Genomic DNA, 115343 nt, shown 5'->3' on the forward strand with positions numbered 1-115343 from the left:
ATATCGAAAAACTTTTATGAATCGTCGGTTGACACTCTTAACGAGTGCCCACACAGATTGTCTTGTTATAAATTTTTAAAGAACAATTGCTAACCTCGGCTAGCTGCTTCAGCGTTTCTCCCTGAAGCGGGACGCGCATTCTACGCGTTTCGTTTTCAGTGTCAACATCTTTTTGAAATTTAATTTCTCAAGTGTTTTCAGTGAAAACCGTTATAAATAACCATTATTAAGTTCTTATAACGACTTCTTCGTGGACCGTCTGACGTTCCCCGTCGAAGTGGTGCGCATTCTACGCATCAGAGATTTTTCGTCAACCCCTTTTTTATCCTTTTTGACCTTTTTCTTCGAATTCGAACTCAAACGCCTGGTTTTCCAACAAAAGTCTATTTTTTATTGGTCTTTCGTCTACTATTTCATCAGACCATTGTTCAATTTGTTACAAATGAGTAAACTATGAACAGCCTCCAACGTTTCACTAAAATAATTAAAGGTAGGTTTATGAAAGTAGGCTTTATTCAATGCGCAGTAATTAGCGCGGTATTCGCAATCGCAGGTTATCTCATCGTTTCTTCCGCTAGTCTGGAAGCGAGTCTTCCTGTCACCGTTGCAGTGTCTTTGCTTATTAGCGGTATCGTTACACCCTGGCTTGCATCTCTGCTGAGTTCGTCTTCAACGTCCTCTTCAGTGAATGCTGATGTGACTTCTGATACTTCCGGAGAAACAGCCACTTTATATGTAGGTAATCTTCCATATAAAGCGAACGAAGATGCAGTGAAAGAATATTTCAAGGATTACATCGAAGTTCAGAGTGTTCGTCTTATGAAGGACCGTCGTACTGGAAAACGTAAAGGGTATGGATTTATCGAAGTCATTACCCGCGACGTAGATTCAGCTATTACGGAACTAAACGATAAAGTATTTCTGGAAAGAACATTGAAAGTACGTGCTGCAAGGGAAAAAGGAGAAACCGAGTAGTCGTACTACACTAACATTAAAGAACCCCGGCATGCCGGGGTTCTTTTTTATCTGGATATTGAATTGGGCATCACTACTTTAATAGTCCGCCCGTATCTTTCAGCTTTCGCTTGCCGGAGGCTCTACAGGCTGAGTTTTCTGTTGCTCGCCCGGCATTGCGTCAAGTAAACGCTGATTGAAACTATGGAAACGATTTATAGCTGTGACTAAATCCGGTACCTGTACATCCTTCATTTCGTTGATCAGGCCATTTATCAGAGTGTTGAAGTCTTCACCTGAAGCCAGTTGTTGTCTCGCCGAATCAAAGACGTTAAGCATCTTATTCAGATATTGTGCAACAGGCTTCGCTTCATCGCCGTGCGAACCGGAATCGCTACCGTCACGATAATGCTGAATAGCACCGTAAGTTTTCACAACTTCCGTTTGCTGCGTTCTGTTCAGTTGCAATGCGTAACCCGTAAGTTCCTGATCATCAAATCCCAGTTCCAGCGCTTTCTCAAACGCCTTATCCAGATCGCCACCAAAGAACGTGTCAGCCAGATCGTTAACGGAATCCACTAAATCTGCAATGGCCGTTAACTCACCTTCATCCAGCTCACCTTTCAGAGAAAAACTGATCCCCTGACGATCAAAGTACGAGTAAGAAATGCTGTCTGTTGCAACGATATTCTGATAACCATTACCTTCACCACCCTGCCCCTGTTCAGTCGTATAAGCGACGGTTTGCTGGCTGGCATATTGATAAGCCCTCAGACTCTCAAAGCTCAACTGCACTTCATCACCATCTCTGGTACGAATTGTCAGACTGGCAGATTCTGAGTTGCTGCTATTAACGTTCAAAGCTGACGCAACACCGCCTGCAGCAAGTTGATCTTCATTCTGAATACCGAGCAGATCCGACTCCAGTGCATTAAGGCGGTTTTCGATGAGACTGCGGCTCCTGTCGATGCCTGTTGAGATATCATCATTCATCAGGCCTCCAAGATCTTTTTCTGCCATGGCAATTCCACGGGAAACCCCTTCTCTCGCCTGCGAAAAAAGATTACCGAGTTTCTCTTCATCCGCACCACCTCTTGCAGCGCCCTGAATCACACCACCGACAAAGCGCATAACGTTTTTTGCCACTTCCTCAAAATCAAATAAAGAGGTTTCCTTTTCTTTATCTGACGAATCATCTTTTGCAAACTTACCACGCAGTCCGTCAACGGTAACCTGTTGCTCCATTGACGAACTGTAGACTTTCAGGCCAATGGTCGTCTGCGAACTACTGACGCTTACCATTGCGGTTTGCCGCTGCTGAAATTCAGCAGCCTGACGAAGTCCATCCTGCTGTAACTGCTTTTTGATTGCTTTGTTAGGGTCTTCAGGTGCCTTCTGTTCTGCAACAGCCGGCTTCTGCTCACTAACAAATGCCTTAATTTCACCCACGTTCATAATGTTGTCCTCACTAACCTCACATTAGTTATCGGCAGACTTAACGAATTGTTTAATTTTAATGCAATCTCAGAACAGTGTTTGCACAAATAATTTAAGACACTACAATGCGCAGCCCGGCAATCAAGATGAAGCTATTACCATGACAACTCAGACACACAGTCAGCAATATACCGCGCAGTTAGACGAAAAGATCTCGCGACTGTCACAACTACTTGATCAATATGGTCAAACTGAGATGTCTGTGTTTGCCTCTGAAGAAACCGGCTACCGCATGCGGGCAGAATTTCGGGTATGGCATGATGGCGATGACTTGTATCACATCATGTTCAACAGCGAGACGAAAGAAAAGTATCGCGTTGACACCTTCCCGCCGGCAAGCGATACCATCAATGCCGCTATGCAAATTCTAATGACAGAACTTCGTTCAAGCCCGGTACTGAGAAAGAAGTTATTTCAGATTGATTATCTGAGCGGGTTGTCAGGTGAACTGGTGATAAGCCTTCTGTATCACCGTCAGCTGGATGATGAATGGGAAACGGCTGCCAGGGCACTGCAAGATACGTTGTCAGACACCTTCGGCACAGTGAATGTTATCGGCCGGGCACGTAAGCAGAAGAAAATTCTGGGCAATGACTTTATCATCGAATCGCTGCCGGTAAACGGACGACCCTATCAATTCAGGCATATCGAAAACAGCTTTACCCAGCCGAATGCAAAAGTGAACTGCCGCATGATCGAATGGGCATTGTCTGTGTGTGAAAACACCAGCGGCGATCTGCTTGAAATGTACTGCGGAGCCGGTAATTTTTCACTGCCTATGGCCAGCCAGTTTCGCAAAGTCATCGGCACTGAAATCGCCAAACCTTCGGTTAACGCTGCGCAATTTAACATTGAAGTGAACAATATAGACAATGTGGAGATTGTTCGTCTGTCTGCAGAAGAGTTTACAGAAGCATTAAGAACCGGACGTCAGTTTTCCCGCCTTAACGGCATTGATTTATCAGAATACAACTTTACGACTGTACTGGTTGACCCGCCAAGAGCCGGTCTTGATGAAGAATCACTGAAGATGATTCAGGACTATCCGGAAATTATTTATATTTCCTGTAATCCCGATACGCTGGCAGCGAACCTGGCGACATTGTCGCAAACCCACGATCTGGTGGCGTCTGCCTTGTTCGATCAATTCCCTTTTACGCACCACATTGAAGCTGGCGTAAAACTGGTTAAGAAAAACCGTTAATTACTCACTTTTGACTTTCCGGGGGCGATAGACTTTTGCCCCCAACTGTACAAAACGCAATTGCGCTTTTACCCTGTGACCAATTTCCTGCCTCAACGGCACATCCACTTCTAATGCTTCAGCTCCGGCACTGAATACAAGCCGGACCATGGCTTCTGCCTGAAGACTTGCCAGTTGATGCTCTGCCCCCTGACTTTCAACAATATAATCAGCCAGTTCTTCAATAAAATGCTGAATTTCCCTCAGTACTGCCATCCGGTAAGCAGTTGAGGTGCCGGTGTGTTCACGGAGCAGTAATCTGAACACGTTAGTATTGGCGGTAATAAATTCCATGAAGGTATCAACCGACGTATCGATAACCCCGCCGCCACTGGCGATACGGCGTCTTGCCTGACGCATCAGTTGACGGAGTGCAAGACCAGCCTCGTCCACCAGCGTCAGACCGAGTTCGTCCATATCTTTGAAGTGACGGTAAAAAGAAGTCGGCGCAATACCGGCTGCACGGGAGACTTCACGTAAACTGATAGCAGACAAACTGCGCTGCTCATCAAGCAAACCAAAAGCAGCATTGATAATATTCTGGCGGGTTTTTAATTTTTGCTCCTGACGACTCACCGCCAACTCCTTCTTTTCATTCCGGATACCTGTAAAACGGTATCGATTGTACCTTACCCCGGCGATGACGGCACATCAGTTTCACAGAATCTGCACTATACTTAAAGCTGAAAATGTCGCTTTTCCCTTGCCTGCGCCCGGTGAAAACGATAAATTAGCGTACAGTTGTAAGCCGAGTTGTTATCATGAAAAAACCACCAATTATCCTGACCAATGTTCTGGTATTTATTATTACCGGTGCAATTGCGTTACTGGCAGTGCCCCTTTGGGCGGTCACCATGGGATTCGACACCACGGAAGTGGTGACGGCTGTCGTATTATTTTATTTCACCGGTATGTCTATTACTGCCGGCTATCACCGTCTGTGGTCTCATAAAACCTATAACGCCAATATTGTTGTACGGGTCATTCTCGCCATCGGTGGTGCAATGGCATTGCAAAACAGTATCCTGCACTGGTCTTCCGATCACCGTATCCATCACCGTCATGTGGATCAAAACGACAAAGACCCGTACTCAGCTAAAAAGGGCCTCTGGTTCGCCCATATTGGCTGGATGCTGAGAGAATATCAGTCTCATCGCTATGACGATTACAGCAACTGCCGGGATTTACAGAAAGATCCGGTGGTTATGTGGCAACATAAGTATTACCTGCCTATCGTGCTTATCGCAAACTTCGGGATCACAGGTTTGCTGGGCTGGTTGAACGGCGATGTACTGAGTATGATTCTTTTTGCCGGTGTATTCCGTTTATTCATGGTCCACCATGTCACTTTCTTTATTAACTCGCTTGCTCATTTCTGGGGCAATCAGCCTTACACCGATAAAAACACAGCCCGTGATAACGGTATCCTGGCATTTTTCACTTTCGGAGAGGGGTATCATAACTACCATCATATTTTTGAATATGATTACCGCAACGGTATTTACTGGTGGCAGTTCGATCCGACCAAGTGGCTGATCCGTGGCCTGTCTTATATGGGACTGACTACAAATCTGCGCCGTGTACCGGAAGAACGGATTGAAAAGGCCCGTGCAGCCATGCAACTTCAGCAAGCCAATGCCAGACTTGCCGCCCTGCCGGATGCTGATGAGTTATTACAAAAAGTGCAGGCTGAGTATGAGTTGTTAGTACAGAAGATGTCTGCCTATTATGCCGCCAAAAAACGTCTTATGAATGTACGTAAACGGTGCCTGAAGCGCTCGGTTGAGCGACTGGAAATTGACTTCCATTACAAGGAACTCAAACACGCACTCGCCCTCCAGAAAGAAAAGTGGCTCCAGTTACAGACACTTTCACCACAGCTGGTCTGAACTCAGCCCGAAACGCCGCTATTTAGCGGCGTTTCTGTTTCTCCTTCTTGCAAAATCAATAATATAGGCAACACTTAGGTGATGGATTGCTCTTGCTGTTTTCTCTGTATTTTTTGAAATAAGAGTCCTCGCTTTTCCTTTATTAGTACGGACGGATGCATGAGTGATGAACAGCTTTTTACCTTTTCCCCGGAATCTGAACCGGACGACAGTAATACTCAGTCAGGAGAATGGTTAGTTCTTAGTGTTGAAGACGATTTGGGCTATCAACAATCCCTCAAACTGGGCTTAAGCGGCCTCAAAGTGCGGGGCAAACCGCTTAAATTTCTGACCGCTAATTCTGCGGCTCAGGCCTCCACCATTCTGGCAGAAACCGACGATATTGCGGTGATCCTGCTGGATGTTGTGATGGAGCAGGATAACGCAGGCCTGTTCCTGGTAAACACCATCAGAACCGTGTTAGGTAATTCCCGCGTGCGGATTATCCTGCTCACTGGTCAGCCCGGTATGGCTCCCCGTCAGGACACGTTTAAAGAATACGATATTGATGAGTACTGGAACAAAGTTGAGCTGACAGAAGAAAAGCTGAGAGGCATTGTTTCCAGTAACATTAAAACCTGGTCCAATCTGAATGAATTGTACGTCGCCAAACGAGGACTGCAGATGATTGTGGATGCCTCCAGAGCCCTGACGTCAAAGCAGGATGTGGGTGAGTTTACCTACACCGTGCTCAATGAAGTATCCCGGGTCATCGGCATTCCTGAAACTGGGGGGGTGGTGTGCGCTTACCGCCCGACCATGGCATCTATGGAACAATGTGAAGTGGTAGCATCAAGCGGTGACTTCAGCCGTTCTGATGCCACTATGCTGTCAGAATTATTGGGAGAATATCAGGCTTACGCGAGCTCCGGATTGCTGAAGGCCATCGACACTGCTCTGCACACCCATGAGCATCAGTTTTATGAAACCTGGTCAATTCTCTACTTCAATACGGCAGATGTAGATAACAATCACTATCTTGTCATCGTGCAATCTCCCAAGCCTCTGGAGCAAAGCCATATTACACTGCTGATGGTGTACAGCGAAAACATCGGCAATGGTTTCGTTAACCTGGCATTGCTCAATAAACTGTCCATGCTAGCTTATTTTGACGAAACCCTGCAAATTCCGAACAAAAACTGGCTGCACCGCGAAATCGTCAATATGTCACTGTCTGACTTGCATTCAACCTCACTGGTGCTGGTGAATATGACGGATTTCTCAACCAGTGAAATCACACTGGGCACAGATTTCAGCCATGCCCTGCTTGCCGGCTGTCTGAACGAAATGAAAAAGCGCTGTCAGAAAGCGATGACAATTTGTTATCTGGGAGATGGTTTTTTTGCGCTGCTGTATAAAACGGAAAAAGTGTCTCAGGAACCTTCACTGAGTCAGTTAGCTGAGCTGTCGGTGTATGTCGATAATGTTGAGCAACGGGTCACGAATCGTATCAGCCATCTGGCAGTGAAAGATTTAGAGCTGGATGATTTACGTAAGTCGTTGAAGACGGCGCAACTGGTGCATAACTCACGGAAACGGCGGGACCATTCCGTACAGACCATTTCACGACAATTGCTGGACGAAATGGGCACCCGCCACAAGCTGCTGAAATCTTTGTCTGATGCCATTGCCGACTCTCACCCGTTCTTTCTGGTTTTCCAGCCGAAAGTGGATCTGAAAACCGGTGTGACAACCGGACTGGAAGCACTTATTCGCTGGCGCACAGGAAGTAACGAAATCATTCCGCCCAATGTGTTCATCCCTCTTGCTGAAGCATCCGGGTTAATCACCCGTCTGGACAGCCTGGTGATGGAGCTTGCTGTCTACGCTGCAAAAGTGCTGAAAGAGTCAGGGCATAACTTCTCTGTGGCGTTTAATGTGACCCATGCCGATGTAATAGCACCCAACTTCATTCCTGCACTGGAAAACGCGCTGGCTACCCATAATGTGCAGCCGGAGCAGATAGAGATAGAAATCACTGAAACTCAGGCCATGGAAGATTATGAGGATATCAACCCGATACTCAATACGTTGATGAAAATGGGGATCAAAGTCAGTATTGATGACTTTGGTACCGGCTATTCTTCGCTGGCTCACCTCAGTACATTGTCGGCCTCAGCACTGAAAGTGGATAAGAGCTTTGTCGATACACTAAATACCGCGACCCCGAACTCTCCTGATCATATTCTGGACATGGTGCACAGGCTATCTGAACAATGTCATTTTCAGGTTGTTGCTGAGGGCATTGAAACTGAAGGACAGCGGGAAGCGTTGTTAAGTAAAGGGTATGAAACCGGACAAGGTTTTCTGTTTGCCCGCCCCATGGCATTACCCGACCTTATCGACTGGCTTAACGGACGAAGGCGATGAGTGAGAAAAAACACTGGCAAAGGGCCTGCTGGTTATATCTGTGCAATTTTATTTTGTCTGTACTGACTGGGTCACTGGTGTACCAATGGTTCTATAACCAGTCGATGCAGTCACTGAGTGTTGAACATGCGTCCGTCATATCATCGGTCAACACCGCTTTCAGTCAGGAACTGGGTGATATTACCAATGTCGCCAGGCTGGCTAACGAGCACCTGGTAGATATTATGTCTGCCGGGCTACAGGATGAAACGGAAGCTCAATTGTTTCTGCGCATTGGCCGTGTGCTTAATAATGTATCCCAAATGCGATGGCTGAACCCCGAAGGGGTTGAAACGGTACGGGTTAATTTTCTTGCCGACGGCGTTCAGATTGTCCCGACGGAACAGCTACAGGATAAGTCCACCCGATATTACTTTAAGCAGGCACAGCAAAAGCCGGCCGGGATCATGACGCTTTCTTCCGTCGATCTGAATATGGAAAATGGTGTGCTGGTCACGCCCTTTCAGCCGACCGTGCGGGCAATCCTGCACACATTTCCTTCTCATCCTCTTGGAGAAGGTTTCCTGGTGATTAATTTTGACCTGACGTCTTTATTCGACCACCTGAAAACCTTTGAAGAAACGCAAACGCAGCTTTTGATTTCCGAAGGTGCCATTCAATGGATGCTGCACCCTGATGCAGAAAAAGAATGGACCGCCAGCCGCGGGGTCACGCCTGCGAACATTAAGCTGGCTCAACCTGATATTCTCGGGAAACTAAAAAACAACAAAGCTGTTTCCCTGGTCTCCGGAGAAGAAGATGCGTTGTTCAGCGGTGCAGCCTTGCAGTTAAGAATGAAGCACACTCATACGGTTGACCCGTACTTCATTCTCACCCGCACACCCGCCGATTACCACGGTTTACTGGTAAAAGATGCGCTATTACCGGGATTAATTTCTTTCGTTTGCTGCTTTTTTATTGCCGGCTTACTGATTACCAGGGACCTGAAACAGTTATCCCATGTTACCCATCTGACAGATCAACTGTTAACGGAGAAACAGGATTTGAAATCCGCTCTGGATAAACAAACCCGCCTCCGTGACGAACTGGTCGAGTCAGAGAAAATGGCGTCTCTTGGGATGCTGGTAGCCGGTGTTGCCCATGAGCTGAGCACCCCCATTGGCGGCACAACCATGTGCGTATCGGCTATTGATAACCAGCTCGACGCGCTGGAAAAGAAAATCAGTACCGGACTGACCCGCTCAGATCTCGATGCTTACGTGGCATATACCAGGGAAAGCGTGGCCCTGTCTAAGCATAACCTTGAACGTGTAACCGAGCTCATTAAACGGTTTAAACGGCTGGCGGTGGACCGCGGAAGCGAAACGCCGGTGAAGTTTTCTCTGCACAGAGTAGTGGGTGATCTGGTCCGCACGCTGGAAGCTCAGGCCAGCGCCAAACGGGTAAAACTGACAGTAGACATACCGGAAACGCTGGAAGTTGTGAGCTTCCCCGGCCTTTACTCTCAAATTTTACAGAACCTTATCACCAATGCCTTTGAGCATGCCTTTGCGAATAAACGTAACGGGGAAGTCTGCATCACCGCCCGTGAGAAGGGGAACAGTTTTGAAGTCAAAGTCAGAGACGATGGCTGTGGCATTCTGGATGAAATTCAGCACACTATATTCGAGCCTTTTGTGACTTCAGCGCGCAACAAAGGCAATACCGGTCTTGGTATGCACCTCGTTCACCAGTGGGTTACTAATTTGCTCGGCGGCAGGATTGTGTTTACGTCGAAAGAAGGCAACGGCACAGAATTTATCATGACGTTTCCGATGGCGCTGCCCGACGCTAAAAATGCATGATGAAACCGGAAATGGGCAACGGAAACTTTGTCTTTCTTATCAGAATGTTGCTAGACTTTGCATGACACTATTCCAGTCCAGCAACGTATCTACCGGTTCCCGCCGGTACAGCAACCATTGAGTATTTTCGACCATGACAAAGAAAACAGCGAAAGTCGCAGAACCTTCTTATCAGTTTGACGCCATTGTGATCGGCACCGGACCCGGTGGTGAAGGTGTGGCCATGCAGCTGGCCAAAGCCGGTCAGAAAGTCGCCGTTATTGAGCGCTACGAAGCCGTCGGCGGTGGTTGTACTCACTGGGGCACAATTCCATCAAAAGCTTTACGTCACTCTGTCAGCCGTTTGATTGAATACAATACCACTTCACTGTTCTCGGAAAATCAGGTTGCCCGCCACGTTACTTTTCAGGACATCATGAGTCATGCAAGCGGCGTGATTAAAAAGCAATCCCGTTTGCGTACATCATTTTATGACAGAAACCGGGTAAGCCTCATCCACGGTGAAGCCAGCTTTGTTGATAAAAATACAATACAAATTGTGCGTCCCGACGGCTCAAAGGATCTCATCACTGCACGTCAGGTTGCCCTGGCAACCGGTTCACGCCCTTACTCGCCTAAGGATATAGATTTTAATCACCCCCGTATTTATAACTCAGACACCATTTTGTCGCTTAAGCATGAGCCGCAAAACATCATTATTTACGGTGCCGGGGTAATCGGTTCGGAATACGCCAGCATTTTCCGGGGTATGGGTGTGAAAGTAGATCTGGTGAATATGCGGGATCGTCTGCTGTCATTCCTTGATGCAGAGATCTCTGACGCCCTGAGCTATCACTTGTGGAACAACGGTGTGGTTATCCGTCACACTGAAACCTATAAGAGCGTACAAGGCCATGACGACTGTGTGATTATGGAACTCGAATCCGGCAAACGCATGAAAGCAGACTGTCTGCTGTTTGCTAACGGCCGTACCGGTAATACTGACATGCTCAATCTCGATGCTGTTGGGCTCAAAGCCGACTCACGGGGACAACTGCGGGTAGATGAGAATTACCGTACCGAAATCGATAATATCTTCGCGGTCGGTGATGTGATTGGTTACCCGAGTCTGGCCTCGGCAGCCTACAATCAGGGCCGCTCTGCCGCAGAAGCCATGATTTCCGGTAAAGCAAACTCTGGTCTGGTTGAAGACATACCCACTGGTATTTATACAATTCCTGAAATCAGCTCTGTGGGTAAAAATGAGCAGGAACTGACTGCTTTAAAAGTGCCTTATGAAGTAGGCCGTGCCCAGTTTAAGCACCTTGCCCGCGCGCAAATTGCATCCACCACCGTGGGCAGCCTTAAAATACTCTTCCACCGTGAAACCAAAGAAGTATTGGGTATTCACTGCTTCGGAGAGCGGGCTTCTGAAATCGTGCACATCGGCCAGGCAATCATGCAGCAAAAAGATGGCGGGAATACGATTGATTACTTTGTAAATACCACCTTCAATTACCCTACCATGGCAGAAGCATACCGGGTGGCAGCATTAAACGGGCTCAACCGGATTTTCTGAATCCGGTTTCCTAACACATCAGCCCGCTTTTGCGGGCATAAAAAAACCGGCTTCAAAAAAGCCGGTTTTTCAGTTCAGAACAAATTAGCGGTTCATTGCTAAGCTATTTTTAGCCTGAAGCGCGTCTCTGTGAGCTACGATATCGATTTGCATTTTTTCAGCATCGAAAGTCATTGTAGCAATGGCGTAGTCGCCAAAGTTTTCGCTCGCCTGCTCTGTTACTTGTTGTTGTGCATCGCGGTAACGAATGTTGTTGCTGATTTGATCAGTCATACATTGGTTATTCATTTCGAATGTTTTCGCATCCATACAATCGAAAAGCTGGCTTTCACCAGACTCCGCATGCGCAACACCAAACGACGTTAAGAGCGCGAGGCCAATAATTGTTTTACGCATGTGATTACTCCTGTGATACAGTGGATACTGTTATGATAAAGCATACTGTATAAACGGTGGTCAGTCAAATTCAGATCACATCAATATGACAGTAATGTGACACAATGAAATATTTCCGGATGTAATTAGAAGTATCAGGGGAATCCCCCGGTGGTACTGCGTTCAGCTATCGCCTGAGAAGCCTGAAGAGCAGCAAAAACAGACATCTGATAACATTATAATCACAATGTGATAAACCCGCATAAACGAAGATTAGCCGGCCCCAACCTTTTCAGAAGTGATAACCAGCCATTTCCACTCATTATTTAGTATTAATCTGAATACCAAAAATAGCGAAAATATACGTAATTTATCGTGTCACACCGGGACGATGCTATTCATCGTCACTTTCATTATTTTTAGCAATCAGAAATGCTTTCAGATCATCAAAGGGCATAGGTTTGGCAAACAAAAAGCCCTGAGCCTCGTCGCAACCAAGCTTAATCATAAAGCTGGCCTGCTCTCGCTTCTCCACGCCCTCAGCAATAGTCACCAGACCAAGCTTGTTACCCAGTGTCACTATAGTCTCTGCGATGACTGCATTTTCGCCTGGCTTAATGTCTTTCACAAATGAGCGGTCGACTTTAAGCCGGTCCAGCGGCAGTTTTTGCAAATAACTCATGGAGGAGAAACCGGTACCGAAATCGTCAATTGCAATGGCAACGCCGAACTCCTTAAGCAGTGTCAGTGCGTCTATGACAATTTGCGGTTCATCCATCACCACGCTTTCAGTGATCTCCAACTCCAGTCGTTTAGGTGAACAGCCATAGCGTGTCAGTGCACTTTTCACCTTCTCTACAAACAGACGGTCTCTGAACTGAGGGATAGACACATTGACCGCTACGCGGATATCATCGAAACCACTGTCCGTCAGCTCTTTTATGCGCCGGCATGACTCTTCTACCACCCAGTGACCGATATCGACAATTAAACCGGAATACTCAGCCATTGGCACGAACTCGGCCGGCGAAATATATCCGCCCTTTCCGTCAGGCCAGCGTAGCAGGCCTTCAACACCGATGACCTTTTCACTGACCAGGTCCACCTGAGGCTGAAACCACAATTGCAACACGCGATTCTGAAAATCGGTGCGTAATTGCCTGATCATATTTAACTGGCGGGTTGTTCGCTGTTCAAACTCAGGCTGATAATACTCAAAGTTGTCTGCCAGCTTTTTCTTCGCCCGGTTGAGGGCAATATTGGTTCTCTTCAGCGTATCGATACCAATGCTCTTGTCAGAGCCAATCCGGTAGAGACCGATGGTCACATTGACAGGTAAAGTATGGTCGCCGGCGGTGAAGCTTTCAGAGAACACAGCGTTTATCGCCTGCGGTGTGACCTGCAATTCAGAACCAATTAAACCGAAAACATCTCCCCCGATACGGCTTTTAATCACCCGCTCGTCAAAACTCGCTTCCAGTCTTTCACCAATGGCCTTCAGCAGCATGTTGCCCGCTTCCTGACCCAAACCGTCGTTGATGTCTGAAAAGTGATTTACATCTACCAGCGCCACACACAGATCGGCAGCACCGGATACAGAGGGCCGGTCCAGCATGTTGATAAATTCATTCCGGTTGGGCAACCGGGTCAGCCAGTCACGGAAGGCTGCATTTCTTAATTCGTGGAAGAGGTTCACGTTCTCGTAGCCCACCGAAATACTGGAAAGAAACACCTCGAGCAGTTGCCGGTCGACCTGAGTCAGCTCCTTATTCATATTCATATAAACAGCCGCTTCAAAACCCGAGCTGTTCAGATACAAAATAGAACTGTGATTTTCAAGAATGTGTTTTTTAAGGCGTAAACTTCGATTGATATTCTCAACAATGGCAGGGTCTTCAATGGTTTCTACAGGCTCATTGATAAAGCTGGCAAAGTTGCCCGCCGCACCGAGTATGTAGACACCATTGTCGTCTCTGTCGAGTACGGAGCCCGCCCTCGCGCACACCACGCCTTCAGCTTCCAGCCCGAGCAAGGAACTGATTTGGGTTACGATTCCCTCACAGAACCCCTTCACAGAGTGTTCTTCCAGCAAGTTGGAAGCAGAGGCGATGATTTTCTGCAGGCCCAGACGACTTTGGCTGATGGTCAGAATTTGCTGGTACGAGCGGACTGACGACAAAACGGTGGTCAGCAGCTTACTGCGGGTCAGCTCTGTTTTCGTTTTATAATCGTTGATGTCATAGGTGCGGATCACGTGCTCTTCCGGGGCGTACCCGGGCTGTCCGGTGCGGAGTATTATGCGGGGCTCCGGAAGATCAAGATTTTCACGGAGATATTGCACAACCTGCAAACCGGCATCATCGGTTTCCATTACCACATCCAGCAGGATAATGGCCACGTCCCTGCCATGTTCTTCAAGTAACGCTTTAGCCTGCTCACCGGAATAGGCGTGCATAAAATTCAGCTTTCTGTCACTGACAATCAAATCTGCCAGCGCCAGTCTTGTGACTGTATGAATTTCCTCATCGTCATCGACAATAAGTACATTCCACACCTTGTGGATCTGAGGCTCTAACTCCGGATGTGCTTCTTCATCTAAGAAAATAAGCTCATCATTTTCATAACCAGCCGATGACATCGAATATCTATCCTTATATATCGCCTTATTTAATCGTACTCGCTGGCTGTCTTTTTGCAAGTTATTCGACAAGTTGCTTAACCTTTGCGGCGGGCGTACAGTACCAGCAGACTTTACAAGAACGCTATCTCTATGAAAGTAACGGATTCCGGTCAATCTCCCCCGGTTCAGCCGGCTGTCACGGTGAAAACTGAAAAGCCCGGCAGAACGCAGGCAGAACCCCGTAAAAGCAGCACGGCTTCACGCTCTGCCAGTGACAATGCGCAACGTATACAGTCGCTGTTTGCCCGTGCAGGCATAGGTCACAACATGATTCTGCCGGATGAAGCTGCCCGTCAGCAGGCGATAAAACGCAGAAATGATATTCTGGCGTTGTCGCGCATAAAAAACCTGCAAGCCATCATGGATGTTGCATTGAGTGTCAGCTTAACGGAGACCAGCAATGAACCGGTTGATCCCGACTGGTTTTATGCATTTTCCCGTCTGGCAGAGAATATTCACTCCCCTGCGATGCAGGGACTATGGGGAAAAATTTTTGCTGTTGAAGTCAGTAAGCCCGGCGCGTTTTCACTGCGTACACTGGAAACACTAAAAGTGCTGACCCAACGGGATGCAGCAATGTTTACCCGAGCAGCCTCTTTGTCCTGCTTACGTCAGGGAGATACCGTGCCCCGCCTGATTACCGGCTATCACCGTAAGCCCGGTTTCTGGCGTTTATTTGGTCACCGTCAGCCCGAGCCTGTAAACCTGGCTGCCTATGGCTTGAGTTATCCGGATCTGCTTGCCCTTATCGACATGAAACTGATATTCGCCAGTGAGATTGAAAGTGGTGAATTACCGGTGTCTGAAGGTATCAAATGGCGTTCCGGTAACGACACGTTTACTGTAACCCCATCCGGTCAGGGACTTGCCTTTGTATACTATAAATTTACCAGTACCGGTGCAGAGCTTGCCAGACTCATAACCAGACATAATGCATCGGCATATGTGGATGCACTTAAGCAACGCCTCAGCCAGTCTTTCATTATTGAATAACCGGGTAAATAAAAAAGGGCGGCATACCAGCTGGCAGCCGCCCTTCCTGATCATCTGTCAACAATCAGATACCGTCACCGAATTCGTGCAGGCCACATTCCCGCTTCAATCCGAAGAAGCGTGTATCCTGCTCACTCATGCCTTCTTGCAGAGACTGAGTAGTATGCCAGTCACCAATGGACACATAGCCTTCTTCCCATAGCGGGTGATACGGCAAATCGTTATCTTTCAGATAGTAGTGCAAATCTTTATTCGACCAGTCGATGATCGGATAAACCTTGAACTGATTGCCAACTTTCTGCAGTACGGGTAACTTTTCCCGGGTATCAGACTGACTTCTGCGTAAACCGGCAAACCATGTACCCGCACCGAGCTCTTTCAGCGCACGTTGCATCGGTTCAACTTTGTTCATCCGGTTGTATTTCTCAATGCCTTCGACACCCTGTTCCCACAAACGGCCAAATCGGGCTTCCTGCCAGGCGGAGGTCATGTCAGAACGATAAACCTTAAGGTTCAGATTGAGCTTTTCGGTAAGCTCATCAATAAACTTATAGGTTTCCGGAAAAAGATAACCGGTATCCGTCAGAACCACGGGAATATCCGGCATTGCTTTAGTCAGCAAATGCAGCATCACCGCAGACTGTGCGCCAAAACTGGAAGACAAAATCGCGTTGCCGGGCAGCATTTTCAGTGCCCGGGCAATACGGCCAGCCGCATCCATGCCTTCCAGCTCTGTATTAATTGCTGCAATCTCCGCCGCACTGGTGTCCAGTGACAGCGGTGATGTGGTGTCGATTAAGGTATCAGTCATAGAAATCTCTTGCTGAGTCAACAACAGGCGCAATGATGCCTGCTCTGACGACGTAGTCACCGAACGCTTCACCGCTTTCACGTTCTTTCGCCCAGCGACCAATCAATGTATCAAGTTCCGAGAAGATCTCATCTTCACTGATGTTTTCCTGATACATTCTCGGAATACGCGTACCTTCACGGTTACCGCCCAGGTGCAGGTTATATTTACCCGGACCTTTACCCACAAGGCCAATTTCGGCCAGCATGGCGCGGCCACACCCGTTAGGACATCCGGTAATACGGAAGATAATGCTGTCATCTGCAACGCCATGTTGTGATAACAGTCCTTCCATGCGGTCAACCGCTTCCGGCAGATAACGCTCAGCTTCAGCCATCGCCAGCGGACAGGTTGGCAACGACACACAAGCCATGGAGTCGAGCTTCTGGTTAGATGTATCGTCTTCAATCAGCTTGTGATCGCGGGCGATTTTTTCAATCACAGCTTTCTGATCCGCCGGTACACCTGCAACAATCAGGTTCTGATTTGCGGTCATCCGGAAGTCACCTTTGTGGATCTTCGCGATTTCCTTACAACCGGTTTTCAGCGGACGGCCCGGGAAGTCAAGAATACGGCCATTCTCGATGAACAGAGTCAGGTGGTACTTACCATCGATACCTTCAACCCAGCCAAAGCTGTCACCACGGGTAGTAAATTCATACGGGCGGCTGTCAGCAAAGCTCACACCTGCACGTTTTTCCACTTCCGCTTTGAAGTTTTCAACGCCCACACGTTCAAGGGTGTATTTGGTTTTCGCGTTCTTACGGTTAACACGGTTACCCCAGTCACGCTGAGTCGTTACCACTGCTGCCGCTACATCCAGCGTATTTTCCAGCGGGACGAAACCAAAATCAGTCGCTTTACGGGGATACGTAGACTTATCACCGTGGGTCATTGCCAGACCACCGCCAACAAGCACATTAAAGCCCACCAGCTTGCCGTTTTCAGCAATAGCGACAAAGTTCAGATCGTTAGCGTGAACATCCACATCGTTTTGCGGTGGGATCACAACAGTAGTTTTGAACTTACGTGGCAGATAGTTATCACCTAAAATCGGCTCAACCGGCTTCTCAGTAGATTCAACTTTCTCGCCATCCAGCCAGATCTCGGCATAAGCACGGGTTTTCGGCAACAGGTGCTCGGAAATCTTCTTCGCCCACTCATAAGCTTCTACGTGAAGCTGAGACTCTACCGGATTGGAAGTACACAGTACGTTACGGTTCACATCACCGGCAGTAGCAATAGAGTCGATACCGGTACTGTTCAGCGTCTGGTGCATCAGCTTGATATGCGGCTTCAGTACACCGTGAAACTGGAACGTCTGACGGGTAGTAAGGCGAATACTGCCGTACATGGTGTGCTCTTCAGCAAACTTGTCGATAACCAGCCACTGCTCAGGAGAAATAATACCGCCGGGTAAACGGGCACGCAGCATCACGTTATGCAGCGGCTCAAGCTTCTGTTTTGCGCGCTCAGGACGAATATCGCGGTCATCCTGCTGGTACATACCGTGGAAGCGGATCAGCTGAAAGTTATCAGCCGTGAAGCCACCGGTGAGATCGTCTTTCAGATCCTGCTCAATGGTGCCACGTAAATTATTACTTTCACGCTTCAAACGTTCGTTGTCGGCCAGTTTGCCTTCAACAATAAAAGGAGACTTTTCGTTACTCATTAATAAACATCCTTCTGATAACGTTTCGCTTTGCGCATGGCAACTAAATACTCTTTAGCGTCGTCTTCAGACTTGCCGCCGTGCTGCTGAATAATTGATAACAATGCAGCTTCAACATCTTTTGCCATGTGGGTTGCATCACCACACACATAGAAATGTGCGCCGGCTTCTAACCATTCGAATACGTCTTTACCGTTTTCGATCAGACGGTGTTGCACATAAATCTTTTCTTTCTGGTCGCGGGAGAATGCCAGTGTGATCTTGTCAACCAGACCCGATTTCACGTAGCCCTGCCACTCAACCTGATAGAGGAAATCCTGAGTAAAATTAGGATTACCGAAGAACAACCAGTTCTTACCGTCTGCACCTTGTGCGTCACGCTCTTGCATAAAGGCACGGAACGGCGCAATACCGGTGCCCGGCCCAACCATAATAACTGGCGTATCCGGGTTTTCTGGCAAACGGAAGTTGTCATTTTTCTCAATGTACACTTCCACTTCAGCGCCTTCTTCCAGACGTTCACAGAGGAAGCCGGATGCGCCGCCCTGATGGCGTTTTCCAAAGGCTTCATAATCAACATGAGCGATGGTCAGATGCACTTCGTCTTCCACTTCATCCTGACTGGAAGCAATGGAATATAAACGGGGCGTCAGCGGACGCAATGCATCAGTCAGTACCTGCGCATCAACCTTTGCAGGATGTTCCCGTACGATATCGATGATCTGACGCTCAGCCAGATAAGTCCGTAACTGAGCAGGATCTTCAATCAGCACAGCCAGAGCATCAGAGCCGGTAGCCTGCTGATAAGCCTTGACGAAAGTCGGATAACTCAGCGTCAGTTCCAGCTTCCCGGCGAGGGCATCTGCGATAGTCGTTGTAGCATCAGCCACTTTCACTTCTTCACTGCCGCTTAAGCCGGTGAGAGATAACATCTCTTCAACCAGTGCCGGAGCGTTTTTAAACCACACGCCCAGTGCATCACCAGCACGGTACTGAATACCGGAATCTTCCAGGCTGATTTCGACATGACGGATGTCTTTAACAGAATCGCGGCCGGTAATTTTTTGCGACTCGATAAGCGTAGCTGCAAAAGGCGCCTTTTTCGTGTAGGTCTGCTCTGCACTGCCGGCGACTGCCGAACCTGACTGCACAGCAACCGCAGCGCCTGCCGGTGCACCGGCGAAGTCGTCCTTCAACGCAGCAATTAATTGCTCACCCCAGCTCTTCGCTGAATCTTCGTAATCAACATCACAGTCCTGACGTGCAACAACAGCCGAACCGCCTAGCTTGCCTAAACGCTCGTCAAAGTCTTTGCCTGTCTGACAGAAGAACTCGTAGCTGCTGTCACCCAGACCCAGTACCGCATATTTCAGACCATCCAGCTTAGGCGCCTTTTTGCCACCTAAAAATTCGTGGAATTCCACTGCATCATCAGGAGCATCACCTTCACCGTGTGTGCTGACAAACACAGCAACGTGGCTTTCTGCTTTGATCTGGCGGGGCTTGTAATCAGCCATGCTAATCAGTTTGCTGGTATACCCTGCTGCTTCGGCCTGCGCCTGAAACTGCTGAGCAACACCTTTTGCATTGCCCGTTTGCGAGCCATAGAGAATGGTGAGCACCGGGGCATTGCCCGCTGCCGCCGCCGGCGCTGCTAACTGAGGTGCAACAGCACCACCCTGCGCGGCTGCCATTCCTGCTGCGTAACCACTTACCCAGGTAAGCTGATCACGGTTTAAGCCTGCAATGGCCTGCGTAATCGCATTCCATTGTTGCTCATTGAGCACCGCACCGGGTGCCTGATTTTGATTCGAATTCGCTGACATAACTCATAAGCCTTATTGAGATAGCGTAAAGGTATCGACTTTTTTTGAGAAGAGAAAAGAATAAATCACACTTTTTTATGCTCTAAAGTTTTTAAAAAGCACTCTTGAAATGTGATCACCCTCTAAAAGACAACTGCCGCAAGCAATGCTTACGGCAGTTTTACAATCGCAGATTAGTCCGGCGGTTTTATCTGACCAGCCGGTCAGCGGGATCAGAAGTGGATTTCAATACCCGCAAACGGACCATCCCAGCTCATATCAGCATAGGCACCGTCAAGATCATCCAGATCCACTTCCACATTCCGGTAACCAGCCTGAATCGTCATGTCTACTGCCAGGCTTTCAATAAAGGAATACGTCAGCGCAATCTGATAGTCACTGAAGGTATGATCGCCAACCGACAGATAATTCCCTTCGGCATAAGCGCCCAGACCGGTAAACGGCAGGCCTACAGCAACCCGTGAATAAGCCATGGGGATAACACCGGAAAAAGGCAGCTCGCCGCTGGTCTGTGTATCAGCATCATTGACAAACAATGTACCGTCGATGTATTTGCCTGTCAGACCCAAATCAAAACTGACCAGGTCGTTGTCAAACAGCTCGTAATACAGTGTCAGATCGGTGGTGGACATTTCTACCTGCGTATAAATATCACTGCCGGTGGTGTACAAGTCGCCATCAAAGGTGAAACTGGTTTGCAGCGCAGTGGTGCCATCTGAGTCCAGCGTAGTGTAGTTCACCTTCACGTTTGGCAAAAACGGCACAGGATGTTCAACAGCGATATATAAGGAAGAGTTTGCCTGACTGTCAAAGTTGAAGTCAGCCATCGTGCTGTCATTGGAAAATGTGCCGTCATCAGCGAAGCCGCCTGACGTACTTGTGCGCCATCCCTGACCACCGAGATAAAGACCGGCCAGTGTGTCTGCCATTACAGGCGATGCAGATAAAGCTGCAGCGGTTGCTACTGCCATAATGCATTTTTTCATGAATTATCCTTGATTGAGAAGTTCAGTCAGTTCGATTAGTGCTGCATTAGCACGGGAAATATAATTCGCCATTACCAGAGAATGGTTCGCCATCATACCGAAACCATCCCCGTTTAAAATCATCGGACTCCACACTGTTTGTTGTGTAGCTTCCAGTTCACGGATAATTTGACGCAAACTGACCAGCGCGTTTTTGTCTTCCAGTACATCCGCAAACTCAATTTCCACCGCTTTTAAGAAGTGTAGCATTGCCCAGGTAGCACCGCGGGCCTCATAGAAATTATCGTCCAGCTTCCACCAGCTGGTTCTCACCACTTTTTCATTTACAGTCGGTGTAGATTGTCTGGCATTTTTATCACCGGCAAGGTCTGTATTCATCCGCGACGAACCTACACTGGCGCTCAGACGCTGTGAGTAAGAACCCAGACGTTTTTCAACTTGCTTCAACCAGTCCCGCAGGTTATCGGCGCGGGTATAGAACTGACCGTCGCCGCGGGTCGGGTCTACCAGTTCTGCTCTGTAGGCTTTTAATGCCTTGATACCGTTACGGTAAGATGACTCTGCAGACGGTAACGCCCAGCTCCGGCTGTTTACGTTAAATTCCGGCTGTGCTTTTGTCAGATTCGGGCTTTCAATAGACTGGGACTGAGAACGGCTGAAATCCTTACGCATGGACAACGACAAATCACGGATCATTTCCAGCGCCCCGTATTCCCAGGCAGGCATGTTGTCTAAAAAGAGGCCGGGGGGCATAACATCATTTGACAGATATCCGCCCGGCTTATCCAGCATATGTTCAGTTACCAGAATCAACGTGGTCGTTACAGTGTATCCGGGCACTTCAGTTTGAGTGGGGTTTTCTGCCGTTGCAGCGACAGACTGTCTTACATCAAATGTGTCAGGCTCGACACTCCAATACACGCCAATTAACCAAAAGAGTAAAAACAGGATCAGCACGGTTGCTGAAATCGTTTTGGTGTTTAAGTATTGTTTAATGCTCAACGTTAATATCCTTTTCTAATGACAAAATGGGCGTTGTAAACGCCCATTTATTACCATGTACCTGCACTTTAGCATCATGACGGCGAATTTTCGCCTTAATTTACTTCGCTTTTCCATCACTTAATGATTCGGATACACCGTTCGGGATTGACGGGGACGGCGGAACAGCCAGATGACGGCTGCCACCAGTAACACCGGCCATAGTGCACTCAGCCCCGTCACCAGCAGCGCTGCTACACAGGCAAAGACAGCCAGAGCAAGCGTCCCGAACACACTCAGTGCGACAATGAACCCGATTGCAACAAACACCAGACCCACCGCCGATGCAGCGGCAAAATTTTCTAACGGCGACAACATATCGTCACCCATCATCAAATGAATACCCCACCAGTCATTAAACAGATTGCCAAAGGCGTAAACAAGGATCAGTGCAATGATGACAGCCATAAATGCATTTTTCATTACGCCCACCTTGGTAACAGAAATGTTGCTGCGATATAAGCTATTAATACCGGCACATGAAACAGGATCAATCCGGTAACAGCGGCGACTCTTACCCAGGTCGCATCCACATCAAGGTATTTTGCCAGGCCTGCACAGACGCCACTTATCACGCCGTTGCTGGTATCGCGGTAGATTCGTTTATCAGTTTGCGGAAATTTCATCATATTCTCCTGTATGGCCGGTACGCGCCATCCGGCACGTAGCCGTATCAATTTCAGTTATCGTTCAGGCAGCGCGTTTTTTCTTCATGGCCGCCAGTTCAGCATCTATGGCATCGCTGGTCTCCAGCGCTTTAAACTGAGCTTCCAGAGACTGCCCGCTGCCATCGGTGACATCATAGGCATCAACCTGCGCTTCCAGGTGCTCAATACGCTGTTCGTAGCTGTCGAAACGCGCCATTGCCGATTCAATTTGCTCGCTGTGAGTAACACTGCGGGCTTTCAGACGCACGCCGGCATTCTGTTTTCTTGCCACCAGACTCTTTTGCTTCTGACGGGCTTCAGCCAGTTTTGCGTGCAGACGACCGGTGTCTTCCTGAATACTGCTTAACATTTCAGTTAACTGCACTTTTTGAGATTCAATGGCTGCCAGCTTGTCGCTGAAAGCGTTTTTCTGTACCAGCGCTGCCCGCGCCAGATCATCCTTGCCTTTATCCATCGCCAGCTCAGCTTTTGCCATCCAGCCGTCAACATCCTTCTGAAGCTTTTCAGCCTGACGATCGAGATACTTTTCTTCAGCCAGATACTTCGCTGCCACGGAGCGCATTTCCACCAGCGTTTCTTCCATTTCCTGAATGATCAGGCGAATGACCTTCTCAGGATCTTCCGCCTTATCTAACATGGCATTGATGTTCGCCTGTACGATATCTGACATTCTTGAAAACATACCCATTGTGTTTCTCCTTTAACTGTCTTGTTTGTTCGGTTACACAATAGTTATTACAATGCCCGTGCCAGATGTTTAAGATGTTGTTTTAAATGAGATTTTATTATTCCGCGAAGGATTGGAGAGGTGCTCGGCACGGTCGTATATAAATATTTAGTCATTTTGACCAGCCAGATTGGTTAAAATGACGATCTTCAAATTTCGATTTTCAATTGCACATAAAAAACAGGCAACCGTTTAAGATTGCCTGCAACTTCGCACTGATAATGTTTGATGCTGAATTCGCATCTTACAGCAAGCCATAAGCTTACTCTTCTTCAGATTCAGCGTGTTCAGATTTTGATTGTGTCCCGCTTGCAGCAAGATCAGTCACACTCACTGACCCCGTCTTTGTTTCATCCGACAAACTGAAATTATACGTTGCGTTTGCAACAGACTGGCGTACGCCGTTACTGATTTCTTCGCCCGCCATAGACACGGCCTGATCAATCATCCGGCCAAGGAACGATTCAACAGCACTTTCCTGCGCCATCGCCTGTGAACTTAACATCGCAGCAGTTAATACAAGGCTGGTTAATAGTTTTTTCGCTTTCATGGTGTTTCCCTCTGGTAATGTTTTAAATAAAGCCGTACTCACTGCGACGACAAGTTACCTGAGAGATAGCGAGAGACGTGCCAACCTCTAAAATTTTTTATGCCATTGATTTATATGGAATTAAACTAATCATCGAAAAAACCGGCAAGCTCAAAAAACGATTAGGACTACAAGTTAGCGAAATAAACCACCTACGTTGGTCTATTCCGCTACCCGTTCTGACAGAGATTCAATATCTCTGTCACCAGGGCTTATTGCTGGAAACCGGAGTTAAGCGATTCGCTTACCGGCCATATTCTGAAGCATGTCAGGATGGCTTTTTAAATATGCCGGGCGCTGCCGCAAACGGGAGATATAAGCTTGTACCTTACGAGACGGAGTAAACCACCCCACTTTAGATGCAAAGTCCAGCAAACCGCCAAAGATCACATCAGCCGCAGTAAATTGCTCACCGGTTGCCCAGTCAGAATCTGGTGTTAATGCTTCGATTGTATCGATGATCCTCGGCATGTCACCCCAGCCGGCCATGGAAGCATCGGGATACTCAATATTTGCAGCGGCCAGCGTAAACGCCGGTTCAATAGCGCTGCCTGAAATAAACAGGATCCGGTAATACAATCCGCGTTCAGCAGACCCGGCAACCGGCGCCATATCCTTCTGCGGATATTTATCCGCCAGGTAAGCGCAAATAGCAGCGGCTTCTGTAACAACAGTATCGCCATCAACCAGTACAGGCAGTTTCTTCATCGGATTGATACGGTGCAGCTCATCCAGTTGCGAATTCTGTATGCCAAAATCAATACAAACCCGCTCGTGCTTAACGCCCAGTTCTGCCAGCATCCAGTCGGTTATGGCACTTCTGCTTCTTGAATTATAAAAATGTTTCATGATTTACCTTCCCTATAATGTGATTAAACGGCTACCAAACTCTGGCCTCATTACGCGGCCTGAAGGCCCCGCACTCGCCATACCGGAAAGTGTATAGATAATTATGCCGTTAAATGGCATATTAAAAATATGACGAATAAAAGCTTCACAAACCGGACTGACAGGCGGAGCCGCCTGATTGGCTTATTGCAGTCTGAGGAATACTGGAAAACCGCAGACTTACGGGAACAGTTGGGGGTCAGTCAGCGCACGCTTATGCGGGAACTGGCAGAACTCAGGGAGGCCGGTTACCCGGTGGAATCCGACCGCGGACGGGGCGGCGGCATACGGTTGTCTGGTCGCTGGGGCATAGACCGGCTGAATCTGACTCACCGTGAAGTCATTGAACTTATCCTCGCGCTGGCCATTATGGAGAACCTTCAGTCGCCATTGCTCACAGGAAATTTAAAACACATCAAACAAAAACTGTTTCAGGCGTTTCCGCAAAAGCAGCGTCATGTGGTCAGTGATATCCGCAAAAGAATTATGGTGGGAAACAACGCAGCAGCTAATATTGCGACGCATTATGGCGCACCGGCGCCTGACATGTCGGAAGACATAGCAGAAGCGTTTCTGGGTCGCCACTTACTGGAAATCGACTATCAGGCTGAAAGCAGCGACATGACCAGGCGGGTTATTGAAATCCACTACGTTCTGCTGAACTGGCCAATCTGGTATATCATCGCCTGGGATCATTTAAGGGATGCCACCCGTGTATTCCGCATCGACCGGATAAAACGGGCCGGCCTTGTAAAAGGTCATTTCAGGCCCCAACCGAAGGATACCTTCGCGACCATTTACGCGCCGTTTTTTAAAACCATTTAGTACTACTGTTCCGTAACACGGGAATCGTTAAAGGCTTTCGCGTTGGCCTGCGCCTGCTCTACCTGCTCCAGCGCATTCATCAGAAGGTTTGGATCACGCTCTTTGCCCGTACCATTCTGACTCAAATAACGACGCCAGATGCGCCCGCCGGCCTGTCCCTGGTACAAACCCAGCATATGACGGGCAACGTGCCAGGGTTTAAACCACTCATCGGTTTGACGTTCAATGTACTGCTGCATAATGTGAACAATTTCGCTGCGGGATTTCACCTGTGCATCATCGCCAAAAACCAGTTTATCAACCGACGAAAGCAAATAGGGATTCGAATAGGCTTCCCGCCCCATCATCACGCCATCAACTTTGTTTAAGTGATCCAGAGTATCGTCCAGGGTTTTCACCCCGCCGTTAATGCTGATATTCAGATTGGGGTGTGTTTCTTTAAGCTGATAAACACGAGGGTAATTCAGCGGTGGAATTTCACGGTTTTCCTTGGGGCTCAATCCCTGCAGCCAGGCTTTACGGGCGTGCACAATAAAGGTATCACAGCCTGCATCTGCAACAATATCAACAAACCTGGCAAAACCTTCGTATTCGTCCATATCGTCTATGCCAATACGGCATTTAACCGTTACCGGAATATCCACTGCCGCCTGCATGGCTTTCACACAATCCGCCACCACTTCAGGTTGCGCCATCAGGCATGCGCCAAACGCACCGTTCTTAACCCGGTCAGACGGACACCCTACGTTGATATTGACCTCATCATAGCCACGTGCCTGTGCCATTTCAGAACACCGTGCCATATCGGAAGGATCACACCCGCCCAGCTGCAGCGCCACCGGATGCTCTTCTTCGTTAAACGCAAGATAGTCGCCTTTACCGTAGATCAATGCACCGGTAGTGACCATCTCGGTGTACAGCAAGCTGTGTTTTGAGATCTGACGCAGGAAGTACCGGCAATGTTGATCAGTCCAGTCCAACATAGGTGCAATCGAAAACCGGCGGTGGGTAGATAGCATAGAAAAACCTGTAATCTTTTAACGAATATAGAACTGGTTTTTCAGCGGTCCTGCACTCCAAACCATCAATAAGCCCTTTGCTAACTCTCAGCTTCTCACTGAGAACCTTCGCATGGGCCGGATGACTGTGATTTTAACACAGAATCGCGCCCCGTGAACAAACCGGATATGACTACAATCCGGAGAAATTTACGATTCGAACGCCCGTTCAGCCGGCATAACCGTTTTCTTTCTGCGTTTAGATTGCCCCAGCACCACACCACTGAGAATAAGGCCACATGCCATTAATTGGGTTTGCGTGAGGGTTTCGTCCAGCAGCCAGTACGCAAAGCCAATGGTGTATACGGGAATGAGGTTACTGAAAATGGTCGCTTTGCTTAAATCCATTTTGGTAATGGCAATGTTATATAGCAGATAGGCGCCTAAGGTCACGCATACGCCAAGGAAAACAATAGCGTAAAGCGCTGGGCCGGCATGTAATGGCGGCACATCCTGACTGAATGCCAGCGGCATAAAGAATATGGCACCGGAAAACGCCTGTAAAGACGTCAGTACCAGCGGAGAGTAGCGGGTGGACAGTTTCTTCACACAAACACAGTACACCGCAGAACATGCCATTGCAGCCAGTTCAAGGGTATTGCCCAGCACAGGATTACTGGCATGAACATTTTCTTCAGCCGCCCAGCTAAGCCAGACTAAACCGGCAAAAGCGACTACAAAACCTGCCTGAGCCGTGATAGTCATGCGTTCCTTTAAAAAGATAAACGCCAGTGCTGCCGCCATAGGCGGTAAAACCGCTGTGACCATACCGGCTTGTGCAGCCGAGGTGTACTGTAGTGCCATGGCTTCAAAAACGAAATATAAACAAGGCTCTGCAGCAGACATCAGCAGCAGTAACTTCCAGTCGCCTTTCTGATAAGTGAATCGGCTCAGGCCCTTCCACATCAGCAGAAAACAAATGCTTGCCACCACCATACGCAGAAAAATTACCCACATAGGCGAGTATTCGGCAAACGCGATTTTCAGCGCAATGAAAGAGCTACCCCACAACATGGTAGCAATGAGCAGCAGAATAAATGGAAGCATAGAGAAACAGTCCGGTAAAAACAGCGGCAAGTTTAACAAAGGACGAAGATAAAACCTCTACCCGGACCGCAAATATTAGCAGTAAATAGTTACGGTTTCTGTGTCAACCGGAACTGCATATTCACCTGCAAACCACCTTTATCTGACAAGCTGAATGACATATCGCCGTCGTTCAGACGAACAGCTTCTGCGGCAATAGCGAGGCCAAGACCCAAGCCGCCGGTGTCGCTGTTACGGGCGCTGTCAGTGCGGTAGAACGCATTGGTCAGTTTTGATAAATCTGCCGGTTCCACACCCGGCCCGTCATCTTCGATTACGATAGTCAGTTGACTACCGGCAACAGTGCAAGCCAGGGAAACGGACGAGTTTGCGTATTTAAATGCGTTTCGCACCACATTCTCAATGGCGGTGAGGAATGGCTCTTCGTAAATACTGAGCGTGCCGTCTGCAAGAGTATGTTGCCAGGCGATCCCCAGTTGTTGCGCCTCAAATGCAGCATCTTCGCACAAGTCATCCAGTAATGCTTTTACAGTAATGTCTGCTTTGCCCTGCGAGATAGCCCGGGATTCCATGGTGGTGAGATCGGATAAACGCTGAATGTGCAGGTTTAGCAACTCATTTTCTTTTTCAGCCCGTTCCAGCAGCGGGATCAACGAGGGGTCCGCGCATTTTCGGCGTACCAGTGCCAGTGTCATTTGCAGGCGGGTAAGCGGGGTGCGTAACTCATGAGAAATGTCGGCGCTCTGGCGTTTCTGATTCTGAATGAGCGCTGCTATTTTACCGGTCATATCATTGAACTGGGCAAACAAGCGGGTAAAAGGTGATTCCCCGCTACGACGGCCACCTTTGCCTGCAGACTGACTGTATTCGATGCGGTGATTCAACTGTCCCTGCCCCACCGCAGTGAATGCGTCACCCAACCGGTTCAGCGGACGGGCAATAGAACGTACCAGTAACCAGCTCATCAAGCTGGTCACTACCATAAAAATACCCAGCATCAGCCACCACGGTACGGCTCTGAAAACATCCAGAGGCCGTGGTCTTTCAGGGCGCCACAACACCAGTTTCCAATCCGGTCTGGCGGTCAGAGAGACCGGGCCTACTAGCCGGGTCCACTCCAGATTAATTTCCCTTTGCTGCTCTTTTTGAATGAAATACCAGAAGCGCTTGCTGTTGAATTCTTCGGTGAGGGAGCGCCGCAAAGGCATACTGCTTTGCACTACGTTAAGCTGTTTATCAACAATGAGCCATTGATAAGATGTGCGGGTTTCCAGTTGTTCCAGTTGCCGGGGGATACCATGAGGATCTGCCGGGCGGCTGAGAAGAATGGTATCAATTCTCTGCGCCACATTATTCAGCAAACGACTGTCCCTGCCGGACAGGGGCTCGTTTTCATTGATTTCCTGCAGGATAAACGCCGGTATGGCAATGGACAGAATACACACCAGCAGAGTAAGCCAGAACCAGCCCAGTACTTTCAGATTAAAATTGCGAACAGCACCGGTCATCAGGCAAAAATCCCGTAACCGCGCCCGCGCTGACTTTTAATGTCTACCTGTGAATTTGCGGCAGTGAGCTTTTTACGCAGGTTACTGATATGGGTGTCGATACTGCGGTCGAAGGCCTGCAGGCGTCGTCCCAGACACGCCTCGGAGAGCTCTTCTTTAGTGATGAGTTCTCCGGGCTGCAAGCTCAGATGCTTCAGTAATGCATATTCGCTGCCGGTGAGATCCAACACTTGCGACTGACAGGTCACCACCATTTTCTGCACATCAATGCTGATATCGCCAATCGGGATAACAGACTTTTTCGACAAACTGGCCGGTTCGTCTGTTGCGGCTTTATCGCCGGTACGACGGATAATTGCCCGGATACGTGCCAGTAATTCGCGGTCGTTAAACGGTTTCGCCAGATAATCGTCAGCACCCAGTTCCAGCCCGAGTACTTTATCAAGGTCGTCCCCCCGTGCTGTCAGCATGAGCACCGGTAATTCACTTTTCTGGCGGATGGCTTTAAGTACGTCCAGCCCGTTGAGGCCGGGCAGCATTACATCCAGCAAAACCAGCTCGATATCGCTGCGGGCCAGAGCTTCCGCAAGACCAGACTCGCCATCAGCACAGTGAGTCACGTCGTAGCCGGACATGCCGAGAAACTCAATGAGTAACTCTGCCAGCCCTTTATCGTCTTCGATTAATAGAATGCTCATGTCAATACGTCGTCTGTCAATGCTATGTCAACTTGCTTATTACAGGGTCAATAATGCCTGACTTTTCATATGTTCACACCAGATTTGCACTTCTTAACGTTACGTGACATTCAGCGCGATAGTATGTATTCGTCCTCATTGTGAGGTAGCAGATTTTCAGGAGAACTTTATGAAACGTTCGATTAAAAAATTAAGCATTGTAGGCGTTGCCGCTCTTTTCATTGGTGCGGGTGTAACAGGCTTCGCGTTAGCAGCAACCGGCGCAGCAGCAAAAACTGAGCGAATGGAGAAAATGGATCCCCCGCTGGTACCGCCGCAAATGCACAGAATGATGAAAGATGTCGAGTTAACGGCTGATCAGGAAGCAAAACTTGAAGCGCTGAAAGAAAAGCAGAAAGCATTACGTGATGAATTCTGGGCTGTATTCACAGAAGAACAGAAAACACAGATGCTGCAGGATATGATGCACAGACCACATAAAGACATGCGCGTACCCCGTGGTGACAAACGAGGTGGTGACAAGTTTGACAGAGGCGACCGTAAAAAACGTGGCGAAGGTAAAGAAGTTGAAGCACCGGCAGAGCCGCAATAATTCCCCCTTTATCATGAATTGAGAGGTCGCGGTTGCGACCTCTTTCATTTCAACTTCTTAAATAAGAATTATTCTCAACCTTTCACTTCATGCCCGGTGCAGGTAAACTGCATGTTCTTCATTTACAGAGTCCCGCCACTGACATGGAAAAAATCTTTATTATCGCAGCGCGCATTGAAGCATTTACCTGGTTCGGTCTGATCACCGGTATGTACTTCAAATACAATCTTGAAGTCACCGACCTGGGTGTCTGGTTATTCGGCCGTCTCCACGGTATCGCCTTTCTGATTTATTTTGTGGTTGCCATTGTTGCAGCGGTCCGCCTTCGCTGGAGCGCGTGGCACAGTATCCTCGCTATTCTTGCTGCTATTCCGCCACTGGCAACTTTGCCACTGGAAGTCTGGTTTACAAAAAAGGGCATTTTATCCGTACCTATAGCAGAAGATCAGGCCACATAATTCGGGTATCATTTCGTACCAACCGTTTTTCACAACGGTACAAGTTCAATTTCCAGTCTTTGGTTCTCTTCCGAAATGCGATGCCAACTGCGTTTCGTATGGTATCCGTTTGCACTGACTTCAATTTCATAGTTACCGGGGGCCAACAACATTTTTTCCCGGTATATCGGTTTGATATTCATGATACGGATTTTTGCTCCCGCTACATTCGATACAATTGTCAGAGTAACCGGTGTATTCGTTGCATCTGAAGACAATTGCTCAGAGGCTCCATGCACTATTGGCAACTTTACATCTAGTGCTGCAAGTTTGTGGGTTAACGGTTCGACGTTTCTATAAATGCCGGTATTCGTTTCAAACGCCAGCCCCAAAGGATGAAGAACAGGTTGAGCATGTAATGTCCATCGTAAGGCCATTGATATAACGGGATTACTATTAGTTTCGACCTTTTCGAGAAAATAGTTAACCGGACTGTCGGAACTGGCAGTAAATTGGCTTTGCACCAGAAGAAAAGGTAAAGTACATAGCAAGAAAACAGGCATACTTTTGATGCCAATCCTAACCAATAACGACTTATTTTTCTGCCAATCCGGCCTCAAAACTTCGTAAGTCTTGATGGGTAATTTTATTATGGTTAGACAGATTAAAAACAAACTCAAAAACATCGAAATTGGCGGTATGAGTACTGAACGCAGCGCTTGTTTACCTGCTTCAGCATATTGACGACCATCTTCAAAGTGTACTCTTGCGCCTGAAATCATATCAAGGTAACGAAGCGTTCTTTTTTCTATATTTGGATCGAGAACATATTGTTTAAAATTTGCCTGGCTCCAATCAGCTTGTACGTTATTAACATACATATCTCCCATTTTATCAGCAATCTTTCTTTGAACACTGGGGTGAAGCTGAAAATCATGCCATTGTAAATTAACCGGAACTGAAAGCCCTTCGCGCTGCATCGCTTCGTTCCAACTTGCATCAGCTTCAGTTTTAACTTTATTAAAAACGGCTTGAGAAAATGCTAAACGTTGCTCAACCCGCCATTCCTCAGAGAGCACTAACCCTTTAACTTTAAGAGAATTTCGGACTCGTTGTTGTGTTTCATCATGATTCCGAAATGCTTCCAAGTCCTGTATATCCATAGGATATCCAGTATCTTTTTGGAACTGAGTCTGAAAATTAGGATGTGCAAGTATTAATCGCTGGTAATGAGAGGGATCATCAGTATATTTATAGCGTTTATTCCTTATTCCTCCATCTCCCCCTGTAGCCCAGCTCAGCAATTGCAAAGCCGTAGAAACGCCCCCAGTGATAACACCAGCGATAGCTGTATTAGCCGCATTTTCAAGTCCGCTAACATCTTCTTCAATGAGCCAGTAACCAGGCTCGACATATCCCAGTCCGGCTTTGTCTATTTCAGATTTATATCGTACATGTAACCGATCAACACACTGGACTCTGCGTTCTTTTTGTGAAGATTTCTGAAAGCGCTCCTGACAGCCATTTACCTGTTTATGATATTCAAAAATCCCAGGCCCATATTTCTGTGCTCTGGCCTCGGCACGAGCAATATATGATTTCGTTGCTTGCTGATAATCTTGCCAGCCCTGATTGATTTTTTGTTCTATTGCTTGCCAGTACTCCAGCTCTTGTTTTGGAATGTCAGCCAGTTTTTGATTATAGGTATTTGAACCTTTTGCGTAGTCTTTGTAACTCTCCGACAATTGTACATACAGGCTCGAAAAGTCCTGATAATGTCGATCAAAATCCTTATAAGCTTTTTTTTGTACAAACTGCTTAACAATCTGATGTTTGTAGCTCTCTAAATTACCCGCTAATTTATCGTCGGCATACAGCAGGCCTCCAAATAGCGCTAAAAAAGTAAGGTTTTCAGAACTGTCCTGTATCGCGGTATCGTATTCAAGACCAGCCACGGCAACAGCATTTAACGCCAATGCGTCCCTTAAAGCGGCACTAAGCACAGCATGTTCACGTTCTTCCGGTGAAGATGACGCGATAAATCTCTCTACAATTATTTTTTGACCGAAATAGACCGTTGGCCATACGAAACAAGCTACACAGACTAACGTCATTAAACCTCGTCCGGCTGAACAATAGAATCTACCGGGAAGCAGGTCAGCCAGCAATAAAGTAGCACCAATTCCTGAAATAGCGCGACCATACACTTCTAATTGTTCTAACTGGCTATCTTGAGGTGTACCAAGGCCTATCAGGGAAACAAGTTGCGCGTTGAAGATTGCTTCCGGAACTAAATAGACTGCACTTAAAATGAGTAAGAATAGCCGCCACGGCTTGGGTTTATAAGAAGGGTGCATCATTTGAATCCCTTAGCTCAACTTCAATTGCCCTGTCAGTTTTCAGATTGACTTCGCGCTCCCGCTCTTTAGGGCCAGCTTCAAGATTCAACATAACAGGGATGAAGGCAGGGCTTGTCACATTTTTATCTATATTTTTAAGCAGACCACCCAACGCGGGATAAAGACCGTTGTCAAAATATGTATCCACTTCGTCAAGGCGCTCTAAATCAAGATCTACAGGCAAGATTGCGATACGTTTGGTTGAGGCAGTTGAACCGGTATATGCCCGCATATCCGGCAATCCATATTGGGTACAAAACCCATAAAGAGTATCATCAATAATGACTGAATCGGGCCTTGACCTTGCCTCTACTTTTAACAGTGCATTTGCATGATATACGTGATCATTGATCGTATATGTAGCGACAGGTATCTGGTAGCCAGTAACTAAAGGTTTGATGCGACCAGCCTGACCAATGTACTGGCGAATATCAATTGCCATTCCGAAATTTCTTTTAAGAGCTTTTCTAAGAGTATTAATCCCTGCGTGAGAATCGTAGCGCTTCTCTTTGTAGCGACGAAAAGCAACCCCCGCGATGTTCTCAATCCTTTCCTGATTTTCCTGATAGAGGTTATCACTCGACGCCCCCTTTTCGATTTGAGCTTTTAAAAGCTTCATTGATTGTTCTGCCGGACTCTGGATAAAAGATAAAAAAACCTGAGAATTAATATTGCGCATCCGTTCGAGGGTTCTGAGTGACAAACTGGAATAGTAGTAGCGACCTTGCCCGATTGTTGTAAATGCCAGATAATCCAGCATTTCCAAATCTCCCGATGGGGCATCGGATTTAATTTCAATATTCAGTTTCTTTCCTGGACCTGCATTTGATGCAAAAGCTTTAGACATAGCACGAAAATCAGGCGGTACTGTATCTGATAACTGTCCCGAATTTCGATCACGGGTGCGCAGGTAGCCCCATTCTTTTGAATAACGTATACGTTCAATTTTCCTTTGAACATTATCTACAGTTCCCGTTTCTCTTCCGGTCCGTTTGTCATGATGAACAACCCAAACCCCATCCCGGGTAACCTGAACATCAATTTCGACAACGTCAAACCCGTTATCTAAAGCATCGACAACTGCGTTTATTGAATTTTCAGGATACCGTACCGATCCACGGTGACTCTGCAACTGATAGTTACCGCATTGCTTTACATTGAGATAATTAATGTTATTAGCAGAAGATAAATAAAAACCGCGAGCCTCAAATACCTCATTAAGGGCTATTCTCTCAGAACTTACGGTTTTTGTGTCGTGAGATAGTGCAGGTGGAGTACTGTTACAACCACTCAGAAATATTATAAAAACGTTGACAACAAATATAAATTTGCGGCTGATAAAATCCATTTTGAGTCGCAATACTACAGAAAAGAGGAATTTATAACAGAAACATAAGGGAAAATGCAATTAAATCTTACATTTATACCTTTCTAATCATTTGGTGCAATTACTCAAATTACCATCTCAGAAAAAAGCCAGCTCCTGATATGAACAAAAAAGCCCCAGAGGATATCCGTTCGTCTGAGAAGAAAAAAATAGCCGCATAAAAGCGGCTACATAAAATATGGCATTTATATTGTCCGCTGAAATCAGCCTTTAGCGACCCGCTCAGCGTCGAAAATTTCAATCCAGTATCCGTCCGGATCTTTAATGAACGCGATATTGTTCATCTTTCCGTCAGACAACCGCTTCTGAAACGCAACACCCAGTGACTCAAAACGCTCGCAGGCAGCCTCCAGATCCGGTACGTGAAAGCCTATATGACCAAAACCGCGGGGATCGCTGTTACCATTGTGATAGGTGGTTTCTCCGGCGGTGTCGCCCCAGTTGTGTGTCAGTTCGAGCATGGCCGGACGACCGAAAGTTTGTGCTGTGCGTCTGGTGTCATCCTCGCTGATATCAGAGAAGTCTTCCCCGTGGGTCAGGAAGTACAGGCTGAACTCCATGTCGGGGAAATCGAGCTTTTTGAGTAAAGTCATACCCATAACGCGGGTATAAAAATCCAGCGAACGGACCGGATCCGCGATGCGCAACATAGTCTGATTAAATACAAATCCGTCAGTTGCGGGATCTTTACGTTCACACAATCCGTCTGCCTGTTCGAAATGTCGGCTCATAGCAGTATCCTTAATTTACCGGTAATTGAAGTATTCAAAAGTGGGGCTGCGACACGGTTTACCAAGGGGCAGTCACCGCAATTTCAAGTGCATTCAGCATCACCACCACTTACTGGTTTACGGGATAACTGGCCAGCAGTTCACCTACAAGTTCAGTCAGGGATTGCTGAATAGAAATACTGTCACTTTTCTCCAGTTCGGCGCTGCCGGTGGCGCTGTAAATAAATTGCCCGTCTTTAATCACATCAATCTGCAAATTCTGATAAACAGACACCTGTTCACCTACAGGCACAGTAAAAATACTGCCCAGGGATATTCCCCCTGAACGGCCAAACGAACCGGTTCCCAATCCGAAACTCACAGACTTACCGTCCTCCTTTCTGGCTGTGGAAGGCAGAAATGCGACTTTGACGTCAGCCTCATCCGGGCTTGCCGCTGTCAGTCCTTTTGCGGTCATCACATCAGTAATAGTGGTACGCAGATAATTCTCTATAGTGGGATTCACAGTGTTCAGCGGCGGTTCAACAGAAAAAGTGCGGATAGCAGAAAAGTTCTGTTCTTCGTCCATGTTGATTTGCGGTTTATTGGATGCACAACCCGACACCAGAAATACAAAAACGGCACAAAGTAGTAAACGAAGTGCCGGATAACGACTTATTAAGGATTTATCCATATGGACTCTGCCAGTTAACCATTTTAAATTTTAACGTGTGCGGTATAAAAACCGATCGCTTTTACGACCCGCTTTGCCGGCAGTTGACTTAACACCGCCAGACGAAATCAAACAGAAACAAGACGAACGGTATCCGCTGACCGGCGTGATGCTGTATGTTTTCATTAGCCCGGCAGTCAACGAGCTTAAGGCTTGTACCGTTGCCGGTATAATCATAAGAACGACAAGGAACTCACTATGCTCATTCGTCCACTCGCCCTCGCAGGCGGTCTGGTTTCGGCGTTGACCTTTACTGCACATGCAGCGCAACTGCCCGACACACTGCAATATAAAGACACCTTCAATCTTGAATACGCCGCATCGCCGTTTTTCAGTAAAGACGGTAAATCAGTTTACTACGAACGTCGTGCTATGGATATTATGAAGGACCGCACACACAGCACACTGTGGGAGGTCAGCACTGACGGTAAAAAGCATCGTCCGGTGATTGCCGGCAGCGCGAATGTGCGTCAGGTTACATTGTCCCCTGACGGCACCATGCTGGCTTATCTTTCGGATGAAGATGGCAGCAATCAGCTTTATGTGCGCTATCTCGACTCCGGCCAGCAGGCCAGACTCACAGAAGTATCAAAGGCCCCCGGAAACCTTACCTGGTCCCATGACAGCAAACATCTGGCGTTTACTATGTTCACACCGGTAAAAACCAAACCGCTGTTTACTGCTATGCCGGAAAAACCCAAAGGTGCAGACTGGGCGCCCGCCGCCAGCATCATTCAGAAAACAGGATACCGTGCTGACGGCAAGGGATATTTACCGGACGGATTCAATCAGATTTATATTCTGCCGGTATCCGGCGGTACGCCCCGCCAGCTGACTACGGGTAATTACCCTAATGACGGTCGCCTGGCATTCACCCCCGACAACTCGGGGATCTATTTTTCTGCCAACCGTTCAGAAGACTATGAATTGTCTCCTTTTGACAGCGACATATACCGCGTTGATATTCAGTCTGCTGACGTCACAGCGGTTACAGATATGCCCGGACCGGAAGAGTCTCCCATGCTCAGCCCCGACGGCAAATATCTGGCCTTCAAACAAATTAATGATAATAAAAAAGCTTACCAGTTCAGCGACATTGTAGTTTTGAATCTGGAAAGCGGAAAACTGAGCCGTCTGACGGGCTCTCTTGACCGCTCAGTTCAGCAGGTCGAATGGTCAGATAACAACAAGTCACTGTATTTCTCTTATCTTGATCACGGCGAAACCCGCCTGGCCAGTGTCAGTCTGAAAGGTGATGTTACCCGTTTCGATGCCACCACCGGCGGTCAGTCCCTGGGCAGACCTTATACGTCAGGGGAATTTGCTGTTTCATCCAACGGAGAGCTGGCGTTTACTCAGGATGACCCGTTAAAACCGGCGGATCTGGCACTGCTTAAGAAGAAAAAAATCACCACCCTGACTAATCTGAACGATGATGCGCTGGGACATCTGAAGCTGGCGCAGGTAGAGGCATTACCGGTGAAGTCATCTGCTGATGGCCGTGATATTGATGCCTGGATTGCATTACCTCCGGGTTTCGATAAAAGCAAATCTTATCCACTGATCCTGGAAATTCACGGTGGCCCCCACGCCGCTTACGGCCCGCACTTCTCAATGGAAATCCAGCTCATGGCAGCACAGGGTTACGTTGTTGTGTGGTCGAATCCCCGTGGAAGTTCGTCTTACGGTGCAGAGTTCGGCAACCTGATTCATCACGACTACCCGTCTGACGACTTTACTGATCTGATGGATGTCACTGATGCTGCAATCGCAAAAGGCTTTATTGATGAAAAGAACCTCTTCATCACCGGTGGCTCCGGCGGCGGTGTACTCACAGCGTGGTCAGTAGGAAAAACCGATCGCTTTGCTGCAGCCGTGGTGGCCAAGCCGGTGATCAACTGGATCAGTTTCGGCCTGACTGCTGACGCGTATCCGTATTTCACTCAGTACTGGATGCCGGGCAAACCCTGGGAAGCATTTGACCATTTATGGGCACATTCACCGTTGTCTCTGGTTGGCAACGTGAAAACCCCCACTATGCTGCTTACCGGCGAATCAGACTATCGTACGCCAATCAGTGAATCAGAGCAGTTTTACCAGGCACTGCGCCTTCAAGGTGTAGACTCTGCGATGGTCAGGTTACCGGGGGCCTCTCACGGTATCGCTTCCCGTCCTTCACGCCTGATCCAGAAAGTGGGTAACATTCTGGCCTGGTTCGACAAATACCGTAGCGGCAAACCTCAGGAATAAACGCCTGCGATTAACGGTTAAACACGCCCGGCTCGCCGGGCTTTTTTGTCTTTTTTAGCCGCTTTTAAAGAACAATTTAACGGGAAATCACGTATTGTAACTTCTGATAGTCATACTAATGATTTATAAAGACTTATTACATTGATATGAAACATAGGTTTAGTTAAATTCTGTGATACCCGACGTTTTCCTTTTTAGCCTCTGAGAGCACCATGGCAGCAACAAAAGACTTACGCCGCACCAAAACGCTTCTGTTTGATATTTTAAAGCCGGAAGCAGGCTTTTTTTACCTGGCTATCGCATATGGCCTGATGATTGGTTTACTGACCCTCGCCGTACCGTTTGCAGTACAAACCCTTATCAACACCGTGGTTTATACCGCTTCAGTCAGCGCGGTTCTGGTGATCAGTACAATCCTTTTCTGTACCTTGCTGCTGTACGGATTATTCAGTGCCCTGAGAACACGGGTTATGGAATATTATGAGCGCCGGATCTATAGCCGGCTGACTGCCGATCTTGTACTGAAAACCATTCAGGCCCCTCATCAGTTTTTTGAAGGCCGGAAAAACAGCACGATAACTCACCGTTTTTTTGAGGTAATGACCTTTCAGAAAAATATGCCATCACTGATGGTAGACGGTTTCGCACTTCTGCTTCAGATGCTGGTAGGTATCACACTGGTTTCTTTCTATCACCCGTTTTTGTTTGTCTTTAATGTGGTGATTATCATTTCTATGTACTTTATCTGGCGGATGTTGAGTACGCCTGCGAAAAATACAGCCATCGACTTGTCTGATTCTAAATATGCCACCGCAAAATGGCTCAGCGAAATTTCCTCTGCTCACGTATTTTTCAAATCCAGCCGGCATCTTGACCATGCTGCTGAGAAAACGGAGGCCATCATCAGTCGTTATGTGAATTGTCACGCCGGACATTTCACTTTTACCTTTTCCCAGACCGTACTCTTCCTGATTGTCTATGCGCTGGCCAGCTCCGCCCTTCTGGGACTGGGTGGTGTACTGGTTGTGCAGGAGCAATTATCTGTCGGTCAGCTTGTTGCAGCCGAACTGATCATGTCTGCGGTGTTTCTTGGTATTTCACGGTTCAGTGTATACCTGAACCTGTATTATGAATTGTATGGTGCGGCAGAGAAGCTCAATGCCGCACTGAATATACCTCAGGAAGATGTACAGTCTTCCGATAACGAAACCTTTACCCGTAACGATCTCCACTTCCGTCAGACTGTGCTGGTTCAGCAAAACGAGTCTGTGGAAATTGATATGGCCTTGCGGGAAAACGGAAAATACTACGTCGTCACCGGGCAGGCATGGCAACAACGAAAACTGATGACGGTACTTAAACGTTATGAAACGCCGGAGTCTGGCTGGGTAGAACTGGGAGGCCTTGCATTAACGGATTACCAGACCAGCGAGCTGCGTCAGGCCATTGCCATTGTTGACCGCTCTCTCATTATTGAGTGTTCAATTCTTGAATATTTGCGCATGGATGCGCCGGATGCTTCCGAAAAAGCGATTCGGGAAATCTTTCGCGAACTGCAACTGGAGCCGACACTGGCGAGACTGGAAGACGACTTGCAAACCAGTCTGTCGCAGTTGGGCCATCCCCTTCAGCCCATGGAGTTTTTGTTATTGAAACTGGCTGCCGCCCTGTTGTCGAAACCGGGGGTAATTGTGCTGAACCAGCACTTTGATGCCATTCCTGAAGCATACAGATATAAAATTCTGAAATACCTCGATACCCAGCCGGTCACGGTGATGTACTTTACCAGCAGTCCGATTCAGGAAGTCTTTGATGCCACCATTGTGTTAAATGGTGATTCACAGCTGCTTTCCCATGATGTGCTCGCTGACAAGGAGGAATTGTGATGAATTACTCTGATCAGCAGGAATTCATGAGTAAAATGAAGACGCTTTCGCAACAGACTGTGCCGACCTGGTACAGAAAAGTGGCGTATATGCTCTTTCTTCTTATCGCAGTCACCGCCGCAATATTGTACTTTGCGCCCTGGCAACAAACGGCTTACGGTACGGGAACTGTAAGCACGCTTAATCCGGCTGACCGCGCTCAGCCCATATCCGCACTGGTCCCCGGGCAAATAAAAACCTGGCACGTGCGGGAAGGACAAAAAGTAAAAGAAGGCGATCCCATTGTAACCCTGGTCGACACAGATAAAGCGCTGGTTGAACGCCTTCAGGCCCAGGTAAAAGCCGCGGAGCTGAAACTGGATGCTGACCTGATGGCTGTGGAAAATGCCCGCATAAACCTGGATCGTCAGAAACGGTTGAATAAAGAAGGTCTGGTTTCGGTCCGCGACATTGAAGTGGCGGAAAATACGTTACAGGAAAGACTGGCGACAGCCGCTCAGTCTGAGCAAAGCCGGAACTCGCTGAACTCGTCGCTGGCAAGGCAATCTACTCAGACCAAGTACGCACCTCAGGATGGTACTGTGACCCAGTTGCACTCCGGTGGTTTATCCACGCTGGTCAGTGCGGGCGCAGTACTCGGGTATTTTATTCCTGATGGTGTCGAGCGCATGGTAAGAGTGAAAGTAAATGGACTGAATGCACCGCTGGTCACAACAGGCCGGAAGGTGCGTCTGCAATTTGAAGGCTGGCCAATCTTCCAGTTCAGCGGCTGGCCGGGCACATCAATAGGTACATTCGGTGGCAGAGTGGCGATTGTTGAACCGGTGGCAGACCGCAACGGACTGTTTAATGTATGGATTGAACAGGATCCGCAGGAAAAGCCCTGGCCGGAAGAAACCTTTGCCCGTCTGGACAGCAGGGTCAATGCCTGGATCTTGCTGGAGGAAGTCAGTATTGGCTACGAACTCTGGCGACAGCTGAATAACTTCCCGCCTGAAAATGTCAGGTCAGATACAGAACAAACACCACGGTAAGTATGCATGTTGAGGTATTTTTCTTTTTTTACTGCCAGTTTTCTGCTGCTGTGCCTGAACGCTCAGGCGCAACAACCACCACCGACTGCAGAAACAGTTCTGCAGTCTATTCTGCACAATCATCCTAAGCTGCTTGAGCTTGAAGCCAAAGGTGGTCAGCGCCGGCAGGAGCTGGCTTACGCTGAAGCGGCATTTGATGTGCAACTCGAGCAGGATACAGCCCTCCGCACCAGTGGTTACTACAGCGGTGACTATCTGTCTCAGCGGGTTGTCAATCCGCTGGGAACCGCCAATGCTAAGGTGAAAGCCGAATACCGTATCGGTAACGGTACCTTCCCCTATTACGAGCGTTACTATGAAACGCTGACCGGTGGTGAGGCCAGTATCGGTTTTGCCATGTCATTGTTGCAAAACCGGGAGACGGATAAAAAACGGATGGCCATCGAAGATGCCAGAGTGAGTATGTCTCAATGGGATGCAGAAGCCGCCCTGGCCCTGAATGAACTAGTTTACAACGGCTTATCGGCTTATCTGGACTGGTACGAAAGTCATCTGAATGAGCAGATATACGCAGCCCTGGTGAAGACCACTGAGACCCGTGGAAATGCCATTAATACCCGGGTTGAAGAAGGAGATCTTGCGCGCATCACCCAGACAGAATTTGAGGTCACGGTGATGCAGCGTAATCTGGCTTTACAGGATGCCAGAAGGAAGGCCGCACAGGCGAGAGAGAAGCTGGCTTATTATTACCGCGATGCGCAATTCCGTCCGGTCAGCACGGCAACTCTGAATACTGTCCCCGGTGATATTCAATGGCCCTGGATGAGTGCTGCGGTTAAGCCCGCGTTGCTGCAGAGCCTGATTGCACAGCACCCTGCTCTCACCAGTTTGCAGGCAGAAATGCAATTGGCGAAAAACAAGCTGCGACTGGCAAAGAACGCGCTCTTACCCACGCTGGATATTGAAGCAAAGCTGGCGCGGGATATCGGCAGCGGGCCGGAGAACCTGACCGGTACAGAAACAAAAGTCGGCCTGCAATTTTCCATGCCGCTGGGCCGTCGCCAGGCGAAGGCTGATGAGGCAAAGGCTTCGTTAAAGTTGCGTGAAATTGAAGCCGTGGTTCAGACCACACAGGATGCACTTGAACGGGATATGGCAGTGGGTTTACAGGCATTGCAGTACGGCAAGACCATGTCTGAACTGCAACAGCAGCAGGCGGTTTTAACGGAAAAGCTGTTCAGTCAGGAACAAAAACGGTTTGAGATGGGTGACAGTGACCTGTTCTTACTTAACAGCCGCGAATCACAGGCAATATCAGCGCGTCTTAACGCGGTGAAAGCAGAAATAGAAATTAAGCGGATTGTACTGGGAATCTACTACCAGACCGGTTTGCTCGCCCAAACGCCTGATACCTCGCTGTAAAAAAGAAAAGCCACCCCGCAGGGTGGCTTTGAGGTTGCAGGAAGAAGGGCATCACTTCCTGCAAGAGGTTACTGTACAGACAGCTCCCTCAACCGTGGTGCAGGATTCATCGCTACACTCACTTTTTCAGCCACTACAGGCGAGTCAAGGGAATAACTGGCACCAGACTGAATATTGTCAGAGGCAGCGCCAACGTGGATATTGTATTCACCCGCATCGGCCACCCATGCCCGTTGTGCTTCATTAAATGAAGCCAACAGCTTAGGTGTTATTGCAAACTCAAGGGTTTGCGACTGTCCCGGTGCAAGCTCGTTTGTTTTCTCAAATCCCTTGAGCTCTTTGACCGGTTTTTCACTGCCCGGCGCAGAGATATAAAGCTGAACCGCTTCCTTCCCTGCTACTTTTCCTGAATTAGTGATGGTCACCGAAACGGTGAAATCACCAGCGTTCTTTCCGGCCTTCACAACGGCATCGCCATAGTCAAAACCGGTGTAAGATAAGCCGTAACCGAAGGCATAAGCCGGTTTCACATTGAATGCATCGTAATAGCGGTAGCCGACATAAATGCCGTCGTTATAGTCGAGTTGTGACTCTTTACCCACGAACAGACCAATGTAAGGGTCTTTCACGTCGTCTTCAGATGTGGGGGAGCCCGGAAATGTGCTGGCTGATGCCAGGTCGGCATATTTAACCGGAAAGGTCGTTGCCAGTTTACCTGACGGATTGACTTTACCGGTGAGCACATCAGCCAGTGCATTACCGGCTTCCTGACCGCCCTGCCAGGGCAACACAATCGCGTCGGCCTTGTCACGCCAGCTGGCCGTTTCAATAACGTTTCCGATATTCAGCGCGACAACCACTTTCTTGCCTTTAGCATGAAACGCAGCGGAAACACGGTTTATCAAATCCTGTTCAGTCGCATTCAGGTCAAAATCGTTATCAACGATACGGTCCTGGAACTCACCGGAATTCCGGCCAATGGTGATAAGCGCCACGTCGTTTGACTCTGCCATGCTGGCAATCTGTGCATCAGACGGCGTGTATTCCGGTAACGGAGGTTGCAACTCGAAGAAATTTTTCTTCGGCGGACGTTTGGCGTCTTCCGCTTTCATGAAGGCTTCGTAGTCTGCCTGTAATGCTGCATCTACTTTCAGAGAGCTGTTTGCCAGCCCTTCCACCAGCGATACGGTATACGCTTCGTTCACATCGCCGCTGCCCGTGCCGCCGGCGATAAAGGCATAAGACGTGTTACCGAATGCGGCTACATTCTGAGCACCGGTAAGCGGTAAGGTTGCCTGCTCATTTTTAAGCAGAATAACCCCTTCTGCAGCAGCACGGCGGGCCACTTCAGCATGCGCTTTCAGATCAGGCTTATTGCTGTACTCATATTCATTAAAGGTGGGAGACGACAGCATTACAGTAAAGATTTTGCTGAGGTTGCGATCAAGCACGGCTTCTTCAAGCTTGCCACTTTCCACCGCCTGTTTAATGTTTTCACGCTGATCCGGCATGCCGGGCATAATCAAATCATTGCCCGCCTGCATTTGCGCTGCAGCGTTATCACCGGCGAACCAGTCAGTCATAACCAGGCCTTCGAAGCCCCACTCTCCGCGCAAAATATCTGTCAGCAGCTTTTCGTCCTGAGAGGTATAGACGCCATTCAATTTGTTGTAGGACGTCATGATTGCCCATGGCTGCGCCTGCTCAACAGCGATCTCAAATCCACGCAGATAAATTTCGCGTAATGCACGTTCATTGACGTGGGAATCCATCCACATCCGGCTGGTTTCTCCACTGTTCGCCACAAAGTGCTTGATGGTTGCACCTACACCATTCGACTCAATACCATTCACAATCGAGGCAGCCATATTGCCGCTCAGATACGGATCTTCAGAATAATATTCAAAGTTCCGGCCACCCAGCGGGTTATAGTGAATGTTCATTCCCGGTGCGAGAAACAGGTCAATGCCATATTCTTTAACTTCCTCACCCATGGCCGTGCCAACGGCGTTCAGCAGCTCTTTGTCCCAGCTGGAAGCCAGCAGAGTTGCAATAGGAAATGCAGTGGCGTAGTACTTATTTTCATCCCCTTCACGCTCGGGAGAAATACGCACACCGGCAGGCCCGTCAGCCAGTACCAGTGCGGGAATACCTAATTCATCGATGGCGAACGTTGAACCGGCAGCGCCGGGCACTTTTTCCGATCCGCCAATATTGTCTACTCTGAAGCCCGTGCCGGTAACCAGCCTGATTTTCTGATCCAGCGTCAGCCTGCTGATCAAATCAGCCACACGCTGTTCAACGGGCAGACTGGCATTTTCATAGATGTCCTTCTGACCGTTACCATTTAAATCACGGAATGCTGCCGTTGTTGACGTAGAGTCTGCAGGTTGCTCATTTGCACAACCTGCTAAAGCCGCAATTGCACATGCCAGCACAGTTTTCTTCAGATTTATCTTCATTTCACTCACTCATGGTTAAAAAAGGGAGCTGCGGAACAGCCCCCGGTTAGCCATTACTGAAACTTGTACCCGAAGCGGACACCAACAAGACGAGGATCAGCAAAGGTTGCTGTTCCTGTGTTGAAATCGCCGCTCGGGCCAACGTTTGACAAAGTAATGTTGTTTTCAAGATTCTTGACAAAAGCCTGTGCATGCCAGTCTCTGTCAGGACTGTTGTATGTCATGGTCAGGTCTGTTTTGGTAAAGCCGGGCTGGCGGAAATTCGCGCGCAGTGCACTGCTTAATATTTCATACTCTGCACTCCAGCGGGTGTTCAGAGCGAAACTCAGCTCACCACCGCTTTGCATTTCCATGGTGTACTGATAACCAGCAGTAACGGTCCATTCAGGAGAGCGCGACAAACGTTCGCCGGCGAAGCTCACACCGGCTTCCTCATCTAAAATCCACTCATCATAAGAAGCATCAAGTAATGTCACTGCTGCATTAAAACGGTGATTTACATCCGGACGATAGAATGTATCCAGTTCGGCACCGTTGATGGTGGCTTCTGCCGCATTAGTGGTTACCTGACAAGGGCCGCCACATACATAACTTAACTGCGAAAGCTGCAGATCCTGATAGTCGTAACTAAACACGTTGGCATTAATAGTCATCTTGTTGTTCAGCACGCGGGTTTTGATACCCAGCTCTGTAGACGTCAGCGTTTCCGGGTCATAGTAGACTGCGGCTTCAGGCAGCGGACTGTTACAACCTGTTGCGCCTTCCACACAGCCGTCATTAAATCCGCCGGCTTTGTAGCCTGTGGCAATACTGCCGTAGAGCATGGTGGCATCACTGATGTCGTAATCTACGCCAAGCTTCCAGGTAGTTTTTGAATACTCACGGTCTGCGTAATTAAGCGAATCAGGTAGCGGATTGTCGTCGCTGGCCTGGAAGTTCAGCTCTTCGCCAAGGTTTTTGTGGAAAATCGTGGCACCGGCACGGGACTTTTGATCCTTCGTTGTGCGGATACCGGCAGTCAGGCGTAAGTCATCAGACACGTTGTAAGTCGCCTGACTGAAAAAGCCCAGCGAATCGGCTTTGGTAGGGTTTTGCGGAAAGCCGAAAATATAGCCGTCTTCACCCGGTGTCGGGTTGATCAAACCGATAATGTCGAGACGGATCCCGGACTGTTCTTCAAAATAATACAAACCCGCCTGCGCCAGCCACTTGTCGCTGTTATACGCTATACGGAATTCGTGAGACTGCTGCTCATAAGTACCTGAGAAAGGCCCGTCAACCCAGTAATCGGTTTTGCTTGCCGAATCGCCACCCAGCAATAGAGGTAACATTTCGTCACGGTCAAACTCGCGGTAGCTGCCAAGATAGTTGAAGGTCAGCGCATCGTTTAACAGCCAGGTGAAATCCCCCATCACACCCCAGGTAGAGTTATCTGCATACACATCAGGGAAGTATCCGGCAGCCAGTGTTTGCTGATTATCTGTGCCGCGGTTTACATAGACAGGCGATACTCCCTCGCCGGTTTCTGTCGTCGACGGGTCGGTGAAGGGTGTTTCAAAAAAATTGTGTACCGGTACAGATGCCATATTGTTGCCTTTCATCTGCGAGTAATCACCGCGAACCAGCAAGGTCATATCTTCGGTGAAGTTGAACAACCCTGACAGACGGATTGACCGGTTATCTTTGAAATCCGAGATATCGACAGCCTCAGTACCATCAAATGCTTCGTATTCGACATAGTTGTCGCGTTGATCGATATTCACTGCAGCACGGAAAGACACGCTGTCGTTTACCGGCATATTCACAATGCCGGTGAACTGGCGGGTATTATAATTACCCAGCGTCATATCTGCAGAGGCTTCAAAAAACTCATGGGGTTTGGCCGAAATAACATTTACGAGACCGGCAGTGGTGTTTCGTCCGTAAAGCGTGCCCTGCGGACCACGCAGTACTTCTACGCGATCTATATCGAAGAACGACACTTCCTGCGCCTGAGGTCTGGCAATGTAAATGCCGTCAAGCATAAATGCTGCAGAAGGATCTCCCTTCTCGGTGTTATCCGTACTGGTAACACCACGGATAGTAATTTGAAGTCCGTTGGTCCGGTCAATAGAAACGTTCGGAACCGTTTCTGCGAGCTGTGTAGGGTTGGTTATCCCCTGATCACGCAGTTGTTGCGTGCCTAATACCGACAACGCTACCGGCGTTTTTTCTGCGGCAGTAGCGGTACGGTTCGCTGTAACCATGATTTGTTCGTATTCAGGCTCTTCCTCTGCGGCTGCCGGCGCTTGCTGTGCAAACACCTGGGAATGGAATAAGCCGCCGGCGATAACTAAGCCAAGTGTTATTTTGTTTAATTGTTGTGGTTTCATTGTGTGTCCCTCAATCCTGTAACGGTTGTTTGATTGAGCAACGGCAGGAACGCTGACCGGCAGTTTGACTACCCATAACACTTTGCCGGTTGAAATCACTGCTGTTCTGCGCCCGATATCCGCAGGCAGTGAACATTTCCCGAGTCGTTGCCCTGAATAAAATACCACCAAATCAGACATCGATGTCAACATTGAAAATAACATTTTTTTAACTAAAAACGATTGAATTAAACATTATTAGTGTGCAATAAATAACAACATATCGCGCCAGGACGCTTATACATCGCAGATTATGCAGTATTTTACATTCACATTCATTCTTTAAAAAATACGATTGTAAATTTTTTTAAAGAATTATGACATCGATAGACATTCAACTTCCGGCTAATACCGGAAGCAAGAAATAGGGAGAGTTCATGTTAAACCGCATCTTACTGCTGGCATGTTTGCTGGTCATTCCTGCCGCACAGGCTGATGTACCTGAAACTCTTAAGCAGGATGCTATCTGGTACGGGGTAGCATATTACGATGAGTACATGCCCTACTATCGTCTGATGAAGAAAAGCGTTAAATTTTGCCCTGAATGCGCTTACAATTGCTCAGAACAATAAGAAAAGTGGTCGGGCGCATTGTTTTCCGGGGCATCCCGTACCCTACACGCGGAAGTGCAAAAGATGAGTAAAGCGACAATTGGTGATGTGGCAAAAGCCGCCGGTGTTTCAAAGAAAACGGTCTCCAGGGTGTTAAATAACGAACCCGGTGTGCGCAAAGAAACCCGTGATGCCGTTACCACCGCGATCAAAAAATTAGATTACATTCCTAACCTGAATGCCCGCAGGTTAAGAACCAATCAATCTTATCTGATTGGTGTACTTTATATCGATTATCCTACCAACTTTTACGGCAGCCTCATCCTGAACGGCGCGATAAAAGCCTGCGATAAACTGGGCTACGATTTATTGATACGCCCTTTTGCATCAGAAAATCCCGCAGGTGAAATTACCACTACCTTGCGGCACATGGTTGAACGTTCCAATGTTGACGGATTTATTGTCGTACCACCTTTGTGTGAAGATCAGGCTGTTATCGCAGCACTGGAAGAAACAGGCACGCCTATTGTAAAAATCGCTTCTCTGGACGATATATCCTCGTATTGCCTGCACAGTGATGAGGTAGAAGGAGCGCAACTGGCTGTGGAACACCTGATTAACCTGGGCCACAGCAAAATCGGCTTTCTCAACTACCTGGTAGGCCACGCAGCCGGTAAATGGCGTTACGAGGGCTATCAACAGGCGCTGACAAAATACGGCATCGAAGAAAATCCGGACTGGGTTGCACAGTTTGTATATGGTGAGAACACGTTGGAACAGGCCTGCCGGAAATTACTGTGTCAGGAAAACCGCCCCACCGCTATTTTTACCGCCAACGACGCTTCTGCGGCCGTGGTGTACCGGATTGCCTCCCAGCTGAAATTGCGTATCCCGTATGATCTGAGTGTGGTGGGTTTCGATGACGACCCTGCAGCCCTCAACCTTTGGCCGCCGCTTACCACCATTAAGCAACCTGTTGCCGAACTTGGCTACAATGCGGCGACTATACTGATTGAACAGATCATCCGTCACCAGGCGAAACGGGAATTACCCCTTTCACCTTCCGAACTCGTCGTCCGCAGTTCAACCGGGCCGTTGCTGGAGTGAGCACAATCAGACAACAACCTTCGGAACTGGAAAATGCATTAAGCCGTAAGTCCCGCTGTCAGTACCGGCTGATATGGGTTCAGCTATTTACGTTACTGACTCTGGCGGTAGTGTTCGGTTATACCTGGCTGAATTTTGATGATTTGTATGTGCCTTACCGTAGCGCCTACCCCAATCTCAGCACGCTTTTTTCACCTCTTAACATGGTAATAATCACCCTGCTGGTTGCGGTAAACGGATTTGCTGTCTATCAAATCCGCCATGCCCGTGAGCAACTGGCGATCAGCGCTTATGTTTTACTCAATAAAATGGATGAACCGCAACAATCGTCGCATCCAGACTGGCTGAATGCTTTTCTTGCCGCCGCAGGACTTCCTGCAGACTATTCATTTGTTCTGCTTAAGAAAATGAAAATGCGGCATTTTATGACGATGTCCGGCGCTATCAATAAGGCGGTCAGCGAACACAAAGCCGCCTGGATTGCACTCAGCCGCCAATATTGACGTCGTCTGACCGTCTCAAACTTATCCATTAGACCAATATATTGCTACCGGTGGGCGATGCTGCTGGATCAGGTTTTTCTTTCAGGGTACATTTGTACCAGGTAAGGACGCCGCACTGTCAGGAGGAGCGGACAAATGGCAAAAGATAAGAATAATGATGCACCTCAGGCATCAACAGCTGACAAATCAGAATTAGGTCAGCTCCGTGAAATTTTGTTCGGCCAGTCCAGCCGGGATTTTCAGCAGCAACTCGCATCTCTGGATGAAAAACTGGAAAGTAGTTTTTCAGCATTGAATCAAAAACTGGAAAATCATGTGGCTTCGCTGAATAAAACCATTGAAACACAGTTTGCTGCACTGTCTGAACAACTCTCAGCCGACAATTCGCAACACCAGCAAGCCCAGGAAAACCTGAAAGGCCTTCACGATACGCTGAAATCTGAGCTTGAGATGGCTGAAGCCGCCGCGCAGGACGACACCAGTAAACTGGAAAGCAAGCTATCCAAAGAAATGGATGCCATGGAAACCTTGTTCAACAAACGTCACGAAGCGCTGTTAGAGCGTTTGCAGCAAGTGACCGAAGAATTGTCTTCCAGCAAAACCGACCGCAAAACCCTGGCAAGCCTGCTGTCTACCATGGCCTCGAATCTTGCCACTGATCAACCCTGACGCCCATGAGCAATTTTGTGCCGCCAACGGATGAGGATGCGCACACAATGGACGACGTCAGGTCGTTAATCATTGGTGGGGATGAAAAATTCGTAGAAAATATTGTCAGACGCAATGCAAAAGGCATGGTGTCTGATGTGGTATCTGAAGCACTGAATGAGCGTGAGAGTCAGGATGGCTCAGTGAACAAAGTGCTGGTCCCCCTGATCGAAAAATCACTGCACCGCTCAGTGGAGGCTAACAGTGATAAAATTGTCGGCGCACTCTACCCTCTTGTCGGCTCGCTGATCAGAAAAGCCGTATCAGCGTTTCTCATCGAATTCATTGAGCGTACAAACACCCTTATTGAACACAGCTTTTCAGCTAAAAGTGTGAAGTGGCGCTTTAAAGCGTGGCGCTCAGGTGTCCCCTATTCTGATTATGTTGCTTCGCAAATTTATCAATATCAGGTGCATCAGGTTCTGGCTATTCACCGTGAAACCGGCACCCTGTTAAATAGTGTCACCAGTCATCCGGGAAATGCGAAAGACGGTGACCTGATTTCTTCCATGCTGGTTGCTATCAGCGATTTTGTCGCTGATGCATTCAGTCAGGATAATCAGGCAGAAGAAACCGAACTGGGAGAAATTAAAACCGACGATTTTACCCTGCTTATTAAGGTCGGTCCCCAGGTGATTCTTGTCGCTGCTGTCAGCGGCCATGTGTCGCCACGCATGCGACATAAACTGCAGGACACTCTGGAAGAGTTTCATCGCTTTTATCAGTCACCACTGCAAAAATACCAGGGCGACAACGGTCCGTTCGCCACCAGCGATGCCATGCTGCAGGAATGCCTGATCAGTGAGCAAAAAACGACGCAGGAAAAGAAAAAACAGGCCGGTGCCGGTGCATTTATTCTCGCCGGACTATTGGTTGTTGCCGGCTATCTGGCATTTTTACGCATCGACCTTGCCATCACGTCATCCACCATCGCTAAGAGTGAGCCTCCGGCCGGCATTGTGATGCTGAACACACAAACAGACGGCAATCAGATTATTCTCTCAGTATTAAGAGATCCGGCTGCCACCGGGGTCGCGCAATGGCTTGCAGGGCTCGACATTGACTCTTCCGTTGTCGATATTAAAGAAACGCCGTTTGAGTCAAAAGATGACCGTCTTATCCCGGCGAAAATACAACAGCTGGCCTCGCGTTTTCCTGCACTGACGTTCACCAACAATGAACAGCCGGCACTGTCCGGCACGATCAGCAGCAGTGACTGGCAACAATTCCTCCGCGCTCTGCACAGCATTGCGGGCATTGAAACCGTATTCCCCGATACCACCAAAGTAGTTCTGGAAGAAAGTACTCCCGTTAATGACGCGTTAGCACTGAATGCTCTGGCCGGGTCTCTGGCAACCACACTGTCAGGTTACACGCTGTTCTTTGATATGAACCAGAGCCGGTGGTCAAAAGCGAATGATGCGACTATTGGCGATATTGCCGAAACCATCATTAACCTGCAAAATATCGCTGAACAATCAGGGCAAACCCTCAGTGTATTTATTCTCGGTGGCAGCGATAATTCGGGTACATCAGTCAAAAATATGCTATTGAGTGAATCACGTGCCCAGTCAGTGAAGCAAGCTCTGACTGAAGCGGGCGTGGAACACTCTGTGCTGCACACCAAAGGTTTGGGACAACTGGATTTAGCCCGCGGCAGTAATAGCCGGATGGTATTCTTTCATGCTCTGTTAACACCTGCAGAGGCTGGTAAAGGGAAGAAAACAGGATCAGAAGAAGGTAACCGTCAGTGATACAAAAAAAGATCTGTCTGCTAGGCCCGACCGGAGTGGGTAAAACCAGCCTGGTAAGACAGTTCGTCGATGGCATTTTTTCAGAGAAATATCTCACAACTATCGGCGTAAAAATCGACAAAAAAGAAGTCTCCGCGGGCGATAAAACGGCCCAGCTTCTTATCTGGGATATTGAAGGCGTTGACCGCTATTGTGGTTTTAATCCACGCTACCTGCGTGGTGCCGCAGCCTTTGTCATTGTGGTTGACCAGACCCGCTCCCAGTCGTTGCTTGAAGGTATGGATATTTATGAGTCGGCGCGGGCAGAATTTCCTGATACGCCGGCCTTTTTTGTCGTCAATAAAGCAGACCTTCCCAGTGAATGGTACTGGAGTGAAGACGAAGTCGCTGAACGGGAGAATTTGTTCAGTGCCGCCATTAAAACCAGCGCCAAAACCGGCGAAAATGTTGAGCGACTCTTTCAGGAGTTAGCGGAACTTACGGTGTAGATATGGACATTTTCCACCTCAATGCACTTGGCATCACGGACTGTGCAATATTTGAGCTGAATGAGCGTGATGAGCTGAATTGCCTCACACCAACGGTGCATTGGGTAACCGACCTTGTGAAGGTCAATGAACTGTCACTGGATATTGAATCCGTTCGCAGTCTGTTTCTCGAAGATTTTCTTATTGATGCCGGCGATTGCTGGGCAACTTCCCTTCCTGCAAATCTGACTTCAGGCTTCTGGACCGAAACCACAGAACATGAATCCCTGCGCCTTGAGGCTATCGCTATCAACGATGGAAAAGGCGGACGATTCCTGGCCATCAAGAACGTCAATAAAGAATTTGCCTACCGCCAGCAATCCCTGCAATCTGCCAGAGAATTACTGCTGACCCACCATGCGGTGATCAGCCAGCAGGATTACCTTACTGAAAAATTACAGAAAGCGCTGAAAGAAGCGCGGGAATGTAAGGGCCAGCAGCAGGCCATACGCCAGACAATTCACCATCTCAGTACAGGCGTGGTGATACTGGACGCTAACAAACAACTGTTTCTGGATAATGGTGTGGCACGGCAGTTTTTCCGTGCACAAAATGCAGATGTCTGTGTTCACCGTTTGTTGCAACTGATAAAAGATGTTCAGCTGGATGAGATGTTTTTATCGACGCTGGAAGAAAGACAAACCGCCTGGCGCGGCGAAGTATTCTGGATGAACTCTCCTGATGGTGGCCGGTGGCTGCAACTTACCATCGCACCGGTGATGCAGCATATTCATGTTTCTCACTGGGTATTTTTGCTGACCGACATGTCACATATCCAGCACACCAGTCAGTACAGTCCGGTGCAGCTGGACAAAGATTCACTCACTCAAACCCTTTCCCGTCAGGCATTGAAAAAAGAAATGACAGTCTGGGTCGAAAAGGACGAAAACTTTGGCCTGTTTGTCATTGATATCTGTGAATTCAGAAAGGTCAATGAAAGCCTGGGCTACCGCTCCGGCGACGATATTTTAAAGAGTGTGGCAAAGCGTTTACACGGCTTTGTTGGTGAAGAAGGCCGTCTGGCCAGAATTGGCGGAAACGAATTTGCGGTGATGACACCGGTGAGTGCAGGTAATGAGACTGCGTTGTACGATATCGCCAGAGGCATAACCGGTGTTCTCGAACACACCTACCTGTCTTTAGGCAGTATTCAAACCACCTTATCCACCAACGTTGGCATGGCGACGTTCCCTGAACATGCCAAATCGCCCGAAGGTTTGATGCAGAACGCCGGCTACGCTCTGCAATTTGCCAAATACGCAGGTAAAAATAAAGTCACACTGTTCCACCCCATGCACAAGCAAAAACAGGTTGAACTGGCCGAAATGGAAGCCGCGTTTGCCAGAGCGATTGCAGAAGATACGCTGGATATTTACCTTCAGCCTATTGTCGACTTATCTTCCGGCAAGCTGCTCAAGTATGAAGCCCTCGCCCGCTGGAAGAGAAACGATGAATATGTGCCGCCGGATGTATTCATTTCGCTGGCGGAACGTTCTGAGCTTATTTTCCCCTTTGGTGAATGGTTGCTGGATAAAGTGTGCAGCACGGCCAGACGAATGATTCGCTATGTGCCTGATGTGCGTATTGCCATGAATATTTCCGGCCGCCAGATCATATCGCAGGATTTCACCGGCAACATTCAGGCAGCGATTAAAAGACACGGTATTTCAGCATCTAACTTGGCCATCGAGATTACTGAAACCTCGTTCATCAACAATTTAAATACTGTTGCAGCGGTGCTGAAAACGTTGCGGAATATGGGTGTTACCATATCGATTGACGATTTTGGTACAGGATTCAGTTCGCTAGTTTACTTAAAACAGTTGCCTCTGGATGAGCTGAAAATTGACCGCTCATTTATCCAGGATGCCATGACCAGTGAAGGCGACAGGGCGATAATCAAAGCCATTTTAGGGCTTGCCGGTAATCTGAATTTGCAGGTGGTGGCTGAAGGTGTGGAAACCGGCGAACAACAACACTTCCTGCTTGATGAACAGTGCGTGTCCGGTCAGGGCTATTTATTCGACCATCCCTTACCGGTAGAAGAGATTGAAAAGCGCTTCGCAGCCGGCTGATCCGCCTGCTGCGAAGAACTGATTATACCTCTTTATAACCCGCCTATGCCCAAATGGCTGGCATGAAATTGCAGGTGTTCTTCGATAAAAGACGCGATGAAGAAATAGCTGTGGTCATAGCCTTCATGCATATTCAGCGTCAGTTGCGTATCACTCTTCTGAGCTGCATTAATCAGCGCCTGAGGCTTTAATTGTTCTTCAAGAAACTGATCGGCACGTCCCTGCTCCACCAGTAACGGAATGTAGTGTTGCTTCTCAGCAAGCAGAATGGCTGCATCATAAGCTTGCCATGCTGATTTATCGTCACCCAGATAGCCGCCCAGCGCCTTTTCACCCCATGGGCAATCTGACGGATTCGCAATCGGACTGAACGCTGATACAGACACATACTGCTGCGGATTACGCAAGCCGATAACCAGTGCGCCATGCCCGCCCATGGAATGCCCGCTGATGGCCTTCTCACGTGTCACCGGCAGGTTTGCTTCAATCAGAGCGGGTAACTCCTGCGTGACATAGTCATACATCTGATAATGTTCATTCCAGGGTGCCTGTGTCGCATTAACATAAAAGCCGGCCCCTTTACCCATGTCATAGGCTTTGTCTGCATCGTCAGGCACATCATCTCCCCTGGGGCTGGTGTCCGGTGCCACAATCGCCATACCCAGCTCAGCAGCCATCTTCATTGCACCGGCTTTCTGCATGAAGTTTTCATCAGTACAGGTTAACCCTGACAGCCAGTATAAAACCGGAACGGGATTTTCTGCGCTGGCAAAAGGCGGCAGATAAACCGCAAAGGTCATTTCACAATTTGTTGTTTTTGCAGCATGGCGGTAACGGCAATGACGTCCACCAAATGCGCGATTTTCACTGATTAATTCCATATTTTTCTCTATTGTGCTGCCAAATTACGTGTAAATCCTTATTTCCCGGTATAGGGTGTATCGGATTTTAGATCAACATCGTTTACACTAAGCACCAAAATTCAGAGGTGAATGACGATGCTTAAAGCTGTTGGCTATCATTTGCGTGGCACTGTGTCAGTGCTGGGCTATTTTTTCAATACGGTTTTCTGGTTTATCCCTATTTTTATACTATCCCTGTTAAAACTGCCACCGGTGCAGTGGTGGCGGCGAATTGTATCTTATCCTCTGGATGCCTGTGCGACAGCATGGATAACCGTTAACAATCTCAACCAGCGTCTGCTCAGCCGCACCCGCTGGTCTGTTAACGGGATCAACAGCCTGGCCCCTGACGACTGGTATCTGGTGATCGCCAATCATCAGTCCTGGGTCGACATTCTGGTATTACAGCGTATTTTTAACCGTAAAATACCGTTTCTCAAATTCTTTCTGAAACAGGAACTTATCTGGGTTCCGGTACTGGGTCTGGCCTGGTGGGCGCTGGATTTTCCGTTTATGCGCCGCTACAGCAAATCGTTTCTGGCGAAAAACCCGCACCTTAAAGGCAAAGATATGGAAACCACCCGTAAAGCCTGCGAGAAGTTTAAGTCGAAGCCGGTAAGCATCATGAATTTTGTAGAAGGCACCCGTTTTACAAAAAGTAAGCATGACAGACAAGCCTCGCCTTTTACCCACCTGCTCAAGCCAAAAGCCGGTGGTGTTGCCTTCGTACTCAGCGCCATGGGCGAACAACTGCACAAGCTGATCGATGTCACTATCGACTACCCTGCAGGCGTACCAAGTTACTGGGATTTCGTGTGCGGTAAAGTAAAAGAAATTCGCGTAAATGTGTCGGTAATGCCTATCAAAGATATTGTGCAGGGCGGATTTTTCAACGACACCTACTTCACTGATCCCGCGCAAAAAGCTCGTTTTCAGCAATGGCTGAATGAACGCTGGCAACAGAAAGACCAGCACCTGGCTGCATTAAACTCAACACAGGCTCCGCTATGAGAAAGTTACTGGCGCCCCTGATATTTGTTATTCACACGCCGTTGCAAATTATTAATCTGGGGTTCTGGGCGTCGATCATTATCAGTTGCGGACTGCTCAAGCTGGTGCTTCCGGTACCGGCCATACGTCATTTGCTGATGGGCTTTATGCATTTTGCTATGCAGTGTTTTGGTTACATCAGTGTGTTACTGATCAAATTGTTTAATCCGGTAAAAGTGATTTACCGCATCGACGGCACATTATCAGTGGAGAACTGGTATCTGCTGATTGCTAATCACTTAAGTTACCTCGATATCATTCTGCTTATCGACTTTTCCCGTAAACGTATTCCGCCGCCCAAGTTCTTTCTTAAACAGGAACTGATTTGGCTGCCTTTCGTCGGTCTGGGCGCATGGGCGCTGGATATGCCGTTTATGAAACGGTATTCGCGGTCTTATCTGGAGAAATATCCTCACAAAAAAGGGCAGGATATTGAAACCACCCGCCGCTCCTGTGAGAAGTATAAAACCTCGCCCACAACGGTCATCAATTTCGTCGAGGGCACACGCTTCACCCGCGCGAAACACCAGCTCAGAAAAAGCCAGTTTGCCCATTTGCTGCCACCAAAAGCCGGGGGAATTGCCTTTACACTTGCTACCATGGGCGATCTTTTTACCAATCTGCTGGATATATCGTTATTGTACCCTGATAACGAAGCCCATCCGATGATGTCCATGCTGAGCGGCCAGATGACCCGCATCATTATAGACGTAAACGTACTGACTGTACCGGTGGAAGCGCAGGGAGATTACTTTGCCGACGATTCATTCCGGATCCGGTTTCAGCACTGGCTGAATGAGTTGTGGACAAATAAAGACAGCAGGATTAATCAGTTACTGGAGCCCTGAACGTGCAGATTGCATCTTCAATCAGAGATACCTTTGTACACACTGTAAAAGACATATTTCCGGACCTCACCACAGATACCCTTTTATACAACACCCTTGCGATCTCCGGCATTCTGCTGGTCGCAGCGGTGTTTTATATTGTCAGTCGTATACTGCTGAAAGTGCAGATCGCCATGCTGGTGAAACGCAGTAAAAACAGCTGGGACGACGCATTACTGAATCACGGTTTCTTCCGGCGGTTAACGCACCTTGTTCCGGCCATTGTGATTTTTCTGCTGACGCCGGTACTTATCAATGAAGAAAACCTGTTACACGGGTTCATGATAAAAACCTCCATGCTGTACATGATGATTACAGCGCTTATCGGCTTATTTGCCCTGCTGAACACGGTTCAGGATGTGTATAACGCATCTTATCTGGCCAAACGGGCATCAATAACCGGCTTCATTCAGGTCGCCAAACTATTCTTCTCAGTCATCGTATTGTTGCTGTGTGTTTCACTGATTGTCGACAAGAACCCGCTGCTGATCATGTCAGGCCTGACTGCACTGGCCGCGGTACTGTTACTCATTTTCCGTGACACCATTTTAGGCTTTGTGGCAGGTATTCAGATTGCAGCGAACCGGATGTTTAACACCGGAGACTGGATCCAAATCACCAAATTTGAGGTGGACGGAGAAATACTGGAAATCGGTCTGACAAATGTGAAAGTGCAGAACTGGGACAAGACCATTTCTACGCTGCCAAGCTATTCACTGACAACAGAAGCGGTCAAGAACTGGCGGGGTATGCAGGAATCGGGAGGACGCAGGATCAAGCGCTCGGTTTACATCGATATTCATTCCATCAAACTTTGCGACAGCAATATGATGGCCCGCTTCAGTAAGATCCGCTACATCTCAGAGTATATCGATAAGAAAGTAAAAGAACTGCAGGCGTACCACAAAGACTATTCCATTGATGAGTCGGACCTGCTGAACAGCCGCCGACTTACCAACATTGGCACTTTCCGCGCATATCTGGAAGCCTATTTACAGAAACACCCCAATATTAATCAGTCACTGACTCTGATGGTAAGACAAATGCCCCCTAACGAGTTAGGGTTACCACTGGAAGTTTACTGCTTCAGTGCGAAGAAAGAGTGGGTTGCCTATGAGAAAGTACAGGCAGATATCTTCGATCATATTATGGCAATGCTGTCCATGTTCGATTTACGGGCTTATCAGCGGGACAGCCATTTAATGCTGGCCAGTCACTATGACGATGCCCCGGAAGCCGTGTATGAAGGCAAAAGGGAATCAAAGGATAACGCGGACGGAGAAGAAAGTTCAGCGGGAGACCGTCCGCAATAGCAGAGACAGTTAAGGCTTGCCGTCACCGGCAAGCCTTAATCAATGGGAATATCTGAAAGGATTTTCCGGCGCAGAGTAAATCTGCCGGAAACATCAGGAAAGGGCGTATGCCATCAGTACGCAAACTACCAGGCCTGACACGCCGAAGAAACCATATTCAATTTTCTCCTGCATACCTTCCGCCCCGGCTTTAGCACTCATGAATCCCATGATAATACTGGACATACCCAGTACAAAAGCAATCAGGCCGGCGCCAAAACCAACAGCACTTATCCACTCACTCATCACATTACCCTTCACTGTTCTTTTCATTTTTAAACCTGCCTGTCATACAGAAGACAAAGTGCAGGTTTTCAGTCTGCTTGTATTATGCAACAAAATCCTGAAAATGCGTAATTAATCATCACTCTGTGCAAGGTCTGTTTGATCCTGGTCAATTGCGCCACTTTATCGGAATTTACACTAATCCACAGAGTAAAAATGCGATCTCACTCTATTTAAAACATAAGCAAACCATTGATAAATAATAATTTTTAAAGTTGGCCTCAGGGTTGCTATATCAGCACAAACGTTACTGAATCATTCAGGCTGTTTACCGGAACACCACCCGCCGGACAAGCTGCCGCAACCGACAGATTTAAAAAGGAAGAGACATGAAAACTTTAGCTGCCCTGACAATGACCGCTGCCCTCTGTGCTTCACCCGCCTTCGCAGGCATGGACTCTGAGCACTGCGATATGAACCTGCAGGGCGATGTTAACTGGCAAAAAGGCGTACTGACGCTCTTTACGGCCAACGACGAGCATGTGGTGATTAATGGTTCAGGCCAGATGACTGTAAACAACCGCTCAGTGTCACTGACCAGCGAGCAGCAACAATGGGTGAATGACTATTACCACAACATTGAAACGGCAATTCCAATGACACTGGAAATTACCTACGACGCACTGGAACTTGCCGGCAACTCCATCAATGAAGCCTTCGGTGAACTGCTGGGAGAGGACAACGGCATCGTGACGGATTTAAATGAAATGTTTGCCGGTTTGCGTACTGAAATGGACAGCCATTTTTATGATGTTGACGGTGAAGTGCGTATGAACAGTGAGGATTTCGAAGAAGATGGCTGGATTTCAGAACGCTGGGAAAACAAATTTGAAGACCAGGTAGAAAACATCATTGCCAATTCCACCGGTCGCCTGCTGATTGCTATCGGCAAGGCCATGCTAAGCGGTGACGAAGACTTTGCTAACTTTGAACAACACATGGAAAACTGGGAAGAAGATTTCGAACAACGTGTTGAGGCAAAATCTGCGGCTATCGAAAAACGCGCTGACGCCCTGTGTGAAGTGCTGAAAAAAGCCGATTACGCCGAGCTTAAAATGCAAAAACATATTCCGGGCCTCGAAAACCTGAATGTGCTGACCATCAACAGTGACTCTGATTTAAAGATGTAAAAAAACGTATCGTGCTACACTGCCGGAAACTTGTTTTCCGGCTTTTTTATGTCTGCTGATATATCTGCAAACTCAATTCACTCCCTTAACCTCACACTGTGTGGCTGTGGGTGGCTGGGTCAGTTCCTGGTTGATGCATTGCCTGAAGCAACCATTACCGGTACAACCCGTTCACAGGAAAAGGCAGACGCGCTGCGCGAAAAAGGCGTGACCCCGGTGTTGTTCGCGCTGGGTGATGATGCCACATCACTGATAAAACAGAGTGCTGACAACGCAGTAATACTGAATATTCCGCCGGGACGAAAAAAAGCGGTGGGTGATGACTTTACCCGCGCAATGACGGCTCTGGCGACTGACTTCCTGAACGCAGGGACAAAGAAGCTTATTTTCATCAGCACCACTTCTGTGTTCGGGAATGCTGAAGGAGAGCTGACAGTCAACGCCCCTGTAGCGCCGGCTACAGATTCAGGCAAAGTGCATTGCGACATCGAAAGGTTCTTACTGGCCGGGCAGGATCCCCGCGTTCATGTGGTTCGTCTGGCCGGACTGGTGGGAGGTTCCCGTCATCCGGCAAAATTCCTGGCCGGTAAAACGCTGGATAAAGGCGAGCAGGCGGTAAACCTGGTGCATGTGTCCGATGTGGTCAACGCACTGATTTGTATTCTGAAGGAAGTTGACGGTACTTCAGCGTTTCCCCCATTGATGCAACTCTGCAGTCTGGAGCATCCCCGCAGGGATGACTACTACCGTTGGGCAGCAGAGGCTCTGACGTTACCTGCACCGCAATTCAGTGCTGAACATAATAATGCTGCTGACGGGAAGAAAATCCTCAGCAAAGACTGCTGGGAAGCACTGGGACTGACGCCGGAATACGCCAGCCCCTTTGATATGCTTTGAATCATTAGCCGAACAGGCTGTGACCGAAATACTTTACAGCCACGGTATTGATAAATACCAGCAACAGGATGACCGGAATGAAAGTGCCCACTGACACATCAACATACTTCTCGAAGAAGCTGCCTTTGTAGTTCTCTGCACCTTCATCCAGCGCCTTGTTGAAGTTATGTTTCTTCCAGCGATAGATAACGAAGATACAAATTAAGAAGCCGTTCAGCGGCAGAATGGTGTCGTAAAACACGTCATACACCACATCAAAGAACGATTTCTTCGCACCGGCATAGCTGACGAACTCAGTCAGAAACGCGTTGTAACCGAACGACAGTGCACACAGCACCGCAAGCACAACCATCAAAACACCCAGTACAAACAGTGCAGGCTTCCGCCCCATGTCTTTCTCGTCCATCAGCGCTGCCACAGGTACTTCGAAAATCGAAACCAGTGAGGTGATAGCAGCAAAAAACACCTGCAGGAAGAAAATCGCTGCCACAATGCTAGCGCCGGTATAGCCAATGGAGTCCTGCAAAGCGAGGAATATCTTAGGCAAAAACGTGAAAATCATACCGATTGAGGACTCACTGAGTTCGTCCGGATTGGTATTCGGGTCGAATGAGAAGATCGCCGGCAAAATCATCAAGCCCGCCGTAAACGCCACAGCCGTATCAGTCAGGGCCACCAGCTTGGCAGATCCGGGCACATCAGCACGCTTATCGATATAGCTGCCGTAGGTGATCATGATCCCCATACCCAGTGACAGGGAGAAGAATGCCTGAGACAGCGCCCCGTTAATGACCGATGCATTGATTTTAGAAAAATCTGGCACCAGGTAGAACTCTACGCCTTTCATGGCGTTGTCCTGCATAAGTACGAAGCCCACCAGCAACAGCAGCATGATAAACAATGTTGGCATCAGCAGCTTGGCCGCTTTCTCGATACCTTCTTTGACACCACCCTGCAAGATCAGATAGACCACAGCCACAACACCGGCCATGTAAACAAAGATTTTTTCGCTGTTTATAAAGGTGCCGAAGGTATCCGGGTTAGCCAGAATATCTAAATCACCGGTGATGATTTCGTACAGATAGCCGAATATCCACACCGTGATCACCAGATAAAACACGGCAATCATAAACGGCGTAATAATCGATAACCAGCCGGCCAGCTTCCAGTGCGTGGCGTTATTACTCAAATCCCGGTATGCACCTAAGGGGTCTTTTCTGGCATGACGGCCCACTGACATTTCTGCCAGCATTACCGGCAAACAGATAGCCACAACGAAAATGGCGTACATCAGCAAGAAAGCGCCACCGCCATTTTTTGCAGCGCCCACCGGGAACCCGACCAGGTTACCGATACCTACCGCAGACCCGGCTGCGGCTAGAATGAATCCGATGCGCGATCCGAACTGTTCTCTCGCCCCGCTCATATCATCTTTCCTCTTCACTTATTGTTATAATCGGGTGGTGATGATTTTATATTCTTCCAATGAAGATTATTGTCGTTCACACGTGCGACAACCGGATTACCCTAAGTCATTCCGGCTGTCACCTTCCCCACACTACCTGCACTTTTAGCTGTGCCTGGGCAGTTATATCGTTGTCATTTTCACGCGGATATAAGGGCGAATAGTATCAGCGTCCCTGCCGAATGTCCCGTATTTGAGCGCTGGAATGGCCTGTTCCGGCCCGGCTCAGTGTAGTGATCTCTTACCAGGGAACAGGTTTATGCGCCCAGTCGATGAAATGCGGATTATTTTCCGGCGTCGCTTTGTCAATGAAATCAAGTAACTGTGAAGCAGTAAAGGCAGGCGTAAAGAGTTTTCCCTCAGATACGTTGCCCTGAAATGGTTCCGACAACGCACTGTCCACTGTGCCCGGATGGTAGCTGATAAGCACCGTATTTTTACTCCGGCGGGAAAATTCTGCAGCCGCGGTTTTCAGCATCATATTCAGTGCCGCCTTTGAGGCCCGGTAGCCATACCAGCCGCCCAGCCTGTTATCACTGATACTGCCCACACGGGCACTTAAGCATGCAATGGTACTTCTCTCTTTATCCAGCACATTCACAAGTGCTTTCAGCCAGATCGCCGGTACCACAGTATTCACCGAAAAGTATGCCAGCAGTTTATCCGCACTGATGTCTTCGATTTTCTTTTCAGGCCTCACCTCCGTGCCGCCTGCGTCGCCATGCAGGACCCCGGCGGTACAAATGACTGTCGAAAATACGATGCCACTTGCTTTCTGTTCAGCCGTCCATTGGTTTACTGCTTCTTCATTTGCAGATTCCAGCGTGATTGCTGTCACGTTGCCGGCTTCAAAACTCTGCTGGTGTTGCCTTGCGACGGCAAAGACACGGCTTTGAGGCTCTCTGGCGGCCAGTGCTTCTGTCACTGCCCGCCCGATAGCACCGCCGGCGCCAATAATGAGGTGAGTATGCGCCATATTATTTGTCCGTCCTGTAACCGCACTGGCCATCATCACAGGTCCGGCGGCGGCCGGTGAGCAAATAGGAAATGGTATAACGGTTTCTGGCGAAAAGGTTGTAGGCAATGTCGGCAACAATGCGGATCACCGGCCAGCGAAGAGGCGCGTAAAGCCAGCCCCGCCCTACAGCCTGCCAGGCTGCGTGGGTAGCGTCCAGCCCGGTAACCATTTCACCGTTATCCAGCTCTACGTGAATTCTGGCATCCAGTTGTGCTCTGTCCAGCCCGGGATAATGCTCACTGAAGGCAGGATCCTGAATATCTACCAGTTGGATCCTGCCATGCTGATCACGCTTTTTGATATGAGACATTTCAGCACAACATAAGGGGCAGTAACTGTCATAGAAGATTTTCATGATTTCTCCGTTTACCGGGGCCTGAATCACCGCCGGCCCGATGTACCACTTTACCTGTATAATAGTACGCGGTTGCACATCATTCAGAGATTAAAAAAGCGTAACTTGAGGTTGAAGTCAGCGACTAACGTAACCACATTACAGGAAATCTGATAACAGGAGCTTTAATAATGGCAACGACAGAAACTGCGACACTCGGCGGAGGATGCTTCTGGTGTATTGAATCGGCATTCAACAGTGTGGAAGGCGTAATAAGCGCTATTTCCGGATATGCCGGCGGACACGTTGAAAATCCTTCCTATGAGGCCGTCTGTAAAAAAGATACCGGGCATGCTGAAGTCGTGCGGGTTGAATTTGATCCGGCCAGCATTTCTTACCGTGAAATCCTCGAAATTTTCTTTGCTTTGCATAATCCCACGCAGGTTGACCGCCAGGGGAACGACACTGGCCCGCAGTATCGCAGCGCAATCTTTTATCATTCCGAAAGCCAGCGGGATGAGGCACAGAAAATTATTCAGGAAATTAATGACGATGAGATTTGGCCTGACCCCGTCGTTACTGAGGTAACAGAAGTTAATAATTACTATCCGGCAGAAGACTACCACCAGAATTACTTCAAAAATAATCCGCAGAATCAATACTGCGCCATGGTAGTGGCACCTAAGCTGGCTAAGTTTAAAAAGACGTTTGCTGCCAGATTGCGTTAAGTCTGCATCCCGGCACATTCATTTATCAGGCAGCCTTCAGGGCTGCTTTTTTTTGCACAATTTACAGATGTCTGCATGTTTTTCTTACCCGCCAGCCATTTTGCCTCTGTCGCAATCCGTTAAAAATCCTCTGCAGCCCGCTTTCTAAAAGGTGAAAAGAGAAAAATGTTACAGCCGGTACGTGGTTTGCAGCTACTAATTCACTAACTTAGAGGCTGCCCGCTCAGAGAGTCTGCAGCCGTAAACGACTAAAGCAGGAGAAATCATGAGTAAGAGTAATGTTGCTGCATTTACTGCACCGGGTATGAAAAAAGACGCTGCGAAAAAAGCTGTTGCTGTGCTTGAACAACGTCTGGTGGCACTGCTGGATTTACAGCTTACGCTGAAGCATATTCACTGGAACGTGGTTGGCCCGAATTTTATCGGTGTACATGAAATGCTGGACCCACAGGTCGATGCCGTGCGCGATATGACAGATACCATTGCAGAACGAATTGCTACCCTTGGCGGAGTACCTCACGGTACGCCTAAAGCGATTGTTGAAGGTCGTTCATGGGAAGACTACAAGATTGGCAAGGCACTGGTCACTGATCACCTGGTAGCGCTGGATGCCGTGTACAACGGTGTGAATGGCGACCACCGTAACGCTATTGAAGAACTGGAAGAGCTGGACCCTGTATCAGAAGATATGATCACCGGTCAGCTGGCTGATCTGGAACAGTTCCAGTGGTTCGTAAGAGCGCACATCGAATCTGCCAGTGGCGAATTGAAAAACTAAACAGAGATCTGTCTGACTTAAATTTGCGCTCCGTTCAGGAGCGCAATTTTCCGTTAACCCAAATTGTATTTTTTCATACGGTAGGCCAGCTGAGCACGACTGATACCTAATTTTCGGGCCGCAGCGGACAAATTATTATCGTTCAGTAAAACCGCTTCTTTTAGCAAAGTTCGCTCCAGAGAGTCGAGGGAAAAGCCACCGGATTGCAAAGTTTCTACTTTTTCTAAAATGTTTTCTGACGAATAATTTGATTGCTGACCCAACTGCCCCTGTGCATTCACTGAGAGTAAAAATTTTTCAGGTAAAGGCTCTTTGTGAAACATATGATGTATATCGACACTATCGTGGTCTTCCGCCCATATGACACCGCGCTCAACAATGTTTTGCAGCTCTCTGATATTGCCCGGAAAATCATAGTTTAGTAAGGCTTGAGAGGCCCTGAGAGTTATTCCGGATAGTTTTTTTTCATGAAGGATGCAGTATTTTTTGAAAAAATGATTGACCAGCAGTGGGATATCATCGCGCCTCTCCCTGAGAGGAGGTAGAGCAATGGGAAACACATTTAACCGGTAATATAAATCTTCGCGAAATTCTCCCTTTTCAACGGCATCTAACAAATTCAAATTTGTCGCAGCTACAACTCTGACATCGACAGAAACAGGTTTAGTACCGCCCACTCTTTCGATCTCCTTCTCCTGTAAAGCACGGAGTAACTTGCTCTGTCCGGACAGGCTTAATGTGCCCAGCTCATCGAGAAATAAAGTCCCACCTTCAGCCCGTTCAAAGCGGCCTTCACGGCTGTGTGTTGCTCCTGTAAAAGCACCTTTTTCGACACCGAACAATTCAGCTTCGAGAAGATTATCCGGAATAGCTGCACAGTTAAAAGCAACAAACGGGGACCGGTGCCTTTTACTGGAATAATGCAATTGTTGCGCAAAGAGCTCTTTACCCACTCCAGATTCACCAGTTAACAAAACCGTAGCGTTTGTTCGCGCCACTTTGCTAAGCGCATGACTGACTGTCAGAAAGGCAGGGGAAACACCGACCATACTTTCCTGCTCCTCACTCTCATCATGAGCAACTGGAAAACTGTTTTTTTCGGAATATGGTTCACCTTTCTTTTTCTTTCGGTGTTTCACAAGAAAATCTACATCTTGCTGCCCCTCTGGCCATTTATTGGCATTCTTCCCTACTAACTTGCAATGGGTATGCCCCATACCGAGGCATCCGGACTCGCGGAAAATAACCAATGTACCAAGAAGACAACTGACATAGCCGATAGCATAGCCGATTTCCATCCAGCAAACAGGCTGGCTACTAACTCCATAGGAAGTGAGATGCTGCTCTGCCTCAAGGCTGTTGTGCCAAACAAACTCGCCATCATAAAGACCTTCCGATTTGTCAAATTCAAAATGTACTGTCTCCACTTTCACGGCGCCTTCAAGCGAGTGCAAGTTAGTACCTGCGGCAAATATTGAAGCAGGATCGGCTTCAGGCCACTGAGATTTAACCAGTTCACCATCCCTCGCACCTGACAAATACCCTACCCGCATAAACAGCTTCCTTGCTTCATCCAGACCAAGCGTATCAATTATTTGTTGTCTTAAAGCTCCGAAAGACTTTCCGTGGAGCAATATCATGCGCTGGTCATTCATCCAAATTCGCCCGTCTCCGGGTGAAAAAAATAAACATTCGGTCAGCTCATCAATAGTCGGGCTGGTAGATTCATCCAGTTTTGATGATGAACCGTGCAGTGCCCCAGATCCATCCTTCGAAACGAGTCCCGCAAGAGAGACTTTGTTGTGAATTTGTTTTTCGTACCTTTTCATGACCGGAAATTCTTATACAACTGGATAAACTAAGAGTAGCGGGATTAGTGGGGATTTACACTAAAAGCGGACCGCATATCACTTACGGTCCGCTGGATGCTTATTTCAGTAACGGAAACTGAAATTCAAAGACCACATACGCGGCGCGTTGTACACAACTTGCGTAGTGCCCACATCGTTGTTTCTGAAACCTGTGACGATAACGCGATTATCCGTAATATTTTCGCCACGGAGTGACACATCCCAGTTTCCTTCGGCGGAAATATACTTCACAGATGCATTTGCAAGATGATATGCAGGCTGATTCGTCCCCGGCGAGTTCTCAGTGACATTCGCTGTCTCCGTTCTGAATGCCCAGTCCGCCATCCATACCCATTCAGCACCTGATTCAAGCATATAATGGTAGCGAACTCCCAGGCTGCTGGAGAATTCTGGTGTATTCACGAATTTGGCATCTCCGTCTATTACAGCTCCCTCTTCCAATTCGGTGTATTTTGCATCTATATAGCCTAGTGATGCATTCACATACAAATTTTCCGTGACGATAAACTGACCTTCCACTTCAAGGCCGCCGATTTCGCCTTTCGCTGCGTTCTCAAAGAAAGGAGATAGTCCGCGATTTACTGTGATTTGAATATTGTCATAATCAGTGTAAAACGCAGCAGCATTGACCTGTGCCGCTCCGTCCCAAAATCGTGACTTGATGCCCAATTCATAGCTGTCGGCTTCTTCAGGTTCAAAGGTAGGTGGCACATTCCCGGGCTCGGGTACTGTTAGTCGTGTTGTCCACCCGCCGGATTTAAAGCCTTGAGAATATGACGCGTAGCTCATTATGTCTTTAGTAATATGATATTCAAAACCGAGATGTATAGAGGTATCATCAAACGACAACGTATTTTTCCCTAATGGATAAACTCTCGTCAGGTCATCTTGATCAGGATAGAGACTAGCCGGAAAACCCACCTTTATGCCAAACTGGTTAAGCTCGAGTTGCTTTCCTTCAAATTCTTTATCTTCACGGGTGTAACGGATCCCGAAGGTCGCTCCCCATCTGTCATTAATTTCATAATTAATGTGCGCAAACCCGGCTACTGCTTCGTTCTGCAAGTCATTCGGTCCGTAAACCTGAACCAAACCAGCAGCAAATACAGGCGTGTCAACGAGTGTGCCTTCTTCTGTAAAATAATATAGACCTGTCACCCATTTCATTTTGTCGTTAAATGCGGTACCGGTCAGTTGCAGTTCTTCGGAAAACTGGCTCTGCTCCATGTAAAATGATGTGTCGACCATCGTGAACGGCCCACCTGAATTGTCAACGCCGAAGCTGGACGCCAATGAACGGTACGCAGTAATCGATTTCAATCCCAGATCACCGTTGAGATCCCATTCTGCGGTAAGAGCAGTTCCCCAAGCTTCAAGCTCTGAGAAATTACTGCCCGCGGCATAGGTAATATCCGGATCACCCGTGATATATCGATCATCGATGGGCAGACGATTATTTGACGGGTCGTCATCTGCATTTGCTCCTGCCAGTGCCGTTCCGATAGTTGCCCGTGTTCCACATACCGCGCCTAAGCCAATACCAGCAAGTGTAGCTGTATCCAGACTTATACATGTATTATACAGTGAAGCAAGGCTGGCTGTATTGTCGACTGAAATCAGTGTCGAAGGGGCAGCGCTTTCATCGGTATCGGTATAATCAGCCGAAAATGTTAAAGTCAGATCGTCTGATACAATGTATTCCGCTTTTATACGACCATTAACTGTATTTTCAGCTCCCGCCGCATCTCCGTACGTCAGCTGATTTTTAGTAGTGTTGAAATGCCCGATGTCGTTTACAAATGCTTCACTGCCCGGAAATCTCAATCGCTTTTGGTAACCGTCCCTTCGTTTTGATGAAAACGAGACCTGAGTCAGTAAATCATCAGAAAGCGGTATATCGGCAGCCACACGTAGATCTTGCCGGTTAAAACTGCCTACAGTCACTTCCGATTTAAATGCAAATTCGTCTGATGGACGACTTGATATTATGTTAAGCGCACCACCAATAGTGTTCCTGCCAAATAAAGTCCCCTGAGGGCCTTTCAATACTTCAATTCGCTCAAGATTCAAAGTATCAACTACGGCACCAAGAGTACGGGCGTAGTACACACCATCAACATAGAGACCCACTCCCGGTTCGAGATTAAAGGCAAAATCGTTTTGTCCGATCCCGCGAATAAAAGCACTCAGAACAGACGACGAACCAGCAAAAGGCGAAGTCGCGTCCATCTCTACGTTGGGGATAAAAGCAGACACTTCAGTTACATTACCAATATCATTATCGCGGATACCATTTGCAGAAATAGCACTAATTGCTATAGGAACTTCTTGTGCATTTTCTACCCTTTTCTGGGCTGTGACACTGATGACTTCCAAAGTGCCTTTATTATCCTCCTGTGCACTCGCTTGATTAGTCACTGCAATACACAAAGTAGATGCGAGCGCAGTTAATCTTAACGGCACGAGCGGGGTGGTTTTTAATTTCATTTTATTTTCCTCAGGGTCTTCATTTAATTTACATTTAGCACTCAAAAAACTAACAAAGCAAAAACAAAGCCAACCAAGAAAGATAAAAACATATCATTGATATTTAATGCTATTTTAAAAGAAAAAGATAATTAAGTATGATTTTATCATCATCAAAAATGAGTACCTAATCGAACTTAAATGTTAAAAAAAATAGTACTTTTCTACACTATCACCTTACATTCAGCTCAGGTATCGTGGGCATGAGTCGTCCTGATTGATCAAATGAGCAATCACTTAGGACAAAATTGATCATTTGAGCAATTATCAGATAGTAACCGTCATATATTCGTGTCTTCCAGCCGACCAGACTATCCACCGAGCCCTTACCATCACCGCCAACGTAAATAAAATGTTATCCACATGTGTATTTTGGCACATGACTTGAAATACCCATGGCGATATTTATGAAAATTGAGGAAGAAACCGTGGTCAATCAATGGCTAAAAGAACAACCCTGGAAAAGCTGTATATATACTGGCAAATGGACAAAAAATGGACGAGAAACTATCGCTGTCGATGAACCGGCCAAACAGATGTGGCTAACAGAAGTCGGTAGCGCCGGCGAAGAGGATATCCGTAGAGCAGCAAAAGACGCATCCCGCGCAGGCATGGCGTGGGCAATGATAGCTGCCAGAGAAAAAGCAGATGTTTTTTTGAAAGCCGCAAATTTTCTGCAAACACATTTCACATCATTTAGCGAGATTGTGGCCAGAGAAACAGGTGGTGCCAGATTCAAAGGCGAACACGAGGTACGGGAGTGCATCACACTTTTAAAACTTGCTGCAGGAATGGCTCTACAACCTCACGGGATCACCTTGCCTGACGATGAAGGAAAGCTGTCTTTAGCAAAGAGGAAACCAATTGGCGTTGTAGGGGTAATATCACCATTTAATTTCCCGATGGTACTTAGTACAAGAAGTGTGGCTCCCGCTTTAGCCACCGGAAACGCCGTAATATCGAAACCAGATCCCCGCACGCCGCTCTCAGGTGGTTTTTTACTTGCATTGGCACTTGAGCACGCTGGATTACCAGCCGGAACATATCAAGTATTGCCAGGTTACGGAGACGCTGGAAATGCACTTTGTACATCAGATGAAGTAGGTATGATCGCCTTTACCGGATCAACGCATGCCGGCAGGTTAGTAGGAGAAACTTGTGGAAGACACCTGAAAAAAGTGTCATTGGAATTAGGTGGAAAAAGCGCGCTTATTATTTTAGATGACGCAGATATTGATATTGCTGCCAGTAACATCGCATGGGGGGCATTTTTACATCAGGGTCAAATTTGTATGGCCTCAGGACGAATATTAGTTCACCGTTCAATTGCTAAAGAAGTCATCGCTAAGATTGTAGGACGGGCGAAAACACTGTCTTACGGCGACCTGGACAGCCAATGCCCCATCGGCTCTCTGATTAGCGCGCAACAATTAGAGAAAGTCAGCAAAATTGTCGAAGATTCTGTCGAAGCCGGCGCGATTGTGCAATGCGGGGGGTATCACGAAGGTCTATTCTACGCCCCGACAGTTCTCACTGATGTCTCGCCCGGTATGCGCTGCTTTGAGGAAGAAATCTTCGGGCCGGTTGTAAATATCGTCACATACGATACTGACGAGGAAGCTATTGAACTGGCTAACAGTGGTGACTACGGACTTGCAGGCGCCGTTATCTCCAACGACCTCACAAGAGCTATGCAAATCGGCGCTCAACTCGAAGTAGGACTGCTCCATATCAATGATCAAACTGTAAACGACAATTGTTGCAACCCGTTTGGCGGATTCAAATCATCAGGAAACGGTTCTGCAGTTTGTGGCCCGGCCGACTGGGATTTATATACTCACTGGCAGTGGCAGACCATCTCTCCCAAAGCTCAATTAAAACCTTTCTAAGTAAAGTGAGATTCAAATAATGAAAATAACCGCAGCCGTAGCCAGAGAACATAATAAGCCTCTGACGCTTGAAACCTTAACGTTATCCCAGCCTGCCGCAGACGAGGTAATGGTCGACTTAGTAGCAACCGGAATATGCCATACAGATCTGGTAGTACGTGCAGGAATGCTCCCTACCCCCCTTCCAGTTGTCTTAGGCCACGAAGGGGCTGGAATTGTCAGGCAGGTGGGGGAAAAAGTAACGAAAGTAAAAGTAGGTGATCACGTGGTAATGACGTTTGATCACTGCGAAACATGTCCCAGTTGCAAGGAACAGATGCCAAGTTACTGTCATGAATTTTTTCCGAAAAATTTCTTTGCTACACGGAAAGACGGCACCACCGCTCTTAAAGACGCAAACGGCCCTGTGCACAGTCATTTCTTTGGTCAGTCTTCGTTTGCCTCCACTGCCATTTGCAGGCAAACCAACGTAGTGAAAGTCAGTAAAACTGCGGATCTGAAAATGCTGGGCCCGCTGGCTTGCGGACTTCAGACAGGTGCCGGTGCCGTTATAAATGCGTTGAAGGTAGCTCAAGGTAAATCCTTTATAGTCTTTGGCACCGGCTCAGTAGGCCTTGCCGCAATAATGGCGGCAAAGATACAAGGCGCTTATCCAATTATTGCGGTCGATAAAAACCCGTCCAGGCTCGCCATAGCAAAAGAGTTAGGGGCTACACACACATTATTGTCTGAAGGCGACACCGTTAACTCGTTGATAGCGATAACCGGGCACGGTGCCGATTTTTCGCTGGATACAACTGGAATACCCGCTGTTATCCGAACCGCCGTAGAATGTTTGGCCCCTCGTGGCACCTGCGGCATATTGGGGGCATCCGGTCCGGATGCTGAAATTGTGTTGAACGAAACCCACTTTATGAGTGGTGGCCGTCATCTGATTGGCATCGTGGAAGGGGAATCACAGCCTGAAACATTCATACCAGCTCTAATCGAACTCTACGAAAACGGCACGTTTCCCTTTGACAAACTCATTACCTTTTACTCCTACACAAACATTAATAAGGCCATTGCAGATATAGAGAACGGCGCTGCTATTAAGCCTGTCATATTATGGAACGGGGCCGGTAAATGACACTGACAGAATTTAATTTCTCTGCACCAGAGCACTCAATCCGGCTTGATCAATACGTCATCCGATACTGGGACACACAAACTCAAAACAAACCTCTGCTCCTGCTCTGTGGTGGTGTAGGAAGTAGCGTTGAGATTTGGGCTAACCAATTCTGTAGTCTCTCGCAAGACTACAGAATTATAGCCTGGGACTATCCTGGACACGGCCTTTCTTCTCCAGTCAATGGTCACGAAGACTTAAACGTATTGGCTATACTCGGCTGCCAGCTACTGAAACAAATTGCTGATGGGCCAGTGCACTTAGCGGGTAACTCTCTGGGTGCGGCTGTCGCTACAAGGATATACGAAATGATGCCGGAAAAAGTGCTTTCACTGGGCTTACTGAATAGTGCGACACTAGGACATGCGACACCATTTCCTTTTCGCCTGATGGGATTGCCGGGAATCGGCGCACTATTATCGCAACCCGGCAGAGTCGCTTTTACAAATCAGTGCAAAGCTATTTTCTATCAAGCGGAAAAGGTTGACAAGCTGATACTCGAAGCTGTTCGGCGAAACAGCTACCACAAACCAGCCCAGCAAGGCTTGCGTCACTTCGTATCTGTCATAAACTCGGTGTTTGGTCAACGCAATCATCTGATCCGCACCACGCAATCGATTTTAAACAGTCCACCGCCTGTTACCTGGTTTGTACATGGCAGGGAAGACATGGTGATACCCGAATTGCACAGCAGGCTTCAATCGTCAAATACACCTTCAGCAACCCTTCATGTCTTTTCAGCTTGTGGCCACACACCGCAAGCTGAAAAACCGGGCGCAATCAATCAACTTATTAGAACCATGCTGGATCGAGGGGAACAGAAAAAAGTAGCGGAGCCATAGCTTGATAGGCTACCGAATTTGAATCACAAATTATATTTTTCAAATAGTTTTCCTTCCAGGGATCGTTTACCAGATAAAGTGTGTTTCCCAGAACCGTTAAACCTTCTATGGATGCATTATCCATCCGCTCTTCCGTACTGCAGTTATCACCTGATGCCGGAGCGGTGAAATGTAACGGGATGCGTTTCGTTTCTTTTTCAGGATCAGTACTGATCACCCACAATTCATTATCATTACGCGCAGAAGCCAGCAAGTAACCCTGTTCGCCTTCCCCGTCATACCATGCCAGACCATTCAGAGGATGATTTCCGCTGTCAAAAACAGGCACAGCAAGTCCGGGATCCTCAACCGGAACAAAATCCGTGGTATCCCAGAAGTCGTCATCCAGGGTTAATGAAAAGATACGGGGCTGTCCCGCTGCGTCTTTTTCCAGTCCGAGATACAGGGTGTTATCTGCGCTTATTGCCAGTCCCTCAATGCCGTCGTTGGGGTAGTCCCCCACATTCAGAGACAGCGGGAATTGCAGTGGCCTGACACCTGTCATTGTAGTGCCGAACTCATGGCGCTCAAGCCGTATCAGCAATGACGGATAATCTGTCGAACCGGTATTCTGATAACGCTGCTGGCATCTTACCGACAATGCGCCGGTACGGGTGGCATCTTCGGTTACGGTATAGAAAACGCCGGGCTGAGCGGGATCAGCGACCAGCGCCTCAAGATCAGGCGCATCTGCCAGATAACCTGAAAAACAACTGCGTCTGACAGTGGTGCCAATACGCATTTTTTCTTCATCACTGGTTACCGTTGCAGTTTGAGGGTCAATAAAATGCAACCGGCGCTGCATGTCCGCGCCGGCACTGGCATCAGACAAGGACACCAGTTTCCCTTCCCACACGGTAAGGGCAGATGTTTGCGGATCGGCCATTACATTCCCGCTTTCATCTTTTATCCACGTGCCCTTAGCCTCCAGCGACGTGACTTTGGAAGCCGTGGCTACTTCAACTTGCTCCGGCGCTTCGCTGCATGCACCCAGTGCAAATACCGCCACACCGGCCAGGCCAATAATTTGTTTCATTCTTTTCCTTTAACCCGTTGAAGAATTGCGAAATAATTTAAAACGTTTAAGAGTATATCACTGTAAGAAACTCACCTGCGAATCTCATCAAAACACAGGAGCTTTACATCGTCATGTCATCTTTACCACTGGTAGTGGCGGGGCCGGTTCTCAGGCACACCCACTCACAGGGCTTCACACTTTGGCTTGTTACCAGTGAACGGGTTGATGCACAACTGATATGTAATCAGCAGCAGACAGAATGCGCTCAGCATACCGTACAGGCCGGTGAACGGGCCTTCGTTACTTTGCTGGAAGCCCACCTGGCTTCACCACTCACCGCCGGCAGATTAAACGAATACGAACTGCTTTTTGCGTCGCAATCACAGCAAAGTCAGTGGGATAATGAAAAGCAGACCGTGTTGTTTGAAGGGCAATCAGCCCTTTCTTTTTACTGGCAACCGGCACTGACAAACGTGTTACACGGCTCCTGCCGGAAACCTCATCATGATGAAAAAGATGCGCTTACCCGTGTTCACGGATTAATTGAAGAGGAATTCAAAGGCGGTGTCTGCCGGCCGGACATGCTGCTGTTGACCGGCGATCAGGTATACAGCGACGATGTCGCCGGTCCAATGCTTCAGGCGATACAGCAAGTCATTACTGCGCTGGGGCTTTTCGGTGAGCCCCTTGAAGGCGCAGTGGTGGACCACAGTGATGCACTGACCTCTCACTCATTGAATTACTATCAGCGGGACGAAATCCTCCCCAAAATAGCCATGAACACGGCACTGTCGAAGCTATTTTTCGGCGCCAAGAAAAAGCCGGTGTTTACTTCAGTAAATGCAAAAAACCATTTGATTTCATTTTCAGAAATCATGGCCATGTATATCCTGGTGTGGTCGCCGGCGATGTGGCGCGACATCAAATTTTCAGACAGTCACATCCCTGAACCCTACAAAGCTCAATTTAATCAGGAACTGACAGTTATTCAGGCTTTCGCAGCCACCTTGCCGGAAGTGCGCCGTTCTCTGGCACACCTGCCGGTCTACATGATATTCGATGATCACGACGTGACCGATGACTGGAATCTGACCCGAGGGTGGGAGCAGGAAGTGTATGGTCATCCCCTGTCAAAACGTATGGTGGGTAACGCACTGATGGGTTACTGGCTTTGCCAGGGCTGGGGTAACCAACCGGATAAGTTTACGGACATTCTGGAAACTGCTGCCGGCGTTTTCACTCCCGCCGGCCTGAAGGAACATGATGCCTTTATTGATACGCTGCTGGATTTCGAAGAATGGCACTACACACTGGAGACGTCACCGCCGGTGTATGTGATGGATACCCGAACCCGCCGGTGGCGTTCAGAATCCAGTCTGAATAAGCCATCCGGTTTGATGGACTGGGAAGCACTTTGTGAATTCCAGCAGGCATTAATTGGAAAGGAAGCGGTGATTGTGGTGTCTGCCGCCCCCATTTACGGCGTAAAGATGATTGAAGCCATCCAGAAAGTATTTACGTTTTTTGGCAAAGCACTCACCGTAGATGCAGAAAACTGGATGGCCCACCGTGGCACGGCAAACGTCATTCTGAATATTTTCCGCCATTATAAAACGCCGCCGGAATTTATTATTTTGTCCGGCGATGTGCACTACTCTTTCGTGTATGATGTGCGCCTGCGCTTCCGCCGGAACAGCCCCCATATCACTCAGTTTACCTGCAGCGGTATTAAAAATGCTTTTCCTGAAGGACTATTGCGCTGGCTGGAAAGATTAAACCGTTGGTTTTATGGTCATAAATCGCCGCTAAACGTGTTTACACGGCGCCGGAATATGTCGGTGAGATCGCGCTCTCCCGATGGCATCGACGGTAAAACCTTGTTGAACCGCTCTGCAATCGGCCAGCTTGTTTTACACAAGAATGACACCACTGTAATTTGCAAAGCGTTGTGCAGTAACGGGGATACGGTAGAAATCCCGCCCAGGAAAGAAGAATAGAGGTAAAAGAATGAGCGATGAAGCCCTGTCCATCGGTTTGTTTTATGGTTCCACCACCTGTTATACCGAGATGGCAGCCGAAAAAATTCAGGCTCAGCTGAACAGTATTTTTGATGCGCAGGTCGTCAGCGTTTTTAATATCAAAGATACTGCGCTGCAACAGGCAGAAGCTTTCGACATTCTTATATTCGGCATCTCCACCTGGGACTTTGGTGAGCTGCAGGAAGACTGGGAATCCAGTTGGGAAGACGTGCACAAGCTGAACCTTGCCGGAAAAACTGTTGCCCTGTTCGGATTGGGTGATCAGTTCGGCTATGCCGACTGGTTCCAGGATGCGCTGGGCATGCTGCATGAAGCCCTTGAGCCGTCAGGTTGCCGCTTTATCGGCTTCTGGCCCAATCAGGGCTATGAGTTTGCCGAATCAAAGGGACTGACGGAAGATAAGTCTCAATTCGTCGGCCTTAGCCTCGACGATGAAAATCAATTTGATCAAACCGATGAGCGCATCAACACCTGGTGCCTTCAGCTGTTAGATGAACTCGCCGGCTAACGCCTCTTCAGGCAGACTCCACCGCGAGTTCTACCGCAACGGTCCATCCCACCGCGACGGTGCGGACGTCAGCTTTAATGACATCCGCAAGTTATTTAATTTCTCTGCAATTACCATTGGCAAATGGGTCACGGCTGAAGAACAGCAGCTTGCTGCCAATTTGTTCTTCGATGCCCTGTACGATCTGATCGAAATATTACAAATAAACGAACAGGTGATCTCGCTGAACGGCACATTATCGCTGGCGTTTGGCAGTGGCGGCCAGAAACACGCCAGCGCCCACTATAACAGTGCTAAGCGGCAACTGGCTCTGGCAAAGAACGCCGGTGGCGGCGCACTTGCGCACGAATGGTTTCATGCCTTCGATCACTACATTGCATCCCGCGTTTTTAGCGATCTGCCGCCGGGATCATTTGCTTCCAAAGCCTGGCTGGACAGTGCGCCAATGCGTGCTCACCCCCTGAATGATAAGCTCTGCGAGTGTTTTCAGGTTATGTTCCTGAACGATCAAAAAGCACCGAATGATTATCTTTTGCGATCAATAGAGGCTGATCGCACGTTAAAAATGTATTACTATGCTATGCCACAAGAGATGGCGGCGCGGGCATTCGAAGCTTGTATCCAGGATCATCCCGTGAAGAATGCGTTTCTTGTGCAGGGAACAAAAAAGTCTGCTGAGGCTAGACTTGGTATTTATCCTCATGGTAATTTGCGTAAACAGCTTAATGATGCATTAATGTTGTATTTTTACCAGTTGGGTAAGGCCCTGACTAAAAAATCATCGTAATAATATAACTCACCGGTGATTTTGGCTAAAAAGCCAGCAACAAGTGTTAAGAATGGTGTCTGTTTATTACAAAATGCTACCAGTTTTGATAACAAACAGTATACTAGGGTGCTCGAACTTAAAGAGAAGAATGACTACGAGATGAAAAGAAAAAAGCATACCAGTGCCGATGACGAGGCTCAGATTGACATGACCCCCATGTTGGACATCGTGTTCATCATGTTGATCTTCTTCATTGTTACCACCTCTTTCGTGAAAGAGAAAGGTCTGGACGTAAACCGTCCTGATGACAGCCAGGCAAACAACAACAAGCCTTCCAAATCACTGTCTATCCGTATTGACGCGAATGGCGTGATTACAATGGGTGGTCGTGAAGTTGATATCCGTCGTGTTGTTGCGAACGCGCAAACGTTCCTTGCAGAAAACAACACTGACTCTGCAGCAATTCAGGCAGAAGAAAATACCGAACACGGTATCGTTGTTGAAGTAATGAACCAGGTTAAAATTGCAGGTATTGAAAAGGTATCTGTTCTGGTGAAAGAATCCTGACCATCAGTATTTCTTTTCTATCAAATTAAAAACGCGGCTTATGCCGCGTTTTTTGCATCAGTATTGTTCAACATACCTTCCTTTGCTGGTGTTGACCGGCCAATTAACATACAATCTTTACGTTATCTTTATTCATGCCTGAAATCACAAAAGGGAAGCATTCGGGCAAGCTTAGCGGAGCGTTTATGCGTCATTTACGTTTAAAACATCTTTTCATCGGATTGTTATTCGGCAGCCAGCTGGCCAGTGCCGCGCCTGTGTATCTGAATGAAGCTTTTGATTTCAACGCGTACATCATGGAAAACATGACAGGCACTCAGTCTGATGTAGAGGGTACGCTGGCCGTGGGTGGCGACTTAAACCTGCAGCACTATGGTATTGGTCTCGAACTGCCGGAAAATGGTCAACAAAACACCCTTACAGTGGGCGGCAACGTCACCATGCGGGATGCCCGTATTTACAATGGTGACGCTGTTGCCGGTGGCACCATTGATATCGACAGTTCTGTTGGCCTGTATGGCGTTAATGCAACGAATAATACACACAGTTTTTATAATGACAGCTCCTTTGATTTCACCAGTATCAATCAGGATCTGCTGACCACGTCTTCGTTGTGGGGCGTTTTGTCAGACAATGCTACCACCACGGTAACCGGTAACGGCACAGACGTGTGGAGTATCAGCTTTGATGGCAACAGCGATTTTAACGTGTTCTCTATTGATGCCTCGACCCTGTCTGCAGCAAACAAAAGCATTTATCTGAACGTTGATACAGACAGCTACAACATTATCAATGTGACCGGTACGGATGTATCTCTGTTTAATACCGGTTTTTATGGCGCAGACGGCAATAAGATTGCAGATAATCAGCCGGGGGTTTACCGTCACGACGGTACGTATGCGAATAATGTGTTATTTAACTTTGTTGATGCCACATCACTGACCCTGAACGCCATTGGTTTTAAAGGCAGTATTCTGGCTCCGTTGGCAGACACGGTATTCTATGACGGGCATATTGATGGCAACTTTATTGTGAAAAGCCTGACATCGCCTGTGGGTACACTGACAGGCCAGATTAATAACTATCAGTTCGGTAACTTTACTGTCAGCGAGCCCGGCGGCGCGTTGTTTTTCGTCATCCTGATGGCATTTGGTCTCCGTCAGTATTTATTAAAAAGCAAAGCCTTTTAATTCCACAGACGACCCTATCAGTGTTTCGCTGGTTACGCCCTTACGTGGGGCGGCATACCAGCGAAGCTCAATACCAGCATACGTTGCCTGATACGCCACAGCATGTGAGCGGCTGACATAACCCGCCAGCGACCAGTGATTCCCAAACAAATACTGACCTTCAATCAGCAACTCACCGTTGACGCCTGACACATTGGTTGACGGTAACACCGTGACTGAATCCTCAGTTAACGGAAAGCGCGGCCCGCCATCCTGTTTGATTGAAGACCAGCCGAGACTGAAACGGCCTCTCAACTGCCACAGTCTACCTTCGGCGGTAAGAAGGTCAGTGCTGACCCCGGTACTGAAGAATCTCTGCGGACTGAAATAGCCGCCATGTCCGGCCGTAAAACCACTTAAATCGTGATCATACTGCTGCCAGCCGAGATACGGTGCCACGCGAAAATAGTCCAGCCAGTCTTTCTTATCGCCGGATAATTCTCTGCTAACTTCAACCCGCAGGCTGTGCATGGAGTTATCTTTCACCTGCTCTCCGTCAAGCATGGCGGTTTCTGCTGACAAAGATGCTGACCACACATCGTTCAGGGCCACTACACCCAATCCACGCAGACCTGTTTGCATAACACCGCCCCACGCTGCGCTACTGTCACGTGATGAGGTATCAAACCAGGTGCCGGTCTGACTGAGAACACTGTCTTTTCTGCGTTCTCTGTAAGCCAGACCTGATACTAAGAAATCAGCCTGATACCAGGTAGCCCCTAAGGCACCGGTCAGACGGGTAGAGACAGGTTGATCAAGCAGCAAGTACCCGGCCTGACCGTACCAGGTCCAGTCCTGTTCCTGACGGGTTAAGGAAACATCGATGCCCTGCCCGGCCTGCTTTGCCTCACCGGCAAAGTCAGCATCAGACAAGCCTGTACCAAACCAGCTACCGGCATCCGGTGTCCCGCTGAACACCTGCTCGTGACGCACACTGACATCGACACGGGTATCTTTAAAGACATCAGTGAAGCCGGTATAACCGGCATGCTCATCAAGATGGCCAAGCCCCCTTTCACCGCTACGGTGACGGGCTGATAAGCCGGCATAAACCTGCACATCGCCGGCGGTTGATTCTTTTGCCGGATTAGCATTGTAACGATCAGCCAGGTCGAACTGTTTTCTCCCGAATGCCTGTCCGCCTTCCTGACTGCTGATAAACGTGGCAATAAAGGGATACTTTGCTGACAGCGGCATCAGCGCTTCAGCATTGTAATCAAAACTGTGAATAACGGCAGACTGAACCTCTTCGTCAGCCGGGGAGTCTGCCAGCACAGACAGAAACACCTTCGAAGCGGCCGCTTTATTACCGCTTTCATCCAGTGCCCAGCCGTACAGCATTGCCTGGTCACGGCTGAGAAGATTACGCTCTTTAAGGGATTCTGCGGCACGGATGCTGGCTGCATAATCTTTCGCTTCCCATGCAGCTGTTTGCTGTGAAGACAATCCGTCACGGCACCATGTTGTTAATTCAGTCGTGGCAGGAGTAGTACAAGCCAGTACAAGTGCGTCTTTACTGTGTCCCTGCCCGTCCAGGCTCAATACCTCACCGTAACGGTTACCGGTTATCCTGAATAAAGATCCCGAGCGGGTAAACTCACCGGCATCAAAAGCCTGCCAGGCAGCACCGTTTATCAGTGCGGCAACTTGCTGCGGCCATGCATCATAAAGCGCTTGCAACCCGTTAAGATCGTCTGCAGCCATGGCCTGAAAGCTGAGTGCATCCACAGCCGCACCAATGGCATCTTTTTTCTGTCCGGCACTGCCTTCACTGACCAGAGAGAACAGAGTCATGGCTTCGTTATATTGCTGCCTGGCCATGTAAATCCAACCGGTCAGTAACAAGTCCGCGTCATTACGTTTGCTGTTAGCAATGGTTGCAGCACGGGACACTGCAACGACAGAAAGCCTCTGCCACTGCTTTTCTTTCATCGCTGCCAGCCGGCCCATAAATGCCGCATCGGGGTCTTCTTTAACGGTCTCTTTTTTCCTTTCGACAGGGACCACCGGCTTTAACGGTTTATTCAGCAAGCTGATAGCCTGCTTTAGAGATTCTTCCGGCTGCCAGTCAGGATAACGGTTTTGTAAACGCTGATATTCGGCGTTCGCCAGCGTTACCTGCTTATGTTTAATGTGATACCACACGCCGGTGAGATCCGGTGCTTCAGCCGCTTGAAGAGGCGCATTCAGGCCCAGAGTCGTCAGTACTGCTACGGTTAAAAGTGACAACCGCTTAACTGCCATGCCGGTTTCCTTCTTGAATTGCCAGACGGCTAAGCATAATGAGACTTGCTGAATAGTAATCAAGCTCACCGTTAAGGGTAAATACACCGGCGGCGTTATCCCCCTTCACCGGCTCACCATAAAGCTGTGCCGTCGCGGCACTTGCCGCTTTCATGCCCGGCGTCAGGGGATATTCTGCCACCGCACCGGTAAGTAAGTTTTTAGTTGCCGGTGCAGCGGTATCTGCCCAGTAATCCAGAAAAGGCTTCGCTACCTGCTTATCGATATTTTGCCAGCCAAGTTGCAACGGAATACGACAGGCATTGAACCCGAACTCAGGGTTTACTACACCTTCAAGACTGATGCCGTCGTCTGTCACTCTTAACCAGTCCGGGGTTAATGACCACTGGTTATTACTCTGCTGTATCAGTGTAATGCCGGATACGGCCAGATCGTCCCAGGTTTCATCGCCGGTAGCATCAGCGGCAGCATTCAGCGCCGGAAATACCCAGTAGGATAAATTCACCTGCACGTCGCCGTTGGGGTAAATAAAACCATTTTCCCCCGGCAGCAACAGCACGTAAGGATGCTTAGCCACGACCATAGTGGCCCTTACAGCCTCCAGAATCGCCATGGCTGATTTACGGTACACAGGTTCCTGCCATTTATCTGCCGCTTTAATTAACGCCCAGGCGATAAGTAAATCCCCGTCCGAGGCGTTATTGGGATCATCCACACAGGTTCTGTCCTGTTGAGGACACGGCGTATACCGCCAGCTGAACAGCTTATCGGCCCGCTGTAAGGTAGTGGCTGTCCACTGCCATAATTCGTCAAACCGTGCCTTGTCGTCAGCCGCTACGGCGAACAACATACCGTACCCCTGCCCTTCACTATGAGACACATTGTTGTTACCGGTGTCGATAATACGACCCTGGTCGTAAAATCTGGCCGCGTAGGTGTCCCAGGCGAGGGCGAACTCACTTTTGCGGGCAGGAGAGCAAGCAGTCATCAGCACCACTACAGAAAGTAAAACAAAGCCAAACCGTCTCATCACCATTGGTCCTGCATCTTGTTATTCCGGCGGCGCAGCAACCAGTAAGCAATGAATGAACAGAACAGCACCAGCACAATAAACGCAATTAGCCAGTACCAGGGATGATTCGACAGCCACATGCGGGTTTGCAGCCAGCTATCTTCAAATTCTCCGACCACGTAAACATCGGCAACCTGCATCACCAGCGCCGGCTGCTCAGGGTTTTCCCAGGCAAAGAAGTCTCCCCCCAGTTGCCCCCAGATGGACGGTGAAATCAGATCCTGCACACGGTCATTGAGTTGTGAGGGTGTATCAGCGGCCATCATAAATATTGTGCCGGTACCGTCACTCTGCGGATTCTTTTGAGCAATCAGGACTGCCAGATCGCCCAGCCCGCTTTGCTGCACCGTCACACCATGCATAATCAGATTCTTATGCTGTTTGTCTTCTGCCGCTTCCCGCAGACGGTTGTGCAGCATGTTTTGCAGGCGGTAGGGCCACTTTTTGGCATTCTCAAGCGACGCACCGAACGCAGTGGCATACCCCTGCGGTACAGAGTCCGGTGTGGTCATCAAAAATGCGGTATCGGTTGTCGTGCCGGGCACGCCTTCAATAACGTGAATATCGGGAAGCAGCGTACCCGCTGTCTGCGCCAGTTTACCGGCCAGTGTCAGTGCACCACCGGTCATGTCCGGCCGGGTCACGTAAATATCAGCAGACTTGCGCACAACAGATGCCATGGGGTAAGCGGTTTCTCCAAACAAGCGCAGATCAGGCTGCCTGGCCACATGTCCCGCTTCCGGCAGCTCTATACGACTGTCAGGTAACAACTGGAAGTAAAGATGACGCCCTGCCACATCATCACAAACCACATCCGTAATAGGTGCACGCATCGCCACGTCGAAATCGAGACGGTTACGGCCTCCTTTCAGGTGCCTTGCAGGCACATTTAACTGATACTTGCGGAAGGAATCACCATTGGGATTTGATAACGGCAATCCATGCACCAGTTTGCCGTTTATCAGCACATTCATCATTGAACCCTGACCAAACTCAGCACCGTAGGCAAAATCCAGCAACAAGGTTACCGTGGCATTTTCAGGCACGTAGAAATCCGCCGGTAAATTGAATTCAACTCGCTTGGTAGTGGCAGTTTCTCCGCGGTATTCCGCACCACCGTCGCCCATATCCTGAAACGAATAGCTTTCCCCGGGCGTCAGGGTGTCGGCCACCAGCGGTACCTGATTGCTGGCAGTCTGGAAGCCGTCAATCAGAATGAAGGGATCCGGATTCAGTGCATCATCCATCAGAGCCAGTGTAGTTGCAGCACGCTGTACCTGCCCCTCATTAGTACCTGAAACAATCAGGCGCTGCCGCGCCGGCACCAGCACCTTGTCATCCACCACAATGGCTGGTGTGGACTCGATACCTAAATATGCATCTCCGATTTGATTGAAGGTTTGCTCAGATAAAAACGGACGCAAAGAAGACGCCGTTCCCACTACCACATGTAAGGCTTCCTTCGACCTGTTATCAAGATAAAAACTGCTGATGCGATAGCGTTCCGCCTGTTCATCACTCCACGGCGTCAGATCATCTCTGGCCGGCAGCGCACGGGTATTGTCCAGCACGCCATGGCGGATTGCCAGATTCTGGTAATCTGCACGTAGCGCCAGCGCCTGAGCAACCAGTGGCAATGCGGTGGTGAGAGTAGACTGTTCTGCTCCGGACGCAGTAAATAATGTAACTCCCTGTTGCCGGCCGATACCGGGATTAAACCGGTTCTTTAAATCAGCCAGCACAGCAGGGCCATTAACTGCCGAGGTTTCTACAGACAGCACTGAACGGTATAAATCGATTTCACTCCACAGTTCCGGCGCGGCGTTATCAACACACTGATTGGCATAATGCTGACTCACAGCAAACGTCAGGGTATTGAATCCTTCACGCCAGAGTTCAGCAGGAATATCAATTTCCGGACGGAAATTCGGCGCATTAGGATCCAGCGCAATCTGACTGATGGTGGCATTGTTAAACCGGACCGCCAGAACCGAACGCTGCCGGATGAGAGCGATAGAATTTACCGCCCGCATGTCCAGTGTGGCTTTTTCCACCTTCAGACCACCGGACAATGGCACAGATAATTCAAATTCTGCCACTGCCCCTTCCATTCTCAATGTACTGTCACCTGCATACAAATCAGACAGTCGCACTTTGTGGGTTTCTGCTGCTATTGCCTGACTTAGCAGACTCAGGCCAAATAACAGGACGAAAACCATTTTTTTCATTATGTGCTTCCTTTAGCTGTGCGCATCTTTTGCCAGTAGCGGCGGCTGTTCAGATACAAATGCTGAAATGCCGGTCTGACACTTACCCTCAGTACATGTTTAACACCGAACCAGTAGGACACCGGGCGGGTTCTGCGACGCTGGAAACTCTGCCAGCGCCGGCTGTCGCCCAGAACAAAACGGACGATCTGATCAATATTACCTTCGTCCTGAACAAACTGAAATCGTACAAATTTATTGTCAGGAGATACAGACAGCACCTGACACGGCAGGCGGATCTTGCCTAAGTCCCCTTCTCTGTCTGTGATCAGCGTCACTTTTTCCGGCAATCCGGCAGTGTCACCGCTCAGCCTGAGCTTTGCGCCCCCCAGAGACAAATCTATCAGGTGACCGGTCCAGGCATTACCATCAGAGCCGATAAGGCTGATGTAATCATTGGCCGGCAAGCGGGCCTGTTCCCGCACTTGCTTACGCTCTACCAGCACCCCCATCACACTGACAAGCAGCAACAGATTAAATGCGTTCCAACCCAACACCACGGCGGTGAGCTCACGGGTAAGGGGTTCATTCACCATTTTCACCACACCGGCTACCATGGCAATGCCCACCAGCAACAGCAATGCATAAAATACACCGGAAAGAGGTGAAATAAAGGTTTGAGTCAGGTTCTCCCCTTTCGGAGTCACTACAAACGATGGCGCACGGGGATTCCTGAACACTTTGGTAAGCGCCCTTAGAGTGAAAATACACTGCAGGATCTCATAAAGCTCTGATACCAGCGGCCATCGGGTTTTACCGAATAACATGGTGGATAGCATGTAAGTCGCAATGACGTGGGGCATGGTGTAAGCCATGATCTCAGTCATAGAGGCGTGGTAAACCTGCATGCCGAAAACCAGATAGGCCAGCGGCATTAAAAGAAAAATAATACGTGCGAAGGGAAACAGCCAGAACAGAATTGAACTCATATAGCCCATACGCTGATGCCAGCTCAGCTTCTTTTCCATAAACGGCTTTTTCAGCAACAGGATCTGTGTCATGCCCTGCGCCCAGCGCATGCGCTGCGTCACAAAAGCGTCGAAAGTCTCCGGTGCCAGACCGCTGACCATCGGGCGGTCTACATAAACGGACTCATAACCCATGGCGTGTAAATCGAAGGCGGTCTCAGCATCCTCTGTGATCGACTCTCCGGACAACCCTCCGACCATTTCAAGGTGACTACGCCGGAGTACCGCCGCAGAGCCACAGAAGAAGGAGGCTGACCAGAAATCCAGCCCCCGCTGAATCGTGCCGTAAAACATGTCGTTTTCTGAAGGCATTCTGCTGAATGCAGAGAAATAGTTCCGCTCCACCGGGTCGGGGTTCGCCATAAAGTGAGGTGTTTGTACCAGAAAAACTTTTTCGTTCTCCACCAGCCAGGGCACGGTATGATCAAGAAAATCCATGGTCGGCACATGGTCAGCATCAAGCACAACGATGAGTTCACCATTGGTTTCCAGCAGAGCATCGTTGATGTTCCCGGCTTTAGCATGATGATTCAGTTTGCGGGCATGATAATGTACGCCAAGCCGCTCACACATGGCCGACAGTTCAGCTTTACGTGCCCTGGCGCGGTTTGCCGCCGCGACATCCTGCTGCGTGATTTTCTGCTCTGTACTGCCATCGTCAAGCAGATGCACAGCCAGTTTTTCCTGCGGATACTTCAACATCAGCGCCGCGCGCAGGGTCACTTCCAGCAGTTCCGCAGGCTCATTGTAAGTGGGAATAAGCACATCGACGGTGGGTAACTTTTCTTCAGGAATATTACGGATGGTTTTGAGAGGCCGGCTCAATGGCAATGAATTCACAATACATCCCATTACATGGGTAATGCCGGCGTAAATTTCAGCCAGATAAAGCAACCATACAGCCACCAGCGACAAAACGTCTGTTGCCGTAAGGGTATACAGCCCGCGCCAAATCAGGTACCGGACAGTGAGCGCCAGGCCAAGGAAAATAGCCACCATGCGAAAAAACTGCTGATAGCTGTGATAGGCCCGCGACTCCTGAGAACAGAGATGCACGGCAATAAGGAGGACAGCGGAAACCAGTAACTGGGACCAGGCATCCATAGGCACCAGTAACAGCAAACCCAGCAGGCTTAAACCGGCAATAAAAACAATCACCAGCCCCCCGGAACGGGAACCGGAAACAGAATTTGAAAACAAATCAGCGCTCCAAAATGGGAACGCGGGTAACTGCTGAATAATTCCCGCGGTTAATCAGTACAAGGTGACTGTCAGTGACTTCAACTTCATGATTACTCTGGTAAAAACGTTTTGATAAAGCATCTCTGTGACGACGCTGCTCTTTAACCAGCAGATAGCATACCGGCTGCACCACACAACCACTGAAGAAAGCAATGAACTCCAGCGAAAACAGCCATACCGGTGATACGGGCGAGACAAATAGCGAAAAACACAGCATACAAAAGCTGATCACCACGACGACCAGCCAGATTGCCATCATACGTTTTGCCCGTTGCAAGGCTTTCTCTGCTGCACAGAACTGCCGTAAACGGTTCTGCCATAAGTTCTCCAGTTGATAAACCGTGTTATCACGGAAGTGTTCAGTGCCGGAAAAACTCTCAGACTCACTGCTAAAAGCTTCGCCTTCACTGACCTGCAGCGGAAAATTATCAAACGACATTACAAAAGGCTCCCGGAAATGTAGCGCCTTTCCGGATAACCGGAAAACGTGCTGATTTCTTAGATCATAGTTTAAAGCCGTGCCCTGGCAGGATAAATTCAACTTATGGCTGATACTTATATGAAGTTATAACACCAGAAAAATGGATTCAATGATGCGCTAAAATTTTAAGTAGAATTCACGACATAAGCGGCGAAATTCTGACGTGTACTCTCCGTTACCGTCCCGAATCGCCAGTTGCTTACTATCCAAGCAATTTCTTTGCCGTTTAAAACGCCAGGCGATCAGATAAGGCTGTTTATCCACCACCGCACTGACGTACAGCCTTTGACTGGCGTAGAGTCCGGCCTTTTCTGCAGTTTCAGTAATCAATGTTTCCCGGGAGGCAGGATATACGCAGTAGAAGATCCCATCGTCAGTCAATTGACGGGAAACAACATCAAAAAGTGTAGCGGGCGACAAGCTGTCGTCAATTCTGGCGGTTGCCCGTTCTGTGGTCAGCGTTGTGTATGCCCGGGAGCCCCCGGACACTGATTCAAAGTAAGGCGGGTTCGTTATAATCACATCAAAACGGCCAGAGAATGCAAGGGAAGTGATGTCACCGGTTAACGCCTGTAACTGAGTTGACCAGGGGGATGCAGCAAAATTCTGTGCAGCCTGTGCGGCTGCCGGCCCGTCAATATCCACCGCCGTTATTTGTGCAGCAGAACTGGCCTTTTGCGCCATCATCAGAGCAAGTATGCCGCTGCCTGTACCAATATCCAGCACCCGCTTTGCATTGCCGGGCTGCGCCCAGCTTCCCAGCAACATGCTGTCAGTATTTACTTTCATGGCGCAGTTATCCTGGGCCACCGCGAACTGCTTACAACGAAACCCCTTTCCCATTACTGGCTGTCAAACTCCTGCAGAGTAATCATTTTATGTGCCACTTCCGTGGCAGACACGGGGCGGTATTTCTTCAGTGGACCGGCCATAAACACACCCAGAGCAGGTGCTATCATTTGCCCGAAAGCTTCCAGCGGACGGCTTTCATTTCGCTCACCCAGCAGTAATGAAGGTCTGACCGCGGATGCATTAGGTAGTTGAGGCATCCGCATTAATGCATCTTCCAGTTCTCCTTTTACGCGCAGGTAAAAGTTGCTGCTTTTCGCATCTGCTCCCACTGAGGATATCCACACAAAACTGTCGGCGCGCTGCGCCCTGGTGAGCTGCGCGGCAACGTGGATATACTCGAAATCGACTTTACGGAAAGCCGCCTTTGAACCGGCCTGTTTAAGGGTTGTACCTAAACAACAATAAACATGGTTAACACTGAAATAGCCCTGATAATCCTGTAACTGCTCAAAATCGATAACCAGCGGTGTCAGCTTACCCAGCGGGTCGCTGAACAAGCTAGCCGGCACAGGTCGCCGGACCAGGATAGTAATAGAATCATATCTGGGATCGAGCAATAGCTGGCGAACCAACGCCTTTCCCACCAATCCTGTCGCACCCAGCACTAAAGCGGTTTTATTGCTATTCACCTTGTGTCATCCTTTAAATATCCGACAGACTTTTATAACTAACGATTGCCAAAGATAATAATGAAAAAAACGTTACTACTCGGAGCCCTTATGCTCAGTTCACTCGTTCACGCCAAAGATCTATCCATCGAACGTATATTTGAATCACCGTCACTGGACGGAAACGCCCCGCGGAATTTGCAGGTCTCCCCTGACGGACAACGGGTAACCTTCCTGCGCGGAAAGCAGGATGATTATGATCAGCTGGATTTGTGGGAATACCACATCCAGTCCGGCGAAACCCGCATGTTATTCGACTCAGCCACCCTTGCACAAGGCGACGGTGAACTGTCTGACGAAGAAAAGGCCCGTCGTGAACGTATGCGCTTATCCGGCAGCGGTATTGTCAGCTACCAGTGGTCAGCCGACGGCAAAGCCTTACTGTTTCCTTTAGGTGGTGACGTGTTTTATCACGAACTGGGAAAAGCAGGCGCCAGACAACTGCTTGATACGGACGCATTTGAAACAGATATCACTTTGTCTCCGAAAGGCAATTTTATTGCTTACATCCGTGATCAGAACCTTTATGTGAAAAACATCGCCAGTGGCAAAGAAACGGCGATTACCCAGGGCGGTGGCGGCAATATCAAATATGGTATGGCCGAGTTTGTTGCACAGGAAGAGATGGGTCGTATGACCGGTTACTGGTGGTCACCCGATGAAAAATACATTGCTTTTACCCGTGTAGATGAAAAGCCGGTAGACATTATTACCCGCTCTGAAATTTATGCGGACAGCATAAAAATGATTGAGCAGAAGTATCCCGCTGCCGGCACCCCGAATGTGGAAGTGACGCTGGCAATTCAGGAAATTGGCAGCGGTGCCCGTCAATGGGTGGATTTGGGCAAAGATAAAGATATTTATCTGGCCCGCGGAGCCTGGATGCCATCCTCCGGCGTTTTCACCTATCAATGGCAAAACCGTACCCAGCAGGCGCTGGAGTTACGCGCTTATGATCTGAATAGTAAAAAACAGACCGTACTGATTAAAGAAAACAGTAATACCTGGGTTAATCTGAACGATGATTTGACCTTCCTGCCAGAGCGCAATCAGTTCATCTGGGCATCAGAGCGCGACGGCTACAAACATCTTTACCTGTATAACAATGATGGTTCTCTGGTAAAGCAACTAACAAAAGGCAAATGGGTCGTGGATGAGCTTGAAGCCATCGATCCTGAAACGGGCAACATTTACTTTACCGGCAGGAAAGACACGCCTCTTGAGCGTCACTTATACAGTGTTTCAATTGATGATGGTGACATTCAGCGTATCTCAGAGAAAGACGGCTACCACAGCATCACTTTCTCTTCCGACGCCTCGATTTATGTAGACAGCATGTCAACGGTGAATCACCCTGCTCAGGTGAGTCTGCACAAAGCCGGTGGCGAACAAATTACCTGGCTTGAAGAGAATGCTGTAGACGACAATCATCCTCTCAGTGTCTACATGGACAGCTGGACAAAACCTGAATTCGGCACCATTACCACTGACGATGGCGCAGAGCTTTACTATCGTCTGTACAAGCCGGAAAACCTGGAAAAGAAACACCCCGTAATTGTTTATCTATACGGCGGCCCTCATGCACAGGTTGTGACTAACAGCTGGGGCGGAAACCGCGGCCTGCTGATGCAATATTGGGTAAATCAGGGTTATGTGGTGTTCAGCATCGACAACCGTGGTTCAAACTATCGCGGCAAAGCGTTTGAAGATCCTATTTTCAAGAAAATGGGAACGGTAGAAGTGGACGACCAGGTGGCGGGTGTGAAATTCCTGCGTACACTGCCGTATGTGGATGCAGACCGCATCGGTGTTCATGGTCACAGCTATGGCGGCTACATGACACTGATGTCGATGTTCAAAGCCGGTGACTACTTTGCTGCCGGTGTCTCCGGTGCGCCTGTCACCGACTGGCGTTTGTACGACACGCATTACACTGAACGCTACATGGGTAACCCGAAAACTGATGATGATGCTTACACAGCCTCCAGCGTCTTTCCTTACGCGAAAGACTTAAAAGGCGATTTGCTGATTTACCACGGTATGGCAGACGACAACGTACTGTTTACCCACAGCACTAAACTGTACAAGCATCTTCAGGATATGGCGATCCCATTTGAAACCATGGATTACCCGGGTAAGAAACACAGTATCCGCGGCAAAGAAACCGGTATTCACCTGTACAAGACCATCACCAACTTCTTTAACCGTAATCTGCATCCTTCGAAAGCGGATTAAACAAAAAACGGGCTGCAATTGCAGCCCGTTTTGATTTCCATGCAGTCCGGATTTAACCGAACATCTGATTAGCCAGTGCGTTCTGTACGCCCTGCGCGGCATTTTTGCTCAGCTCAATTTCAACTGGTGCATCCTGACCCGACACCCAGATTTTCAGTTCAGAATCCGTATCGAAGTGTCCCGCCGTTTCCACTACAAACTGGGTAATGGATTTGTAGGGAATTGAATGGTAATTCACTTTGCGACCTGTCAGTCCCTGCTTATCAATGAGGATCATTCGCCCGGAAGTAAAGACGATTAAGTCCCTGACAAGTTTGTAAGCACTTACAACGGACTCACCTGCGCCCAGTACCGGTGCTAATTCTTCAGCCACAGCCTGCGCATCAGTTTCACTGGCATTACCTAACAACGCATCAAACAATCCCATGGGTTCTCCTTAAAATGACGTTTATGCCCGAAGCAGATTAACATTATCACGGGTATGCAAACGATTCATCAATGGTAGTGGTTTACCCAGAGCAAAACCCTGACCGTAATCGACGTTCAGTTCCCGTAATGCATCACAGGTAGCCTGGTCAGTAACGAACTCAGCGATGGTTTTCTTGCCCATACTTTGCGCGATAGCACTGATCGCTTTCACCGTTTCATGGTCGATACTGTCTCTGGCCATATTTTTCACGAAGGAGCCGTCAATTTTCACAAAATCGACTTCCAGATTTTTCAGATAGGTAAACGATGACATCCCTGCGCCGAAATCATCCAGTGCAAACAGGCATCCTTTACTACGTAGAGTTTCAATGAAATGTCTGGCTGCATTAATATTGGTTACTGCGGCAGTTTCCGTAATTTCAAAGCAGATTTTGTGTGCAGGCACTGTTGAGCGCATTACCCTGTCGACGATACCTGCGAGCCCCGACGGGTCGCCTAAAGTCAGACCGGACAGATTAATTGCCACTTTACCCAGTCTTTCCAGATGAGCAGGATGTGCTTCCAGTACCGACAAGGTGCGGTCAACCACCCAGCCGTCAACCTGATTCATCAGACCATGTCTTTCAGCCAGCGGAATGAACAATGCGGGACTTATCAGCCCGCCTTTACCATCCGGCAGCCTGAGCAATATTTCGTAGTGTTCCAGCGCCTGTTCTTCTTTGTGCATAGGCACTATGGACTGACTGTGCAATTCAAACAGGCCGTGCTGGATTGCCCGCTGCAATGCATTTAACACACTGCTTTCTTTATTCAGCCCGCTTCCGCAGCCATCAGGCTGATGCACCACATAGCGGTTGCGGCCCTGATATTTTGCCTGATAGCAGGCGTTGTCAGCCGCCTGGATCAGTTCTGCCGCTGAACCGCTGTTTTGATCAATAGAAATGACGCCGATACTGGCGCCTACGTAGAAAAGCCGGTCTTCATAGACAAAACGGTATTCAGACACGGCTCTGATAATTTCATCAAGCTTTGCCGTAACTGCTTTCAGCGTTTGATTGGAAAAAATAATGCAGAACTCATCACCACCAATGCGCGCCAGCAATTCATTTTCAGTAAGATGGCGGGCAAAAATACCGGCGACTTCTTTCAGTAAACGGTCGCCGGCGGGATGACCGCAGCTGTCGTTCACCAGTTTAAATCTGTCCATGTCGATAAAACACATCACACCGGTTTGCTCTCCCCGTTTAACGCTTTCAAGCAACACGTGCAGTTCGTTATCAAAAGCATACCGGTTCACCAGTCCTGTGAGCTGATCATGACTGGCCTGAAACACCACCTCTTCCTGCAGAGCCTGCTCTTTTGTCACGTCCCTGGCAATCCCTTCCACGGCAATGAGTTTGCCGTTGTCGTCACACACCGGTGTGTCGGTGAATTCAATGACAAAAATCTCTCCGTCTTTTCCCTGATAATGAACAAGATAGGGTTCGGGCTTAACCCCCTTTTCGATAGCCTCTGTAACAGCGTGAATATTATCCGGTACGCGGTAAGTCAGACTGGCAGACTGTTCACAAAATTCGTCAGCACTCAATCCGGTAATGGCGCTGAGTCCGGCACTGACAAAAACAAACCGGTGATCAGGTGTTCTGGTGTACACGAAGTGGCGCTGCATGTTGTCCAGTAGACGCCGGTAACGCTCCTCGCTTTTCTTTAAATCAATTTGTGCACGGAACCGCTCTGATACATCCCGCATGGTCAGCGCCAGGGTTTCTCCTGCCTTCACCATCTGAATTTTCAGCCATCCTGCCGCCGTAGCATCTGTATCGACTTTTACATAGGTCTCGTAAGGCACTCCCGAGTCTGACACTTCCTTTGCTGCGGTTGTCAGCTCAGGATGACCAAGAAATGCCATCAGGTAGTGCAGTGTGTGTGGCAATTGCCGGTTTTTCAGAGAGGGAAACAGTTCATAGCTAACGGTATTGGCTTCAAGCAGTACAAAGCCACCGGACGCGGGCTGGTAAATCATCAGTGCATCCAGACCGGCTTCGCTGGCTATCTGATAACGCTTCTGGCTGACAGATAACCTGACTGCACCTTTTAACTGTTTATGGAAAATCCAGCTTACCAGCAACGACATCAGCACACCCGCCGCGCCCAGCAACCATCCGGCGTCGAACCTGGCGGGCCGGCTCTGTATTTGCAGTGACCAGTCGCGCCCCAGAAAAGCAATTTTGCCGGTTTCGACAATTGAACCGTCATCAGCAAAATCACCGGCTTCCAGTAAATGTGCATCAATATCGCGGATCATGAAATTAAACTGAGGCCCAACCAGCTCCCCGACCATGGCGTTAAGAATTTCACTGACATCGAAAGTGGCTACCAGGAAACCCAGTTCAGGCTCCTGCGTACTGATAGCGCGGGCGTATACTAAGAAATAATGGCCACTTGTCCGTGACTGCACCAGCATACTCTGAAAATCATCAGACAGGCGAAGTGAAGGGAGCCGTAACGGCGACTCTTTCCTTTCAGGCTTTGCAAAGCCGGCAGCTTCTGCCCCCTGCCCTTCCGGAATAGTCATCCAGCGGATCTTCCCGCTTCTGTCTGTCACAGACAATGACGTATAGCCGTGCTGAATATTCATCAGCGACACAGCCTGAACGTTGAACCAGTCAATTTCATTGGGAGAGAAAGCAGGCCAGGTCTGCATCAGACTGATCATTGCCTGACGACGCTCTGCAGAAAACAGTTCAAGGCTGTTTTTCAGCTGACTGGCCAGTGAGGTGGCCTTGGATATACGTGACTGGCGTTCATCGTTAATGAGGTAAAAGCCTGCCGCGACGAACAGGAAACTCAATAACAAAAACAGCATGAACGGGAGCAGGTAAACCCTGCTTTTCTTTCGTTCTGGCATCACATCACTACCCGGCTATGTTGAAACCGGGGAAAATACTACAAAAGTATGAAGCTTTTATTAAGTCGCAGCATCACAGAAACAGTGATAGTGTAGAAGGTTGAAATAGCGAAGACTATCAAGGAACAAAAGTGACAGATATCCGCCTTCCCACCTTCGATGACGTGCATGCGGCGTCATTACGGCTTAAGGGAAAAGTAAGCCGCACACCTCTGCTGGAATCCTCATTATTAAACCGCTGGCTGGGTCAGCGTATTTTGTTTAAAGCAGAATGCCTGCAAACTACCGGCGCATTTAAAATGCGCGGTGCAACAAACTTTATCAGCAAGCTGGCAGAGCAAAATGCTCTCCCTTCACGCATTGTGGCAAACAGTTCAGGTAACCATGCCCAGGCCGTGGCTTATGCTGCTGCACAACAGAATATACCGGCAACGATTTACTCCACTGAAAATATCTCTGCGGTAAAAGCCGCTGCGACTAAAAGCTATGGCGCGACACTGGCGTTGTACCCTACGCGGCCCGAAGCCGATGCAGCGGTGGCCGAAGCAGCAAAAGAAGAAGGAACTGTATGGATCCCGCCCTTTGATCATCCGGATATTATCGCCGGTCAGGGCACAGCATGTATGGAAGCGCTGGAAGATGCCGGTAAAGTGGATGCCGTATTTGCGCCTTGCGGCGGCGGTGGCCTTATCAGTGGCACCTTACTTGCTGCCAGAGCCCTGCAACCGGATGCCAAAGTCATCGGCGCAGAACCTCAGGTAGCCAACGATGCATCGCGTTCTCTGCAAAGCGGTATTATTGAATCACTACCGGGGCCCGCAAACACGCTCGCAGACGGTGCGGCCACACCTGCAGTTGGCTTGCATACCTTCCCGCTTTTACAGCAACTGGATGACTTTTACGAAGTTGATGAAATCCAGATTGCCTACTGGACCCAATGGTTACAACATTTGCTGAAACTGCATGTAGAACCCACCAGTGCCATGAGCATGGCAGCGGTAACCTCATGGGCACTGGAAGCACCAAAAGGCCAGACCGCCCTGGTAATACTTACCGGCGGTAATATCAGCCAGCAGAGCATGCAAAAAATCTGGGCGACAGACTATTTACTTCAGCCACCTAACTTAACTGAACAGGAGCAGGACTAAGCCATGTCATTGTTTAAACGTTCATTACGGTGGAGTGCCGCCGTATTGCTTACTGCCTCATTTAACTCCCTTGCCGGCACGACATTAATCAATAATATCAGCGGCTATACCCTGAATAAAGAAGGCGAGCTGATCGCCTTTTCTTCAATGCTGATAGAAAACGGCAAAGTGAAAAAACTGGATCCGGAGTCTCCCCGCGCCGATGCAGTTGTAGATGGCTATAACAATGTCTTACTGCCCGGTCTTATTGATGCCCACGGTCACCTGCTTGGCCTTGGCAGCAGTTTGCTGGAAGTGGATGTCCGTGAGAGTAAAAGTGCGCAGGATGCGGCTAAGCTGGCTGCTGCCTACGCATTTGCCAATCCGGAACAGCGCTGGATCACTGGCAGTGGCTGGAATCAGGAAATGTGGCCGGACCGCAGCTTCCCGGACGCAGGCATTCTGGATAAAGCGATCCCGCGTCGCCCGGTGTGGCTGACCAGAGTTGATGCCCATGCAGGCTGGGCCAATTCAGCCGCATTAAAACTGGCCGGTATTACCCGTGATACGCCAGACCCGGTGGGCGGAAAAATTATGCGTGATGCCGGTGGTAATCCTTCTGGCGTGCTGATTGATAATGCCATGGGATTGATGGAAAAGGTGATGCCTGCCCCGGGCGCAGAACTTTACCATCAGCAGTTAAATGCCGCCGGTCAGCATTTACTGTCTGTGGGTGTTACCGCCATGCATGACGCCGGTGTACCTCATCAGGTTTACGATTTTTATCTGGCCCGTGCGGCAGAACAATCGTTGCCGGTACGTATTTACGCCATGGTCAGTGCTACAGACAAGGACCTGGACGCCATGCTGGATAACGGACCGGTACGCAGCAGTGACGATTTTCTGTTTATCCGCAGCGTAAAAGCTTATGGTGACGGCGCACTTGGAAGCCGTGGTGCGGCTTTGCTGGCTCCCTATACCGACGATCCCCATCAGACAGGTTTACTGCTTACCCAGCCTGAAGAAATGGCTCCCCTGTTCAGTAAAGTCATGAACGCCGGATTTCAGCTCAACTTTCACGCTATCGGCGACCGCGCAAACCGTATGGCGCTGGATCAATTTGAAAAGGAAATGAAAAAACATCCTGATGCTGACTTCAGAAACCGTATTGAACATGCTCAGGTGATTCATCCCGACGATCTGCCCCGGTTTGCGGAGCTGGGTGTACTGCCTTCCATGCAGCCCACCCACGCTACCAGCGATAAGAATATGGCAGAAGACCGCCTCGGAAAGGATCGCATGGCCGGTGCATATGCGTGGAAGACTTTGCTGGATTCAGGGATCCCCATTCCGCTGGGTTCAGACTTTCCTGTAGAGCTGGCCAATCCGTTTTACGGTATTCATGCTGCCGTTACCCGTCAGGACAGAAACAACCAGCCGGTAAAGGGCTGGTATGCTCACGAAGCGATGACCGTTCAGCAGGCTTTCAGAGGTTTTACGCTGGATGCTGCCTACGCCGCACATATGGAAGACAGTCTGGGTACGCTGACCCCGGGGAAATGGGCTGACTTTATTCTTGTGGATCAGGATATCTTCGATGTGGATCCGAAAGATATCTGGCGCACCCGGGTGCTGCAAACCTGGACAGCCGGAATTAAGGTATTTGATGCTGAACGCAACCAGTAACGGCCAAAACAGCGGATACAAGTAATTCAAAAGGGGCGCTTTGCGCCCCTTTTGTGATTTTATTCTACCGGATGATTAATCCCGGTCCTGCTCTTCAATATGTCTGAAGCGGGGAACCGTTTCTCCGTTCACTTCCACCTGCTCAGTGAACATGGTCAGCGGACGGACCCAAAGCCCTTTTTCACCATATTCCGGCCGGTACACCACCAGTTCCGATTCATCTTCTGAGTGCTTAGCCACACCGATGACAGTATAAAAGTTGCCTTTGTAATGTTGATACGTTCCGGGCACAACCGGCTTTGACATATTATTCATCCTCCAGTGGCAATAGCAGTTGCTCTGCCGGCAAACCGCCGGCTAATCCAATGTGAATGCCCACCAGCCTGACACCCCGGCCTCTGGCCCGCTGCCACGCTTCATCCAGCAATTCATAAAAAAATGCTTCTTCGATATCGTGATGACGGTGCTCAACGGTGGTTTGCTGGAAGTCCTGAAACTTGAGCTTCACGCCCTGAGATTTTATCAGACATTTCCGCTCACCGGTCTTTTTTAAATGCCCTTCAATGCGTTGCAGCATCTTCTCCCACAACACAGGCAGTACCGCCTTGCATTCATCAAGTGTATGCAAATCGCTGCTGAAGGTACGTTCCACTCCGATTGATTTTCTTACCCGGCTGACATTGACATCCCGCTCATCCACACCGTGAGCACGGTTCCACAGCACTGAACCGAATTTCCCCAGCTCTTTCTGCAGACGTTCAAAGGGATATTGCCGGACATCATTACAGGTAGTCAGGCCCAGACGCTGCAACTTCTGCTGTGTGACTTTGCCCACGCCGGGAATTTTTGACAGCGACATATTTCTGACAAATGCATCCAGCTTATCCGGTGTGATCACACATAACCCGTCCGGTTTATTTTCGTCACTGGCTACCTTAGCCACGAATTTGCATGATGCCACACCAGCCGAGGCAGTCAGATTCAGTTCTTCTTTAATTCGCCGGCGGATATCCTGTGCTATGAGTGTGGCGCTGCCGTTAAACAAAGTGGTGTGAGTGACATCCAGATAGGCCTCATCCAGAGACAAAGGCTCGATGAGGTCGGTATAGTCATTGAAAATTTCACGGATACGCTGACTCTCGCGGACGTACATATCCATTCTGCCGGGTACAAGAATGAGCTCAGGGCACAAACGCTTTGCATAGGCTGTTGCCATGGCAGAGCGCACACCAAATTTTCTTGCCGGATAGTTACACGTTGATATCACGCCACGGCGATCGGCGCTGCCGCCAATCGCTATGGGCTTATTGATCAATGACGGATTGTCGCGCATTTCAACTGCAGCGTAAAAGCAATCCATATCAACGTGAATAATCTTTCGCACTCTGCCACCACACTGTATATATGAACAGCATTTTAGCGGATTATGTCAACTATGCCAGTGCAAAGTTCAACACCGAATAAAAGGTCAAAACATTGCAAAAAGTTAATACAACAGGATTGTAAAACCTTATTGAAAAGATAAACTGGTAATAAGCGTAAAATTTAACCATTCATCAGGGAGGATGTCATGGCTGCTTTTTTACCCGCCTTTGAAAAAATGATTGATAACGAAGGGGGCTATACACTTCATCGTGTGGAGGGTGACCGCGGTGGTGCTACCTACGCCGGTATAGCCCGCAATTTTCATCCTGACTGGGAAGGCTGGCCACTACTTGATGCCGGCGTCCCCGACAGTCAACTGATGCCTCATGTCGCAGCGTTCTACCAGCAGCACTTTTGGGAACGGATCCGCGGAGACTTTATTGATTCTCAACGTGTAGCTGAAACCCTCTTTGATTTCGCCGTTAATGCCGGCCTGTCTGCAGCGTCGAAACTGGCTCAGGAAGTTGCTGATGTGTACGTTGACGGGATCATCGGTACGAAATCCTTAAAGGCCATCAACAACATGCCACCGGAAGTATTTCTGCATGGCTATGCACTCAAGAAAGTCGCCCGTTATGCGGAAATTGTTAATCATAATCCCTCACAGGCAAAGTTCCTTCTTGGCTGGATAAACCGGACACTGAAAGGTATTGCATAGCAAACCTTTCCGGCTCCGCCCCCAGATACGCTATCGTCCCTTTTTCCTGATTACATATTTACACAAAATTTAAGTTGGATTTCGGGATAAATCTGTTTTTATTTATCTTTTTCTTAACTTAAATTTTAGTCAGTTTTTGTTTCTCCGCTGCCCGTAATGTCTGGCCGGCATACCAATACCCCCGTTTTTTATACGTATTAAATGCCATTCATAGTTATACGGCTATATGCGTAACTCCCGATAGACTTAAGTAGTATGGATTTCGAGCTGCAGAAAAAAGCAGCGTTTACAACGTTTGTGCATAGCCGGTTTATTTCTCCTGAATGACAAGCTGACGGAACAGTTTTTGTCATCACTAAAGCAGATAAACCGATGTGTACAGACCCGGTAAAAATACCCCGTAGTAACACGCCACAGAGCGGGAGGGGATAACAACAAGACAGGAAAAAAATAATGTCCATATTACGCACATTACCATCCAAATCGGTACTCGCTACATCGTTAAGTTTAATCACATTAACCGCTACTGCAGCGTCTGCCGGCAACGGGCCGGTCAGTGTTTCCCCTGAACCACTTACCTTTGAGCAGTTAAAGAACCTGCGCCAGGATCTGCGTTTACAGGAAAGCAATGAACGCTACATTGTCACCTTTAAAAATGGTAAAGGCGCAGTGGCGGGCAAAGGCAGCATTAATGCCAGTGATAAGGCGCTGGATGTAGCATCAGTGAAATCTGCCATACAACAGGCAGGTGGCAAGACACTTAAAGTGATGGAACGCCATGGCATGGCTGTCGTCACATTAAACAAGAAAGCACTTAACGCCCTGCGCAAGAATAAGGACGTTGATATCGCCCCTGATCCGGTGCGGGAGTTAATGGCCCAGTCCACGCCATATGGCTACACCATGGTACAGGCGAATCAGCTAATCCAGTCTGATACCAGCGCCCGCAAAGTCTGTATTATTGATACCGGTTATAATCTGGGTCATCCGGATTTACCGGGCACCAATGACGGGGTAACCGGAATTGGCAATAACAGTGCAGTGGGCAACTGGTATAACGATGGTAACGGCCACGGAACACATGTTGCCGGTACGATTGCCGCCTATGACAATTCAGAGGGTGTGATCGGTGTCTATCCCGGTGCCAGCCTGCATATTGTGAAAATATTCAACGACAACGGTGACTGGACTTACGCCTCTGACATCATCACTGCTATCGACCAGTGTCAGGATGCCGGCGCTGATGTGGTTAACATGAGTTTAGGGGGCTCAGGCTCGTCTTCGGCAGAAGCGTCTGCCATGCAGGGTTTCACAGACGATAACATGCTGCTGGTCGCCGCAGCCGGTAACGCCGGTAACAGTTCACTGTCTTACCCTGCCTCCTACGATGCCGTAGTGTCTGTTGCAGCAGTTGATTCCGGTAAAAACCGCGCCAGCTATTCACAGTACAACTCACAGGTGGAAATTGCCGGCCCTGGCAGTTCAGTCTACTCCACCTATCCGGACAGCACCTACGCCACCCTGAGCGGCACATCTATGGCCACGCCACACGTTGCCGGTGCGGCGGCCCTGGTGTGGAGCTTCCATCCCCAGTGCAGCGCCACGCAGATTAGAAACGCGTTAAATGCCACCGCAGAAGATCGTGGCAGTTCAGGCAGAGATAATCAGTACGGTTACGGTATTGTCCGTGTAGCGGAGGCGAACAGCTACCTGAATAACAACGGTTGTGATGGCAGCGGTAACGGCGGTGGAGATCCGACCGATCCGGGTGTTGAACCGGTATCAGGACAATTAACAGGATTATCAGGTTCACGGTCATCCTGGGATCGCTACACCTGGGATATCCCGGCTGGCGTTTCCACGATGACAATTCAAATCTCCGGCGGCAGCGGTGATGCCGATCTGTATGTGAGATACGGCAGCCAGCCTTCCACATCGGCCTATGATTGTCGTCCTTACAAAAACGGCAACAGTGAGGTGTGCACGTTTACTGCACCGGCTGACGGCACCTGGCATATCAGCCTGAGAGCTTACAGCACTTACAGCAACGTAACGTTAAGTTACAGCTACGAGTAGAAACTAAAATGGCCGGACATTCGTCCGGCCATTTTTATCATCACTTGATGTGTACTGATAAACCTGAAAATTTACAGGATCTGGTTATCCTTCCACTCAGCAATTTTTTTCTGTCTGGCTTCTTCACGCTCCAGGCGCATCTTCTTACGGTCACACGGCTCAGGACAATCACAGGCTTTCTCAATACCCAGTGCGCCTAAACCGCCGCAACTACCGGAAATGGACTTCTTCTGGATCAGATAACCCACGGCCATTGCCATTACCATGGCAAGAAAAAACACAAACGCGAGGATAAATGTAGACATCATCGTCTCCTAATTCTTAACTTCAACCATAGTATCAAACTCAGGAGATGCATACTCCTCAAAGCCATCTGCTGTGCGACGAATTAAGAAAACGGCAAGATGTTCTTTCTCCGCCAGCGCTTTAGCTTCATCCCACCCCATCACATTGAACGCAGTGGCAAGGCCATCAGCAGTCATAGATGACGGGTCCACCACCGTTACCGATACCAGATTATGAGTAATGGGTTTACCGGTTCGGGGATCAATCAGATGAGAATAACGCTTACCGTCCATTTCATAGTAATTGCGGTAATCCCCTGAGGTGGCAATGGCATTCGTACCAATAGAGACAATTTTCTGCACCGAGCGTTCCGTTGAGACCGGCTTCTCAATGGCTATTAACCATTCCTCACCATTCCCCCGCTCGCCTTTAACACGCATTTCACCGCCGATTTCCACCAGGTAGTTGTGCAGATCATGCTTTTCCATAATCGCAGCAACCTGGTCTACACCGTAGCCTTTGGCAATAGTCGACAGGTCGACATAAACCATTGGATGCGTTTTCTTCAGACCCTGTTCTGAAATACTGATTTTATCCAGCCCGACATACTCTCGGACTTCAGAAATCTGCTCTTCAGATGGCACCTTTTCAGGACGTTTGTTCGGACCAAATCCCCACAAATTCACCAGCGGCCCCACAGTTACGTCCAGTACGTTATGACTTAGCTTGCCGAGCCTGATAGCTTCAGTCACCACCAATGACGTTTCGTCACTTAACGGAAAGGGCGTGGTGTAACGATTCTGGTTAAAACGGGATAATTCTGATGTAGGGTCATAGGTCGACATCAGTTTATTAATTTCTACTAACCGGGCATCAATGGCCTCTTGCAGACCATCAACCTGACCACGCTCATCCACTACATACTTAACATTGTAAGTGGTGCCCATGGTATTTCCGTGTAAATGCACAACCTGTTTGGCTTCCTCACCACAGGCACTAAGAAAGAGTACAACGAAAGCAAGTACACTAAAACGCAGATACTGATTAATCACTTCTTATCCTTATCTATTAAAAAAGGGGGCGATGCCCCCTTTTTCAATTATACCGTTTGCTGATTAACCACCAAAGTCATCAAGCAGGATATTTTCGTCTTCTACCCCAAGATCTTTCAGCATGTTGATAACTGCTGCGTTCATCATGGGAGGACCACACATATAGAATTCACAATCTTCAGGAGCAGGGTGATCTTTCAGGTAGTTCTCAAGCAAGACATTGTGGATGAAGCCGGTATAGCCATCCCAGTTATCTTCAGGTTGAGGGTCAGAAAGTGCAACATGCCATTCGAAGTTTTCATTCTCGGCAGCCAGCTCATCGAAATCTTCTACGTAGAACATTTCGCGCAGTGAACGGGCACCATACCAGAATGTGATCTTACGATCGGTTTTCAGACGACGAAGCTGGTCGAAGATGTGTGAACGCATAGGTGCCATACCTGCACCACCGCCAACAAACACCATTTCTGCGTCAGTTTCTTTCGCGAAGAACTCACCGAACGGACCAGAAATCGTTGCTTTATCACCTTCTTTCAGGCTCCAGATGTACGAAGACATTTTACCGGCAGGCAGAGTCAGGTTATTAGGCGGCGGCGTAGCAATACGCACGTTCAGCATAATAATACCTTCTTCTTCCGGGTAGTTCGCCATGGAGTAAGCACGGATAGTTTCTTCGTCGACTTTAGACTCGATGTCGAAGAAACCAAAGCGCTCCCAGTCACCGCGGAACTTCTCAGGAATGTCGTAATCTTTGTACTTCACGTGGTGAGCAGGTGCTTCAATCTGAATGTAACCACCAGCACGGAAAGGTACGCTTTCACCGTTAGGAATTTTAAGCTTAAGCTCTTTGATGAACGTGGCTTTGTTGTCGTTAGAAATAACTTCACAATCCCACTTCTTAACACCAAAGATTTCTTCTTCCAGTTCGATCTTCATGTCCTGCTTAATAGCAACCTGACATGATAAACGGCAACCTTCACGGGCTTCACGCTTAGTGATGTGGTCAAGTTCGGTTGGCAGAATTTCACCACCACCTTCTTTGATGTCTACACGACACTGACCACAAGAACCACCACCACCACATGCAGATGATACGAAAATACCCGCTTCAGCAAGTGCGCCAAGCAGTTTACCGCCAGGCTGCGTGGTAATCGCTTTTTCAGGATCATCGTTGATCATGATGGTCACGTCACCGCTTGGTACTAACTTAGATTTGGCAAACATGATAATAAATACCAGCGCCAGAACGATGACAATGAACATGCCAACGCCAAGTAACATTTCTATACTCATTTATATGCTCCTCTGCGTTATTACAGTGCGATACCAGTGAAAGACTGGAAGCCTAACGCCATCAGACCTGCGATCATGAACACAGAGCCCAGACCACGTACACCATCTGGCATATCAGCATATTTCAGTTTTTCACGAACAGCGGCCAGCAGAACGATAGCTAACGCCCAGCCCATACCACTACCTACACCGTAGACAATACTTTCAGTGAAGTTATATTCACGTTGAACCGCGAATGCCACACCACCGAAGATTGCACAGTTAACTGTGATTAGCGGAAGGAAGATACCCAGAGCGTTATATAACGCAGGGAAAAACTTATCTAACGCCATTTCCAGAATCTGTACTAACGCAGCGATAACGCCGATAAACGTCAGGAAGTTCAGGAAGCTTAAGTCTGCATCAGGGAAACCGGCCCATTTGAGCGCACCCGGAGCAAGAATGTTTACATAGATAACCTGGTTTACCGGTACAGAGATACCCAGTACCACAATAACGGCTACACCCAGACCCATCGCTGTTTTTACTTTCTTAGATACGGCCAGAAACGTACACATACCCAGGAACAACGACAGCGCCATGTTCTCGATAAAAATCGAGCGAACGAATAAAGACAGATAATGTTCCACGAATTACTCCTTAGGCTCGACTTGTTCCGGACGGAAAGTACGAATAATCCATACCATGCCACCGATCAGGAAGAATGAGCTGAATGGCAGGATCAACAGGCCATTGCCCTGATACCAGCCACCGTTTTGTACCAGCGGCAGAATTTCGAAACCAAGGATGGTGCCGAAGCCGAACAGCTCTTTAACTGTACCGATACAAATTAGAATGAAAGAGTAACCCAGACCATTACCAATACCGTCCAGGAAGCTCATCAGCGGAGGACTCTTCATCGCATACGCTTCTGCACGACCCATTACGATACAGTTGGTGATGATCAGACCAACGAATACTGAGAGCTGTTTGGATACCTCGTAAGAGTAAGCCTTCAGGATTTGGTCTACCACGATTACCAGAGAAGCGATGATGGTCATCTGAATGATGATACGTACGCTTGACGGAATCTGGTTACGGATTGCCGAGATAAACAGGTTAGAGAACGCCACAACGCTTGTCAGCGCCAGCGACATAACCAAAGCTGTTTCCAGCTTAGTTGTAATCGCCAGTGCAGAACAGATACCCAGTACCTGCAGGGCGATCGGGTTGTTGTCTAAAATCGGTCCAAAGAGGACCTTTTTCATTTCTTTAGTGTCAGCCACGATAAGACCCCTTTATGAACGCCATGCTTGTTTCTTAAGGAACGGACCGAAGCCCTGCTCGCCTACCCAGTACTGAATTGTGTTTTCAACACCATTACTGGTCAGGGTTGCGCCGGAAAGTGCATCTACAGAGTAAGGATTATCAGGGTTAGCATTTTTCTTAACCTCGATAGCAACATCGCCGTTTTCATATAGCTTCTTGCCATCCCACTTTGCCTGCCATGCAGGGTTTTGCACTTCACCGCCAAGTCCCGGCGTTTCTTTCTGCTGGTAGTAAATCAGTTCTTTCACAGTTTCACCGTCGGCATCAACTGCCAGGAAACCATACATCAGATCCCACAGACCGCTACCGTGTACCGGCAGGATCACGCGGGTAACTTCACCGGCGTCATTGTGCACCAGATAGACACTGGCAACATTAGGACGACGTTGGAAGCCAACATTGCTGTTTACCACTTTCGTGCTTGTCTCAGTTACTTTTGCAGCTTTGTACATGTCGAAATCAGGTGAAGGCATTTCAGTGAATTCACCAGAGTCTAAGTCGACAAAACGGCGCTCAACAAACTCATCAAATTTTGCATTGATGGTGTCGTTGCTCATGCCAGTCTCGTACAGACCTGCAGCAGTAAGAATGTTTGTTTGCTTATCCAATTGGGCGTTTGTTTGTTGCAGTGAACGCAGGCCAACAGCCGCACCCGACACAACAATTGAACAAACCAGACAGACGGCAACTACTACGCCAACTGTTTTTCCTAAAGATTCTTTCTTAGCCGACACGAGCTACCCTCCGCTTGATATTGCTTTGCGCGACGAAATAGTCGAACAGTGGCGCCCACAGGTTGGCAAACAGAATGGCCAACATTACACCTTCAGGGAAGGCAGGGTTGAGGACGCGGATCAGTACCGTCATGAAACCAATGAAGATACCGTATGCCCACTTACCTTTATTGGTAAACGACGCTGATACAGGGTCAGTTGCCATGAAGAACATACCAAAGGCGAGACCACCTACAACGAAGTGCCAGTGAGCAGGCATTGCAAACATCGGGTTCGTGTCGCTGCCAATCATGTTAAGCAGAGTAGCAAAGAAGGCTACACCTACTGCAACACCGGCAACAATACGCCAGCTTGCAATTCGCATATACATGATGAACAGACCACCAATCATGATAGCCAGTGCAGATACTTCACCCGCAGAACCTGAAATGGTTCCGATGAAGCTGTTCATCCACTGATCCATGTTGCTGTAATCTAAGTTACCGGAAGCCGCCTGGCTTAAAGATGTAGCACCTGAGAAACCATCGGCTGCTACCCATACCTGGTCACCTGAAATTTGTGCAGGGTACGCAAAGTATAAGAAAGCACGGCCAGACAGTGCAGGGTTAAGGAAGTTACGGCCAGTACCACCAAAGACTTCTTTAGCGATAACAACACCAAAAGTAATACCCAGAGCAACTTGCCATAATGGAATCGTTGCGGGCAGTGTCAGTGCGAACAGAACAGAAGTAACAAAGAAACCTTCGTTAACTTCGTGCTTACGAACTGATGCAAAAAGGACTTCCCAGAAACCACCTACTGCGAACGTTACTGCGTAGATTGGTAACCAGAAGCAGGCACCGTAGAAGAACAGGCCTAACCCGCCGGCACTGGCCAAATCACCACCTAATGCAGTGAAAATAGCTGCCTGCCAGCTGTCTGGTACAGTTGCACCGGCACCCAGCGCGTCTTGCGCTTGCAAACCGATGTTGTACATACCGAAGAACATGGCCGGGAATGTTGCCATCCATACCATGATCATAATACGTTTCAGGTCGATGCTGTCACGAACATGAGTACCGGCTTTGTTTACTTTACCGGGAGTATAAAAAATCGTTGCCGCTGCTTCATACAGCGCATACCACTTTTCATACTTACCACCCGGTTCAAAATCCGGCTCGATTTTTTCCAGATACGCTTTCAAACCCATGACTTAACCCTCTTTCTCAATGGTGGTTAAACAACTGCGCAGGATTGGACCGTAGCTGTATTTGCCCGGGCACACGTAAGTACACAGAGCTAAATCTTCTTCGTCCAATTCAAGGCAACCCATTGCCTGAGCACTGTCCGTATCGCCCGCAATCAAATCACGTAACAACAGTGTAGGAAGAATATCTAATGGCATAACACGCTCATAGTTACCGATTGGTACCATTGAACGCTCTGAACCATTAGTGGTGGTTGTCATGTCGTAATCTTTCGACGACAGGTGACCCAAATAAGCACGGGTTACAGAGTGCTTATCAGAACCCGGCGTGATCCAGCCGAGGAATTTCTTCTCACGACCTTCTTTTAACGCAGAAACCTGTAAGTGATAACGGCCTAAGAAACCGTGAACACCTTGCGCTGTAGTACCGTTCAGGACAGAACCTGACACTGTACGTACTTCACCGTCAACCAGTTCACCGGCTGTCAGCTCTGCAATGTCAGCACCCAGAAGTGTTCTGACCAGGCGAGGATTTTTCGCAGCAGGACCTGCCAGCGAAACAACACGACGGTTATCCAGTTCACCGGTAGTCACGGTAGCACCAAACGCAAGAACATCCTGGTAATTAACAGACCAGACTGTTTTCTTAGCGCCAACCGGATCAAGGTTATGAATGTGCGTTCCCGCAAGACCTGCAGGATGCGGACCACCAAACTCAGCAACGTCTACAGTCGCATCACCGGTAGACACTGACGCGCCTGCGGCTTTACAAACGTAAACCTTGCCACCACTCAGTTGCTTCAGCACTTTCAGGCCGGCAACAAAATCATCACTGCGCTCAGCGATGATTGCCGCAGGATCTGCAGCAAGGGGGTTGGTATCCATTGCATTCACAAAAATGGAGGATGGTACAGAACCTAAAGCAGGTACTTTACTGAACGGACGCGTGCGTAACGCAGTCCACAGACCGGAGTCTACCAGTAAGGTTTGCAGTTGTTCCTGAGAAGCGTTTGCGATCTGGTCTGCAGCAATTTTCTCAAAAGTAACAGCTTCGTTACCTTCGATTTTCACTACTACAGATTGAAGAACACGTTTAGCACCACGGTTTACCTCTACCACTTCGCCCGCAGCTGGTGCAGTAAACTTAACGCCCGGATTCTTTTTGTCTTCAAAAAGAATCTGGCCTTTAGCCACTTTGTCACCAACCTGGACATGCATGGTAGGACGCATGCCAACATATTCTTCTCCCAGAACGGCAACGCGCGTGACAGCAGATCCATCGGAGATTTGCTGTTGCGGCGCTCCCTTAATAGGGAGGTCGAGACCTTTCTTGATTTTTATCATACGTAATCGCACTACTCTAATAGAAGAACCCTTATGCATGACTGCAGCATCCGCTGCCTGCATGCAGAAGCGCACTTACTAAATTAGGTATCCGTCACCTAAACTATTTATTGATTTTCCGTTGCAGCGTTCATGCACTCACCTTGCGGCGTTGCAAACCTCGATACGTGCCGGGATATTATCGTTATATTTTTATAGGGCCGGACATCAGCTGAAACCTGCACACATGCTATTGCCGGTGCGGTACTGAAGCGTGAGCCGGAAGCAGGGATATAAATACCCTCTACTTAACTACGGGATTTTAGCATTATCGCAGCACTTTAGGCTATGCAAATAATGGATTATCCACAATTTTTGTTAATTTTTAATATAACCACTGTGTGTTTTTCGCTATGTAATCGTTACATCCGCCTCAGCCAAAACTCTTCTAGTGTAGTCTATCTTTGGTCTGACGCTTAACGGGGTCACACATTGTAATGCCATGACATAAGTCACTGGTTGGGATTGGCGGCGAAAGTTTACCACAAAGTTTTTCGAAACTGACTAAGACTTAACGCCTAATTACTGCGTGTTAACCCTTATTGCACAAATTTCATCCACATTGTCAAAACACACTTTGCAGATACATTAAAAAATGTACAAAAAAGCCGTCTGTCACGACGGCTTCTGCAAAATATTAATGAATTACCACTTCACCAGCGGATCCACATCGGCGTCGTAATCAACACCGTCAATGTCAAAGCCGAACAGTTTCAGGAACTCATGATGATAACCGGCATAATCGCTTAACTCATGGAAGTTTTCCTGCGTTACCTGATCCCACAGCGCTTTAATTTTCGCCTGTGTTGCATCATTGGTTTCTTTCCCGTCCATGCGGTAACGGTTCGCTTCGTCCAGTGTCGGGCTGTCGCTGTACAAGCACTCGCTGAACAAGCCGGCGATTTGTTCGATACAGCCTTCGTGGGTACCTTCTTCTTTCATCACTTTGTAGATCAGAGAGATATACAGAGGCATCACAGGAATAGCAGAACTGGCCTGGGTGACCAGCGCTTTCAGTGAAGATACATTTGCTTCAACCAGTTTTTCTGTGTGCTTGCCAATAATCGCAGCGGCTGCGCGATCAAGGTCTTCTTTGGCTTTACCGATAGTCGCCTGACCATATATCGGCCAGGTAAGTTCTTTACCGATATACGTATAGGCAGTGGTCTTACAGCCTTCAGCCAGAACACCGGCTTCGCCCAGGAAATCCATCCAGCGTTCCCAGTCTTCGCCCCCCATCACTTTGATGGTGTTGTGAATTTCTTCATCGTTGGCAGGCTCTAACGTCACATCATGAACTTTGTCTTTATCTGTGTCGTAGGTTTTAGTGGTATACGCCTGACCAACAGGCTTCAGCGTAGACTTATAGGTTTCGCCTGAAACGGGATCAGTACGGCGGGGAGATGCCAGTGAGTAAATAACAAGATCCACAGAACCCAGGTCTGCCTTAATTTGCTCAATCACCTGCGCCTTCATCTCGTCAGAGAACGCATCGCCGTTTAAGGTTTTCGCGTACAGTCCGTTACTCTCTGCCTGCTGATGAAAAGCCGCAGTGTTATACCAGCCAGCAGTAGCTGTTTTACGCTCAGACGGCTCTTTTTCGAAACAAACACCTAAGGTTTTAGCACCATAGCCAAAAGCGGAAGTGATCCGCGATGCCAGACCGTACCCTGTTGAACAACCGATCACTAAAACATTTTTCGGGCCTTCACCCGCAACGCCCTGCTGGCGAACGTATTCAATTTGCTCAGCTACGGAAGCTGCACAGCCTGCCGGGTGCGCATTTGTACAGATGAAGCCTCTGACTTTAGGCTTGATAACCATAGTAGTTTTTCCTTTATTAATTGTGCGCGTATTGTAATAGCGTCTGTCGGGATAACAACTCTGAGCAGATCCAGCTCTGAATTATTAAAGAGAAAAGTCGTCAAAGATGCAAAGAGCGGCAGTCCGGTGACTGCCGCAGCAGGCAGTTAGCCCAGAATATCAAGCAGTTCTACATCAAATACTAATGTAGAGTACGGTGCAATTGCGCCACCTGCACCTTGCTCGCCGTAGGCCAGCTCGTAAGGAATATACAGTTTCCACTTAGAGCCAACAGGCATCAGCTGCAGTGCTTCAGTCCAGCCACGGATAACACCGTTCACCGGGAACTCAGCAGGCTGACCGCGCTTGTAAGAACTGTCGAAAACAGAACCGTCAATCAGTGTACCGTGGTAGTGAACACGCACGTTGCTGTCAGCAGCAGGCTTGTCGCCTTCACCGGCTTCGATGACTTCATACTGCAGGCCGCTTTCAGTCACAGTGACTTCTTCACGCTCGGCGTTCTTTGCCAGATAGGCTTCACCTTCTTCGATTACCGCTTTGCTCTGCTCAGCTTTAGCAGCCTGCATACGCTGATGGATTTCACCGAACGCATTACGCAGGGTATCGGTGTCAACCTGTGCAGCCTGGCCGTTAAACGCATCGCTTAACCCTTCTACAACTGCTTCTAGCGCAAGGCCTTCGAATGGGTTAGATTTAAGTTGCTCTCCCATTTGGAAACCAACACCGTAACTTGCTTGCGTTTCTACGCTGGTATATTTATCGGTCACATTGACTCCTGAAATTAAATTACAAGATTTGTTTATTTTTTGGGCTAATTATGACTACATTGAAGGCCAAGAAATAACCTGCCGGCAAGTTTATCATATCGGGCTGCAACATGCTTGGGGCTTGGGATTTGTTAAATGAACTTTTCATTAAGGTTTAATTTATAACTCAAAGTGGTTAGACAAGTTTAACAATTTTGAAGTAAGGTTATGGGCATATACAGTAGGAGGATGCTATGCAATCACACTATGATGCCGAACTGAAAGACACAGTCCGGTACTTGGGAAAAGTCCTTGGCGAAACCATTAAAGCTGAACTAGGTCAGGAATGGTTAGACCGCATTGAGACCATCAGAAAAGATGGTCGTTCTTCATTTCAGGGCGATGCAACCCGTAGCGAAAATCTGAAAGAAATTTTCAAAAATCTGACGGATTCTGATCTTTTGACGGTCGGACGAGCTTTCGCACAGTTCCTGACATTAGGTAATATTGCCGAGCAGGAATACAACAGTGCAATGAGTGTTGATGCATCTATGGATGCATTGTTCAAACACCTCGATAAAGCTGATCTGTCAGTTGAAAACGTACAAAAAGCAGTGTCGAAGCTGAACATCGACCTGGTACTCACGGCTCACCCGACAGAAGTGACCCGCCGTACGCTAATCCATAAACAGAAAGAACTTGCCCAATGCCTGCAAAGCATTCACCAGGAATCTCTGGATGATCACGAGCGTACGCGTATTGAAACCCGTATCGCTGATCTGATTAGTCAGGCATGGCATACCGAAGAAATCCGTTCAGTTCGTCCGACACCTGTTGATGAAGCACGCTGGGGTTTCTCCGTCATCGAAAACTCTTTGTGGGAAGCCGTACCGGATTTCCTCCGTGATCTGGATGAGCGCTTAAAAGCCGATTACAACGTTAGTCTGCCGCTGGATGCAGCACCTGTGCACTTCAGCTCCTGGATGGGTGGTGACCGTGACGGTAACCCGTTTGTTACCGCAAAAGTAACTGAGCAGGTTCTGCTGCTGGCCCGTAAACGCGCCGCAAAACTGTTTGCCTCTGACCTCGACCGCTTACAGGTCGAACTGTCCATGTTCGATTGCAGCGCTGCCCTTCGTGAAGAAGTGGGCGAAGAAGCTAACGAACCATACCGCGCTCTGTTGCGTCCGCTGGTTCGCCGCTGTGGTGCTACCCGAGACGGTATTGCAGATTATCTGTCCGGCAAAAAAGTCGACCAGTCTGATTGGGTACAACATAACGATGAACTGCTGAAGCCGCTGTTACTGTGTTACGACTCTCTGGTTGAGTGTGGCATGAGTGTAACCGCCAACGGTTTATTGCTTGATACCATCCGCCGGGTGAAATGTTTCGGTATTCACCTGCTGCAACTGGATGTGCGCCAGGACTCTGAGCGTCATGCTGATGTATTCAGTGAAATCACCCGCTATCTGGGTCTGGGTGACTACGCGCAGTGGAGTGAAGCTGACAAACAGGCATTCCTGTTACGCGAACTGAGCTCGAAGCGTCCGCTGTTCCCTGCCGAGTGGGATGCGTCTGCCGACGTAAAAGAAGTGCTGGATACCTGTAAGGTTATTTCCCAGCACGGCAAGGAAGGCTTCGGCATTTACATCATTTCCATGGCCAGTGAACCGTCTGACGTTATGGCTGTGCAGTTGCTGCTTCAGGAAGCCGGTGTAGACTGGCCAATGCCGGTGGCGCCGTTGTTCGAAACGCTGGACGATCTGAACAACTCTCCTGCCGTCATGCGTAAGCTGCTGTCTATCGACTGGTACCGTGGCTATATCAAAGGCAAACAGTTTGTCATGATTGGCTACTCTGACTCAGCAAAAGATGCCGGCGCACTGGCAGCGGGCTGGGCACAGTACGAGTCTCAGGAAGCGCTGGTAAAAGTGGCGGACGAATTTGAAACCACACTGACCCTGTTCCACGGACGTGGCGGTACGATTGGTCGTGGTGGTCTGCCTGCACACGCAGCTATTCACTCTCAGCCTCCGGGCTCGTTAGACGGTGGCTTCCGTGTGACTGAACAGGGTGAAACCATACGTTATAAGTTCGGTATGCCTAAACTGGCGAAGCAAAGTCTGGGCATTTACGCATCAGCCATTATTGAAGCGATGCTGTTCCCGCCACCGGAGCCAAAACCGGAATGGCGAGAGCTGATCACCAAGATGGCAGCAAATGGTCGCGATAACTATCGCGGTACCGTTCGTCAGGACAAAGACTTTGTGCCGTATTTCCGTGTTGCTACACCCGAACAGGAACTGGGTAAGTTACCTTTAGGTAGTCGTCCTTCCAAGCGTAAGCCGCAGGGCGGGATTGAAAGTTTGCGTGCGATCCCGTGGATTTTCGCCTGGGCGCAAACCCGTCTGGTTCTGCCGTCATGGCTTGGCGTAATGCGCGCCATCGATGCCGTTAAAGCGGATAGCGACCTGAAAGTGGTTGAGGAAATGTTCGCTGAATGGCCATTCTACCGTTCCCGTCTGTCTATGCTGGACATGGTATTCAACAAAGCCGATCCGCGAATCAGTGAAGCCTATGATGAGCGTCTGGTACCTGCGGAACTGAAACACTTCGGTAAAGCACTGCGTGATGAGCTGCAGGAAAGTATTGACTCGCTGCTGAGTCTTACAGGCCAGGAAAGCATCATGGATAAAGATCCTATGGGTAAAGAGTCCATGAACATCCGCGCCGGTTACTTACAGCCTCTGCACTATCTGCAAATTGAGTTACTGGAACGTATCCGTGCCACTGGTGACGACGCGCAAAACCCTGTGCTGGAACGTGCCATGATGGTAACCATCGCAGGTATCGCAATCGGTATGCGGAACACCGGTTAATCCGCCGTCGGCGGTGCCAAATGCAAAAGCCGTCATTATGACGGCTTTTTTGCTTCTGTTGCGGCTTGTCCGCCACACACACTTACAACGATACGGTTATGTCACCAATCTCCCCTTTACCGGCTGTATGGAGGGGCTGCTTGATCAGGGCATCCAGGTCCAGCGGGATTTTCTGATAGTTACGACCGCCATCTTCTCTTGCAACTTCCACATTCAGCACAAGCTTCTTATCCGTTACCGGCCTTCCCTGT

The 115343-nt window shown here is 48.6% G+C and carries 96 protein-coding genes (1 of these 96 running past the window's edge); 42 read left to right on the top strand and 54 right to left on the bottom strand.

Features of this window, described 5'->3' with window-relative positions:
• Positions 1-498: 498 nt before the first annotated feature.
• Positions 499-975: an RNA recognition motif domain-containing protein gene (locus tag ACXAGR_RS21980; protein ID WP_119502498.1), complete on the top strand. Its 477-nt coding sequence runs from the start codon at positions 499-501 to the stop codon at positions 973-975.
• A gap of 99 nt (positions 976-1074) precedes the next feature.
• On the opposite strand, the gene ACXAGR_RS21985 is transcribed toward ACXAGR_RS21980, so the two are convergent.
• Complete coding sequence (locus ACXAGR_RS21985; protein ID WP_474852532.1) at positions 1075-2409, bottom strand: DUF5610 domain-containing protein; 1335 nt, start codon at positions 2407-2409, stop codon at positions 1075-1077.
• 142 nt (positions 2410-2551) lie between these two features.
• On the opposite strand from ACXAGR_RS21985, the gene trmA reads away from it, so the two are divergent.
• Entirely contained in the window at positions 2552-3655 is a 1104-nt protein-coding gene (gene trmA / locus ACXAGR_RS21990; protein WP_474852534.1) for a tRNA (uridine(54)-C5)-methyltransferase TrmA, read from the top strand.
• Here trmA and fabR read toward each other — a convergent pair whose 3' ends face one another.
• Positions 3656-4270, bottom strand: coding sequence for an HTH-type transcriptional repressor FabR (gene fabR, locus ACXAGR_RS21995; RefSeq protein ID WP_119502500.1), 615 nt, complete (start codon positions 4268-4270; stop codon positions 3656-3658).
• A gap of 185 nt (positions 4271-4455) precedes the next feature.
• On the opposite strand from fabR, the gene ACXAGR_RS22000 reads away from it, so the two are divergent.
• From ACXAGR_RS22000 to sthA, 4 genes are all read left to right on the top strand, one after another.
• Positions 4456-5583: an acyl-CoA desaturase gene (locus ACXAGR_RS22000; protein ID WP_474852536.1), complete on the top strand. Its 1128-nt coding sequence runs from the start codon at positions 4456-4458 to the stop codon at positions 5581-5583.
• A gap of 159 nt (positions 5584-5742) precedes the next feature.
• Positions 5743-7992 carry an EAL domain-containing protein gene (locus ACXAGR_RS22005; protein WP_474852538.1) on the top strand — a complete coding sequence of 750 codons (2250 nt, stop codon included), beginning with the start codon at positions 5743-5745 and terminating at the stop codon, positions 7990-7992.
• Entirely contained in the window at positions 7989-9836 is a 1848-nt protein-coding gene (locus tag ACXAGR_RS22010) for a sensor histidine kinase (protein ID WP_474852540.1), read from the top strand. Before ACXAGR_RS22005 ends, ACXAGR_RS22010 begins: the two co-directional genes overlap by 4 nt.
• A gap of 133 nt (positions 9837-9969) precedes the next feature.
• Positions 9970-11394 carry a Si-specific NAD(P)(+) transhydrogenase gene (gene sthA, locus ACXAGR_RS22015; RefSeq protein WP_303574822.1) on the top strand — a complete coding sequence of 475 codons (1425 nt, stop codon included), beginning with the start codon at positions 9970-9972 and terminating at the stop codon, positions 11392-11394.
• Positions 11395-11478: 84 nt separating this feature from the next.
• Here the strand turns inward: sthA and ACXAGR_RS22020 are convergent, their stop codons facing one another.
• Together ACXAGR_RS22020 and ACXAGR_RS22025 are read right to left on the bottom strand one after the other, a co-directional pair.
• The gene (locus ACXAGR_RS22020) at positions 11479-11790 is read right to left on the bottom strand and encodes a pyridine nucleotide transhydrogenase (protein ID WP_119502505.1); all 312 of its coding nucleotides are present in this window, start codon (positions 11788-11790) and stop codon (positions 11479-11481) included.
• Between the two features lie 373 nt (positions 11791-12163).
• Positions 12164-14407: an EAL domain-containing protein gene (locus tag ACXAGR_RS22025; protein ID WP_474846009.1), complete on the bottom strand. Its 2244-nt coding sequence runs from the start codon at positions 14405-14407 to the stop codon at positions 12164-12166.
• Between the two features lie 132 nt (positions 14408-14539).
• Between ACXAGR_RS22025 and ACXAGR_RS22030 the strand changes: the two genes are divergently transcribed.
• Complete coding sequence (locus ACXAGR_RS22030; protein ID WP_474852542.1) at positions 14540-15442, top strand: TIGR03899 family protein; 903 nt, start codon at positions 14540-14542, stop codon at positions 15440-15442.
• A gap of 64 nt (positions 15443-15506) precedes the next feature.
• Here ACXAGR_RS22030 and ACXAGR_RS22035 read toward each other — a convergent pair whose 3' ends face one another.
• The 10 genes from ACXAGR_RS22035 to ACXAGR_RS22080 form a co-directional block, all read right to left on the bottom strand.
• Positions 15507-16253: a phosphoadenylyl-sulfate reductase gene (locus ACXAGR_RS22035; protein WP_303574826.1), complete on the bottom strand. Its 747-nt coding sequence runs from the start codon at positions 16251-16253 to the stop codon at positions 15507-15509.
• Complete coding sequence (gene cysI / locus ACXAGR_RS22040; protein ID WP_474852544.1) at positions 16246-17964, bottom strand: assimilatory sulfite reductase (NADPH) hemoprotein subunit; 1719 nt, start codon at positions 17962-17964, stop codon at positions 16246-16248. The genes ACXAGR_RS22035 and cysI overlap by 8 nt, the downstream gene beginning before the upstream one ends.
• Positions 17964-19790 carry an assimilatory sulfite reductase (NADPH) flavoprotein subunit gene (locus ACXAGR_RS22045; RefSeq protein ID WP_474852546.1) on the bottom strand — a complete coding sequence of 609 codons (1827 nt, stop codon included), beginning with the start codon at positions 19788-19790 and terminating at the stop codon, positions 17964-17966. Before ACXAGR_RS22045 ends, cysI begins: the two co-directional genes overlap by 1 nt.
• A 212-nt stretch (positions 19791-20002) precedes the next feature.
• Positions 20003-20776 carry a TIGR04219 family outer membrane beta-barrel protein gene (locus ACXAGR_RS22050; protein WP_119502511.1) on the bottom strand — a complete coding sequence of 258 codons (774 nt, stop codon included), beginning with the start codon at positions 20774-20776 and terminating at the stop codon, positions 20003-20005.
• A gap of 3 nt (positions 20777-20779) precedes the next feature.
• On the bottom strand, positions 20780-21772 hold the full coding sequence (locus ACXAGR_RS22055) for a DUF2333 family protein (protein ID WP_474846299.1): 993 nt from the start codon (positions 21770-21772) through the stop codon (positions 20780-20782).
• Between the two features lie 126 nt (positions 21773-21898).
• The gene (locus ACXAGR_RS22060; RefSeq protein WP_474846017.1) at positions 21899-22240 is read right to left on the bottom strand and encodes a hypothetical protein; all 342 of its coding nucleotides are present in this window, start codon (positions 22238-22240) and stop codon (positions 21899-21901) included.
• Positions 22240-22446, bottom strand: a complete 207-nt coding sequence (locus ACXAGR_RS22065) for a PspC domain-containing protein (protein ID WP_474846019.1) — start codon at positions 22444-22446, stop codon at positions 22240-22242. Before ACXAGR_RS22065 ends, ACXAGR_RS22060 begins: the two co-directional genes overlap by 1 nt.
• A 61-nt stretch (positions 22447-22507) precedes the next feature.
• Positions 22508-23173, bottom strand: a complete 666-nt coding sequence (gene pspA / locus ACXAGR_RS22070; protein ID WP_474846021.1) for a phage shock protein PspA — start codon at positions 23171-23173, stop codon at positions 22508-22510.
• Between the two features lie 301 nt (positions 23174-23474).
• Positions 23475-23762 carry a hypothetical protein gene (locus ACXAGR_RS22075; RefSeq protein WP_474846023.1) on the bottom strand — a complete coding sequence of 96 codons (288 nt, stop codon included), beginning with the start codon at positions 23760-23762 and terminating at the stop codon, positions 23475-23477.
• A 270-nt stretch (positions 23763-24032) separates the two neighbouring features.
• Complete coding sequence (locus ACXAGR_RS22080) at positions 24033-24650, bottom strand: glutathione S-transferase family protein (RefSeq protein WP_474852548.1); 618 nt, start codon at positions 24648-24650, stop codon at positions 24033-24035.
• A gap of 129 nt (positions 24651-24779) precedes the next feature.
• Between ACXAGR_RS22080 and ACXAGR_RS22085 the strand changes: the two genes are divergently transcribed.
• On the top strand, positions 24780-25514 hold the full coding sequence (locus ACXAGR_RS22085) for a helix-turn-helix transcriptional regulator (RefSeq protein WP_474852550.1): 735 nt from the start codon (positions 24780-24782) through the stop codon (positions 25512-25514).
• A 2-nt stretch (positions 25515-25516) separates the two neighbouring features.
• Here ACXAGR_RS22085 and dusA read toward each other — a convergent pair whose 3' ends face one another.
• The 4 genes from dusA to ACXAGR_RS22105 all read right to left on the bottom strand — a co-directional run bounded on the left by dusA (position 25517) and on the right by ACXAGR_RS22105 (position 29825).
• Complete coding sequence (gene dusA / locus ACXAGR_RS22090; protein WP_474846029.1) at positions 25517-26533, bottom strand: tRNA dihydrouridine(20/20a) synthase DusA; 1017 nt, start codon at positions 26531-26533, stop codon at positions 25517-25519.
• A 189-nt stretch (positions 26534-26722) separates the two neighbouring features.
• Complete coding sequence (locus ACXAGR_RS22095) at positions 26723-27619, bottom strand: DMT family transporter (protein WP_474846031.1); 897 nt, start codon at positions 27617-27619, stop codon at positions 26723-26725.
• 89 nt (positions 27620-27708) lie between these two features.
• Positions 27709-29127 carry an ATP-binding protein gene (locus tag ACXAGR_RS22100; protein ID WP_474852552.1) on the bottom strand — a complete coding sequence of 473 codons (1419 nt, stop codon included), beginning with the start codon at positions 29125-29127 and terminating at the stop codon, positions 27709-27711.
• Positions 29127-29825, bottom strand: a complete 699-nt coding sequence (locus tag ACXAGR_RS22105; protein ID WP_474852554.1) for a response regulator — start codon at positions 29823-29825, stop codon at positions 29127-29129. Before ACXAGR_RS22105 ends, ACXAGR_RS22100 begins: the two co-directional genes overlap by 1 nt.
• A 169-nt stretch (positions 29826-29994) precedes the next feature.
• Between ACXAGR_RS22105 and ACXAGR_RS22110 the strand changes: the two genes are divergently transcribed.
• On the top strand, positions 29995-30417 hold the full coding sequence (locus ACXAGR_RS22110) for a hypothetical protein (RefSeq protein ID WP_474852556.1): 423 nt from the start codon (positions 29995-29997) through the stop codon (positions 30415-30417).
• A 143-nt stretch (positions 30418-30560) separates the two neighbouring features.
• On the top strand, positions 30561-30875 hold the full coding sequence (locus ACXAGR_RS22115) for a DUF3817 domain-containing protein (protein ID WP_474846039.1): 315 nt from the start codon (positions 30561-30563) through the stop codon (positions 30873-30875).
• Between the two features lie 29 nt (positions 30876-30904).
• On the opposite strand, the gene ACXAGR_RS22120 is transcribed toward ACXAGR_RS22115, so the two are convergent.
• The 4 genes from ACXAGR_RS22120 to ACXAGR_RS22135 form a co-directional block, all read right to left on the bottom strand.
• Positions 30905-33214: a peptidase associated/transthyretin-like domain-containing protein gene (locus ACXAGR_RS22120; RefSeq protein WP_474852558.1), complete on the bottom strand. Its 2310-nt coding sequence runs from the start codon at positions 33212-33214 to the stop codon at positions 30905-30907.
• Entirely contained in the window at positions 33195-34601 is a 1407-nt protein-coding gene (locus ACXAGR_RS22125) for a glycerophosphodiester phosphodiesterase (RefSeq protein WP_474852560.1), read from the bottom strand. The genes ACXAGR_RS22120 and ACXAGR_RS22125 overlap by 20 nt, the downstream gene beginning before the upstream one ends.
• A gap of 242 nt (positions 34602-34843) precedes the next feature.
• Positions 34844-35371 carry a lactoylglutathione lyase gene (gloA, locus tag ACXAGR_RS22130; RefSeq protein WP_474852562.1) on the bottom strand — a complete coding sequence of 176 codons (528 nt, stop codon included), beginning with the start codon at positions 35369-35371 and terminating at the stop codon, positions 34844-34846.
• 109 nt (positions 35372-35480) lie between these two features.
• Entirely contained in the window at positions 35481-36044 is a 564-nt protein-coding gene (locus tag ACXAGR_RS22135; RefSeq protein ID WP_474852564.1) for a DUF4136 domain-containing protein, read from the bottom strand.
• A gap of 237 nt (positions 36045-36281) precedes the next feature.
• Between ACXAGR_RS22135 and ACXAGR_RS22140 the strand changes: the two genes are divergently transcribed.
• The 4 genes from ACXAGR_RS22140 (at position 36282) to ACXAGR_RS22155 (ending at position 42675) form a co-directional block, all read left to right on the top strand.
• The gene (locus tag ACXAGR_RS22140; protein ID WP_474852566.1) at positions 36282-38333 is read left to right on the top strand and encodes a S9 family peptidase; all 2052 of its coding nucleotides are present in this window, start codon (positions 36282-36284) and stop codon (positions 38331-38333) included.
• 212 nt (positions 38334-38545) lie between these two features.
• Entirely contained in the window at positions 38546-40219 is a 1674-nt protein-coding gene (locus ACXAGR_RS22145) for an ABC transporter transmembrane domain-containing protein (RefSeq protein ID WP_474846051.1), read from the top strand.
• Positions 40219-41253, top strand: a complete 1035-nt coding sequence (locus tag ACXAGR_RS22150; RefSeq protein WP_474852568.1) for an efflux RND transporter periplasmic adaptor subunit — start codon at positions 40219-40221, stop codon at positions 41251-41253. Before ACXAGR_RS22145 ends, ACXAGR_RS22150 begins: the two co-directional genes overlap by 1 nt.
• A 6-nt stretch (positions 41254-41259) precedes the next feature.
• Entirely contained in the window at positions 41260-42675 is a 1416-nt protein-coding gene (locus ACXAGR_RS22155) for a TolC family protein (RefSeq protein WP_474852570.1), read from the top strand.
• A 68-nt stretch (positions 42676-42743) separates the two neighbouring features.
• On the opposite strand, the gene ACXAGR_RS22160 is transcribed toward ACXAGR_RS22155, so the two are convergent.
• Together ACXAGR_RS22160 and ACXAGR_RS22165 are read right to left on the bottom strand one after the other, a co-directional pair.
• Positions 42744-45137, bottom strand: coding sequence for a glycoside hydrolase family 3 N-terminal domain-containing protein (locus ACXAGR_RS22160; RefSeq protein WP_474852572.1), 2394 nt, complete (start codon positions 45135-45137; stop codon positions 42744-42746).
• A gap of 53 nt (positions 45138-45190) precedes the next feature.
• Positions 45191-47509: a TonB-dependent receptor gene (locus ACXAGR_RS22165; protein ID WP_474852574.1), complete on the bottom strand. Its 2319-nt coding sequence runs from the start codon at positions 47507-47509 to the stop codon at positions 45191-45193.
• A 416-nt stretch (positions 47510-47925) separates the two neighbouring features.
• Here ACXAGR_RS22165 and ACXAGR_RS22170 point away from each other — a divergent pair, with 416 nt between their 5' ends.
• The 7 genes from ACXAGR_RS22170 (at position 47926) to ACXAGR_RS22200 (ending at position 54773) form a co-directional block, all read left to right on the top strand.
• The gene (locus ACXAGR_RS22170) at positions 47926-48120 is read left to right on the top strand and encodes a hypothetical protein (RefSeq protein WP_474846061.1); all 195 of its coding nucleotides are present in this window, start codon (positions 47926-47928) and stop codon (positions 48118-48120) included.
• A gap of 63 nt (positions 48121-48183) precedes the next feature.
• Positions 48184-49206: a LacI family DNA-binding transcriptional regulator gene (locus ACXAGR_RS22175; protein ID WP_474852575.1), complete on the top strand. Its 1023-nt coding sequence runs from the start codon at positions 48184-48186 to the stop codon at positions 49204-49206.
• Positions 49203-49709, top strand: coding sequence for a hypothetical protein (locus ACXAGR_RS22180; RefSeq protein WP_474846065.1), 507 nt, complete (start codon positions 49203-49205; stop codon positions 49707-49709). Before ACXAGR_RS22175 ends, ACXAGR_RS22180 begins: the two co-directional genes overlap by 4 nt.
• 135 nt (positions 49710-49844) lie before the next feature.
• A complete protein-coding gene (locus tag ACXAGR_RS22185) occupies positions 49845-50378 on the top strand; it encodes a hypothetical protein (protein WP_474852577.1) in 534 nt (177 codons plus the stop codon).
• Between the two features lie 5 nt (positions 50379-50383).
• Positions 50384-52171 (top strand): OmpA family protein, encoded by a 1788-nt coding sequence (locus ACXAGR_RS22190; protein WP_474852579.1) that lies wholly within the window; start codon positions 50384-50386, stop codon positions 52169-52171.
• A complete protein-coding gene (locus tag ACXAGR_RS22195) occupies positions 52168-52659 on the top strand; it encodes a Rab family GTPase (RefSeq protein ID WP_474846071.1) in 492 nt (163 codons plus the stop codon). Before ACXAGR_RS22190 ends, ACXAGR_RS22195 begins: the two co-directional genes overlap by 4 nt.
• 2 nt (positions 52660-52661) lie before the next feature.
• Positions 52662-54773 (top strand): putative bifunctional diguanylate cyclase/phosphodiesterase, encoded by a 2112-nt coding sequence (locus ACXAGR_RS22200; protein ID WP_474852581.1) that lies wholly within the window; start codon positions 52662-52664, stop codon positions 54771-54773.
• A gap of 32 nt (positions 54774-54805) precedes the next feature.
• Here the strand turns inward: ACXAGR_RS22200 and fghA are convergent, their stop codons facing one another.
• Positions 54806-55654 (bottom strand): S-formylglutathione hydrolase, encoded by an 849-nt coding sequence (gene fghA / locus ACXAGR_RS22205; RefSeq protein WP_474846075.1) that lies wholly within the window; start codon positions 55652-55654, stop codon positions 54806-54808.
• A gap of 117 nt (positions 55655-55771) precedes the next feature.
• On the opposite strand from fghA, the gene ACXAGR_RS22210 reads away from it, so the two are divergent.
• From ACXAGR_RS22210 to ACXAGR_RS22220, 3 genes are read left to right on the top strand one after another with little or no spacing between them, the layout of a single operon-like run.
• Positions 55772-56686, top strand: a complete 915-nt coding sequence (locus tag ACXAGR_RS22210) for an acyltransferase (RefSeq protein WP_474846077.1) — start codon at positions 55772-55774, stop codon at positions 56684-56686.
• Positions 56683-57573, top strand: coding sequence for an acyltransferase (locus ACXAGR_RS22215; protein ID WP_474846079.1), 891 nt, complete (start codon positions 56683-56685; stop codon positions 57571-57573). Before ACXAGR_RS22210 ends, ACXAGR_RS22215 begins: the two co-directional genes overlap by 4 nt.
• A gap of 2 nt (positions 57574-57575) precedes the next feature.
• Positions 57576-58925: a mechanosensitive ion channel family protein gene (locus ACXAGR_RS22220; RefSeq protein WP_474852583.1), complete on the top strand. Its 1350-nt coding sequence runs from the start codon at positions 57576-57578 to the stop codon at positions 58923-58925.
• Positions 58926-59018: 93 nt separating this feature from the next.
• Here ACXAGR_RS22220 and ACXAGR_RS22225 read toward each other — a convergent pair whose 3' ends face one another.
• A complete protein-coding gene (locus tag ACXAGR_RS22225; protein ID WP_119503482.1) occupies positions 59019-59210 on the bottom strand; it encodes a hypothetical protein in 192 nt (63 codons plus the stop codon).
• Positions 59211-59578: 368 nt separating this feature from the next.
• Between ACXAGR_RS22225 and ACXAGR_RS22230 the strand changes: the two genes are divergently transcribed.
• Both ACXAGR_RS22230 and ACXAGR_RS22235 read left to right on the top strand, forming a co-directional pair.
• A complete protein-coding gene (locus tag ACXAGR_RS22230; RefSeq protein ID WP_474846083.1) occupies positions 59579-60379 on the top strand; it encodes a DUF2884 family protein in 801 nt (266 codons plus the stop codon).
• Positions 60380-60427: 48 nt separating this feature from the next.
• Positions 60428-61276 (top strand): NAD-dependent epimerase/dehydratase family protein, encoded by an 849-nt coding sequence (locus ACXAGR_RS22235; protein WP_474852585.1) that lies wholly within the window; start codon positions 60428-60430, stop codon positions 61274-61276.
• Positions 61277-61280: 4 nt separating this feature from the next.
• Here ACXAGR_RS22235 and ACXAGR_RS22240 read toward each other — a convergent pair whose 3' ends face one another.
• The 3 genes from ACXAGR_RS22240 to ACXAGR_RS22250 form a co-directional block, all read right to left on the bottom strand.
• Positions 61281-62702: a sodium-dependent transporter gene (locus tag ACXAGR_RS22240; RefSeq protein WP_303574870.1), complete on the bottom strand. Its 1422-nt coding sequence runs from the start codon at positions 62700-62702 to the stop codon at positions 61281-61283.
• Between the two features lie 280 nt (positions 62703-62982).
• A complete protein-coding gene (locus ACXAGR_RS22245) occupies positions 62983-63717 on the bottom strand; it encodes an SDR family NAD(P)-dependent oxidoreductase (protein WP_474852587.1) in 735 nt (244 codons plus the stop codon).
• Between the two features lies 1 nt (position 63718).
• Complete coding sequence (locus ACXAGR_RS22250; RefSeq protein WP_474852589.1) at positions 63719-64114, bottom strand: thiol-disulfide oxidoreductase DCC family protein; 396 nt, start codon at positions 64112-64114, stop codon at positions 63719-63721.
• A 170-nt stretch (positions 64115-64284) separates the two neighbouring features.
• On the opposite strand from ACXAGR_RS22250, the gene msrA reads away from it, so the two are divergent.
• Entirely contained in the window at positions 64285-64821 is a 537-nt protein-coding gene (msrA, locus tag ACXAGR_RS22255; RefSeq protein WP_474846092.1) for a peptide-methionine (S)-S-oxide reductase MsrA, read from the top strand.
• Positions 64822-65086: 265 nt separating this feature from the next.
• Complete coding sequence (dps, locus tag ACXAGR_RS22260) at positions 65087-65599, top strand: DNA starvation/stationary phase protection protein Dps (RefSeq protein WP_474846094.1); 513 nt, start codon at positions 65087-65089, stop codon at positions 65597-65599.
• A 53-nt stretch (positions 65600-65652) separates the two neighbouring features.
• On the opposite strand, the gene ACXAGR_RS22265 is transcribed toward dps, so the two are convergent.
• Together ACXAGR_RS22265 and ACXAGR_RS22270 are read right to left on the bottom strand one after the other, a co-directional pair.
• Positions 65653-67428 carry a sigma 54-interacting transcriptional regulator gene (locus ACXAGR_RS22265; protein ID WP_474846096.1) on the bottom strand — a complete coding sequence of 592 codons (1776 nt, stop codon included), beginning with the start codon at positions 67426-67428 and terminating at the stop codon, positions 65653-65655.
• A 105-nt stretch (positions 67429-67533) separates the two neighbouring features.
• Positions 67534-69957, bottom strand: a complete 2424-nt coding sequence (locus ACXAGR_RS22270; protein WP_474852591.1) for a TonB-dependent receptor — start codon at positions 69955-69957, stop codon at positions 67534-67536.
• Positions 69958-70403: 446 nt separating this feature from the next.
• Between ACXAGR_RS22270 and ACXAGR_RS22275 the strand changes: the two genes are divergently transcribed.
• Genes ACXAGR_RS22275 through ACXAGR_RS22285 form a run of 3 tightly spaced genes read left to right on the top strand, consistent with a single transcriptional unit; the run spans position 70404 to position 73895 of the window.
• The gene (locus tag ACXAGR_RS22275; protein ID WP_474852592.1) at positions 70404-71885 is read left to right on the top strand and encodes a benzaldehyde dehydrogenase; all 1482 of its coding nucleotides are present in this window, start codon (positions 70404-70406) and stop codon (positions 71883-71885) included.
• Between the two features lie 19 nt (positions 71886-71904).
• Positions 71905-73014 (top strand): NAD(P)-dependent alcohol dehydrogenase, encoded by a 1110-nt coding sequence (locus ACXAGR_RS22280; RefSeq protein WP_474846102.1) that lies wholly within the window; start codon positions 71905-71907, stop codon positions 73012-73014.
• A complete protein-coding gene (locus ACXAGR_RS22285) occupies positions 73011-73895 on the top strand; it encodes an alpha/beta fold hydrolase (RefSeq protein ID WP_474846104.1) in 885 nt (294 codons plus the stop codon). The genes ACXAGR_RS22280 and ACXAGR_RS22285 overlap by 4 nt, the downstream gene beginning before the upstream one ends.
• On the opposite strand, the gene ACXAGR_RS22290 is transcribed toward ACXAGR_RS22285, so the two are convergent.
• Positions 73846-74970 (bottom strand): hypothetical protein, encoded by a 1125-nt coding sequence (locus ACXAGR_RS22290; protein ID WP_474846106.1) that lies wholly within the window; start codon positions 74968-74970, stop codon positions 73846-73848. The genes ACXAGR_RS22285 and ACXAGR_RS22290 overlap by 50 nt on opposite strands.
• Before the next feature lie 113 nt (positions 74971-75083).
• On the opposite strand from ACXAGR_RS22290, the gene ACXAGR_RS22295 reads away from it, so the two are divergent.
• From ACXAGR_RS22295 to ACXAGR_RS22315, 5 genes are all read left to right on the top strand, one after another.
• Positions 75084-76949, top strand: a complete 1866-nt coding sequence (locus ACXAGR_RS22295; protein ID WP_474846108.1) for a metallophosphoesterase family protein — start codon at positions 75084-75086, stop codon at positions 76947-76949.
• A gap of 10 nt (positions 76950-76959) precedes the next feature.
• Positions 76960-77499 (top strand): flavodoxin FldB, encoded by a 540-nt coding sequence (gene fldB / locus ACXAGR_RS22300; protein ID WP_119502549.1) that lies wholly within the window; start codon positions 76960-76962, stop codon positions 77497-77499.
• Positions 77483-78286, top strand: a complete 804-nt coding sequence (locus ACXAGR_RS22305; RefSeq protein ID WP_474846110.1) for a CLCA_X family protein — start codon at positions 77483-77485, stop codon at positions 78284-78286. The genes fldB and ACXAGR_RS22305 overlap by 17 nt, the downstream gene beginning before the upstream one ends.
• A 141-nt stretch (positions 78287-78427) precedes the next feature.
• Positions 78428-78835, top strand: coding sequence for an ExbD/TolR family protein (locus ACXAGR_RS22310; RefSeq protein WP_119503483.1), 408 nt, complete (start codon positions 78428-78430; stop codon positions 78833-78835).
• A 185-nt stretch (positions 78836-79020) separates the two neighbouring features.
• On the top strand, positions 79021-80025 hold the full coding sequence (locus ACXAGR_RS22315) for a choice-of-anchor A family protein (protein WP_474846112.1): 1005 nt from the start codon (positions 79021-79023) through the stop codon (positions 80023-80025).
• Here the strand turns inward: ACXAGR_RS22315 and ACXAGR_RS22320 are convergent.
• The 7 genes from ACXAGR_RS22320 to ACXAGR_RS22350 all read right to left on the bottom strand — a co-directional run bounded on the left by ACXAGR_RS22320 (position 80005) and on the right by ACXAGR_RS22350 (position 89819).
• Entirely contained in the window at positions 80005-82308 is a 2304-nt protein-coding gene (locus tag ACXAGR_RS22320; protein WP_474852594.1) for a cellulose synthase subunit BcsC-related outer membrane protein, read from the bottom strand. The genes ACXAGR_RS22315 and ACXAGR_RS22320 overlap by 21 nt on opposite strands.
• Positions 82298-83338, bottom strand: a complete 1041-nt coding sequence (locus tag ACXAGR_RS22325) for a family 8 glycosyl hydrolase (RefSeq protein WP_474852596.1) — start codon at positions 83336-83338, stop codon at positions 82298-82300. The genes ACXAGR_RS22320 and ACXAGR_RS22325 overlap by 11 nt, the downstream gene beginning before the upstream one ends.
• On the bottom strand, positions 83338-85608 hold the full coding sequence (locus tag ACXAGR_RS22330) for a cellulose biosynthesis cyclic di-GMP-binding regulatory protein BcsB (RefSeq protein ID WP_474852598.1): 2271 nt from the start codon (positions 85606-85608) through the stop codon (positions 83338-83340). The genes ACXAGR_RS22325 and ACXAGR_RS22330 overlap by 1 nt, the downstream gene beginning before the upstream one ends.
• Positions 85608-87815, bottom strand: coding sequence for a UDP-forming cellulose synthase catalytic subunit (gene bcsA, locus ACXAGR_RS22335; protein ID WP_474852600.1), 2208 nt, complete (start codon positions 87813-87815; stop codon positions 85608-85610). Before bcsA ends, ACXAGR_RS22330 begins: the two co-directional genes overlap by 1 nt.
• 1 nt (position 87816) lies before the next feature.
• A complete protein-coding gene (locus ACXAGR_RS22340) occupies positions 87817-88296 on the bottom strand; it encodes a hypothetical protein (protein ID WP_474852602.1) in 480 nt (159 codons plus the stop codon).
• 159 nt (positions 88297-88455) lie between these two features.
• Positions 88456-89127: a tRNA1(Val) (adenine(37)-N6)-methyltransferase gene (locus ACXAGR_RS22345; protein ID WP_474852604.1), complete on the bottom strand. Its 672-nt coding sequence runs from the start codon at positions 89125-89127 to the stop codon at positions 88456-88458.
• A gap of 53 nt (positions 89128-89180) precedes the next feature.
• Complete coding sequence (locus ACXAGR_RS22350; protein WP_349589370.1) at positions 89181-89819, bottom strand: NAD(P)H-binding protein; 639 nt, start codon at positions 89817-89819, stop codon at positions 89181-89183.
• 60 nt (positions 89820-89879) lie between these two features.
• Between ACXAGR_RS22350 and ACXAGR_RS22355 the strand changes: the two genes are divergently transcribed.
• Positions 89880-92093 (top strand): S9 family peptidase, encoded by a 2214-nt coding sequence (locus tag ACXAGR_RS22355; protein WP_474852606.1) that lies wholly within the window; start codon positions 89880-89882, stop codon positions 92091-92093.
• A 52-nt stretch (positions 92094-92145) separates the two neighbouring features.
• On the opposite strand, the gene ACXAGR_RS22360 is transcribed toward ACXAGR_RS22355, so the two are convergent.
• A complete protein-coding gene (locus ACXAGR_RS22360) occupies positions 92146-92520 on the bottom strand; it encodes a PH domain-containing protein (protein WP_119502559.1) in 375 nt (124 codons plus the stop codon).
• A 21-nt stretch (positions 92521-92541) separates the two neighbouring features.
• Entirely contained in the window at positions 92542-95430 is a 2889-nt protein-coding gene (locus ACXAGR_RS22365) for a putative bifunctional diguanylate cyclase/phosphodiesterase (protein WP_474852665.1), read from the bottom strand.
• Between the two features lie 140 nt (positions 95431-95570).
• Here ACXAGR_RS22365 and ACXAGR_RS22370 point away from each other — a divergent pair, with 140 nt between their 5' ends.
• Entirely contained in the window at positions 95571-96578 is a 1008-nt protein-coding gene (locus ACXAGR_RS22370) for a serine/threonine dehydratase (protein WP_474852667.1), read from the top strand.
• A gap of 3 nt (positions 96579-96581) precedes the next feature.
• The gene (locus ACXAGR_RS22375) at positions 96582-98243 is read left to right on the top strand and encodes an amidohydrolase (protein WP_474852608.1); all 1662 of its coding nucleotides are present in this window, start codon (positions 96582-96584) and stop codon (positions 98241-98243) included.
• A gap of 75 nt (positions 98244-98318) precedes the next feature.
• On the opposite strand, the gene ACXAGR_RS22380 is transcribed toward ACXAGR_RS22375, so the two are convergent.
• On the bottom strand, positions 98319-98549 hold the full coding sequence (locus tag ACXAGR_RS22380; RefSeq protein WP_474846134.1) for a DUF1653 domain-containing protein: 231 nt from the start codon (positions 98547-98549) through the stop codon (positions 98319-98321).
• A 1-nt stretch (position 98550) separates the two neighbouring features.
• Positions 98551-99627, bottom strand: a complete 1077-nt coding sequence (gene dinB, locus ACXAGR_RS22385; protein WP_474852610.1) for a DNA polymerase IV — start codon at positions 99625-99627, stop codon at positions 98551-98553.
• Positions 99628-99813: 186 nt separating this feature from the next.
• On the opposite strand from dinB, the gene ACXAGR_RS22390 reads away from it, so the two are divergent.
• Positions 99814-100326 (top strand): glycoside hydrolase family 108 protein, encoded by a 513-nt coding sequence (locus ACXAGR_RS22390; RefSeq protein WP_119502565.1) that lies wholly within the window; start codon positions 99814-99816, stop codon positions 100324-100326.
• Positions 100327-100779: 453 nt separating this feature from the next.
• Positions 100780-102402, top strand: coding sequence for a S8 family serine peptidase (locus ACXAGR_RS22395; RefSeq protein WP_474852612.1), 1623 nt, complete (start codon positions 100780-100782; stop codon positions 102400-102402).
• Positions 102403-102473: 71 nt separating this feature from the next.
• Here ACXAGR_RS22395 and nqrM read toward each other — a convergent pair whose 3' ends face one another.
• The 10 genes from nqrM to ACXAGR_RS22445 form a co-directional block, all read right to left on the bottom strand.
• Positions 102474-102707, bottom strand: a complete 234-nt coding sequence (nqrM, locus tag ACXAGR_RS22400) for a (Na+)-NQR maturation NqrM (RefSeq protein WP_474852668.1) — start codon at positions 102705-102707, stop codon at positions 102474-102476.
• A 9-nt stretch (positions 102708-102716) separates the two neighbouring features.
• Positions 102717-103736 carry an FAD:protein FMN transferase gene (locus ACXAGR_RS22405; protein WP_474846305.1) on the bottom strand — a complete coding sequence of 340 codons (1020 nt, stop codon included), beginning with the start codon at positions 103734-103736 and terminating at the stop codon, positions 102717-102719.
• Positions 103737-103802: 66 nt separating this feature from the next.
• The gene (gene nqrF / locus ACXAGR_RS22410) at positions 103803-105032 is read right to left on the bottom strand and encodes an NADH:ubiquinone reductase (Na(+)-transporting) subunit F (protein ID WP_474846141.1); all 1230 of its coding nucleotides are present in this window, start codon (positions 105030-105032) and stop codon (positions 103803-103805) included.
• A 20-nt stretch (positions 105033-105052) separates the two neighbouring features.
• Complete coding sequence (gene nqrE, locus ACXAGR_RS22415) at positions 105053-105661, bottom strand: NADH:ubiquinone reductase (Na(+)-transporting) subunit E (protein WP_474852614.1); 609 nt, start codon at positions 105659-105661, stop codon at positions 105053-105055.
• Between the two features lie 3 nt (positions 105662-105664).
• Entirely contained in the window at positions 105665-106297 is a 633-nt protein-coding gene (locus ACXAGR_RS22420) for an NADH:ubiquinone reductase (Na(+)-transporting) subunit D (protein ID WP_119502570.1), read from the bottom strand.
• Between the two features lie 12 nt (positions 106298-106309).
• Complete coding sequence (locus ACXAGR_RS22425) at positions 106310-107074, bottom strand: Na(+)-translocating NADH-quinone reductase subunit C (RefSeq protein WP_119502571.1); 765 nt, start codon at positions 107072-107074, stop codon at positions 106310-106312.
• A complete protein-coding gene (locus ACXAGR_RS22430) occupies positions 107064-108263 on the bottom strand; it encodes an NADH:ubiquinone reductase (Na(+)-transporting) subunit B (RefSeq protein WP_119502572.1) in 1200 nt (399 codons plus the stop codon). The genes ACXAGR_RS22425 and ACXAGR_RS22430 overlap by 11 nt, the downstream gene beginning before the upstream one ends.
• A gap of 3 nt (positions 108264-108266) precedes the next feature.
• A complete protein-coding gene (locus ACXAGR_RS22435) occupies positions 108267-109604 on the bottom strand; it encodes a Na(+)-translocating NADH-quinone reductase subunit A (RefSeq protein ID WP_474852616.1) in 1338 nt (445 codons plus the stop codon).
• Between the two features lie 684 nt (positions 109605-110288).
• Positions 110289-111467: an enoyl-ACP reductase FabV gene (gene fabV, locus ACXAGR_RS22440; RefSeq protein ID WP_474846147.1), complete on the bottom strand. Its 1179-nt coding sequence runs from the start codon at positions 111465-111467 to the stop codon at positions 110289-110291.
• Between the two features lie 146 nt (positions 111468-111613).
• Positions 111614-112234, bottom strand: coding sequence for an FKBP-type peptidyl-prolyl cis-trans isomerase (locus ACXAGR_RS22445; protein WP_474846149.1), 621 nt, complete (start codon positions 112232-112234; stop codon positions 111614-111616).
• 233 nt (positions 112235-112467) lie between these two features.
• Here ACXAGR_RS22445 and ppc point away from each other — a divergent pair, with 233 nt between their 5' ends.
• Positions 112468-115092, top strand: coding sequence for a phosphoenolpyruvate carboxylase (gene ppc, locus ACXAGR_RS22450; RefSeq protein ID WP_474852618.1), 2625 nt, complete (start codon positions 112468-112470; stop codon positions 115090-115092).
• An 82-nt stretch (positions 115093-115174) separates the two neighbouring features.
• Here the strand turns inward: ppc and ACXAGR_RS22455 are convergent, their stop codons facing one another.
• Positions 115175-115343: the end of a DUF2271 domain-containing protein gene (locus ACXAGR_RS22455; RefSeq protein ID WP_474852620.1), read on the bottom strand. The gene runs 1238 nt beyond the window's last position; 169 of the gene's 1407 nt are visible here — the last part of the coding sequence; its start codon lies off the right edge, out of view — the gene reads right to left on this strand; the stop codon is at positions 115175-115177.

This window comes from Alteromonas sp. ABH4_457 (genome assembly GCF_056160625.1).

Bases quoted from the DNA above. Each gene is read 5' to 3' on its own strand.
- ACXAGR_RS21980 (WP_119502498.1), top strand. From the start codon at position 499: ATGAAAGTAGGCTTTATTCAATGCGCAGTAATTAGCGCGGTATTCGCA.
- ACXAGR_RS21985 (WP_474852532.1), bottom strand. From the start codon at position 2,409: ATGAACGTGGGTGAAATTAAGGCATTTGTTAGTGAGCAGAAGCCGGCT.
- trmA (WP_474852534.1), top strand. From the start codon at position 2,552: ATGACAACTCAGACACACAGTCAGCAATATACCGCGCAGTTAGACGAA.
- ACXAGR_RS22000 (WP_474852536.1), top strand. From the start codon at position 4,456: ATGAAAAAACCACCAATTATCCTGACCAATGTTCTGGTATTTATTATT.
- ACXAGR_RS22005 (WP_474852538.1), top strand. From the start codon at position 5,743: ATGAGTGATGAACAGCTTTTTACCTTTTCCCCGGAATCTGAACCGGAC.
- ACXAGR_RS22010 (WP_474852540.1), top strand. From the start codon at position 7,989: ATGAGTGAGAAAAAACACTGGCAAAGGGCCTGCTGGTTATATCTGTGC.
- sthA (WP_303574822.1), top strand. From the start codon at position 9,970: ATGACAAAGAAAACAGCGAAAGTCGCAGAACCTTCTTATCAGTTTGAC.
- ACXAGR_RS22020 (WP_119502505.1), bottom strand. From the start codon at position 11,790: ATGCGTAAAACAATTATTGGCCTCGCGCTCTTAACGTCGTTTGGTGTT.
- ACXAGR_RS22025 (WP_474846009.1), bottom strand. From the start codon at position 14,407: ATGTCATCGGCTGGTTATGAAAATGATGAGCTTATTTTCTTAGATGAA.
- ACXAGR_RS22030 (WP_474852542.1), top strand. From the start codon at position 14,540: ATGAAAGTAACGGATTCCGGTCAATCTCCCCCGGTTCAGCCGGCTGTC.
- ACXAGR_RS22035 (WP_303574826.1), bottom strand. From the start codon at position 16,253: ATGACTGATACCTTAATCGACACCACATCACCGCTGTCACTGGACACC.
- cysI (WP_474852544.1), bottom strand. From the start codon at position 17,964: ATGAGTAACGAAAAGTCTCCTTTTATTGTTGAAGGCAAACTGGCCGAC.
- ACXAGR_RS22045 (WP_474852546.1), bottom strand. From the start codon at position 19,790: ATGTCAGCGAATTCGAATCAAAATCAGGCACCCGGTGCGGTGCTCAAT.
- ACXAGR_RS22050 (WP_119502511.1), bottom strand. From the start codon at position 20,776: ATGAAAAAATGCATTATGGCAGTAGCAACCGCTGCAGCTTTATCTGCA.
- ACXAGR_RS22060 (WP_474846017.1), bottom strand. From the start codon at position 22,240: ATGAAAAATGCATTTATGGCTGTCATCATTGCACTGATCCTTGTTTAC.
- ACXAGR_RS22065 (WP_474846019.1), bottom strand. From the start codon at position 22,446: ATGATGAAATTTCCGCAAACTGATAAACGAATCTACCGCGATACCAGC.
- pspA (WP_474846021.1), bottom strand. From the start codon at position 23,173: ATGGGTATGTTTTCAAGAATGTCAGATATCGTACAGGCGAACATCAAT.
- ACXAGR_RS22075 (WP_474846023.1), bottom strand. From the start codon at position 23,762: ATGAAAGCGAAAAAACTATTAACCAGCCTTGTATTAACTGCTGCGATG.
- ACXAGR_RS22080 (WP_474852548.1), bottom strand. From the start codon at position 24,650: ATGAAACATTTTTATAATTCAAGAAGCAGAAGTGCCATAACCGACTGG.
- ACXAGR_RS22085 (WP_474852550.1), top strand. From the start codon at position 24,780: ATGACGAATAAAAGCTTCACAAACCGGACTGACAGGCGGAGCCGCCTG.
- dusA (WP_474846029.1), bottom strand. From the start codon at position 26,533: ATGCTATCTACCCACCGCCGGTTTTCGATTGCACCTATGTTGGACTGG.
- ACXAGR_RS22095 (WP_474846031.1), bottom strand. From the start codon at position 27,619: ATGCTTCCATTTATTCTGCTGCTCATTGCTACCATGTTGTGGGGTAGC.
- ACXAGR_RS22100 (WP_474852552.1), bottom strand. From the start codon at position 29,127: ATGACCGGTGCTGTTCGCAATTTTAATCTGAAAGTACTGGGCTGGTTC.
- ACXAGR_RS22105 (WP_474852554.1), bottom strand. From the start codon at position 29,825: ATGAGCATTCTATTAATCGAAGACGATAAAGGGCTGGCAGAGTTACTC.
- ACXAGR_RS22110 (WP_474852556.1), top strand. From the start codon at position 29,995: ATGAAACGTTCGATTAAAAAATTAAGCATTGTAGGCGTTGCCGCTCTT.
- ACXAGR_RS22115 (WP_474846039.1), top strand. From the start codon at position 30,561: ATGGAAAAAATCTTTATTATCGCAGCGCGCATTGAAGCATTTACCTGG.
- ACXAGR_RS22120 (WP_474852558.1), bottom strand. From the start codon at position 33,214: ATGATGCACCCTTCTTATAAACCCAAGCCGTGGCGGCTATTCTTACTC.
- ACXAGR_RS22125 (WP_474852560.1), bottom strand. From the start codon at position 34,601: ATGGATTTTATCAGCCGCAAATTTATATTTGTTGTCAACGTTTTTATA.
- gloA (WP_474852562.1), bottom strand. From the start codon at position 35,371: ATGAGCCGACATTTCGAACAGGCAGACGGATTGTGTGAACGTAAAGAT.
- ACXAGR_RS22135 (WP_474852564.1), bottom strand. From the start codon at position 36,044: ATGGATAAATCCTTAATAAGTCGTTATCCGGCACTTCGTTTACTACTT.
- ACXAGR_RS22140 (WP_474852566.1), top strand. From the start codon at position 36,282: ATGCTCATTCGTCCACTCGCCCTCGCAGGCGGTCTGGTTTCGGCGTTG.
- ACXAGR_RS22145 (WP_474846051.1), top strand. From the start codon at position 38,546: ATGGCAGCAACAAAAGACTTACGCCGCACCAAAACGCTTCTGTTTGAT.
- ACXAGR_RS22150 (WP_474852568.1), top strand. From the start codon at position 40,219: ATGAATTACTCTGATCAGCAGGAATTCATGAGTAAAATGAAGACGCTT.
- ACXAGR_RS22155 (WP_474852570.1), top strand. From the start codon at position 41,260: ATGTTGAGGTATTTTTCTTTTTTTACTGCCAGTTTTCTGCTGCTGTGC.
- ACXAGR_RS22160 (WP_474852572.1), bottom strand. From the start codon at position 45,137: ATGAAGATAAATCTGAAGAAAACTGTGCTGGCATGTGCAATTGCGGCT.
- ACXAGR_RS22165 (WP_474852574.1), bottom strand. From the start codon at position 47,509: ATGAAACCACAACAATTAAACAAAATAACACTTGGCTTAGTTATCGCC.
- ACXAGR_RS22170 (WP_474846061.1), top strand. From the start codon at position 47,926: ATGTTAAACCGCATCTTACTGCTGGCATGTTTGCTGGTCATTCCTGCC.
- ACXAGR_RS22175 (WP_474852575.1), top strand. From the start codon at position 48,184: ATGAGTAAAGCGACAATTGGTGATGTGGCAAAAGCCGCCGGTGTTTCA.
- ACXAGR_RS22185 (WP_474852577.1), top strand. From the start codon at position 49,845: ATGGCAAAAGATAAGAATAATGATGCACCTCAGGCATCAACAGCTGAC.
- ACXAGR_RS22190 (WP_474852579.1), top strand. From the start codon at position 50,384: ATGAGCAATTTTGTGCCGCCAACGGATGAGGATGCGCACACAATGGAC.
- ACXAGR_RS22200 (WP_474852581.1), top strand. From the start codon at position 52,662: ATGGACATTTTCCACCTCAATGCACTTGGCATCACGGACTGTGCAATA.
- fghA (WP_474846075.1), bottom strand. From the start codon at position 55,654: ATGGAATTAATCAGTGAAAATCGCGCATTTGGTGGACGTCATTGCCGT.
- ACXAGR_RS22210 (WP_474846077.1), top strand. From the start codon at position 55,772: ATGCTTAAAGCTGTTGGCTATCATTTGCGTGGCACTGTGTCAGTGCTG.
- ACXAGR_RS22215 (WP_474846079.1), top strand. From the start codon at position 56,683: ATGAGAAAGTTACTGGCGCCCCTGATATTTGTTATTCACACGCCGTTG.
- ACXAGR_RS22225 (WP_119503482.1), bottom strand. From the start codon at position 59,210: ATGAGTGAGTGGATAAGTGCTGTTGGTTTTGGCGCCGGCCTGATTGCT.
- ACXAGR_RS22230 (WP_474846083.1), top strand. From the start codon at position 59,579: ATGAAAACTTTAGCTGCCCTGACAATGACCGCTGCCCTCTGTGCTTCA.
- ACXAGR_RS22235 (WP_474852585.1), top strand. From the start codon at position 60,428: ATGTCTGCTGATATATCTGCAAACTCAATTCACTCCCTTAACCTCACA.
- ACXAGR_RS22240 (WP_303574870.1), bottom strand. From the start codon at position 62,702: ATGAGCGGGGCGAGAGAACAGTTCGGATCGCGCATCGGATTCATTCTA.
- ACXAGR_RS22245 (WP_474852587.1), bottom strand. From the start codon at position 63,717: ATGGCGCATACTCACCTCATTATTGGCGCCGGCGGTGCTATCGGGCGG.
- ACXAGR_RS22250 (WP_474852589.1), bottom strand. From the start codon at position 64,114: ATGAAAATCTTCTATGACAGTTACTGCCCCTTATGTTGTGCTGAAATG.
- msrA (WP_474846092.1), top strand. From the start codon at position 64,285: ATGGCAACGACAGAAACTGCGACACTCGGCGGAGGATGCTTCTGGTGT.
- dps (WP_474846094.1), top strand. From the start codon at position 65,087: ATGAGTAAGAGTAATGTTGCTGCATTTACTGCACCGGGTATGAAAAAA.
- ACXAGR_RS22265 (WP_474846096.1), bottom strand. From the start codon at position 67,428: ATGAAAAGGTACGAAAAACAAATTCACAACAAAGTCTCTCTTGCGGGA.
- ACXAGR_RS22270 (WP_474852591.1), bottom strand. From the start codon at position 69,957: ATGAAATTAAAAACCACCCCGCTCGTGCCGTTAAGATTAACTGCGCTC.
- ACXAGR_RS22275 (WP_474852592.1), top strand. From the start codon at position 70,404: ATGAAAATTGAGGAAGAAACCGTGGTCAATCAATGGCTAAAAGAACAA.
- ACXAGR_RS22280 (WP_474846102.1), top strand. From the start codon at position 71,905: ATGAAAATAACCGCAGCCGTAGCCAGAGAACATAATAAGCCTCTGACG.
- ACXAGR_RS22285 (WP_474846104.1), top strand. From the start codon at position 73,011: ATGACACTGACAGAATTTAATTTCTCTGCACCAGAGCACTCAATCCGG.
- ACXAGR_RS22290 (WP_474846106.1), bottom strand. From the start codon at position 74,970: ATGAAACAAATTATTGGCCTGGCCGGTGTGGCGGTATTTGCACTGGGT.
- ACXAGR_RS22295 (WP_474846108.1), top strand. From the start codon at position 75,084: ATGTCATCTTTACCACTGGTAGTGGCGGGGCCGGTTCTCAGGCACACC.
- fldB (WP_119502549.1), top strand. From the start codon at position 76,960: ATGAGCGATGAAGCCCTGTCCATCGGTTTGTTTTATGGTTCCACCACC.
- ACXAGR_RS22305 (WP_474846110.1), top strand. From the start codon at position 77,483: ATGAACTCGCCGGCTAACGCCTCTTCAGGCAGACTCCACCGCGAGTTC.
- ACXAGR_RS22310 (WP_119503483.1), top strand. From the start codon at position 78,428: ATGAAAAGAAAAAAGCATACCAGTGCCGATGACGAGGCTCAGATTGAC.
- ACXAGR_RS22315 (WP_474846112.1), top strand. From the start codon at position 79,021: ATGCGTCATTTACGTTTAAAACATCTTTTCATCGGATTGTTATTCGGC.
- ACXAGR_RS22320 (WP_474852594.1), bottom strand. From the start codon at position 82,308: ATGGCAGTTAAGCGGTTGTCACTTTTAACCGTAGCAGTACTGACGACT.
- ACXAGR_RS22325 (WP_474852596.1), bottom strand. From the start codon at position 83,338: ATGAGACGGTTTGGCTTTGTTTTACTTTCTGTAGTGGTGCTGATGACT.
- ACXAGR_RS22330 (WP_474852598.1), bottom strand. From the start codon at position 85,608: ATGAAAAAAATGGTTTTCGTCCTGTTATTTGGCCTGAGTCTGCTAAGT.
- ACXAGR_RS22340 (WP_474852602.1), bottom strand. From the start codon at position 88,296: ATGTCGTTTGATAATTTTCCGCTGCAGGTCAGTGAAGGCGAAGCTTTT.
- ACXAGR_RS22345 (WP_474852604.1), bottom strand. From the start codon at position 89,127: ATGAAAGTAAATACTGACAGCATGTTGCTGGGAAGCTGGGCGCAGCCC.
- ACXAGR_RS22355 (WP_474852606.1), top strand. From the start codon at position 89,880: ATGAAAAAAACGTTACTACTCGGAGCCCTTATGCTCAGTTCACTCGTT.
- ACXAGR_RS22360 (WP_119502559.1), bottom strand. From the start codon at position 92,520: ATGGGATTGTTTGATGCGTTGTTAGGTAATGCCAGTGAAACTGATGCG.
- ACXAGR_RS22365 (WP_474852665.1), bottom strand. From the start codon at position 95,430: ATGCCAGAACGAAAGAAAAGCAGGGTTTACCTGCTCCCGTTCATGCTG.
- ACXAGR_RS22375 (WP_474852608.1), top strand. From the start codon at position 96,582: ATGTCATTGTTTAAACGTTCATTACGGTGGAGTGCCGCCGTATTGCTT.
- ACXAGR_RS22380 (WP_474846134.1), bottom strand. From the start codon at position 98,549: ATGTCAAAGCCGGTTGTGCCCGGAACGTATCAACATTACAAAGGCAAC.
- ACXAGR_RS22390 (WP_119502565.1), top strand. From the start codon at position 99,814: ATGGCTGCTTTTTTACCCGCCTTTGAAAAAATGATTGATAACGAAGGG.
- ACXAGR_RS22395 (WP_474852612.1), top strand. From the start codon at position 100,780: ATGTCCATATTACGCACATTACCATCCAAATCGGTACTCGCTACATCG.
- nqrM (WP_474852668.1), bottom strand. From the start codon at position 102,707: ATGTCTACATTTATCCTCGCGTTTGTGTTTTTTCTTGCCATGGTAATG.
- nqrF (WP_474846141.1), bottom strand. From the start codon at position 105,032: ATGAGTATAGAAATGTTACTTGGCGTTGGCATGTTCATTGTCATCGTT.
- ACXAGR_RS22430 (WP_119502572.1), bottom strand. From the start codon at position 108,263: ATGGGTTTGAAAGCGTATCTGGAAAAAATCGAGCCGGATTTTGAACCG.
- ACXAGR_RS22435 (WP_474852616.1), bottom strand. From the start codon at position 109,604: ATGATAAAAATCAAGAAAGGTCTCGACCTCCCTATTAAGGGAGCGCCG.
- fabV (WP_474846147.1), bottom strand. From the start codon at position 111,467: ATGGTTATCAAGCCTAAAGTCAGAGGCTTCATCTGTACAAATGCGCAC.
- ppc (WP_474852618.1), top strand. From the start codon at position 112,468: ATGCAATCACACTATGATGCCGAACTGAAAGACACAGTCCGGTACTTG.